The organism is Caballeronia udeis (assembly GCF_001544555.2).
Taxonomy (GTDB): Bacteria; Pseudomonadota; Gammaproteobacteria; order Burkholderiales; family Burkholderiaceae; genus Caballeronia; species Caballeronia udeis.
Genome location: NZ_FCOK02000003.1, coordinates 113361 through 228703, shown reverse-complemented (window position 1 = coordinate 228703; position 115343 = coordinate 113361). Strand labels below are relative to the sequence as shown.

General features: G+C 58.6%; 101 protein-coding genes, 1 tRNA gene and 1 pseudogene (2 of these 103 cut by a window edge). 52 read left to right on the top strand and 51 right to left on the bottom strand.

The annotated features are described in order from the left end of the window. The 4 genes from gatA to AWB69_RS04000 form a co-directional block, all read left to right on the top strand. A protein-coding gene (gatA, locus tag AWB69_RS04015; protein ID WP_062082368.1) for an Asp-tRNA(Asn)/Glu-tRNA(Gln) amidotransferase subunit GatA crosses the window boundary here: on the top strand, positions 1-774 show its end. It extends 801 nt beyond the left edge of the window; 774 of the gene's 1575 nt are visible here — the last part of the coding sequence; its start codon lies beyond the left edge, outside the window; its stop codon occupies positions 772-774. Between the two features lie 2 nt (positions 775-776). Beyond that, positions 777-2255 (top strand): Asp-tRNA(Asn)/Glu-tRNA(Gln) amidotransferase subunit GatB, encoded by a 1479-nt coding sequence (gatB, locus tag AWB69_RS04010; RefSeq protein ID WP_062082365.1) that lies wholly within the window; start codon positions 777-779, stop codon positions 2253-2255. 81 nt (positions 2256-2336) lie between these two features. Beyond that, positions 2337-3173 (top strand): polyphosphate kinase 2 family protein, encoded by an 837-nt coding sequence (locus AWB69_RS04005; protein WP_062082363.1) that lies wholly within the window; start codon positions 2337-2339, stop codon positions 3171-3173. Between the two features lie 24 nt (positions 3174-3197). Next, positions 3198-3971: an exodeoxyribonuclease III gene (locus AWB69_RS04000; protein ID WP_062082361.1), complete on the top strand. Its 774-nt coding sequence runs from the start codon at positions 3198-3200 to the stop codon at positions 3969-3971. Positions 3972-3976: 5 nt separating this feature from the next. On the opposite strand, the gene AWB69_RS03995 is transcribed toward AWB69_RS04000, so the two are convergent. The 6 genes from AWB69_RS03995 to argB form a co-directional block, all read right to left on the bottom strand. After that, entirely contained in the window at positions 3977-4915 is a 939-nt protein-coding gene (locus AWB69_RS03995) for a M48 family metallopeptidase (protein ID WP_082913252.1), read from the bottom strand. Then, positions 4912-6198 carry an AmpG family muropeptide MFS transporter gene (locus tag AWB69_RS03990; RefSeq protein WP_062082359.1) on the bottom strand — a complete coding sequence of 429 codons (1287 nt, stop codon included), beginning with the start codon at positions 6196-6198 and terminating at the stop codon, positions 4912-4914. The genes AWB69_RS03995 and AWB69_RS03990 overlap by 4 nt, the downstream gene beginning before the upstream one ends. A 54-nt stretch (positions 6199-6252) precedes the next feature. Next, entirely contained in the window at positions 6253-6861 is a 609-nt protein-coding gene (gene metW, locus AWB69_RS03985; protein WP_062082357.1) for a methionine biosynthesis protein MetW, read from the bottom strand. Next, positions 6858-8003, bottom strand: coding sequence for a homoserine O-succinyltransferase MetX (gene metX, locus AWB69_RS03980; protein WP_062082355.1), 1146 nt, complete (start codon positions 8001-8003; stop codon positions 6858-6860). Before metX ends, metW begins: the two co-directional genes overlap by 4 nt. A 275-nt stretch (positions 8004-8278) precedes the next feature. Then, a complete protein-coding gene (locus AWB69_RS03975; RefSeq protein WP_062082353.1) occupies positions 8279-8983 on the bottom strand; it encodes a pyrimidine 5'-nucleotidase in 705 nt (234 codons plus the stop codon). A gap of 53 nt (positions 8984-9036) precedes the next feature. Next, positions 9037-9936: an acetylglutamate kinase gene (gene argB / locus AWB69_RS03970; RefSeq protein ID WP_062082351.1), complete on the bottom strand. Its 900-nt coding sequence runs from the start codon at positions 9934-9936 to the stop codon at positions 9037-9039. A gap of 217 nt (positions 9937-10153) precedes the next feature. Here argB and AWB69_RS45510 point away from each other — a divergent pair, with 217 nt between their 5' ends. Then, positions 10154-10387, top strand: coding sequence for a cysteine-rich CWC family protein (locus tag AWB69_RS45510; protein WP_075643858.1), 234 nt, complete (start codon positions 10154-10156; stop codon positions 10385-10387). A gap of 189 nt (positions 10388-10576) precedes the next feature. Here the strand turns inward: AWB69_RS45510 and AWB69_RS03965 are convergent, their stop codons facing one another. Continuing rightward, positions 10577-12286 (bottom strand): tetratricopeptide repeat protein, encoded by a 1710-nt coding sequence (locus AWB69_RS03965; protein WP_156528729.1) that lies wholly within the window; start codon positions 12284-12286, stop codon positions 10577-10579. Between the two features lie 108 nt (positions 12287-12394). Here AWB69_RS03965 and AWB69_RS03960 point away from each other — a divergent pair, with 108 nt between their 5' ends. Continuing rightward, positions 12395-13729: an ATP-binding protein gene (locus AWB69_RS03960; RefSeq protein ID WP_062082349.1), complete on the top strand. Its 1335-nt coding sequence runs from the start codon at positions 12395-12397 to the stop codon at positions 13727-13729. Next, positions 13726-14268 carry a response regulator transcription factor gene (locus AWB69_RS03955; protein WP_047895363.1) on the top strand — a complete coding sequence of 181 codons (543 nt, stop codon included), beginning with the start codon at positions 13726-13728 and terminating at the stop codon, positions 14266-14268. The genes AWB69_RS03960 and AWB69_RS03955 overlap by 4 nt, the downstream gene beginning before the upstream one ends. A 114-nt stretch (positions 14269-14382) precedes the next feature. Here the strand turns inward: AWB69_RS03955 and hslU are convergent, their stop codons facing one another. The 10 genes from hslU to AWB69_RS03910 form a co-directional block, all read right to left on the bottom strand. Further along, entirely contained in the window at positions 14383-15723 is a 1341-nt protein-coding gene (gene hslU, locus AWB69_RS03950; RefSeq protein WP_062082347.1) for an ATP-dependent protease ATPase subunit HslU, read from the bottom strand. Between the two features lie 42 nt (positions 15724-15765). Further along, positions 15766-16302 carry an ATP-dependent protease subunit HslV gene (hslV, locus tag AWB69_RS03945; protein ID WP_062082345.1) on the bottom strand — a complete coding sequence of 179 codons (537 nt, stop codon included), beginning with the start codon at positions 16300-16302 and terminating at the stop codon, positions 15766-15768. Between the two features lie 175 nt (positions 16303-16477). Further along, positions 16478-16642 carry a hypothetical protein gene (locus AWB69_RS47460; RefSeq protein ID WP_156528728.1) on the bottom strand — a complete coding sequence of 55 codons (165 nt, stop codon included), beginning with the start codon at positions 16640-16642 and terminating at the stop codon, positions 16478-16480. A gap of 59 nt (positions 16643-16701) precedes the next feature. After that, positions 16702-17121 (bottom strand): RNA polymerase-binding protein DksA, encoded by a 420-nt coding sequence (gene dksA / locus AWB69_RS03940; RefSeq protein ID WP_062082343.1) that lies wholly within the window; start codon positions 17119-17121, stop codon positions 16702-16704. A gap of 790 nt (positions 17122-17911) precedes the next feature. Then, positions 17912-18991 (bottom strand): CobW family GTP-binding protein, encoded by a 1080-nt coding sequence (locus AWB69_RS03935; protein ID WP_062082340.1) that lies wholly within the window; start codon positions 18989-18991, stop codon positions 17912-17914. A gap of 185 nt (positions 18992-19176) precedes the next feature. Then, entirely contained in the window at positions 19177-20379 is a 1203-nt protein-coding gene (locus AWB69_RS03930) for a class I SAM-dependent rRNA methyltransferase (protein WP_062082338.1), read from the bottom strand. Between the two features lie 176 nt (positions 20380-20555). Next, positions 20556-21476 (bottom strand): tyrosine recombinase XerC, encoded by a 921-nt coding sequence (gene xerC, locus AWB69_RS03925; protein ID WP_062082337.1) that lies wholly within the window; start codon positions 21474-21476, stop codon positions 20556-20558. Between the two features lies 1 nt (position 21477). Continuing rightward, positions 21478-22197 carry a DUF484 family protein gene (locus AWB69_RS03920; protein WP_062082498.1) on the bottom strand — a complete coding sequence of 240 codons (720 nt, stop codon included), beginning with the start codon at positions 22195-22197 and terminating at the stop codon, positions 21478-21480. Positions 22198-22226: 29 nt separating this feature from the next. After that, the gene (gene dapF / locus AWB69_RS03915; protein WP_062082500.1) at positions 22227-23111 is read right to left on the bottom strand and encodes a diaminopimelate epimerase; all 885 of its coding nucleotides are present in this window, start codon (positions 23109-23111) and stop codon (positions 22227-22229) included. A gap of 115 nt (positions 23112-23226) precedes the next feature. Next, on the bottom strand, positions 23227-24111 hold the full coding sequence (locus tag AWB69_RS03910; protein ID WP_062082335.1) for a lipid A biosynthesis lauroyl acyltransferase: 885 nt from the start codon (positions 24109-24111) through the stop codon (positions 23227-23229). Positions 24112-24413: 302 nt separating this feature from the next. Here AWB69_RS03910 and metK point away from each other — a divergent pair, with 302 nt between their 5' ends. Both metK and AWB69_RS03900 read left to right on the top strand, forming a co-directional pair. Next, entirely contained in the window at positions 24414-25601 is a 1188-nt protein-coding gene (metK, locus tag AWB69_RS03905) for a methionine adenosyltransferase (protein ID WP_062082332.1), read from the top strand. Between the two features lie 942 nt (positions 25602-26543). Further along, the gene (locus AWB69_RS03900) at positions 26544-27308 is read left to right on the top strand and encodes a phytanoyl-CoA dioxygenase family protein (RefSeq protein WP_062082329.1); all 765 of its coding nucleotides are present in this window, start codon (positions 26544-26546) and stop codon (positions 27306-27308) included. A 38-nt stretch (positions 27309-27346) separates the two neighbouring features. On the opposite strand, the gene AWB69_RS03895 is transcribed toward AWB69_RS03900, so the two are convergent. Next, on the bottom strand, positions 27347-27550 hold the full coding sequence (locus AWB69_RS03895; protein ID WP_062082327.1) for a DUF3185 family protein: 204 nt from the start codon (positions 27548-27550) through the stop codon (positions 27347-27349). 33 nt (positions 27551-27583) lie between these two features. After that, a complete protein-coding gene (locus AWB69_RS03890) occupies positions 27584-28423 on the bottom strand; it encodes a mechanosensitive ion channel family protein (protein WP_062082325.1) in 840 nt (279 codons plus the stop codon). A 269-nt stretch (positions 28424-28692) separates the two neighbouring features. Here AWB69_RS03890 and mgrA point away from each other — a divergent pair, with 269 nt between their 5' ends. The 12 genes from mgrA to AWB69_RS03830 all read left to right on the top strand — a co-directional run bounded on the left by mgrA (position 28693) and on the right by AWB69_RS03830 (position 42593). Then, entirely contained in the window at positions 28693-29736 is a 1044-nt protein-coding gene (gene mgrA, locus AWB69_RS03885; RefSeq protein ID WP_062082323.1) for an L-glyceraldehyde 3-phosphate reductase, read from the top strand. A 620-nt stretch (positions 29737-30356) separates the two neighbouring features. Beyond that, complete coding sequence (locus tag AWB69_RS03880; RefSeq protein WP_047895377.1) at positions 30357-31127, top strand: ferredoxin--NADP reductase; 771 nt, start codon at positions 30357-30359, stop codon at positions 31125-31127. A gap of 344 nt (positions 31128-31471) precedes the next feature. Further along, entirely contained in the window at positions 31472-32869 is a 1398-nt protein-coding gene (locus AWB69_RS03875) for an amino acid permease (RefSeq protein WP_062082321.1), read from the top strand. 194 nt (positions 32870-33063) lie between these two features. After that, positions 33064-34266, top strand: coding sequence for a PAAR domain-containing protein (locus tag AWB69_RS03870; RefSeq protein WP_156528727.1), 1203 nt, complete (start codon positions 33064-33066; stop codon positions 34264-34266). Then, a complete protein-coding gene (locus tag AWB69_RS03865) occupies positions 34263-34877 on the top strand; it encodes a hypothetical protein (protein ID WP_156528726.1) in 615 nt (204 codons plus the stop codon). The genes AWB69_RS03870 and AWB69_RS03865 overlap by 4 nt, the downstream gene beginning before the upstream one ends. Positions 34878-35054: 177 nt before the next feature. Further along, positions 35055-35531, top strand: a complete 477-nt coding sequence (locus tag AWB69_RS03860) for a (2Fe-2S)-binding protein (protein WP_062082314.1) — start codon at positions 35055-35057, stop codon at positions 35529-35531. A 90-nt stretch (positions 35532-35621) separates the two neighbouring features. Beyond that, entirely contained in the window at positions 35622-38042 is a 2421-nt protein-coding gene (locus tag AWB69_RS03855) for a xanthine dehydrogenase family protein molybdopterin-binding subunit (RefSeq protein ID WP_062082312.1), read from the top strand. Between the two features lie 12 nt (positions 38043-38054). Then, positions 38055-38855 carry an FAD binding domain-containing protein gene (locus AWB69_RS03850; RefSeq protein ID WP_062082310.1) on the top strand — a complete coding sequence of 267 codons (801 nt, stop codon included), beginning with the start codon at positions 38055-38057 and terminating at the stop codon, positions 38853-38855. A 101-nt stretch (positions 38856-38956) separates the two neighbouring features. Next, the gene (locus AWB69_RS03845) at positions 38957-39844 is read left to right on the top strand and encodes an AAA family ATPase (protein ID WP_062082307.1); all 888 of its coding nucleotides are present in this window, start codon (positions 38957-38959) and stop codon (positions 39842-39844) included. A 6-nt stretch (positions 39845-39850) separates the two neighbouring features. Continuing rightward, a complete protein-coding gene (locus tag AWB69_RS03840; RefSeq protein WP_062082304.1) occupies positions 39851-41053 on the top strand; it encodes a vWA domain-containing protein in 1203 nt (400 codons plus the stop codon). Next, a complete protein-coding gene (locus tag AWB69_RS03835; protein ID WP_062082302.1) occupies positions 41044-41601 on the top strand; it encodes a CoxG family protein in 558 nt (185 codons plus the stop codon). Before AWB69_RS03840 ends, AWB69_RS03835 begins: the two co-directional genes overlap by 10 nt. Then, positions 41574-42593, top strand: a complete 1020-nt coding sequence (locus AWB69_RS03830; RefSeq protein WP_062082299.1) for an XdhC family protein — start codon at positions 41574-41576, stop codon at positions 42591-42593. The genes AWB69_RS03835 and AWB69_RS03830 overlap by 28 nt, the downstream gene beginning before the upstream one ends. Before the next feature lie 50 nt (positions 42594-42643). On the opposite strand, the gene AWB69_RS03825 is transcribed toward AWB69_RS03830, so the two are convergent. The 5 genes from AWB69_RS03825 to AWB69_RS03810 form a co-directional block, all read right to left on the bottom strand. Then, positions 42644-43399, bottom strand: coding sequence for a glycosyltransferase family 2 protein (locus AWB69_RS03825; RefSeq protein ID WP_062082296.1), 756 nt, complete (start codon positions 43397-43399; stop codon positions 42644-42646). 142 nt (positions 43400-43541) lie between these two features. Next, a complete protein-coding gene (locus AWB69_RS47455) occupies positions 43542-43760 on the bottom strand; it encodes a hypothetical protein (RefSeq protein WP_156528725.1) in 219 nt (72 codons plus the stop codon). A 99-nt stretch (positions 43761-43859) separates the two neighbouring features. Beyond that, positions 43860-44585: a PepSY-associated TM helix domain-containing protein gene (locus tag AWB69_RS03820; protein WP_062082293.1), complete on the bottom strand. Its 726-nt coding sequence runs from the start codon at positions 44583-44585 to the stop codon at positions 43860-43862. Between the two features lie 213 nt (positions 44586-44798). Beyond that, positions 44799-45863, bottom strand: a complete 1065-nt coding sequence (locus AWB69_RS03815) for a serine/threonine protein kinase (RefSeq protein WP_062082290.1) — start codon at positions 45861-45863, stop codon at positions 44799-44801. Between the two features lie 84 nt (positions 45864-45947). Then, positions 45948-46160 carry a hypothetical protein gene (locus tag AWB69_RS03810; RefSeq protein ID WP_047895387.1) on the bottom strand — a complete coding sequence of 71 codons (213 nt, stop codon included), beginning with the start codon at positions 46158-46160 and terminating at the stop codon, positions 45948-45950. Positions 46161-46463: 303 nt separating this feature from the next. On the opposite strand from AWB69_RS03810, the gene AWB69_RS03805 reads away from it, so the two are divergent. The 4 genes from AWB69_RS03805 (at position 46464) to AWB69_RS03790 (ending at position 50408) form a co-directional block, all read left to right on the top strand. After that, complete coding sequence (locus AWB69_RS03805; RefSeq protein WP_062082495.1) at positions 46464-47747, top strand: MFS transporter; 1284 nt, start codon at positions 46464-46466, stop codon at positions 47745-47747. Positions 47748-47991: 244 nt separating this feature from the next. Continuing rightward, entirely contained in the window at positions 47992-48177 is a 186-nt protein-coding gene (locus AWB69_RS03800; RefSeq protein WP_062082288.1) for a hypothetical protein, read from the top strand. 311 nt (positions 48178-48488) lie between these two features. After that, entirely contained in the window at positions 48489-49271 is a 783-nt protein-coding gene (locus AWB69_RS03795; protein WP_062082286.1) for a DUF1295 domain-containing protein, read from the top strand. 51 nt (positions 49272-49322) lie between these two features. After that, positions 49323-50408, top strand: coding sequence for an SAM-dependent methyltransferase (locus AWB69_RS03790; protein ID WP_156528724.1), 1086 nt, complete (start codon positions 49323-49325; stop codon positions 50406-50408). 35 nt (positions 50409-50443) lie between these two features. Here the strand turns inward: AWB69_RS03790 and AWB69_RS03785 are convergent, their stop codons facing one another. Together AWB69_RS03785 and AWB69_RS03780 are read right to left on the bottom strand one after the other, a co-directional pair. Then, the gene (locus AWB69_RS03785) at positions 50444-51916 is read right to left on the bottom strand and encodes an amidase (protein ID WP_062082281.1); all 1473 of its coding nucleotides are present in this window, start codon (positions 51914-51916) and stop codon (positions 50444-50446) included. Between the two features lie 78 nt (positions 51917-51994). Then, entirely contained in the window at positions 51995-52690 is a 696-nt protein-coding gene (locus AWB69_RS03780; protein ID WP_062082279.1) for a dienelactone hydrolase family protein, read from the bottom strand. A 686-nt stretch (positions 52691-53376) separates the two neighbouring features. On the opposite strand from AWB69_RS03780, the gene AWB69_RS03775 reads away from it, so the two are divergent. Continuing rightward, positions 53377-54522 carry a branched-chain amino acid ABC transporter substrate-binding protein gene (locus AWB69_RS03775; RefSeq protein WP_062082277.1) on the top strand — a complete coding sequence of 382 codons (1146 nt, stop codon included), beginning with the start codon at positions 53377-53379 and terminating at the stop codon, positions 54520-54522. Positions 54523-54677: 155 nt separating this feature from the next. Here AWB69_RS03775 and AWB69_RS03770 read toward each other — a convergent pair whose 3' ends face one another. Then, positions 54678-55901 (bottom strand): MFS transporter, encoded by a 1224-nt coding sequence (locus AWB69_RS03770; RefSeq protein ID WP_062082275.1) that lies wholly within the window; start codon positions 55899-55901, stop codon positions 54678-54680. A 191-nt stretch (positions 55902-56092) separates the two neighbouring features. On the opposite strand from AWB69_RS03770, the gene AWB69_RS03765 reads away from it, so the two are divergent. The 3 genes from AWB69_RS03765 (at position 56093) to AWB69_RS03755 (ending at position 58882) form a co-directional block, all read left to right on the top strand. Continuing rightward, positions 56093-56758 (top strand): HugZ family pyridoxamine 5'-phosphate oxidase, encoded by a 666-nt coding sequence (locus tag AWB69_RS03765; RefSeq protein ID WP_062082273.1) that lies wholly within the window; start codon positions 56093-56095, stop codon positions 56756-56758. 374 nt (positions 56759-57132) lie between these two features. Further along, the gene (locus AWB69_RS03760; RefSeq protein ID WP_062082271.1) at positions 57133-57438 is read left to right on the top strand and encodes an H-NS histone family protein; all 306 of its coding nucleotides are present in this window, start codon (positions 57133-57135) and stop codon (positions 57436-57438) included. Positions 57439-57688: 250 nt separating this feature from the next. Beyond that, positions 57689-58882 (top strand): cation diffusion facilitator family transporter, encoded by a 1194-nt coding sequence (locus tag AWB69_RS03755; RefSeq protein WP_062082269.1) that lies wholly within the window; start codon positions 57689-57691, stop codon positions 58880-58882. 31 nt (positions 58883-58913) lie between these two features. On the opposite strand, the gene AWB69_RS03750 is transcribed toward AWB69_RS03755, so the two are convergent. From AWB69_RS03750 to AWB69_RS03740, 3 genes are all read right to left on the bottom strand, one after another. Next, positions 58914-59372 carry an Lrp/AsnC family transcriptional regulator gene (locus AWB69_RS03750; RefSeq protein ID WP_031357026.1) on the bottom strand — a complete coding sequence of 153 codons (459 nt, stop codon included), beginning with the start codon at positions 59370-59372 and terminating at the stop codon, positions 58914-58916. A 94-nt stretch (positions 59373-59466) separates the two neighbouring features. Next, positions 59467-60117 (bottom strand): 3'-5' exonuclease family protein, encoded by a 651-nt coding sequence (locus tag AWB69_RS03745; protein WP_062082266.1) that lies wholly within the window; start codon positions 60115-60117, stop codon positions 59467-59469. After that, a complete protein-coding gene (locus AWB69_RS03740; RefSeq protein ID WP_062082263.1) occupies positions 60114-60758 on the bottom strand; it encodes an MBL fold metallo-hydrolase in 645 nt (214 codons plus the stop codon). Before AWB69_RS03740 ends, AWB69_RS03745 begins: the two co-directional genes overlap by 4 nt. Positions 60759-61436: 678 nt before the next feature. Here AWB69_RS03740 and AWB69_RS03735 point away from each other — a divergent pair. Continuing rightward, entirely contained in the window at positions 61437-62075 is a 639-nt protein-coding gene (locus AWB69_RS03735; RefSeq protein WP_062082261.1) for a septal ring lytic transglycosylase RlpA family protein, read from the top strand. Between the two features lie 82 nt (positions 62076-62157). On the opposite strand, the gene rsmI is transcribed toward AWB69_RS03735, so the two are convergent. Next, on the bottom strand, positions 62158-63051 hold the full coding sequence (gene rsmI, locus AWB69_RS03730; RefSeq protein WP_062082258.1) for a 16S rRNA (cytidine(1402)-2'-O)-methyltransferase: 894 nt from the start codon (positions 63049-63051) through the stop codon (positions 62158-62160). Between rsmI and AWB69_RS03725 the strand changes: the two genes are divergently transcribed. The 5 genes from AWB69_RS03725 to AWB69_RS03705 all read left to right on the top strand — a co-directional run bounded on the left by AWB69_RS03725 (position 63050) and on the right by AWB69_RS03705 (position 65667). Next, positions 63050-63478, top strand: a complete 429-nt coding sequence (locus AWB69_RS03725; RefSeq protein ID WP_062082256.1) for a YraN family protein — start codon at positions 63050-63052, stop codon at positions 63476-63478. The two genes, rsmI and AWB69_RS03725, sit on opposite strands and share 2 nt — an antisense overlap. Before the next feature lie 277 nt (positions 63479-63755). Continuing rightward, on the top strand, positions 63756-64343 hold the full coding sequence (locus AWB69_RS03720; protein WP_062082254.1) for an SIS domain-containing protein: 588 nt from the start codon (positions 63756-63758) through the stop codon (positions 64341-64343). Positions 64344-64363: 20 nt separating this feature from the next. Continuing rightward, on the top strand, positions 64364-65173 hold the full coding sequence (locus AWB69_RS03715; RefSeq protein WP_062082494.1) for a BON domain-containing protein: 810 nt from the start codon (positions 64364-64366) through the stop codon (positions 65171-65173). A 14-nt stretch (positions 65174-65187) separates the two neighbouring features. Beyond that, the gene (locus AWB69_RS03710) at positions 65188-65523 is read left to right on the top strand and encodes a c-type cytochrome (RefSeq protein WP_407923011.1); all 336 of its coding nucleotides are present in this window, start codon (positions 65188-65190) and stop codon (positions 65521-65523) included. 68 nt (positions 65524-65591) lie between these two features. Continuing rightward, positions 65592-65667 (top strand) — tRNA-Ala (locus AWB69_RS03705). A gap of 178 nt (positions 65668-65845) precedes the next feature. Here AWB69_RS03705 and AWB69_RS03700 read toward each other — a convergent pair. Then, entirely contained in the window at positions 65846-67087 is a 1242-nt protein-coding gene (locus AWB69_RS03700) for a hypothetical protein (protein WP_156528722.1), read from the bottom strand. A gap of 3315 nt (positions 67088-70402) precedes the next feature. Here AWB69_RS03700 and AWB69_RS50695 point away from each other — a divergent pair. Beyond that, a pseudogene (locus AWB69_RS50695) lies at positions 70403-71029 on the top strand (DEAD/DEAH box helicase); the annotation flags it as partial. A 207-nt stretch (positions 71030-71236) separates the two neighbouring features. On the opposite strand, the gene AWB69_RS49160 reads toward AWB69_RS50695, so the two are convergent. Next, positions 71237-71842, bottom strand: a complete 606-nt coding sequence (locus tag AWB69_RS49160; RefSeq protein WP_231936962.1) for a hypothetical protein — start codon at positions 71840-71842, stop codon at positions 71237-71239. Between AWB69_RS49160 and AWB69_RS50545 the strand changes: the two genes are divergently transcribed. Both AWB69_RS50545 and AWB69_RS03680 read left to right on the top strand, forming a co-directional pair. Then, a complete protein-coding gene (locus AWB69_RS50545; protein ID WP_331712653.1) occupies positions 71726-75922 on the top strand; it encodes a helicase C-terminal domain-containing protein in 4197 nt (1398 codons plus the stop codon). The genes AWB69_RS49160 and AWB69_RS50545 overlap by 117 nt on opposite strands. After that, complete coding sequence (locus AWB69_RS03680; protein ID WP_062082243.1) at positions 75919-77673, top strand: hypothetical protein; 1755 nt, start codon at positions 75919-75921, stop codon at positions 77671-77673. The genes AWB69_RS50545 and AWB69_RS03680 overlap by 4 nt, the downstream gene beginning before the upstream one ends. A 134-nt stretch (positions 77674-77807) precedes the next feature. Here the strand turns inward: AWB69_RS03680 and AWB69_RS03675 are convergent, their stop codons facing one another. The 6 genes from AWB69_RS03675 to AWB69_RS03650 all read right to left on the bottom strand — a co-directional run bounded on the left by AWB69_RS03675 (position 77808) and on the right by AWB69_RS03650 (position 84578). After that, the gene (locus AWB69_RS03675) at positions 77808-78836 is read right to left on the bottom strand and encodes an HNH endonuclease (RefSeq protein WP_062082241.1); all 1029 of its coding nucleotides are present in this window, start codon (positions 78834-78836) and stop codon (positions 77808-77810) included. 109 nt (positions 78837-78945) lie between these two features. Then, positions 78946-80040 carry a DNA cytosine methyltransferase gene (locus AWB69_RS03670; RefSeq protein WP_082913250.1) on the bottom strand — a complete coding sequence of 365 codons (1095 nt, stop codon included), beginning with the start codon at positions 80038-80040 and terminating at the stop codon, positions 78946-78948. Further along, complete coding sequence (locus AWB69_RS03665; protein WP_062082238.1) at positions 80040-80279, bottom strand: ribbon-helix-helix domain-containing protein; 240 nt, start codon at positions 80277-80279, stop codon at positions 80040-80042. Before AWB69_RS03665 ends, AWB69_RS03670 begins: the two co-directional genes overlap by 1 nt. 380 nt (positions 80280-80659) lie before the next feature. Further along, positions 80660-81922 carry a PP_RS20740 family protein gene (locus AWB69_RS03660; protein WP_062082237.1) on the bottom strand — a complete coding sequence of 421 codons (1263 nt, stop codon included), beginning with the start codon at positions 81920-81922 and terminating at the stop codon, positions 80660-80662. Further along, entirely contained in the window at positions 81919-83973 is a 2055-nt protein-coding gene (locus AWB69_RS03655; protein ID WP_082913249.1) for an ATP-binding protein, read from the bottom strand. The genes AWB69_RS03660 and AWB69_RS03655 overlap by 4 nt, the downstream gene beginning before the upstream one ends. A gap of 200 nt (positions 83974-84173) precedes the next feature. After that, positions 84174-84578 (bottom strand): very short patch repair endonuclease, encoded by a 405-nt coding sequence (locus tag AWB69_RS03650; RefSeq protein ID WP_062082485.1) that lies wholly within the window; start codon positions 84576-84578, stop codon positions 84174-84176. A gap of 847 nt (positions 84579-85425) precedes the next feature. Between AWB69_RS03650 and AWB69_RS03640 the strand changes: the two genes are divergently transcribed. The 6 genes from AWB69_RS03640 (at position 85426) to AWB69_RS03615 (ending at position 90311) form a co-directional block, all read left to right on the top strand. After that, on the top strand, positions 85426-86400 hold the full coding sequence (locus tag AWB69_RS03640; RefSeq protein ID WP_062082235.1) for a DUF932 domain-containing protein: 975 nt from the start codon (positions 85426-85428) through the stop codon (positions 86398-86400). 115 nt (positions 86401-86515) lie between these two features. After that, positions 86516-87517: a YqaJ viral recombinase family nuclease gene (locus AWB69_RS03635; RefSeq protein ID WP_062082234.1), complete on the top strand. Its 1002-nt coding sequence runs from the start codon at positions 86516-86518 to the stop codon at positions 87515-87517. Between the two features lie 47 nt (positions 87518-87564). Beyond that, positions 87565-88521, top strand: a complete 957-nt coding sequence (locus AWB69_RS03630) for a recombination directionality factor (protein WP_062082232.1) — start codon at positions 87565-87567, stop codon at positions 88519-88521. Next, positions 88518-89495, top strand: coding sequence for a hypothetical protein (locus tag AWB69_RS03625; RefSeq protein WP_062082230.1), 978 nt, complete (start codon positions 88518-88520; stop codon positions 89493-89495). The genes AWB69_RS03630 and AWB69_RS03625 overlap by 4 nt, the downstream gene beginning before the upstream one ends. A gap of 89 nt (positions 89496-89584) precedes the next feature. Continuing rightward, complete coding sequence (locus AWB69_RS03620) at positions 89585-89884, top strand: hypothetical protein (protein WP_062082228.1); 300 nt, start codon at positions 89585-89587, stop codon at positions 89882-89884. Between the two features lie 127 nt (positions 89885-90011). Next, positions 90012-90311, top strand: a complete 300-nt coding sequence (locus AWB69_RS03615) for a hypothetical protein (RefSeq protein WP_062082225.1) — start codon at positions 90012-90014, stop codon at positions 90309-90311. Positions 90312-90589: 278 nt separating this feature from the next. Here the strand turns inward: AWB69_RS03615 and AWB69_RS03610 are convergent, their stop codons facing one another. Beyond that, a complete protein-coding gene (locus AWB69_RS03610) occupies positions 90590-91036 on the bottom strand; it encodes a VOC family protein (protein WP_062082223.1) in 447 nt (148 codons plus the stop codon). A gap of 118 nt (positions 91037-91154) precedes the next feature. Here AWB69_RS03610 and AWB69_RS03605 point away from each other — a divergent pair, with 118 nt between their 5' ends. Next, positions 91155-91748: a TetR/AcrR family transcriptional regulator gene (locus AWB69_RS03605; RefSeq protein ID WP_062082221.1), complete on the top strand. Its 594-nt coding sequence runs from the start codon at positions 91155-91157 to the stop codon at positions 91746-91748. 547 nt (positions 91749-92295) lie between these two features. Here AWB69_RS03605 and AWB69_RS03600 read toward each other — a convergent pair. Beyond that, positions 92296-92643, bottom strand: coding sequence for a helix-turn-helix domain-containing protein (locus tag AWB69_RS03600; protein ID WP_062082218.1), 348 nt, complete (start codon positions 92641-92643; stop codon positions 92296-92298). Positions 92644-92915: 272 nt separating this feature from the next. Between AWB69_RS03600 and AWB69_RS03595 the strand changes: the two genes are divergently transcribed. From AWB69_RS03595 to AWB69_RS03570, 6 genes are all read left to right on the top strand, one after another. After that, on the top strand, positions 92916-94727 hold the full coding sequence (locus AWB69_RS03595) for a hypothetical protein (RefSeq protein WP_063977740.1): 1812 nt from the start codon (positions 92916-92918) through the stop codon (positions 94725-94727). A gap of 311 nt (positions 94728-95038) precedes the next feature. Further along, a complete protein-coding gene (locus tag AWB69_RS03590; protein ID WP_062082213.1) occupies positions 95039-95320 on the top strand; it encodes a hypothetical protein in 282 nt (93 codons plus the stop codon). 426 nt (positions 95321-95746) lie between these two features. Beyond that, complete coding sequence (locus AWB69_RS03585; protein ID WP_062082211.1) at positions 95747-96466, top strand: hypothetical protein; 720 nt, start codon at positions 95747-95749, stop codon at positions 96464-96466. 5 nt (positions 96467-96471) lie between these two features. Further along, a complete protein-coding gene (locus tag AWB69_RS03580) occupies positions 96472-98082 on the top strand; it encodes an ORC-CDC6 family AAA ATPase (protein WP_062082208.1) in 1611 nt (536 codons plus the stop codon). A 718-nt stretch (positions 98083-98800) separates the two neighbouring features. Beyond that, positions 98801-101452 carry a hypothetical protein gene (locus AWB69_RS03575; protein ID WP_062082206.1) on the top strand — a complete coding sequence of 884 codons (2652 nt, stop codon included), beginning with the start codon at positions 98801-98803 and terminating at the stop codon, positions 101450-101452. 2 nt (positions 101453-101454) lie between these two features. Then, positions 101455-103956 carry an amidohydrolase family protein gene (locus AWB69_RS03570; RefSeq protein ID WP_062082203.1) on the top strand — a complete coding sequence of 834 codons (2502 nt, stop codon included), beginning with the start codon at positions 101455-101457 and terminating at the stop codon, positions 103954-103956. A 149-nt stretch (positions 103957-104105) separates the two neighbouring features. Here the strand turns inward: AWB69_RS03570 and AWB69_RS03565 are convergent, their stop codons facing one another. From AWB69_RS03565 to AWB69_RS03535, 6 genes are all read right to left on the bottom strand, one after another. Then, positions 104106-105266, bottom strand: coding sequence for a hypothetical protein (locus tag AWB69_RS03565; RefSeq protein ID WP_062082201.1), 1161 nt, complete (start codon positions 105264-105266; stop codon positions 104106-104108). 685 nt (positions 105267-105951) lie between these two features. Next, positions 105952-106293, bottom strand: coding sequence for a hypothetical protein (locus tag AWB69_RS03555; protein ID WP_231936960.1), 342 nt, complete (start codon positions 106291-106293; stop codon positions 105952-105954). Between the two features lie 60 nt (positions 106294-106353). Continuing rightward, a complete protein-coding gene (locus AWB69_RS03550; protein WP_062082197.1) occupies positions 106354-107721 on the bottom strand; it encodes a hypothetical protein in 1368 nt (455 codons plus the stop codon). A gap of 125 nt (positions 107722-107846) precedes the next feature. After that, complete coding sequence (locus tag AWB69_RS03545) at positions 107847-108098, bottom strand: hypothetical protein (protein WP_062082195.1); 252 nt, start codon at positions 108096-108098, stop codon at positions 107847-107849. Positions 108099-108517: 419 nt separating this feature from the next. Beyond that, positions 108518-109498, bottom strand: coding sequence for a hypothetical protein (locus AWB69_RS03540; protein ID WP_156528721.1), 981 nt, complete (start codon positions 109496-109498; stop codon positions 108518-108520). Positions 109499-109798: 300 nt separating this feature from the next. Next, positions 109799-111190, bottom strand: coding sequence for a tyrosine-type recombinase/integrase (locus AWB69_RS03535; RefSeq protein WP_062082191.1), 1392 nt, complete (start codon positions 111188-111190; stop codon positions 109799-109801). 669 nt (positions 111191-111859) lie between these two features. Between AWB69_RS03535 and AWB69_RS03530 the strand changes: the two genes are divergently transcribed. Next, positions 111860-112600 carry an LbetaH domain-containing protein gene (locus AWB69_RS03530; RefSeq protein WP_062082189.1) on the top strand — a complete coding sequence of 247 codons (741 nt, stop codon included), beginning with the start codon at positions 111860-111862 and terminating at the stop codon, positions 112598-112600. Between the two features lie 15 nt (positions 112601-112615). On the opposite strand, the gene AWB69_RS03525 is transcribed toward AWB69_RS03530, so the two are convergent. The 4 genes in view from AWB69_RS03525 to AWB69_RS03510 are tightly spaced (at most 9 nt apart) and all read right to left on the bottom strand, a layout consistent with a single transcriptional unit that may run on beyond the window. Then, entirely contained in the window at positions 112616-113344 is a 729-nt protein-coding gene (locus tag AWB69_RS03525; protein ID WP_062082187.1) for a WbqC family protein, read from the bottom strand. Positions 113345-113353: 9 nt separating this feature from the next. Continuing rightward, entirely contained in the window at positions 113354-114094 is a 741-nt protein-coding gene (locus tag AWB69_RS03520; protein ID WP_062082184.1) for a class I SAM-dependent methyltransferase, read from the bottom strand. A gap of 1 nt (position 114095) precedes the next feature. Then, positions 114096-114881 (bottom strand): phytanoyl-CoA dioxygenase family protein, encoded by a 786-nt coding sequence (locus tag AWB69_RS03515; protein WP_062082181.1) that lies wholly within the window; start codon positions 114879-114881, stop codon positions 114096-114098. Continuing rightward, on the bottom strand, positions 114868-115343 hold the 3' portion of the coding sequence (locus tag AWB69_RS03510; protein ID WP_062082179.1) for a GNAT family N-acetyltransferase. 91 nt of this gene lie beyond the right edge of the window; 476 of the gene's 567 nt are visible here — the last part of the coding sequence; its start codon lies beyond the right edge, outside the window — the gene reads right to left on this strand; its stop codon occupies positions 114868-114870. The genes AWB69_RS03515 and AWB69_RS03510 overlap by 14 nt, the downstream gene beginning before the upstream one ends.

Genomic DNA, 115343 nt, shown 5'->3' with positions numbered 1-115343 from the left:
TTGCCGAAGGAATTTTTCGGCGAGGGCTTGAGCGCCGAAGTGCGTGGCGCCGTTGATGCCGCGCTGAAGCAATACGAAGCACTGGGTGCCACGCTGGTCGAGGTATCGCTGCCGAAGACCGAGCTGTCCATTCCGGTGTATTACATCATCGCGCCGGCTGAAGCATCGTCGAACCTGTCGCGTTTCGATGGCGTGCGCTACGGGCATCGCGCGGCTGAATACACCGACCTTCTCGATATGTACAAGAAGTCGCGTGCCGAAGGTTTCGGGCCGGAAGTGAAGCGCCGGATATTAGTGGGCGCGTACGTGCTGTCGCACGGTTATTACGACGCGTATTACCTTCAGGCGCAGAAAATCCGCCGCATCATCGCGCAGGATTTCCAGGAAGCATTCAATCACTGTGACGTGATCATGGGACCCGTGGCGCCGTCGGTGGCATGGAATCTCGGCGAAAAAGCCGATGACCCCGTCCAGATGTATCTCGCCGATATCTACACGCTGTCGATCAGCCTCGCCGGCTTGCCGGGCATGAGCGTGCCCTGCGGTTTTGGCGCTGCGGGCAGCGCACATGCCACACGCCCGGTCGGCTTGCAGATCATTGGCAACTATTTCAACGAAGCCCGGTTGCTCCAGGTCGCCGACGCGTTTCAGCGCGCGACAGACTGGCACGTGCAATCACCGGCAGGACAGATTGAACTGCCCCCACGCTCACTAAATTCGCTGCCCCCCGAGGGGGCGCATGCCCCCCTTGAGGCGGCTCGGCGGGAGTCATGACTATGAGTAAGCAATGGGAAGTTGTTATAGGACTGGAGACGCACGCGCAGTTATCGACCGTCTCCAAGATTTTCTCGGGTGCGCCCACGCAGTTCGGCGCTGAGCCGAACACGCAGGCGTGTCCCGTCGATCTGGCGTTGCCGGGTTCGTTGCCTGTGATGAACCGTGGCGCCGTCGAGCGCGCGATTCGCCTTGGCCTCGCCATCGGCGCGACCATTTCACCGCGCAGCATTTTCGCCCGCAAGAATTATTTCTACCCCGATCTGCCGAAGGGTTATCAGATCAGCCAGTTCGAGATTCCGGTCGTGCAGGGCGGCAGCGTCACGATCCAGGTCCCGGCCAACGAAAAAACCGGTACGGCCGCTTACGAAAAGACCGTCAACCTGACGCGCGCGCATCTGGAAGAAGACGCCGGCAAGTCGCTGCACGAAGACTTCGCGGGCATGACGGGTATCGACTTGAACCGGGCCGGCACGCCGCTGCTCGAAATTGTGACGGAACCTGAAATGCGCAGCGCCGCCGAAGCCGTGGCCTATGCGAAGAGCCTGCACACTCTTGTGCAATGGCTCGGTATCTGCGACGGCAACATGCAGGAAGGCTCGTTCCGTTGCGACGCGAACGTCTCCGTGCGCCCGGTCGGTCAGGCCGAATTCGGCACGCGCGCCGAGATCAAGAACCTGAACTCGTTCCGTTTTCTCGAAGAAGCCATTCAGTACGAAGTGCGCCGGCAGATCGAGTTGATCGAAGACGGTGGGACGGTCGTGCAGGAAACGCGTCTTTACGATCCCGACAAGCGCGAAACGCGGTCCATGCGCAGCAAGGAAGATGCGCACGATTACCGCTATTTCCCTGATCCCGACCTGATGCCTTTGGTCATCGATGAAGCGTGGATCGCGCGGGTTCGCAGCGAATTGCCCGAATTGCCGGAAGCCATGCAGACGCGTTTCGTCGAGCAGTACGGTTTGACGCCGTATGACGCGGCTGGGTTGACGTCATCGAAGGATATGTCGGCGTATTTTGAAAGCGTGGTTGGCGTCGTTGGCCCGACGCATGCGAAGCTCGCGGCCAACTGGCTGATGGGCGAAGTGTCGTCGCAACTGAACCGCGACTCGCTGGATATTGCCGGCTCGCCGGTGTCCCCCGCACAGCTTGGACTCGTGATTCAGCGCGTGGCCGACGGCACGATCTCGAACAAGATCGCCAAGGATATCTTCCAGGCGATCTGGGAAGAGAAAGCCACCGACGACACCGCCGCCGACCGGATTATCGAAGCGAAGGGGTTGAAGCAGATCTCGGATACGGGTGAGCTGGAAGCGATCATCGACGAAGTGATGGCCGCGAACCAGAAGTCCGTCGATGAGTACCGGTCGGGCAAGGAGAAGGCGTTTAACGCGCTGATCGGCCAGGCGATGAAAGCGACGAAGGGCAAGGCGAATCCGCAGCAAGTCAACGAGCTTTTGAAGAAGAAACTATCCTCTTGAGCTGACCGCTGGATTATTCGCGGGTTGCTGCCGGCTCCTGTCTGGCAGCAACCCTTTCTTTTATCAACGGGGGACGCACGCGTGGCCAAAAAACCTGAGCTTGACGATTATCGCGTGCCGTATTTTGACGGCAAGAAGATCAAGCCGTTTGACCTGGCTTCCATCGACACCGCGTCGAAGCCGTTTTCGTCCGGCGCGAAAGACGCGGATCGCGAGCGTCTGAGCGAGTTGAGCACAGCACTCGATGCCCTGCAGGAAAAGCTGCACGCACAACGCGCGCACCGTGTCCTGCTCATCCTGCAAGGCATGGATACGAGCGGCAAGGACGGCACGGTTCGCGGTGTCTTTCGCGACGTCGATCCGCTCGGTTTGCGGGTCGTGCCGTTCAAGGCGCCTTCCGAAACCGAAGCTGCACACGATTTTCTCTGGCGCGTTCATTCACAGGTTCCGGCTGCCGGCGAGTTCGCCGTTTTCAATCGCAGCCAGTATGAAGACGTGCTGGTGCCGCGCGTGCTGAAACAGATCGATCAAGAAGGGTGGGAACGCCGCTACCGGCAGATTCGCGACTTCGAAGCGATGCTTGCCGAAAACGGCACCACAATCGTGAAGTGCTTTTTGCATATATCGAAGGACGAGCAGAAGGTGCGGTTGCAGGCGCGTATCGACAATCCCGAGAAGCACTGGAAGTTTGATCCGTCGGATCTCGATGCCCGCAAACTCTGGGACGATTATCGCCTGGCTTATGACGACGCCCTTGGGGCGACTTCGACGGGCATTGCCCCGTGGTACGTGATTCCCGCTGATTCAAAGACGCACCGCAACGTGATGGTAGCGGAGTTGATGGTGCGCACACTGCAGGGTTTGAAGCTCGAATATCCGCCGGCGAAAGAGTCGCTGAAAGGGATCAAGGTCGAGTAGTTCACCAACATACAAGGATGCTTCATGTTTCGTGTCATCACCGCTAATTTGAACGGCATTCGTTCGGCCGCCAAGAAGGGATTCTTCGACTGGTTTGGCGAGCAGGATGCTGACGTGGTCTGCGTCCAGGAGATCAAGTGCTCGCAAGACGATCTCACGCCGGAATTTCTCGCGCCGCACGGCTTTCAGGGTTATTTCCAGCACGCAGTGAAAAAGGGATATTCCGGCGCGGGGCTTTATACGAAGCACGAGCCGGATGAAGTGATCATCGGGTTCGGCAGTGAGGAATTCGATCCGGAAGGGCGTTATGTGGAAGCGCGCTTCGGGGATTTATCGGTGATCTCGGTGTATGTGCCTTCGGGGTCCAGCGGTGAAGAGCGGCAGCAGGCCAAATACCGGTTCATGGACGAGTTCATGCCGCATCTGGAGAAGCTGGCCAAAAAGCGCGAAGTGATCTTGTGCGGCGACGTGAATATCGTGCACAAGGAAATCGACATCAAGAACTGGAAGAGCAATCAGAAGAACTCGGGTTGCCTGCCGGAAGAGCGCGCGTGGCTCACGCAACTCTTCGATGAAAAAGCGTATGTGGATGTCTTCAGAACGCTGGACCAGCGGCCTGAGCAATATACGTGGTGGAGCAATCGCGGCCAGGCTTACGCGAAGAACGTCGGGTGGCGGATTGATTACCAGATCGCGACGAAGGGCGTTGCGGACACGGCGGCGGCGACTTCCGTTTTCCGCGATATCAAGTTCAGCGACCACGCGCCGCTGATCATTGACTACGACTGGAAGATTTAGATTTTCTAAAGCCGCGGCTTTTTAAACCGGCCCATTCCCTCGTAGTTGGGCAACTGGTCCACCGTTTTCCCGATCGCTTTTGCGTAGAGCGGCATCATGTCGGGCAACCGCTTCATCAGATCGTGTACGCGGGCAGCGCCATACGGGTGCATCCAGATAAACCCGTTCGGCGTGCGCCGCGTACGCGCATCAATCTTCTTCCACAACGTGATGGCGGCGCGCGGATCGTAACCCGCGCGCGATGCAATCTCGCTACCGATCACGTCGGCTTCGGTTTCATCGGCGGGTGTGTATCGCATGGCTAGCAATTGCTCGCCAATCCCCAGCGGGGTGGAGCTGATATCGGCGAAACCGAATAGCGGCGGAATTGTTCCCGTACTCAATTGCGCCGCCTGCTGACGACCCAGCCGGTCACGCGCATGTTCGCGCAACGCATGCGCTATTTCATGGCCGATCATCATGCCGAGTTCGTTGTCGTTGAGACGCAACCGGTCTATCAGTCCGCTGTAAATCACAATCTTGCCGCCCGGCAGGCAATACATGCGGATCTCGTCCGAGCGCACCACGTTGACTTCCCACTTCCAGTTCTTCGAGCGGTCATTCCACTTCAGCGCAAACGGAATCTCGCGATTGGCAATTTCGCGTGCACGCTTCACGAGCGGATTGTCGTCGCCAAGAAGATGCTTCGTGCGCCGGGCCTCGCGCAGGATTTGAGCGTACTCGTCGGCAGACTGCTGTTCCAATGTTGCCGATGGAATCAGGTTGCGGAACAACGCCGCATTGCCGAACCTGATCTGGTCGCTGGCCGTGGAATAGGGCGGTTGCGCGTTGGCCGCTGCAGCCTGCGCATCGGAAGTCCCGGACGCCGCGGACGCTGCGAAGCTCAGGCCGGCATGTAGCGACACGGCGCAAGCTGCGACGCGAATCAAGGCGTGCACCTTCATTGGACAGGTCTCCAGGGCGCGATTTTCGGCAACAGTAACATGCCGGGAATAGACAGCGCAGCGCAGATCATGAAGTACTCGAACCAGCCGGTTTGCGCGACCACAAAGCCGCTCGATGCCGACGCCAGCGTGCGCGGCACCGAAGCAAGGCTCGTAAAGAGCGCGAACTGCGTGGCGGTATAACGCGGATCGGTCGTGCTCGCGATATAGGCCACGAACGCGGCCATGGTGAGGCCGGTGGCAAAGGTTTCAAACCCGTAGAGCGCGGCCAGCGCCACGGCCGATGGCCCGATTTTCGCAAGCCACGCAAAGCCGAGCGTGGAAACGATCTGCAGCGCGCCGAAGATCCAGAGCCCGCGTGCAATGCCGATCTTCACCAGCCACACGCCACCCACAATCCCGCCGGCCAGGCTCGCCCAGAACGCGACGGTCTTCGCAATCACGCCGATCTGCGTCTTGTTGAAGCCGATATCGAGGAAAAACGACGTGGAGAGCGTGGTCGCCATCGTGTCGCCGAGCTTGTACAGGAAGATGAAACCGAGGATCAGCAGCGCCGTGCGCCAGCCGTCACGGGCGATGAACTCGCGAAACGGCTGGATGATCGCATCGCGTAGATTCTTGGGCGGCGTGCCGTGTATTTCGGGTTCCTTGACCACGAGCGTCAGCACCATGCCCGGCAGCATGAACGCCGCCGTGACGAGGAAGACGGTGGACCACGGCAGGTGATCGGCGAGAATCAACCCGAGCGAGCCGGGGATAAGCGCCGCGATCTTGTACGCGTTGACGAAGACGGCGTTGCCGAGCCCCTGCTCGGTGTCCGCCAGGAGTTCGCGGCGGTACGCATCGATCGCAATATCCTGGCTCGCGCCGAAAAACGCCACGAGCGCGGTCAGCGCGGCGACGGTCCAGATCTGGTCTTTCGGCGAGATAAACCCAAGCGCGCCAATCGCGATTGCCACCAGCAACTGCGTGACGATCATCCAGCCGCGCCGTCGCCCCGGCCGCCAGCCGGGCAGGCGCGGCACGTAGCGGTCCATCAGCGGCGCCCAGATGAATTTCCAGGTGTAGGGAAACTGGATCAGCGCGAACAGGCCGATCTCCTTCAGGTTCACGCCTTCAGTGCGTAACCACGCCTGGACCAGATAGACGAGCGTGAAGAGCGGCAGCCCCGACGTGAAGCCGATAAACACGCAAATCAACATGCGTTTGTTGAGAAACGCGCGCCAGCCGGGGTGGTCTTCGTGAGCGGTAAGAGCGGGCGCCTCGTGTGGCGAGTTGGACATAGGGTCGATTCGAAGCAGTAAGCGGTGCGCGAGCGACGAACCGGCAAGCTCAGTTCAGCTTCGCTTCACGCGATAGACCGCAAGGCTACCACGCCAGTTCGCCCCCCACCGGATGGACTGTCCGCCATGCAGCACCGCACGATCGAGGATCTCGATACCCACTTCCGGCGCCAGCGCCTCGAAATCCCGAATAGTGAGAACTCGCACGTTCGGCGTGTTATGCCATTGATACGGCAGGGTTTTCGACACAGGCATGCGTCCTTGCAACACCGTCAACCGATGCCGCCAGTAACCGAAGTTCGGAAACGACACAATGCATTCGCGTCCCACGCGCACGGTTTCGCGCAGGATCGCGGCGGTTTGATGGATCGTTTGCAATGTCTGCGACAGGATCGCGAAGTCGAAACTGTCGTCTTCGAACAGGCGCAAACCGTCTTCCAGGTTCTGCTGGATGACGTTCACGCCTTTCTGAGCGCAGGCGAGCACGCCGGCATCGTTGATTTCAATGCCATAACCTGTCACATCGAGTTCTTCGCTGAGCAGCGAGAGCAGCGAACCATCGCCGCAGCCCAGATCCAGTACCGATGAGCTTGGTTCAACCCAGCGCGCGATTGCCCGAAAGTCCGAGCGCAGGGAGAGAGAGTCCAGCGTGATTTGGTTCATGCGCCCACCTCGGCGGCAATGCGTTCGTAATAGGCGCGCATCAGGTTGTGATAGCGCGCGTCGTCGAGCAGGAAGGCGTCGTGGCCGTGCGGCGCATCGATTTCGGCGTAACTCACCGTGCGTTTGTGATCGAGCAGCGCTTTCACCAGTTCGCGCGAGCGCGCGGGTGCAAAGCGCCAATCCGTGGAGAAACTGGCGATCAGGTATTTCGCCGTGGTGTGAGCGAGCGACGCGGTCAGGTCGCCGTCGAAGGCTTTGGCGGGATCGAAATAATCCAGCGCCCGGGTGATGAGCAGATACGTATTGGCGTCGAAGTATTCGGCGAATTTATCGCCCTGGTATCTCAAGTACGACTCCACTTCGAACTCGACGTCGAAGTTGAAGTTGTACGCATCCAGAGCGCCTTCCGCCCGACGCAACGCGCGGCCGAACTTGGCGGCCATGTCGTCGTCCGACAGATACGTGATGTGGCCGATCATGCGAGCCACCCGCAATCCGCGACGTGGCTTGATGCCATGCGCGTAATAGTCACCGCCGTGGAAATCGGGATCGGAGAGGATGGCGGAGCGCGCGACTTCGTTGAATGCAATGTTCTGTGCGGAGAGTTTCGGCGTCGATGCCACCACAATGCAGTGCGCCACGCGTTCCGGATACATCATGCTCCACGCCAACGCCTGCATGCCGCCCAGGCTGCCGCCCATGACCGCGGCAAAGCGTTCAATACCGTATAGATCCGCTACGCGAGCTTGCGCGTGGACCCAGTCTTCAACCGTGACGACGGGAAAACTCGCGCCGTAGGGTTTGCCGGTGGCGGCGTTCACGCTCATGGGGCCGGTCGAACCGAAACACGAGCCGAGGTTATTGACGCCGATGACAAAAAACCGGTTGGTATCGAGCGGCTTGCCCGGACCCACCATGTTGTCCCACCAGCCGACGTTCTTGGGATCGTCGGCATAGACACCCGCCACGTGATGCGAGGCGTTCAGCGCATGGCAGACGAGCACCGCGTTCGAGCGGGCGGCGTTGAGCGTGCCGTAGGTTTCGACGACGAGATCATAGTCACCGAGCAAGCTGCCATTTTGCATGCGCAGCGGTTCAGTGAAATGCAGTGTTTGGGGAGTGACGATGCCGATTGATTCCATTCATTCCGCCTAGAGAAAACAGGGCGGCTAAACGGCGTCGGCGATGCGCTGGAATACCTGAGCGGCGCGGCTGACAACCTCTTTAGCCGCATTTATAGTGAACCGGTCAGGGTTCGCGCGCCCGCAATCGAGTCAGCAAATCGGCGCGTTGAAACAAATCAAGATAGCAGTGAAGTATATCGGAAAAACTGAAAAGGGAGCGGAGGGCGCTCACGGGTACGCCTGAAGCAGCCGGCAAAAGCGATGAAGTTTGAAGTCCGTACTACTTCCGTGCGTTAGCTGAGACCGCGCAAGCCTTTCAAGGACCGGATCTTGAGATCGACGTAATGTGGGCGTCCGCTGGCGGGGGACCGAAGCGACTTCGCTCCGCTGGCATTGAGAACCGACGGAAGATATCCCGTGATCCAGACCGTGCGAATTCCCAGGCGCTTGTAGCGTTTCAGATGCCCGCGCGTGTCTTCAACAAGAACGGCGTCAGAGAGCGGCACGTGAGCGCGCCGCATCGCGCGCCGAAGCATGGCCGCATCAGGTTTTGCGCGCCAATAGCCGCTTCGGTCCTGCATATCCTCAATGGCGATCACGCGTTCAAACAGCTTGGCAATACCCAGTTCGTCGAGCACGGCGTGCGCATAAACCGAAGGCCCGTTGGTCAACACGATCTTCCGTCCCGGGAGCCCGCGGATCATTCGCGCGAGGCCGCGTTCGGCCCGGACCATGGATCCGAGATCGGCAAAGGTATGCACGACGTGCAGGAAGTCGGCGGCATCGACGCGATGATGGCGCACCAGGCCAAGCAAGGTGGCGCCGTATCGCTGGGTATAACCGGTCCGCAAGCGGTTGGCTTCGTCCACGTCCACGCCCAGCCGGTCGATGATGTACTGCGTCATCCCGCGATTGATAGCGGGGAAAATCTCATGCGACGCGTGGTGCAGCGTGTTGTCGAGATCGAACAGCCAGACGGGGTGGCCGTGCGTGCTCATCCGGCGCTTCGAGGAACGCAACAACCTGGCTCGAGTGCCGGCGAGATCCACGTTCAATGTGAACGGATCATTGTCCCGAACGGCTGTTCGGTCAGGATCTCGAGCAGCACCGAATGCTCGATTCGCCCGTCGATGATATGCACCGAGCGCACACCGCTCTTCGCCGCGTCGAGCGCAGATGAGATCTTTGGCAGCATGCCGCCGGAGATGGTGCCGTCTTCGAACAGTGCGTCGATCTCGCGTGCCGAGAGATCGGTGAGGAGATTGCCTTCCTTGTCCATCACGCCGGGGATATTCGTCATCATCACGAGCTTCTCGGCGTTCAGCACCACGGCCAGCTTGCCCGCGACCAGATCGGCATTGATGTTGTAAGACAAACCGTCTTCACCGAAGCCGATCGGCGAGATGACCGGAATGAACGCGTCGTCTTGCAGCGCCTTCACGACAGCCGGATTGATGGCTTCGACTTCGCCCACCTGACCGATATCGATGAATTCGCCCGGATTGTCGCGATCCGGCATCAGCAGCTTGCGCGCGTGGATCAGCCCACCGTCCTTGCCGGTGAGCCCGACCGCGTGGCCGCCGAAATGATTGATCAGCGTGACGATGTCCTGCTGCACTTCGCCGCCGAGCACCCATTCGACCACTTCCATGGTCTCTTCGTCGGTGACGCGCATGCCCTGGATGAACGTGCCCTGCTTGCCGATCTTCTTGAGCGCCTGGTCGATCTGCGGACCACCGCCGTGCACGATCACCGGATTGATCCCGACCAGTTTCAGCAGGATCACGTCGCGCGCGAAGCCCTGTTTCAGGCGCTCCTCGGTCATGGCATTGCCGCCGTATTTGATCACGATCGTCTTGCCGTGATACTGGCGAATATAGGGCAACGCCTCGGCCAGGATTTCGGCTTTCAGGGTCGGCGCGATCTGCGTAAGGTCGGGAAGCTCGGACATGGCGGCGATAAGGCGAGGAGCAGTTTAAACAGGCGGAATTGTACAGGACTGACGCGCTGCATCATGCGTTTCCGATAGCATTCCGGTGACGGGTGAAAGTTAGCCTTTGGTCGCACCAGTATGGGATTGGCGCGTGAAATAATAATGCGATCGAGCGTGCGTGGGCAGGTCGAAACGTGGCGCTTCGGCAACGGCCGCACTGCGCGCAAAACTGCCCATGACGGCGTGTTTCGTTTTCAAAGGCCTGGCCTCCATGATGAGTTCGACCGACTCCGATCCTCAACGCTGCGCTCTGTGCGGAGCGTTTTTCCGCTGCGCCCGGCAAACCGGCGATCCGCAGTGCTGGTGCGCGTCGCTGCCCGCTTTGCCGGTCGAGCGCCTGAAGCCGGACATGACGTGTCTCTGTCCGGATTGTTTGCGTGAAGAAACGCAACGTAGCATAAACAGGTGAACGTCGCGTTTTTTGTGGGCGTTGTACGGCAAACGGGTCCGGATGCGGAGCGGGGTGGAGTCCGCGAATGCGTGATTTTCGCGTAGGTGGGGCGGTTGATGTGAAGAAACCGGGTACAAAAAAAGCAGCGGTTCGTTGCCGAATCGCTGCTTTGTTTTTGTGTAATGACTTAAAACTCTTCGAAATGACTTACGCGGCTGCTTTCTTCGCCGCCCGCTTGCGCGGCGCCGCACCCGTGTGCGTGGCTGCGAGCGCCGCCAGATCACGCGCGAACTCAGCCATCACCGGCTCCCACTTCGAGAATTCCTTCTGCCTGTAGAGCGTTGCCGTTGGATACCACGGGCTGTCCGTGCGCTCCAGTTGCCAGACCCAGTGCGGATTGGTGTCGAGGAGAATCCAGGTCGGCTTGCCGAGCGCCGCCGCCAGATGCGCCACGCTCGTGCACACGGTAATCACGAGATCGAGTGAATCGATGAACGCAGCCGTGTCGTCGAAAGTTTCAAACTTGCCCGTGCGGTCCGAGATCTCGAAGCCACCATCCCGCGCCGTCGATACCGCGCCCGATGCATCCTTCTGCAGCGAGAAGAACGCGACATTTTCGATTCCCGCGAACGCCTTCGCATACCGTTCGATGCCCACGCTGCGGAACATGTTGCGCTGATGGCCTTCGCTGCCGCTCCACACCAGACCGACACGCAGGCGTTTGTCGGCGGCGAATTCGGCGCGCCAGTCGGCGGCAAGGTCGGCATCAGCCGAAAGATACGCGCGCTTCGCCGGAATGGTGTCCGCGTCGATGCCGAAATGCAGCGGCAGGCTTAACAGAGGGAAATGGAAGTCGAACGCGGGCATCTGCGCGTCGTGCGGCAGGCATTCAACGCCCTTCGGCGCCATGCGCGCCATCAGCGGATGTAGTGCCTTGAACGCAGCCCACACGAGCGTGCCGCCCTGCGCATGAACCTTTTTCGCGAGCATAGGGACGAAACGCGAGAACTGCAGCACATCGCCGAAACCTTGTTCACCCCACAACAACAAGGTCTTGCCGCGCAATGCTTCGCCGTTCCATCGCGGCACCGGGAAGTTGGGATGCGCGTTGTGCAGTTCGTTTGAACCGTCCCAGCGTGCTTCGAAATTGGCCCAGCCGCGGGCGTAATTGCCCTGCACCAGATCGAGAATCGAGAGGTTGAACGGAAGGCGCGGTATTCCTGGATTGATTTCGGCGGCCTTCATGGCGGCTTCCGTAGCCTCCTGCCAGCGCTGGGCTTCTTTCAAGGCGAGACTGTAGTTCGACAACGCGAGCGAATTCGACGGATTGATGGCGACCGAGCGCTGACCGGCCGCGAGCGCGCGCTCGAGCTCCCAGCGGCGCGGATACATGCGTGTCAGATTCGTCCATGCTTCGATATCGTCCGCATTGGCCGCGACAGCCTCTTCCAGCATGCTCAGGGCTTTGGCGTCACCGCTCGTCAATTCGTAGGCGACCGCCAGATTGTTGCGCAGGGTCGGGACGGCTGGATCGATTGCATGGGCACGTTTGTAGAAAGGGATTGCTTCCGCGTGACGGCCCGCGAGCTGGAGCGCGTAACCGAGATGCCAGAGGGCGAGCGCGTGCTGAGGATGACGGTCGACGAGTTGAGCCGCGAGCTGGATACCCTCGGTTATGCGGTTCTGCTTCAGCAAGCAATCAATCAGGTCGAGCCCCGTTTCCGGCCGATCGGCTTGCAACATCATGGCCGCCTGCAGCCAGACGGCGCGCTCGACCTGATTGCCTTGCGCGTTCGCGCGGCCGGCATTGTCAATGAACGCATTCAGCGCGCGCGGGATAATGGCGTCTTGAAGGGCGTCCGCTTGCGGTGCCTCGCTGCGAAGCTGATTGCGGCGGGGGAATGGGCTGTTAGTCATTTTGAGTAAGCGGCCTGGCCGCCCTGTACGAGACAACATTCGATGGTGCGGCAATCCGCTTTGCCGAACCATTAGACTATTCTGAAATGTGAGGCGAAATTTACCGCGATGCATCGAATAACGAACACGGGCCGCGTCAATCTCGGACACCTGTTTTGGCTTCGCAGCCTGGCAATCATCGGTCAATTGGTGACAATTGCCGTCGTACAGGCGTTTTACGGCGCGCATCTCCCGTTAGCTGCCATGCTGACGATTATCGCGCTCGAGATATTGTTCAACGCCCTGACATGGATACGCGTCGCGCGCGCGCAGCCCGAAACGAACCTTGAATTGTTCGGACAACTCTGGGTGGATCTCGGCGCGCTGTCGGCGTTGCTGTTCCTGAGCGGCGGCGCCACGAATCCGTTTGTCACGCTCTATCTGCCTTCGCTCGCTATTGCGGCCGCCGTGCTGCCGTGGCGCCTGATGGGCTGGCTCGCGTTGTTTGCCGTCGCCTGTTATTCGCTCCTGACGTTCAGCTACGTGCCGCTGAACATGGAAGACCCGCTGAATTTATTCGAATACTTCCGCATCGGGCTGTGGGTGAACTTCATGGTCAGCGTGGGGTTGATCGGCTGGTTCGTGGCGCGGATGTCACGCGCGCTGCGAGCGCGGGATTTTGCGCTGGCCGACGCCCAGGAGCGGCTTCTGCGCGACGAGCGTGCCGTTGCGCTGGGCGTTCAGGCGGCCACGGTCGCGCATGAAATCGGCACGCCGTTGTCCACCATCGCCATGTTGAGCGAAGAATTACGTGATTCCGCTCGCCACGACCCGCATCTCGCCCCGTATTCCGCCGATATCGAACTCCTCGAGCAGCAAATGACGTTATGCACGTCCGCGCTCGCGCGCCTGCGCAGCCGTGCGACCGGGCCTGCGCCGCGGCAACCGCTGGATGACTGGCTGCATGGGTTTGTCGAGCAATGGCGGTTGCGCCATCCGCACGTGCGTTTCGAGTTGATCGAAGCGGAAGAGCAAAAACGCGCCGGACTGTTTCTGAGCGATCCCGTCGCGGTGGGGCAAATCCTGACCATTCTGCTGGATAATGCGGCGCGGGCCAGCCGCGATTCGGTGACGCTCACAACGTCGGCGAGCCGGCATCTTGGCGAGCCTGTGATTCAATTCGATGTCCGCGATCAGGGCGCCGGCATTCCGGCGGCATTGCGGGGATCGCTCGGTGCAATGCCCGTCGACAGCACGCAAGGCGGCCACGGCGTCGGCTTGTATCTGGCATTCTCGGCAGCAACGCGGCTTGGCGGGTCGATCGAGCTTACGCCGGCCAGCCCGCACGGCACGCACGCCATCTTGCGTCTCGCCGATACAAGCGCCCCCGAATCGCGGGAAAAAGCAGCAAGGACGGGCCGCGGCGGCGTCGCCGGTTCCGTCACCACGGAGAAAAGAGCATGAGCGATACAAATTTTTTGGTCATCGACGACGATGAGGTTTTCTCGGGCATCCTCGCGCGCGGTCTGACGCGCCGCGGCTATACGCCGCATCAGGCGCACGACGCCGCCACGGCGCTGAGATTGGCGAACACGCAGAAGTTCGGGCAGATCACGGTCGATCTGCATCTCGGCAATGATTCCGGGCTGACGCTGGTTGCGCCGTTGCGCGACCTTCAGCCCGACGCACGGATTCTTGTGCTGACGGGTTACGCGAGCATCGCGACGGCGGTCCAGGCGGTGAAAGACGGCGCGGATAACTATCTGGCCAAGCCGGCGAACGTCGAGACAATCCTGTCCGCGCTGCAGGAGGAAGCCAGCGAGCAGACCGCCGAGGAGGCTATCGAGCACCCGGCGCTGCTGTCGGTCGCACGACTGGAGTGGGAGCATATCCAGCGTGTGCTGGCCGAGAACAGCGGCAATATTTCAGCCACGGCGCGGGCGTTGAACATGCATCGGCGGACACTGCAGCGCAAGCTGGCGAAGAAACCCGTGCGGCAATAAACGTTCTGTAGAACGTATAAGGGCGGCTCACCATTCCAGCACCTTCCTGGAATGGTGAGCCGCCCTTTTTTCTAACTGGACCTTTGCCGGGGCCGCCTGCCGGGTTGCGTTGGATTACAGCACGTAGCGCGACAAATCTTCATCTTCGGCTACGTCGTTCAACGCTTTGTCGACATATGCGGCATCGATTTTCACGGGGTGTCCCGCGTGATTGCCCGCGGCGAACGACACTTCCTCGAGCAGTTTTTCGATCACGGTATAAAGCCGCCGCGCACCAATATTCTCCGTCTTCTCGTTCACCGAAAACGCGATTTCGGCCATCCTGCGAATACCTTCCGTGCTGAACTCCAACTGAACGTCTTCGGTTGCCAGAAGCGCCGTGTACTGCTTCACGAGGCTGGCATCGGTGGTATTCAGGATGGACTCGAAGTCTTCCACGGACAGGGAATCCAGCTCGACGCGAATCGGAAAACGCCCTTGCAGTTCGGGGATCAGGTCGCTCGGCTTGGCCAGATGGAACGCACCGCTGGCGATAAACAGGATGTGATCGGTCTTGATCATCCCGTATTTCGTGTTGATGGTTGTGCCTTCCACCAGCGGCAGCAGGTCGCGCTGCACACCGGCCCGCGACACTTCCGCGCCCCCCGTCTCGCTGCGCGACGCGATCTTGTCGATCTCGTCCAGGAACACGATGCCGTTCTGCTCGACGTTCTGAATGGCCTTCGTCTTGACCTCTTCATCATTGAGCAGCTTGCCGGCTTCTTCGTCGGTGAGCATCTTCAGCGCGTCCTTGACCTTCACCTTGCGCTGCGTCTTCTTGCCGCCGCCGATATTCGCGAACATGGAACGGATCTGGTCGGTCATTTCCTCCATACCCGGCGGCCCCATGATGTCCATGGTCGCTTGTGGCGCCTCAATGTCGATCTCCACTTCCTTGTCGTCGAGCAGGCCCTCGCGCAGACGCTTGCGGAACGTCTGGCGCGTGCTGTTCGTGCTGTCGTCGGGCAACTCCGCGGTGCTGAAACCCGCCGTCGGCCGTGCGCTCGGCAGCAGGATGTCAAGGATCCGGTCCTCGGCGCGGTCAATGGCGCGTGAACGCACTTTGCGCATCTCGCTTTCGCGCGTCTGCTTGACCGAAATTTCGATGAGGTCACGCACGATGCTGTCCACATCGCGACCCACGTAGCCGACCTCGGTGAACTTCGTTGCTTCGATCTTGATGAACGGCGCGTCGGCGAGTTTCGCCAGACGCCGTGCGATTTCCGTCTTGCCGACGCCGGTCGGTCCGATCATCAGGATGTTTTTCGGCGTGATTTCCTGGCGCAGCGGTTCGGCGACTTGCTGACGCCGCCACCGGTTGCGCAACGCGACGGCGACCGCTTTTTTCGCGCGGCCCTGGCCGATGATATGTTTATCGAGTTCCGAGACGATCTCGGCGGGAGTCATGGTGGTCATCGTTGGTCCTTGTCCTGTGCTCGCGAATTCGCGAAAGCGGAGTTACTCGATCGTCTCGATGACGCGATTGTGGTTCGTATAAATGCACATATCGCCGGCGATTGTCAGTGCCTTTTCGACGATATCGCGCGGCGAGAGTTCGGTGTTTTCCGTGAGCGCCTGCGCCGCGGCCTGCGCATATGCACCGCCCGAACCGATCGCGCAAATGCCGTTTTCCGGATCGAGCACGTCGCCGTTACCCGTGATGACGAGCGTGGTTTGCGCGTCTGCGGCAATCAGCATGGCTTCCAGCCGGCGCAGCATGCGGTCCGTGCGCCAGTCTTTTGCCAGCTCGACGGCGGCGCGCGTCAGGTTGCCCTGGTGTTTTTCCAGCTTGGCTTCGAAGCGGTCGAGGAGTGAAAACGCGTCGGCCGTGCCGCCCGCGAAACCGACCAGGACCTTGCCGCCATAGATCCGGCGCACTTTCTTCGCGCCGCCTTTCATCACGATATTGCCAAGCGTGACCTGGCCGTCGCCGCCGAGGGCGACCTTGCCGCCGCGTCGCACAGAGACGATGGTCGTGCCGTGAAATTGTTCCATGTGCAATCCTTTGAAAGCGGAGTGGGCGCGGCAGCCGGTTGACCTGTCTGCCGCCGGGGAATCCTTGAGGGAGGGGAAGAGCCCGGCTGCGCTGCAACGTTGCGCTCTAACCGACTCTCGCCATGCCCGCGCCACTGGCGCGCGTCCAGTTCATTTTAGGGCGCTGCGGAATTTATCAAGGCGCTTCTTGTGGCATCTTGTGCGCGACGGCACCTGAGGCTTGCCCGCCTTGCGGAATAAGCGTCGCCGGCGGCAAAACGGTGCGCAAAAACAAAAAGGCACACGATTTTCGTGTGCCTTTTTGTGCTTTCAAGCGTTTTTCAATCTCTTCGATACCCAAATCCGGGTCGGCAGGTTTCCCGCTGCGGCCGTGACCGCAGCGCTTGCTGCTTCGGCAGATCAGTCGCCGAACAGCTTCTGGCGCAGTTCGCGTCGTTCCTGCGCTTCGAGCGAGAGCGTCGCGGTCGGGCGCGCGATCAGGCGGGGAATGCCGATCGGCTCACCCGTTTCCTCGCACCAGCCGTAGTCGCCAGACTCGATACGCGCCAACGACTGCTGCACTTTCTTCAGCAGCTTGCGTTCGCGGTCGCGCGTGCGCAGTTCGAGCGCGTGCTCTTCCTCGATCGTCGCGCGATCAGCCGGGTCCGGAACGATGACGGTTTCCCGCAGGTTTTCCGTCGTCTGGCCCGCATTCTTGAGAATGTCGGCCTGCAACTGTTCCAGTCGGACCCTGAAGAACGCGAGTTGATCCTCGTTCATGTAATCCTTGTCGCCCATCTTCAGGATTTCGTCTTCGGTCAACAATCGTTTCGTCGTCATCTGGCTTGCTTCTTCAATGTGGGGCGATGTTGTTCGCCATCTTCGCGGTCGCTCGCCGCGCTCGCCGCCGCTGTTGTCCGGATTACCCGCACTTCAGCGATACTCGCCAACAATTACTACTGCATGCACTTACTACGCCAAACGGGCTGCGACTCCCGTGGCGCTTGACGGCGCCACGCGGGGCCGATGCATCTGGACCACTGCATCCAGACCGCGCATCCAAACCGATTCGTCTGGATTGATTTTCAAGCGAATCGACCGGTGCCCGATGTTCGGAACAACACCATACCTTTCACTTTCACTCTCTCGCCTGGGGCTTGCGAAACCACAATGGGCGTTGCGCGCGGCGCTGGCGGGAGCGCTTTTCAAACCCGCTTTGCAGTCACTTCGGTGGCACTCGCGCCGGGCTTTGTAGTCAAGGCTGGACGGAGTACCGGCTTCTCCAGTGGGGCTGTATTGTAACTGAATCGCAAACGTGTACGACACCTGAGCAAAACACTGGCCCGATTCGTTCGTTATCTCAAAAATATAACGCGCTGACGTTTAAAAAGCGATGCTTCTTGGTGGGCGTGAACACATATTGCAACGACGCTCATGGCGACACGCCCCCGCTGCCAAAGGCGCAGCGATTTTAGCCTCGCCAACGTGTCGCAACGGTTGCGCTTCAGGAGAGAAATAGCGAGAACTATGCCAAAAACGGAGGTTTTCGGATGGTGTGGGCGGCGCGAAGCCTTAAAGGGCTCCGCGCTTCGCTGGTTTCAGCTTCTTCAGCGTCTTTGATCAACCGGGATCAGACCAGGCAGGCCGTCAGCCCGTCGATGATCAGGTCCTGCGGCAGCTCAATGCCAATGAACACCATCTTGCTGTTCTTCTTTTCGATGGGCTGCCATTTCGCGGCAAGATCGCTGCCCATCATCTGATGCACGCCCTGGAACACGACCTTGCGATCGACGCCCTTCATATACAGCACGCCCTTGTAGCGCAGCAGGCGTTCGCCGTAGATCTGCAGGATGCCGCCGAGGAAATCCTCGAGCCGGTTCGGATCGAACGCGCGGTCGCTGCGGAATACAAACGACTTGATCTTGTCGTCGTGGTGCGCATGGTGGTGGTTCGCGTGGCCATGCTCATGGTCGTGGCTGTGATCGTGGCCGCAGGTGGCGTGGTCGTGATCGTCGTCGTGCGCATGGTCATGTCCGGCGTGATCGTGAGCGTGATCGTCTTCCGCCAGGAAATCCGGGTCGATTTCAAGCTTCGAATTCAAATTGAAGCCGCGCAGGTCGAAGATTTCCTTGATGTCCGCATCGCCGAAATTCACCACTTTGATCGCGGCGCGCGGGTTCATGTGAACCAGGCGGTGCTTCAGTGCGTCGAGCGCGGCGGCGTCGACCAGATCCGACTTCGTGATGAACAGCCGGTCCGCAAACCCCACCTGGCGCTGCACGACTTCGTGCTCGTCGAGCTGATGGTTGGCGTGCTTGGCGTCGACCAGCGTAATGATGGCGTCAAGCAGGAATTCGTCCGCGATGGTGTTGTCCATGAAGAACGTCTGAGCGACCGGGCCCGGATTCGCGAGGCCGGTTGTCTCGATCACCACGCGATCGAAGTTCAGCGTGCCGGCCTTCTTGCGCTCGGCGAGATCTTCCAGCGCGCGCGCCAGGTCACCGCGGATCGTGCAGCAGATGCAACCGTTGCTCATCTGGATGATCTGCTCGTTCGTTTCCTGGACGAGGATCTCGTTGTCAATATTCTCTTCGCCGAACTCGTTCTCGATCACGGCGATCTTCATGCCGTGCTGGTCGTTCAGGATGCGCTTGAGCAACGTGGTTTTGCCGCTGCCCAGAAAGCCGGTCAGGATGGTAACGGGAATCATGGTGGTCGCCCTGTTCTTTAAAGTCGAAGGATCGTGCGGCATGTTTTCGGGCTACGGGCGTGGCCCGCGGCGGCTGCGCTAATGCTCGAAAACATGCGGTCGGTCGATTATTGAAACATATTTGTCAAGCGGACGCTCTGTGCTCACCGGAACGCGCGCTGTCCGAAGCGCTCAACTATGGGCGATCAGGCGATTTGCAACAATAGGCCTTTCAGGTATTCCCCTTCGGGAAACGCGGTTAAAAGCGGGTGATCGACGCCCGCGCCAAGGCGCTTCAGGATACGCGCATCGACTTTCGCGTCGGCCGCGGCCCCCGCCACGATCTTCTGGAACAGATCGGCGTCAATGGCGCCCGAGCAGGAATAGGTGAACAGCAGGCCGCCCGGGCGCAGCAACTTGAAGCCGGTCAGGTTGATGTCCTTGTAGGCGCGCGCGGCGCGGTCCACGTGTTCGCGCGACGGCGCGAACTTGGGCGGATCAAGCACGATCAGGTCGAAGCGTTCGCCTTCTTCATGCAAGCGGCGCAGGGTCTTGAACGCGTCGGCGTCGAGCCATTCGGCGCGTTGCGGGTCGAAACCGTTCGCCGTGACGTTTTGCCGGGCGAGCGCCAGCGCGTCGCCGGAGGAGTCGATCGACACTACGCGTTTCGCGCCGCCTTTCAACGCAGCCAGCGAAAAACCGCCCGTGTAGCAGAAGCAGTTGAGGACGTCGCGGTCACCGGCGTATTCGCGGACAAGCGCGCGGTTGTCACGTTGATCGACGTAGAAGCCGGTTTTATGGCCCCGTTCGACGTCGATGTGATACCGCACGCCTCCCTCATTCGCGATCAGGGTGGCAGGCGGCGGATCACCCGCCAGCACGCCGGTGATCTGCTCGAGTCCTTCCTTCTGGCGAATGGACACGTCGGAGCGTTCATAGACATTCGGACAGCCGGTTGCGCCGATCAGCGCCTTCACGATCGGCTCTTTCCAGTGTTCCACGCCGGTCGCCATGAATTGGCAGACCAACTGGCCACGCCGGCTTTCATCGTCCGCAATGTAGTAATCGACAATCAGGCCTGGCAGTCCGTCAGCCTCACCGAAAATCAGCCGCGTGGCGCCGGTGTCGCGCACCATGGTTTGCCGGTGCGCGATCGCCCGCTGCACGCGCCGCTTGAAAAACGCGTGATCGATTGGCTCGGTCTCGTCGAAGCTCCAGACGCGCGCGCGAATCTGCGAGACCGGGCTGTACGACGCGCGCGCCAGGAAACGCCCGTCGTGAGCGCGGATCAGCACGGTTGCGCCGGGCGCGGGTTTGCCTTCCATGTGTTCAATTGCGTTTGCATAGATCCACGGATGGCGGCGCGCGAGCGACTTGTCTTTCGCCGGTTTCAGCGTAATGGTGTTCATGCGGGGCTTCGGTGAAAGCGCTAACTCGCCTGAGGGAAGTGAACGCTGTGGAGGTATCGGACCGCGGTTTTATGAGCAGCGAGCGAATCTGGCTGTTACGCCGGATTCGCACCGCGTCGGCCATTTTTCAGGGTGCAGCGGCATACCCGCAACGTCTTGCTTGCGGCCGTGCTTGCTTAATCGCGTTTTTTTGCGCGCGGATGCGTCTGGTCATAGACGCGTGCCAGATGCTGGAAATCGAGCGACGTATAAACCTGCGTGGCTGTGATACTGGCGTGGCCGAGCAGCTCCTGCACGGCCCGAAGGTCGCCGCTGGATTGAAGCACGTGCGTGGCGAACGAATGCCGCAACACGTGCGGATGCACGTTCGACGGCACGCCGGCCAGCAGCGCCATGCGTTTCACGCGGTCACGCACCACGTTCGGCGACATCCGGTTACCGCGCACGGACAAGAACAGCGCGTGTGGATCGTCCTTTACAAACTGCCCGCGTACTTCAATCCAGGCGCGCAACGCTGTAATTGCCTTGCTGCCCACCGGCACTGACCGCCGCCGGTTTCCCTTGCCGAGCACATTGACTTCGGTGCTGGCGAGGTCGAGCCAGCCGGCCGACGAATACCCTTCGGATTGCACGAAATGCACATCCAGCCCGACGAGTTCGGCGAGCCGCAGGCCGGACGAATAGAACAGTTCGAGTATGGCGTGGTCCCGTAGAGCCTCGGGCGTGTCGGCTTGCGGCGCTTCCATCAGCGCATTGGCGTCGTCGACGGAAAGCGCCTTGGGCAGGGACTTCGCGCGTTTCGGCGCGCGCACGGTCGCCACCGGATTGGCCTGCATTTCAACCTGTTCCGCCAGCCATCGATAAAACGCCCGCCACGCCGATAACCGATGCGCAATGGAGCGTGCCGATAACCCGCCGCCGTGAGCGCGTGCTACGGCGCCGCGCATGTCGGCGGCGGTCAGCGACTCCAGCGCCCGGCCGTTGGCCAGCTTCTTCAGCTCGTCAAGTTCGTGTGTGTATCCGCGCAATGTATGTTCCGACAACCGCCGCTCGTGCTCGAGCATCGACAGATAGGCGTTGACCGGATCGTCGGTCATGTCAGTGGGGCAGCAAGCGGCTGAGCGCGGCGCTGGCAAGCGTGCCGATCTGCGTGAGGAAGTCGGTGGCCATGCCCTCGTGGAACCTGCGCGGATCGGGCGAACCCATGACCAGCAAGCCAAACGCGGGCGCTTCCGGACCGGCCACCGGATCGCGCAAGGCAATCAGCGCGATGGATTCGGTTGTGTTCGCTGTGTCTACGACACCATCTGTTGTAGCCGAGGCCACGGAGACCGAACTCGCCGATGTCAGCCATTGGGCTGCCTCGAAGCCGGTATTCGACCCGCAATACGGCGTGCTCAGGCTGCTTGTGAAGGAGCGGACTTCCTCACTCGTGGTCCGCGCGAATTCGGCTTGCGCGTAGGGTTCAGCGACATCCCACACCCGTAGCGCGGCTTGCGGCACCTCGAAGATTTCGCACAAGCCGGCCGGGATGGTCTTCGGTAGCGCATGCGGATCGCGTTCGGACATCACGCGAATGGTCCATCGATGAAACTTCGCAGCGATGCTGTCGTTCTCATGCCCGTACCGCAGCAGTTCGGCCAAGCGGCGTTCGATCTGTTTGTTCTTGTCGCGCAGCATTTGCATCTGGCGCTCTTGCAGCGACACCGCGGACTTGCCATGCGGATTGGACAGCCGGATTGCACCCAGCAACTCGGCATGCTCGGCAAAGAAATCAGGATTGGCGATCAGGTAGTCGGCGACTTCACGTTCGTTCATGGTATCGGGCAGCATCGGGTTCCTGACGGTCAGTCGGCGTTAGCGAGTTTGGGATCAAGCTCGATCTCGCCTTCGAATACAGTGGTGGCGGGGCCAGCCATGAAGAGCGGCGCCGCGTCGTTGTGCGCACCCTCCCAGGCGATGGTCAGCACACCGCCATGAGTCTCGACCTGCACCGGCGAGTCGAGCAGACCGCGACGGACACCCGCCGCAACCGCTGCGCATGCACCTGTGCCGCACGCCAGCGTTTCGCCCGCGCCGCGTTCGAAAACGCGCAGCTTCACCGTGCCGCGATTCACGATCTGCATGAATCCCGCGTTCACCCGCTTCGGAAACCGAGGGTGATGCTCGATCACCGGTCCTTCGATCAGCACCGGCGCGTTTTCCACGTCGGCCACGATTTGCACGGCGTGCGGATTCCCCATGGATACCACCGAGACCCAGCGTATTTCACCTTGCACGTCGAGCGGCCACAGCGTGTCGGCGCTCTCCGTGCGGCCTTGCAAACCTTCCGCGTTGAAGGGTACCAATGCGGGTTCGAACTCCGGGCGGCCCATGTCCACCACGACGTCGCCGTTCTCCTGCATGGTCAGCACGATCACGCCGTGGTGAACCTGAACCCGGACGCTCGATTTGCTGGTGAGGCCCCGGTCGCGCACGAACTTCACAAAGCAGCGCGCGCCGTTGCCGCAATGCTCGACCTCGCCGCCGTCGCAATTGAAGATGCGGTATTTGAAATCAACGCCTTCAATGTCCGGTTTTTCGACCAGCAGCAACTGATCCGCGCCGACGCCAAAATGCCGGTCCGCGAGCGCGCGCACCTGCGCGCCGCTCAAAGAGAGCGGTTTGGAGTAGCCGTCGAGCACGACAAAGTCGTTGCCCGCGCCGTGCATTTTGGTGAATTCGAGTTTCATGGCGCTATTGTAAGTGACATGCTGCAAGGGCATGCACTAGACCTGATGGGGGATGAGTCCGGGCTTGTGCGGCGATTCGGCCGTCGTTTCCCGGACACCCGGATGCCTCAATAACTCAATAAAAGCCCGGTTCGCCCGGCGGCCGCGTCTTGAAGCGCTTGTGCACCCAGTAGTACTGCTCCGGCATGAGCCGGACCTGTTCTTCGAGGAACGCGTTCATGCGGCGGGCGTCGGCGGCATCGTCTCCGGTCGGGTAGTTGTCCCAGGGCTTGAATACCCGCAGCTTGTAGCCTTTGTAGTTCGGCAGCACTTCGCCCACGAACGGCATGATTTGCGCGTGGCCGGTCTTGGCCAGGCGGCCCACCGCCGTCAGCGTGCACGCATGCACGCCGAAAAACGGCACGAAGGTGGAGTTGCGCATGCCGTAGTCCATGTCGGCGCCGAGCATGACGGGCTTGCGATCGCGCAGCCAGCGCAGCACGATCCGCGCACTGTCCGCGCGGCTTGCCATTTCGGCATCGAAACGGCCACGCTGTTTCTTCGCTATATCGTCGAGCGCTTTGTTCGACATCGGCTGATACAGAGATCCGCAGGGCCTGTGCAGCGAGTAGTTGATCCACACCGAAGCTGCCTCGATCGCGACGAAGTGAAAACCGAGCAGCAACGTGGGCGGCATGTCCGGATCGAGGAGGTCGACTTCGCTGTCCACCTGGATCAGCTTGGCGAGCTTCTCCTCGGAGCCGAACCATTGGACGCTGCGCTCCACGTAACTGCGGATCGCGTGCCGGAAATGCTTCTGTGCGACTTCTTCCCGGCGCTCGGGCGTCCACTCGGGGAAACACAGGCCGAGATTGATATGCACGATTCGCTTCCTGTGGCTCGGGACTTGATAGAGCAGCCAGCCGAGACCGTCACCGAAACGTGCGGTGATGCCATAGGGAATGCGGGCGAGCAGCTTCAGGAAGCCCACCGCCAGCGCGACGCCAATGCGACCTAACATGTGACGCTCCCATGGGTCCGGAAGAAGAGGGTTTTTCGGTTTTGCCGGGGAGCGTTCCGGACGTGACGGCGGTGAGGGCTAGGGTATTTCTGGGATGGCAGCAAACGTTCGGCTCTGTGACAAATTTGAGAAGCCGCTATAATAAAACCTTCGCCGAGTTAATGGACAACTTGCGGGGCGAAGCTGGATGGCGCTTAACGGCGCTTTCCGGACCATGTTTTCCGCTAAAGCGTCGCCGCTTCAGACTCCAAACGAAGTCGGCTACGTGAGCAACTTACCCGTACTCAAATGGAGTCTGAAGCGTGTCAAACGATTACTTCTTTACCTCTGAATCCGTCTCCGAAGGCCACCCGGACAAGGTCGCCGACCAAATCTCCGACGCCATCCTTGACGCCATCCTGGCGCAGGACAAGTATTCGCGCGTCGCGGCCGAAACCCTTTGCAATACGGGTCTCGTGGTCCTCGCGGGCGAAATCACCACGCAGGCGAACGTCGACTACATCCAGGTCGCGCGTGACACCATCAAGCGCATTGGTTACGACAACACGGAATACGGCATCGACTATCGCGGTTGCGCGGTGCTCGTCGCGTATGACAAACAGTCGCGCGACATCGCTCAAGGCGTGGACGCAGCTCATGACGACAACCTCGATCAGGGCGCAGGCGACCAGGGGCTGATGTTCGGCTACGCATGCGACGAAACGCCCGAGCTGATGCCGCTGCCGATTCACCTGGCACACCGGCTGGTCGAGCGTCAGGCGAACCTGCGTCGCGACGGCCGCCTGAACTGGCTGCGTCCGGACGCGAAGTCCCAAGTGACCGTGCGTTATGTCGACGGCAAGGCGCATAGCATCGACACCGTCGTGCTCTCCACGCAACACGCCCCGGACATCGAACTGAAGGCGCTGCGTGAAGCCGTGATCGAAGAGATCATCAAGCCGGTCCTGCCGGCCGACCTGATCAAGGGCGACATCAAGTTCCTGGTGAATCCCACCGGACGTTTCGTGATCGGCGGTCCGCAAGGCGATTGCGGATTGACGGGCCGCAAGATCATTGTCGATACCTACGGCGGCGCGGCGCCTCATGGCGGCGGCGCGTTCTCGGGCAAGGACCCGTCGAAGGTGGACCGCTCGGCAGCCTACGCCGGCCGTTATGTCGCGAAGAACATTGTCGCGGCGGGGCTCGCTACGCGTTGCCTGATCCAGGTGTCGTACGCAATCGGCGTGGCGCGTCCGACTTCGGTCATGGTCAACACGTTCGGCACGGGCCGCGTGCCGGATGCAAGGATCCAGGAACTCGTGCTCGAGCATTTTGACCTGCGTCCGAAGGGCATCATCCAGATGCTCGACCTGCTGCGTCCGATCTATGAGAAGTCGGCAGCGTACGGCCACTTCGGCCGTGAAGAGCCGGAATTCTCGTGGGAAGCCACGGACAAGGCGCTGCTGCTGGCCGAAGCTGCCGGAACGGAACCGGTTGTTGAAATCGCCTGAGTGTCTGGTTTGAATGATTAAAAAGCCCGCTGAGCGTTACGCTCAGCGGGCTTTTTTTGACTGTTATCCAGGCGGTTGGACGCCGCCATGTCCGCCGGGCGCAATGCTCCGCTTCATCCGGCGCTCACAGCGGCAAAACCGCGCACGCATAAGTAAAACCAGGTCCAGACCGGGGTTTTGCGCTCGCCAGGAATAATCAGCGGACAGCAAACGCAAACCATCCGTCGCTGGTCGAAAGCCTGCGCGGACGACGGCTTGTCGTATTAATTACACCGGGTGCCAATTTCAATTTGGCTACGGGCGCGCGTAATTGCGCCGGTTTTCGTAATAACGCTTTAAATGCCGCCTGTCGCGATGCCGCCCTTAATCGCAGATTCGAAAAAAATCCGTGAAACCAGGAGCGAATACCATCGACGGGATGGGTTTTCCTGAATTGCCCCGCAAGCAATTGCGTGCGTGTGGAATGATGGCGCAACGCGCGAACAACGCCGCGCCCCGCAGGACGTGCCGCGCGGACGGCGGCACGGGTAAGACGATTCGTGAAACGGATATTCATGGATTTCACAGGCTCGGGGTTGCAATGGCTGCAACCCGACATTAGTCGGATCAAAAAAAGCGTTCAATAGTTTGATCAATTGAGCACAATAAAAGTTGCGAGCTTGAAGCGCGCACTTATTTAATAGATTTTCATCGAAAGGGATTTTCGATGGGCTCTCTCAATGCACGTCGGCAGGTTATAGAACAAATGTTACTGCCGGAAGTCGGCATTTTCCCGCACGGGTGTTCGAGCAAGTGCCCGGCGTCCCGAAACCCGGAGGACGGAGCGCCGCGCGGCCCGGGCGATTTACAATTGATGTATTCGCCCTAATTAGGCGGCTTTCTTACCAATTGTTTACGTAGTGAAGAAGCCCAGCCGGCCAGATGCTTTCCCTGTGAGTCGATATGCCGAATCAATCGAAGTTGGAACAAGTCCGCGCGTTGCGAGAGAACGGCTACGTGGTGGTGCCGGGCCTCGTCACGCCGGAGCGCTGCGAAGCGATGCGCAAGGTGGCGCAGCAGCAGTTGGTAGAAGCCGCGGCGCCGGTGGAGTTCGAGGCCGACCTGCAATATCCCGGCGCACCGAATTCGAAAGACGCGCCCGGCGGCCATACGGTGCGACGGTTGCTCGACGCGTACAGTCGCGATCCACGGTTCGCCGCCTGGGCCGCGTCGCCCGATGTGCGCGGCTGGATGGAGGTGTATTTCGGTGAGGCGCCAACCCTTTCGCGCGCCCATCACAACTGCGTGATGACGAAACATCCCGCTTACGGCAGCCTGACAGGCTGGCATCGCGATGTGCGTTACTGGAACTTCGAGCGGGACGACCTGGTGTCGGCGTGGGTGGCGCTGGGTGACGAGACCGTCGAAAACGGCGCGTTGTGGTTTGTGCCGATGTCGCACAAGTTGCCGTTCACGTCTGAACGTTTCGATAAAGCCAAGTTCTTCCGCTCCGACCTGCCTGAGAACGAAGTGCTGATTCGCAGCGCGGTGTCGCCGAAACTGAATGCAGGAGACGTGGTGTTTTTCCACTGCAACACGCTGCATTCCGCCGGCAAGAATCTCACCGACCAGGTGAAATTCTCGCTGGTCTACACCTATCGTGGCGTCAGCAACCTGCCGTTGCCGGGAACGCGGTCCGCGTCAAAGGAAGATGTGCCGTTGATCTGACGCCCGCGCTTTCAGGCGCCTGAGGGCACCTGAAAGCGTCAGCGCTTGGCCGGAATTGCCAGTCCGATCAACCCGGCCAGCATGGCGACCATGCCGCCGGCGATCAGCCAGATCGTCTTGTTAGTCGGCGAGCCGGTGAAGAAACGCGAGACGTCGTTACTCAGCGAATGGAACGACTGGCCGCCGAAATATAGCAGCACGACGCCGCCTACGATCAGTGCAATGGAAATCGCCTTGGTCATGAAAATCTCTTCTGTGTGCGGACCGCAAGCTTATTAGGCCTGGCCGGGCGCGTCCAGCGCCGCCGCAGTCCCAGGTGCAGATGATTTCGGGGCTGGCTTGATCCCCGGCTTGATCTGGCGCAGCAAGTCCGCCTGGACGTTCGCGTAATCGGTCCGGCTCGTCCAGACGCCGACGTTCAGTTTCACGCCGGTATCGGTGTACTCGGAGACGGCGATCCACGGTTTGGTCTTGTCGTCGTGGACGATGCGCGGATCCGTTTCCACAATCCGATGCAGCGACGCCAACGATTCCTCAATGTCCTGATCCTCCGGAATGATCACGTTCAGCACCACGCGGCGCCGGTCGTTCACGGTGAAATTGGTGACCGGGTTCGCCCAGATCGAGCTGTTCGGCACGAACATGATGACACCGTCGCTTTTAGTCAGACGAGTGGTGAACAGGCCGATTTCGTTGACGGTTCCGGCCGTTGTGCCAATCCCTTCAATGTAGTCGCCGACCTTGAAAGGCCGCAGCAGCAACAGCATCAAACCTGCGGCAATGTTCTGCAAGGTGCCTTGCAACGCGAGTCCGATAGCCAGTCCGGCCGCACCGAGCACGGTCAGGATGCTGGCTGCCGCAACGCCGAATTTGCCCAGCGCCGCAACAATGGCGACCACCCGGATCGCCCATTGCACCAGACTTGCCATCACGGGCGTGAACGTGGCGTCCGCGTTCGTGCGGCCGAGCGCGCGTTTTACCGCGTTCGCCACGCGGTTCGATACCCACCAGCCGACCAGCAAAATCAGGCCGGCCATCAGTACGTTGAATCCGTACGTCACGCCTGCTGTCAGTAAAAAATCGTAGACAGGGCGTAGTTTGTCCAGCGGGTCCATGAAACCTCTCCTCGTTCGAATGAACAGGGTTGGTCCGGGTCCACCCGCGAATCGTTCCCCTTGCTGGCCATTCGGTCGTGTCCCGAATATCGGGATAGCCTTGATTTGTTCGGGTCAAGTTCAACGCGAGGCGGCGCGATTCGCTAACATGACGAACTCGGCGCACGTCAGACGACATGTTCCGCGCGATTGTTGCCTGCCTGCGCCTGGTTAGCGCTCGCACCCGCTCGCACACCCTAATGTCCCTTCACCAATTCGAGGATTCCGTCATGGCTTACGAAGCAGCGTCCGAACGCTATTCGCAGATGGCTTACCGCACCTGTGGCAAGAGCGGCCTGAAGTTGCCGGCGTTGTCGCTGGGTCTTTGGCACAACTTCGGCGACACCACGCCGATCTCCACGCAGCGCGACATCCTGCGCACCGCGTTCGATCTCGGCATTACTCACTTCGATCTGGCGAACAACTACGGCCCCCCGTACGGCAGCGCGGAAACGAATTTTGGACGGTTGTTCAAGGACGATTTCCGGCCGTATCGCGACGAGTTGCTGATTTCGTCGAAGGCGGGTTGGGACATGTGGCCGGGCCCTTACGGGCAGGGCGGCGGATCGCGGAAGTACGTGCTGGCGTCGCTGGATCAGAGCCTGCAGCGCATGGGCCTGGATTACGTCGACATTTTCTATTCGCATCGTTTCGATGCCGACACACCGCTCGAAGAAACCGCCGGTGCGCTCGCGACCGCCGTGCACTCCGGCAAGGCGCTGTACGTGGGCATTTCGTCGTATTCATCGGCTAAAACGCGCGAAATGGCGAAGTTGCTGGCCGAGCATAAAGTGCCGCTGCTGATTCATCAGCCGTCGTACAACATGCTGAACCGGTGGATCGAGGAAGACCTGCTCGACACGCTCGACGAGGTGGGGGCGGGCAGTATCGCGTTCACGCCGCTGGCGCAGGGGCTGCTGACGGGCAAATACCTGAACGGCATTCCCGCCGATGCGCGCGTCAACAAGCCGGGCGGCGGATCGCTCAAGCAGGAGCATTTGAGCGATAAGAATATCGACCATGTGCGCAAGCTCAACGACCTCGCCCAGCGGCGCGGACAGAGCCTCGCGCAAATGGCGCTGGCGTGGGCGTTGCGCGGTGGCCGCGTGACGTCGGTGCTGATCGGTGCGAGCCGTCCGGAACAAGTGACAGAGAACGTCGGCGCGTTGAAGAACCTGGAGTTTTCGAAGGAAGAACTCGCCGAGATCGATCAGCACGCGACGGAAGGCGGGATCAACCTGTGGGAAAAGCCGTCGACGGATCAGCGGGTTTGAATTCCTGAGTTCCTGAGTTCCTGAGTTCTTGATTTCGCAACGATGAGCACATGGAGCGCGGTTATCGCCGCGCTCCCTGACCTGCTGCGTTGCCGGCAAGAAACCCCGCTGGCAATGCCGGCACCAGCACGGTTATCTTCCCGCGTCGCCGAAACCAGCCTGAAGGCAGCAGGGCCTTTGCGTTGCTGCCCGCATGACGTTGTTATCATGCGGACTCCGGAACGTCTTGTTGGTTCGCGATCGAGCCTGTTGTCTGATTTCACGCGCCCTACGCGCCGTTGCCCGGACGAGCCAGTCTGCGGATCGGGCCTATCGGCCGGATATTCCCCTGCAGCGTGTTAAAAACGCGCCTTAAACCCGGAAATCGCGTGTGCGGTAAAATAGCGGATTACGCGTGAGGATGCGGGGAATGCGGAACATTCGCTCCGAGCGCGCGGGTCTTAGCCGCAATCAGCAGCAATCGGCCCGGTTCTCGCGTGTCGCCGGAAATTCCGCTTTAGCATGACGCATTGCTTTCGTTGCGCCTTCGAGGTGTTGTCGCCGGAATCGAGCCCGCGTTTTTACAGCGGCCGCCGGAACGCACTACTGCGCCGCCCTGATTCCGCACTATCCATGAAGCCATGAGCAACCTTAATCCTCAAACCGTTCTAAGCGTCCATCACTGGACCGACACGCTGTTCAGCTTTACTTGCACACGCGATTCCGCGTTCCGTTTCGAAAACGGTCAGTTCACCATGGTCGGCCTGGAAGTCGATGGCAAGCCGCTGCTCCGCGCCTATAGCCTGGCGAGCGCAAATTACGAAGAGCACCTCGAATTTCTCAGCATCAAGGTGCAGGACGGTCCCCTGACATCGCGTCTTCAGCATTTGAAGGTCGGCGATCCGGTGTTGATCGGCAAGAAACCCGTGGGCACGCTGGTCGCCGACAACCTGCTGCCCGGCAAAACGCTGTGGCTGCTGTCGACTGGTACGGGTCTGGCTCCCTTCATGTCGATCATCAAGGACCCGGACGTGTACGACCGTTTCGACAAGATCGTGCTCACGCATACCTGCCGTTTCGTCGATGAACTCGCGTACAAGGACTTCATCACCGAGCACCTTCCGGCGCACGAGCATCTGGGCGAACTGATCCAGGAAAAGCTGGTGTATTACCCGACGGTTACCCGCGAAGAGTTTGCCAATCGCGGCCGGATCACGGACCTGATCGAAACGAAGAAGCTCTTCGCCGATCTGGACGTGGCCCCGTTCTCGGTGGAAAACGACCGAGTGATGCTTTGCGGCAGCCCGCACATGCTGCGCGACACGCGTCAGATCCTCGATGAAATGGGCTTCCAGGAAGGCAGCAATAATCATCCGGGACATTACGTGGTTGAGAAGGCTTTCGTCGGCTGAACTTGGCGTGCCGCCTTGCTGGAAAATGAAAACCGAAGCCCTCGCGCTTCGGTTTTTTTATTGAGCAGTCGGTCAACCCATCGCGATATGCAATTCCGTGTTGCGACAAAACGCTCCAAAAAGCGGCTTCGCCCGCTGACTCCGTTTACAGAAGCTGAACTTATCCAAGATTTGCTCAGATACGCAATTTTTGAACGTTTTCATAAAAATTGCGTTGAAGAAGCGAAGTCAAAATTAGAGTATCTGCAACGTTTTGCGACGCCTCTCCTCTTCTCTCCGATAAAATCCCGGGTTTTCCAATCGATTTGGCGCACTGTGCCCGAGGTTTGAGGAGTCACCCGTTCATGTCCCTGTTCCGCAAGAAAAGCATCGAGCACATGCTCGCCGGCGCGCAACGCGCCGGACTCAAAAAAACGCTGGGGGCGCTCGATCTGACGTTTCTGGGTGTCGGCGCGATTATCGGCACGGGGATTTTCGTGCTCACCGGGACCGGCGCGGTTCAAGCCGGTCCGGCGCTGATGGTGTCGTTTATTCTCGCGGCCATTGCGTGCGGGCTCGCGGCGCTTGCGTATGCGGAGTTTGCATCGACAATTCCCGTAGCCGGGTCCATCTACACGTATTCGTACGCCACGCTCGGCGAACTGGCCGCGTGGGTTATCGGCTGGGATCTGATGCTGGAATACGGGCTGGCGACCTCCGCCGTGTCGGTCGGCTGGTCGGGTTATCTCCAGTCGCTGCTGTCAGGCTTTGGCATTGGGCTGCCCACGATACTAACGGCCGCTCCCGGCGCCGTGCCCGGACATTTCACGTTGTTCAACCTGCCCGCATTTCTCGTGATGATGGTGATTACGTCGCTGTTGTCGATCGGGATCAAGGAATCAGCGCGCGTGAACAACGTGATGGTCGCGATCAAGGTCGCGGTCGTGCTGATGGTGATTGGCGTTGGCGTGTTCCACGTCACGCCCGCGAACTGGCATCCGTTCATGCCGAATGGCTGGAATGGCGTATTCGGCGCGGCAGCCGTGATGTTCTTTGCGTTTATCGGTTTCGACTCGGTGTCGTCGGCGGCCGAAGAAGTGAAGAATCCTAAACGCGATCTGCCAATCGGGATTATTTCGTCACTCGCTGTATGTGCCGTGCTTTATGTGGCGGTGGCGGCGGTGGTGACGGGTATTGTCCCGGCGGCGCAGTTCGCCAATATCTCGCATCCGGTGTCGTACGCGTTGCAGGTCGTAGGGCAAAACTGGGTCGCGGGTTTCATCGATCTGGGCGCGGTGCTCGGCATGCTGACCGTGATCCTGGTAATGAGCTATGGCCAGACTCGCATTATCTACGCGATGTCCCGCGATGGCCTGCTGCCCGCACGTCTGTCGAAGGTCCATCCGAAGTACGGCACGCCGTTCTTTACGACTTGGCTCGTGGGCCTGTTCTTCGGGCTGATCGGCGCGCTCGTGCCGCTGAACGTGCTGGCTGAACTGATCAATATTGGCACGCTGGCGGCGTTTTCGATGGTGTCTATTGCCGTGCTGATTCTGCGCCGCACGCACCCCGATATGCCGCGGGCGTTCCGTTGCCCGGGCGTGCCGGTCGTGCCGGTGCTCGCCGTCCTGGCTTGCCTGTTCCTGATGCTGAATCTGCAAGCCGTGACGTGGATTGCGTTCGTGGTATGGCTGGCAATCGGGCTGGCGATCTATTTCGGCTACTCGCGCTGGCACTCGAAACTGGGCCGCGAGGTGGAGTGATACGTCGGGGTTGAACTGAGCCGTTTAGCCTGTCGCGCATATAGAAGGGCATGCATTGGAGCACACGTACACATCGTGCGCTGCAACCTGATGCAGTCTTAAGCCGTCGAAGGCCGTTCCAACGTGAGTTGAAACGGCCTTCGCATTTCTCTTCGCTATCCTTCGCCTTTTTCGTTTCACGACAACTTTAGGACTTGTCTGATTCACCTGTGGAAGCAGTGGTCGTTAAAAACCATGGGTTGAATCCAATAAAAGGCAAAGAACCTGTGAGACGAAATTATCTTAAGTTTGGTGATAAAGCGGATAACGGCGCAACAATCATAGAAGGTATAGATAAGGTCAATTACGGCGGTGTGTACCTGACTTATCTCTACGCGAAAGTCCGCTGTCCCGTTTGCAATACCATCGGCACTATTGTTCCATCGGGGCCACGTCGTCCCGGGAAGTGGATGGGCAGGGAGCCCGCCTTACACCACGATCTCTGCGCCTGTGAATGCGATCCCAAACCGCATTTGATCTCTTCGCAGAGCGGCATGTTTATGTCGTTCGAAGCTCAAGAGTTAGCCGCAATGGGCTTTTCGCCGACGGGCACGCCGCTGCCAAAATCGTTGCTGCCTGCGGGACTGCCGGAACAGGATCTAGCTGAATCTACCGACAACAATCCGGCAAGCGGCCCTAGCGGCCAACCGGCAACCGATTGTTCGTATCTCGATGGTTCAAAGAGCCGAATCGATGCGCCGCCAGCTTTTTACGTCTCAAAAAATGCTGTGACGTTGTCATCGGGAAGGCCAGTTCAAGCTGACTTCCCGGCGGGCGGTAAAGCTGCCGCAACGCAATACGATGCGAAGATCGACGGTAAGCAGATTCCGATCTTCGTGCCGACTCGCCCCCCCGCGGACGGCTTACCGATGATCGGCGAACGCCAACTCGCGAAGGCGCTGGAAAAGTTGCCGCAGCAGAACTTGGAAAATATCGGTCAAGTCACGACCAATTCGAGTCCAAATCCTGAAGACGCGATCTGGCAGCGCGATTATGGGCAAGCAGACTTCTCATCGGCGGCGACCGCCAGCCTCAAACAAGGCGTTGCGTTCTATCCGTGGGCCGCGTGGAAGGGACAAGGCGAAATTCCGCAGCGATACATCGACAGCACGATGTTCCACGAGACAGGACATCAGGTGAGCGAGGCACTTTGGAAGGATCCCGCAATGAAGCAACGTTTTGAGGACGCGATTGCAAGCGATGGAAAGGCACCGTCGCAATACGCGAGACGGAACGCGAACGAAGACTTTGCTGAATCGGGAAACATGTATTGGTCGAGCAAAGGAACGCCTTGTGAGGCAGAGGGGCGGAAGCGGTATCCGGCCAGATTTGCCTACTTCGATTCAGTTAGCAAATGACGAAACTGGTCGCGTTAACGATTGCCCTGGCGACATCGATCGTGCTCGGCGCCGGATGCTCGACACAAACAGAAGGAAAGGTAATGCCAAAAGATTTTTCGCTGGAAGGGTTTCAGCCGGCAACTTTGCCGCACCCCGGCGCCATTACATTTATCGAGTCGTGGAACGACATTCCCAAGCGAAAAAGTGCTGATGAATATCCCGACTCGTTCAAATTTCTTTGCCTGGACGAGAACGAGAAGGAGGTTTCTCGTGACAAAGCGAAGTGGTGCATCCCTATAGTGGAATTCGATATTTTTTCTGTGGATGACAACGGAAAGTCAGTTCCTTTTAAAGAGGCATCCTCCATTTCGATAACGGCGTATGGACCCGGTCATCGATTTGTCCGCTCTCTGTCGACTGCGCCGCGCCCCCCATCGCCCGCTCCGAAGTCCGGCTCAGGAAATGCTGTGCCACCTGGGGATATTGGCGACGCTTCTCGAACTGCCTCTGTGTCGGATACCGCTCCGCAGAAATCGGGCCCACTGACTTCCCCGTCCTTTGGCACCAAGCTGGACAAAACGCGGATGCCATTCCGGGAAAGGCTCAAAAGGACGATTTTCGACATTTAACCCGTCCCCACCCCACCTTTAGCCCAATAGCGACCGTCTTCATTTTGTGCTTTACTCATTGCTACAACAAATAAACACGAACCCAGCCAGACACTCACACTCGTGAAGTCCGCAAGGCCAGTGAAACAAAAGCGGTGAGTGAGCTTCGGCTGTTTATCCTCCGAAGGAGACAGAAGTATGGCACTCAGCATCAGTCTGACGGTCAACGGCAAAGCCGTCACCGCCACCGTCGAACCCCATATCCTGCTAGTCCAGTTTCTCCGTGAGGAGTTGGGTCTCACGGGCACGCATGTCGGCTGCGACACCGCCCAGTGCGGCGCGTGCACGGTCCACCTGGATGGCCGCGCGATCAAGTCGTGCAACATCCTTGCCGTGCAGGCCGACGGATCGTCGGTGACGACAATCGAGGGAATCGCGAAGGATGGCGAACTCCACCCCATGCAAGCGGCGTTCAAGGAGTGCCACGGGCTGCAGTGCGGTTTCTGTACACCCGGCATGGTGATGAGCGCGACCTCCCTCGCCGCGCAAAAGCCCGATCTCACCGAAGCCGATGTCCGCGAACAACTTGACGGCAACCTCTGCCGATGTACGGGGTATCACAACATCGTGAAAGCGATAGTGCAGGGCGCGCAAGCCATGAAGGCGTCGCCCTGAGCCGCCGCCCGCGCTTCAACTGAAGCTGTAACGAAGCCGCACTCACCTTTCCGATAAAGATGAAGATTCGCGCCTGAACAGGAGTCCGCGATGAACGCCCCCGAGACACCCGATACCCATCACATGATTGGCGCCGCCATTAGACGCAAGGAAGACTATCGCTTCCTGACGGGCAACGGCCAGTACACCGACGACGTCGTCCTCCCGCGCCAAACCTATGGCGTCTTCCTGCGCTCGCCGTACGCGCACGCGACGATCCGCAGCATCGACATCACGGCCGCGAAAGAAGCGCCCGGCGTCGTCGCGATCTTCACCGGCGCGGACATGGCCGGCGAGAGCGTCGGCGGACTGCCGTGCGGCTGGCTGATCCACAACATCGACGGCAAGCCGATGAACGAACCGCCGCACCCCGTGATGGCGCATACGAAAGTGCGCCACGTGGGCGACCAGGTGGCGTTGATCATCGCGGAATCGGTGAAGGAAGCGAAGGACGCGATCGAGTTGATCGAGGTGGACTACGACGTGCTGCCGGCTGTCGTCGATACCGCCACCGCCGCGGACCCCGGCCAGCCGCAAGTCCACGATGAAGCGCCGAACAACCTCTGCTACACCTGGGGCCACGGCGATAAAGCCGCCACCGACGCCGCCTTCGCCAAAGCCGCGCATGTGACCACGCTGGACATTGTGAACCAGCGCCTGGTGCCGAACGCGATCGAGCCGCGCGCCGTGAACGCGAGTTATTCGAAGTCCGACGACAGTTACACGGTGTACGTCGCGAACCAGAATCCGCACGTCGAGCGTTTGTTGATGGCGGCGTTCGTGTTGTCCTTGCCCGAGTCGAAGCTAAGGATCATTGCGCCGGACGTGGGCGGCGGGTTCGGCTCGAAGATTTATCTGTATGCGGAAGATGTGGCGTTGACGTGGGCGTCGAAGAAAGTCCGGCGGCCGATCAAGTGGACATGCGAGCGCTCGGAAGCTTTTCTCTCCGATGCCCACGGCCGCGATCACGTGACGAAAGCCGAACTCGCGTTGGACGCCGACGGCAAGTTCCTCGGCCTGCGCGTGCACACGACGGCCAACATGGGCGCGTATTTGTCGACGTTCGCGTCCGCGATTCCGACCATCCTCTACGCCACGCTGCTCGCCGGCCAATACGCCACGCCCGCGATCTATGCCGAGGTGAAAGCGGTCTTCACGAACACGGTTCCCGTCGATGCCTATCGCGGCGCCGGACGTCCCGAGGCGACGTATGTGCTGGAACGTATTGTGGAGACGGCGGCGCGCGAGATGAACATAGATCCGGCGGAATTGCGGCGGCGCAACTTCATCCGTTCGTGGCCGTACGCCACGCCGGTTGGCCTGACCTACGATTCCGGTGATTATTCGGCGTTGCTCGACCGTGCGATGGAAATCGCCGATGTGAAAGGGTTCGCTGCGCGACGCGAGGAATCGAAGAAAAACGGCAAGCTGCGCGGACTGGGATATTCCTGCTACATCGAGGCGTGCGGGCTGGCGCCATCGAACCTGGCGGGCGCGTTGGGCGCGCGGGCGGGCTTGTTCGAAGCTGGCGAAATCCGTGTGCATCCCACGGGTTCCGTCACCGTGTTCACCGGCTCGCATAGCCACGGGCAAGGGCACGAAACCACGTTCGCGCAAGTGGTGGCGGACCGGCTGGGGGTATCGATGGACAACATCGAGATCGTCCACGGCGACACCGGCCGGATTCCTTTCGGCATGGGCACGTACGGCTCGCGGTCCATCGCGGTGGGCGGCTCGGCGATCATGAAAGCGCTCGACAAGATCGAGGACAAGGCCAAGAAGATCGCGGCGCATTTGCTGGAGGCATCGGCGGAAGATATTGAGTTCAAGGACGGCATTTTCCGCGTGGCGGGCACCGACCGGACGAAGGCGTTCGCGGAGGTATCGCTGGCGGCTTACGTGCCGCACAACTTCCCGCTCGACAAGCTCGAACCAGGCCTTAACGAAAATGCGTTCTACGATCCGAGCAACTTCACGTATCCGTCGGGCGCGTATTTGTGCGAAGTGGAAGTCGATCAGGACACCGGCGAAACGCGCATCCAGAAGTTCACCGCTGTGGATGATTTCGGCAACATCATCAATCCGATGATCGTCGAAGGCCAGGTGCATGGCGGGATCGGGCAGGGCATTGGCCAGGCCATGCTGGAGCGCGCCGTGTATGACAACGAGAGCGGCCAGTTGATGTCCGGTTCGTTCATGGACTATGCGATGCCGCACGCGTCCGACCTGCCGAACTTCGATGTGGAAACCGCGAAAGGGACGCCATGCGTGCATAACCCGCTGGGGGTAAAAGGCTGCGGCGAAGCGGGCGCGATCGGCTCGCCGCCGGCGGTGATCAACGCGATCATCGATGCGCTTTCGCCGCTCGGTGTGACCGACCTGCAGATGCCTGCCACGCCGCATCGCGTATGGGCTGCGATGCATGCCGCCGCCGATGCTTCTGCCGCTCGTGGCACTTCGACTCCCGCTTGAGAGGACTTCGACATGTACTCATTCGATTATCAACGGCCTGACAAGTCCGACGCAGCGGTGGCGTTTCTCAAGCAGCACGACGACGCCAAATATCTCTCGGGCGGGCAGAGTTTGCTGCCGACCATGCGCTTGCGGCTTGCGCAGCCATCGGCGCTGGTGGATGTGACGCGGATCGGTTCGATGAAGGACATCACCGTGACGGGCGACAAAGTGACCATTGGCGGAGCGGTTTGTCATGCACAGGTTGCGGCGAATCCCGAGGTGCAACGTGCGTTGCCGGGGCTGGCTGATCTTGCCGGCCATATTGGCGACCGGCAGGTTCGGGAGCGCGGGACGATTGGCGGATCGCTCGCCAACGATGATCCGGCGGCGTGTTATCCGGCGGCTGTGCTGGCGTTGAACGCGACCATTGTGACGGACAGGCGGCGCATTGCCGCCGATGACTTTTTCCTTGGCATGTATGAGACGGCCTTGGAGCCGGACGAGCTGATTACATCGGTTGAGTTTCCGATTGCCGAGCGCGCCGGGTACGAGAAGTTTCGGAATCCTGCGTCGCACTTTGCGTTGGTCGGGGTGTTTGTTGCGAAGCACGCCGGCGGTGTGAGGGTGGCGATCACGGGCGCGGCAGCGTGCGTGTTTCGGGCTTCCGAACTTGAGGATGCTTTATCAAAGGATTTCTCGGTTGCGTCGGCGCGCGGCACATCGATTTCCGCCAATACGCTCAACGACGATATGCACGCGAGTGCCGAGTATCGGGCGCATTTGATCCCGATTCTTGCCGGGAGGGCGGTCGATCGGGCCAATGCGTTTTAGCGTTTCGTTCGCCCCCGGTTTTTTGCTCGCGCCGATGAACGCGCTGGGGTTCTCCCGGCGCGAGCGAAATAAACACTGACCTATCCAGACCCAGGAACCTCATGGACCCGGCATCCATCGACGAAACCCTCGTCGCGCTGAGCGGGCAGCAATACTTCGCCAGCCGTGAACTCGCAACGGGGCTTTTCCTTGCGTTGAAAATGCAGCGCCCGCTTTTCCTCGAGGGCGAACCGGGCGTCGGCAAGACCGAGCTGGCAAAAGCGGCCGCCGGTGTCCTCGGCACGCAAATGCTGCGGCTGCAATGCTATGAAGGGCTCGACACCGCCAGCGCACTCTACGAATGGGACTACCCGCGCCAGATCATGGCGCTGCGGCTTGCTGAGGCGGCCGGCGAACAACCATCGAACGATTCGCTCTATAAAAGCGAATTCCTCCTCAAGCGCCCGCTGCTGCAGGCACTTATGCCGGACCCGTTGAATCCGGCCGCTCAACGCGTACTGCTAATCGATGAAATCGATCGCGCCGATGAACCGTTCGAAGCTTTCCTGCTTGAGTTGCTGTCGGATTTCCAGGTATCGATTCCCGAGTATGGAACCGTGCGCGCTGAACGGCCGCCGCTGGTCGTGATGACGTCGAACCGCACGCGCGAGGTTCACGACGCGCTCAAGCGGCGCTGTTTATATCAATGGATCGGCTATCCGGCCCGCGATGTGGAACTGCAAATAGTCGCTGCACGCGCGCCCGAAGCCAGCGCGGACGTGCAGGCGCGAGCCGTGGCGTTTGTGCATCGGCTGAGGACGCTCGACCTGTTCAAGGCGCCGGGCGTGGCGGAAACCATCGACTGGTGCCGTGCGCTGGCGGCGCTTTCCGTCAGCGAACTCGATCCTCAGTCGGTGCAGGACACGCTTGGCGTGCTGCTGAAGTACCAGGACGATCTCGCACGCGTGGACGCCGCCGAAATCGCGCAGTGCCTCGCCGCACCGGCCTGAACGAACATGGAAACGCCAACGCTTGCCCATAACGTTGTGCATTTCGTGCGATTGCTGCGCGGCGCGGGCCTCGCGATGTCGCCGGCGCACAGCGTCGACGCGCTCGAAGCGTTGCGCTGGATCGACATTACCCGTCGCGACGATGTCCGAGCGGCGCTCGCCGCGCTGCTTGTTCATGCGCCCGATGAGCGCGAACTCTTCCACCAGGCCTTCGATCTTTTCTGGCGCGATCCGGATTGGGAAGGGAAATTGCGCGCGATGTTGCTGCCGAAAGTGACGAATGGCGTGCCGCCGCCCAAACGCAACAACCGTCTCGCCGATGCCCTCGCCGCACGGGCAGCTGCATTGAAGCCGGCGAACCAGCAGCGGGACAACGTTGAACATCTCCACGCGCGCATCACGTTCAGCGCGCAGGAGCGCCTGAGCCATCGCGATTTCGACACGCTTACATCCGACGAATGGCGCGCGCTTCGACATCAAATTCGTTCGCATAGAATGCCGCTTGCCACGGAGCCGACACGGCGTTTAAAAACTGCGTCGCACGGCACGCATGCCGATTTGCGCGCCAGCGCCCGCAGCGCCGTGCGCTCGGGCGGCGACTGGACCACGTGGAAATACAAGAAAGTGGTTGAACGCCGCCCACCGCTTGTCCTGCTGCTCGACATTTCCGGGTCGATGAGCGCGTATTCCCGAGCTGTGCTTTACTTCTGCCATGCATTGCTGCAATCGCGTGAACGCCTGCAGGTTTTCCTGTTCGGCACGCGCCTGACCAACGCCACGCGGGCGTTACGCGAACGCGATCCCGACGTCGCGATTGCCGCGATCTCCGATCAGGTGGTCGACTGGTCGGGCGGCACGCGGATCGGTGCGGCGCTGGCTGAATTCAACCGGCGTTGGGCGCGGCGTGTGCTCAACGGCCGCGCGACGGTTTTGTTTGTCACGGACGGACTCGATCACGAAGCAATCGACGTCCTGGATACCGAAATGCTGCGCCTGAGGCGCTTTGCGCATCGGCTGGTGTGGCTCAATCCGTTGCTTCGGTACGCCGATTTCACGCCACGCGCCCGGGGCGTGCGGGCGATCCTGCCGCATGTCGACGCAATGCTTGCGGCTCACAACCTCGACAGCCTGAACGCTGTCGGCCGGGAGCTGGCGGCGGTGACGCGTCGTGCGGACCGGAAATCAGCCGGAGACACGTCATGGAATTGACCGAAACGCATAATCTGCCGGTGCCGCAGAATGTCGCGTGGGAAGCGCTGAACGATACTGAAATACTGCGCGCGTGCATTCCAGGTTGCGAAAGCATAGAAGCCGATGGCGAAAACGCGTATGTGGTGGCCATGACGGCGTCGGTGGGGCCGGTGAAAGCGAAATTCAAAGGGCGCATGAATTTGGTGGACATCGACGCGCCGCACACGTACACCATCGTGTTCGAAGGACAGGGCGGGACGGCCGGTTTCGGCAAGGGCCAGGCGAAGGTGAACCTGGAACCGGGCGAGAATACGGACTCAACCACATTGTCTTACACGGCGAATGCGCAAGTGGGCGGCAAGCTCGCGCAGATCGGCTCGCGGCTGGTGGATGGCGCGGCCAGGAAGATTGCCGGGGAATTTTTCAAGCGCTTCAGTGCGCAGTTGACGCAGAATGACGAGCCCGCCGGTGAGCCAGAGGGCGATTCCGATGCGGCGGCCGCCGACGGCGCAGGTGAAGGGAAGAAGAGGAAAAGATCATGGACAGCGTGGATCTCGAAGTCCTGAGAAACAGTGCTCGATGGCTCGAACGCGGGCATCGCGTGTTGCTGGTGACTGTCGTCAAGACGTGGGGCTCGTCGCCGCGGCCGGAAGGCGCGATGCTCGCCGTGCGCGATGACGGCGCGGTGATGGGATCAGTGTCGGGCGGGTGCATTGAAGACGACTTGATCGAGCGCGTCAGGCAACGCGGTATTGAGCAGACGAAGCCCGAGAGCGTGAAATACGGCATTTCGGCGGAGGAAGCGCACCGGTTCGGACTGCCTTGCGGCGGGACTATTCAACTGGTGCTTGAACCGCTGTCGATGGCGAGCGGTATTGCTGAATTGTGCGATGCCGTTCTTGCCGGACGGCTGGTGACACGCACGCTCGATATGAACAACGGGGCGGTCAAGTTGGAGCCGGCGCAGGCAACGGATGGCGTGACCTTCGATGAAACGACCTTGTCGACCATTCACGGGCCGCGGTATCGAATGCTCGTGATCGGCGCGGGACAGTTGTCGCGGTATTTATGCAGTATTGCGGTCGGGCTGGATTATCACGTGACGGTTTGCGACCCGCGCGAGGAGTACACGGACGAGTGGGATGTCCCGGGCACGAAGATCGTGCGCACCATGCCCGACGATACCGTGATGGAAATGAACCTCGATGAGCGCTGTGCGGTGATTGCGCTGACACACGATCCGAAGCTGGACGATCTGGCGTTGATGGAGGCGTTGAAGACGCCTGCGTTTTATGTCGGCGCGTTGGGATCGCGGAAGAATAACGCGGCGCGCCGCGAGCGGCTGAAGGAGTTCGATCTCTCCGATGCCGAGTTGTCGCGCCTGCATGGGCCGGTGGGAATTTATATTGGCAGCAGGACGCCGCCCGAGATTGCGGTGTCCATTCTCGCTGAAGTGACGGCGGCTAAAAACGGTGTTTCGTTGCCGACTATTCTGCAGGTCGAAGGAGCGAAGGCGGCGCGTGAGCTTGAAGGGACGGGCGAGGTTTGCGGGATCTAGATTGATGCAGCATTGCCGCGCTTGAGGCATCAGCGCGGCGTTCGTGGACGTCAGGCCACTTTGCCGTTGAGTCGCATGGACTGAAGGTATTGACCTGATACCTCTGACGCGCCGTAATGGACCACCGTCTGGTCAATCAACGCCCAAATCGATAATCCCGCCTGGCGCGCGCGGATGCAGAACGACACGTCTTCACCCAGATAAACGCCGTCTTCTTCAATCGTTTCGAAGAACCCGTAGAACTTGCCGCTGGGTAACAGCGACTCATATTGTTTCGGCGGCGAGTAGCATTCTGAAAAGGGTTTCGTTACCTCAAACGCTTCTCGCTGCGCCAGGAAAACGCCGGTACCAATATGCCGCGCTTCAGCCAATCCATTCACGAAATCAAGATCTCCGTCCGCATTCGTAATGGGCGCAAACGTGTAGTCGGCATGCTTTTCCAGCCATTGACGCATGGAGAGGCCGGAATCGGCGGGCGCTATAGAACGATCCAGATCGAAACGTCTGAACGGATAGGCAACGCCCGAGAGGGTTTTGTTCGCAGCCAAAAGCCTGAGGACGGCTTGGGCAGGAAACTTCATGTCGGTATCGAGGAAAAGCAGATGAGTGACTTCAGGCCGGCTCAGGAAATAATTCGCGAAGAAGTTGCGCGCGCGAATGATTTGGGACGACGCGACGTGCAACGTCTCGTACGTCGCGCCGGAATTGGTCAATGCGTGAGTCAAGTCCAGTAGAGAGAAGGCGAAATTGATGTGCACTTCTTCGCTGTAAGTGGGCAGGCAAATGAGGACGTGGGGGTGGGGCATGGGAGGTGTCCGTATGGGAGTGGTTGAGTTTGCGCTTGGTCAACGGAGAGGGGTATGGCTGCGATTGTAAAAAAGTTAGTAATGCAAAGAGTTATCCAAAATGTTGCAACTACTCAGGAAATACTCCGGCATCACTAATCAACTAAATGATGACAATGCGATCGCTGATTTCACGGACTACCGCGAAAATTGTCCACGGGTTGAATGCGGCCCTTAGTGTGGTCACGATCTTAATCGCGGCAGCGGCTTGCAAGCCCGGATCGAAGGTAATAATTTGATGCATCGAAGTTCTTTCTGATTGGGCTTCGTGCACAGGATGTTTTTGTTCATGCAGTGCGGATATCGGCTGCAGCGCCGTCAACCATCATGGGCGCGTAATCTGCATCCGTTCAAAAACAAAAAACCCCGCATCACCGCGGGGTCCGTCTTCAAACACAAGTGCTCGCAACGAAGCGCCGCGTTACATCAACCCCATCCAAACCATCGCGACAATCGACGCCATCACGATCACCGCGCCCACGGTCTTGCGTTTATTCAGCTCGGTCCACAGCAACACGCCTGTCAGCGACAGCAGGATAATGCTGCCCGCCAGCGTATCGATGAGCAGCACCCAGCCCACGCTCAATCCCACGCCTTTGTGCAAATTGGCCATGGTCGCGAGAAAACTGTTGTCGGTGCGTTTCACGGATACGAACCCGTTCCCCACCCAGTATTCCGCCGCGACCGACCCGCCTGGTGACGCCACCGCCACGGTCCACAACTCCGGCTGCATCGTCTTCTGATCACCCCAGCCCACCGGGTGCGCCGCTTCACGTTTCGGCCGGCCGATATTGCCGTCCAGCTTGAGTTCCTGCTTGAGCCACTTGCCGAGTTCCATTGGCGACTTGAGACCGTGTGCGGGCACGGCCATTTGCATCTGCGACACCTGCGGTTCTCCGGTCGAAACCTTCAACGGTCCTGCCCGATGGTTCAGCAAGAAACCGGTCGTGCCGAACAAGAGCCCGAGCACGGCGCCCCACAAGCCGACCCAGCCATGCACCTTGCGCAGCCATTTCACGAAAGTCGCGCGGCGCGAGCGCTGTTTGCGGGCATTGAGTTCGGCCTTGTCGATGGGGCGGCCGCTGCGCGGCGCATAAGGCATGGTGGTCACGTTGGACGCGGGTTCAAAGGTTTCAGGCGCGTTCACGCGTCTCTCCAGGGCATGGCAGATAAGGGGATGCTGCGGATGGATTTCTCACCGATACGGTCAAACAGGTGGCCAACAAGCGCACCGGCAGAGTCAGGCTTTCAAATGATAATGGTTATCATTACATGATCATTGAAAATCTTCAATAGCCGCGTTACGCGGCCGGCGCAGGGGGCGCCGACCAATGCAACAAGACACCAGGCAAACTACCGGTCAAACCGGCCAGAGCGGCCCTTCTTCCATTGCGCCGACCTGCTCGCGCAACTCCAGAATCCGGTCTTCCCAATATCGTTGCGTGTTGAACCACGGAAACGCGGCGGGAAACGCGGGATCGTTCCAGCGACGCGCCAGCCAGGCCGCGTAGTGAATCAACCGCAGCGTGCGCAGCGCTTCGACCAGATGCAGCTCACGCGGCTCGAAATCGCAGAAATCTTCGTACCCGGCCAGCAGATCACCCAATGCGCGCGAAGCCTCCGGACGGTCGCCCGGCAGCAGCAGCCATAGATCCTGAATAGCGGGCGCCATGCGGCTGTCATCGAAATCGACAAAATGCGGACCCGCATCCGTCCACAAAACGTTGCTTGGATGACAATCTCCGTGCAGCCGGATGCTTTTGATGTCGCCGGCGCGTTCGTAGCATCGTTCGACGCCTTCCAGCGCCATTTTCACCACGGTTTCATACGCTTCCCGCACGTCCTTCGGCACAAACCCGTGCGTGAGTAAAAACTCGCGCGGTTCGTAACCGAAGGTCTGGATATCAAGCGCCGGCCGTTCCACGTACGGCTTTATCTGCCCGACCGCGTGGATCCGGCCGATAAACCGCCCAAGCCATTCCAGCGTCTCCGGCCGGTCGATATCCGGCGCGCGCCCGCCACGTCGTTCGAAGATGGAGAACCGGAAACCCTCGAACGTATGCAGCGTCGCGCCATTCAGCACGCGTGCCGGCACCGCCGGAATCTCGCGTTCATAAAGCGTCGAAACAAAAGCGTGCTCTTCGAGAATGGCGTCGTCGGACCAGCGCAGCGGCCGGTAGAACTTTGCGACCATCGGCGGCCCGTCCTCCATGCCAACCTGATACACGCGGTTTTCATAGCTGTTGAGCGCGAGCATGCCGCCGTCGGTGCGTTCGCCAAGCGGCATGAGGACGCTGTCGAGCGCATCGAGCACACGCTCGGGCGTGAGATCCGCGAAAGGCGGGGGCGGGAGATCAGCGTCGTCGCCGGGAAGAGAAAGGCTGTCTGCGGACGCGCGGGATGCATCGGAATGGTTCGAGTTCATCCCTGCATTGTGACGCGCATCGCGGGTGGAAGCATCAGCGATGCGCGGATACAGCGAAACAGCGTTCTGAAACGCGCTAATTCCTTAATGCATGAGCGCGTTAGTGGGGCGAACGAGTTCGCCGGTATCGATCAGGTCTTCGAGGAAGAACGGTTCCGTATTTAGTAGTTCCGACGTGCCGGGTTCGTCCGCATACCAGGCGACCATGGCCATGTCGCCGAGAATCCGCATGACGATCCCGCGTGCGCCTTGAGGCACCGCAATATGGACGGAGCGAACGATTGAACCGATTTGCATGATTACTCCCCGAGGTTGCCGGCAGAACAAAAGACGTGCCGGTCGGTTCTGGATGAAACACAGGAATGTGACCTCCTGTGCGCGAGACTTCAGTGCGCCCGTGAATCCCTCGAATGCCTGCGCATTGCAGCGTGTTCCGATGATTTCGGCTGAAACGATGTTCTACTTTAGCGCATCAATTCTCGTGGGGTGAAAAGTTGCAATGGTATTGAAACAACGCAATCGCATCCCGATCGCTTTCGCAAGTCGATTGAAAGCGCCAGGCGCGGTATCCGGCAAAACCCTGACGATCACGGTATCGTTATGGCCTTCGCCCCCGGAGATATCTTTGTGACTTCATCGCCGGCGCCCCCCCGGTCAGCTTCGTCCTCCTCGCTTCCCCCCGATCCCCTGCCGTACCTCGACCGCGGATCGCGTGCTTACTGGCATGCTGCAATCGCCTTGCTGTTTGCAGGCTACGCCACGTTTTCGCTGCTCTACTGTGTGCAGCCGCTCCTTCCGGAATTCACCAAGACGTTCGGCGTCAGCCCGGCGCAAAGCGCGCTGTCGGTATCGGTGACGACGGCAACGCTCGCCGTGGCGATTTTTATCGCCGGCTTTGTTTCAGAGGGCTGGAGCCGGCACCGGTTGATGACCCTGTCGCTCACGGCTTCGTCGCTGCTGACGATTATCGTGGCGTTTCTGCCGAGTTGGCCCACGCTGCTGTTCGTGCGTGCGCTCGAGGGGCTGGCGCTTGGCGGCGTGCCGGCAGTCGCCATGGCCTATCTCGCCGAGGAAGTGCATCCCGATGGCCTCGGCCTCGCCATGGGACTCTACGTCGGAGGCACTGCCATAGGGGGAATGGCGGGGCGCGTGATCAGCGGGATTCTCGCGGACTTCTTCTCGTGGCACGTGGCTATCGGTGGAATCGGGGTGCTTGGGCTGCTCGCCACGCTGGCGTTTCGGACGCTCCTGCCACCGTCGCGACGTTTTGTGCCGCGCGCGGGGATGGGATTTCGCCATCATCGGACGGCGCTGTCCGGGCATCTGAAAAACCGCAGTCTTCCGTTCGTGTTCCTGATGGGTTTTGTGCTCATGGGCAGCTTCGTGACGCTCTATAACTACGTCGGGTATAGGTTGATCGCGGCGCCGTTCAATCTGAGCCAGACGGAAATTGGTGCGATTTTCGTGGTGTATCTGACAGGCGTGGTGGCGTCGCCGTGGTCCGGGAAAATGGCCGATGTGTTTGGCCGTGGCCGCGTCCTGATCGCCGCGCTCTTGCTGATGATCCTTGGCGTGGCGTTGACGTTGTCGAGTTCGTTGCCCGTGGTGATTGCGGGCATCGCGTGCATGACGTTCGGATTTTTTGCCGGCCATTCGGTCGCAAGCGGCTGGATCGGATTGCTGGCGAAAGGCCCTAAAGGTCAGGCAGCTGCGCTGTACCTGCTCGCGTATTACATCGGGTCGAGTGTGCTCGGCTCCTGGGGCGGACACTTCTGGACCATCGCCGGTTGGCCGGGGGTAAGCGGCTTTGTATTTGCGCTGTTGCTGATCGGTTTGGGCGGCGCGGATTACCTGCGTCGGCGAGAACAGCACGTGAATGCCTGATCGTTTAGATACACGCGTGGACGTAACGAAAGTTCTTCGTAAACACTAATAAGTGAGGGTTTTTCCGTATCCGCTTACAACATGTGACCGGAAAGCTCCGTCCTATAAGGCATTTCGTTAATCGTTCGCTAACGTTTGCGCAAAGCACCATGAATAAAGCTTAAACAACGTCCTATACTCGAATCGACAGTGCGACGTCTCACGCAATCAGGTGGACGCTGAGCACGGACGATGGGAGACGAGTATGAACACCTACTTCACGATCGGCGACTTCATCCTGATCATCCCGATGGCGCTTGCAGGCATTCTCTTCCTCGGCGCGGTACCTTGCGCCACGCAGTTCCGGAAAAATACCCTGCGCGTATTTGGCGCGCTGCTCGGCGTGCTGGTTGCACTGCTGCTGGTGGAAGGATTGCCGGCGCTGGTTTAGCAGTCCGATGGGCTGATCGGCGCGGCGAGCCGAGAAGGCTTCGGCTTCCACGCCTGCTGGACAGGAACAGGCGCTTAAAAGCGCGCCGTTCCTGTGTTTCCGCTCATCTTCGGGAATATCCTATGTTCACGTTCGTTCTGAACGTCGACGTCTGATTCGCTTCCGCTCCCGCGTTTGCCACCTTGTGCCGGCGCATCCGCCGGACGCCAACGTGCGTAATTAGTCCAGGCCGCAGTCCAGGTCGTAGTTGCAATCGTTCTCCGGCCGATGCCACCCGTATTCAACGCAAAAAAATCGACATCGAGGACTTCATGTCGCCGCTCGCCGTTGCCGTTATTGCTTTTATCGCGCTCATTGTTGTTTTCACGGCGGTTTGGGCGTGGCAGGTTAAATCGAAGAATGCCGGGATGATCGATCCCGTCTGGGCGATATCGCTCGGCTTGACCGCAATGCTGGTTGCGGCACTCGCGCAAGGCGATCCGCACACGCGGGTTGTCGTGGGAACTGGCGGGTTCGTCTGGGGCGTGCGGCTCGGTCTGCACCTATGGAAGCGGAATGCCGGTCACGCCGAAGATCCGCGTTATCACAAGTTTCGCGCGCAGTGGGGCGCCAATGCCAACAAGAAAATGTTCTGGTTTTTCCAGTTGCAAGCCGTGATTTCGATGCTGCTGTCGCTCGCGTTTTTCGTCCCGGCCTATCGTGCTACGCCGCCGGGTGCTGCCTGGGTCGCGCTGGCGGCGGTGATCTGGGTGATTGCGATTGCAGGAGAAGCGCTCGCGGATCATCAATTGCGCGTGTTCAAGGCGGACCCGTCGAATCACAGCAACGTTTGCCGCGCGGGCCTGTGGCGCTATTCACGGCATCCGAATTACTTCTTCGAATGCGTGCATTGGGTCGCGTACATTCCGCTGGCTATTGGCGTTGGCGCATGGATTTTCGCCATGCTGTTACCACCTGTCCTGATGGCGTGGCTGCTGATGAAAGTCTCGGGCGTACCCATGGTCGAAGCGGAATCGGCTAAAAAACGCGCCGGGTATGCGGACTATATGCGTACGACCAGTGCATTGATTCCATGGCCGCCGCGTCATCCTTAAATAATAATAGCGAGGAGTTTCCATATGAGCGACCTGCCATCCCGAGCGGTTATGTCAGAACCACAAGAAAAAGAAGTGCCGGCGGAGAGCTGGCTGATCGACTGGTGCGAGCGCGGCCGGCTTCCGGACTCGCTCGTGCGCCTGGGGATGCGCCGGCTGATGAAACAGCGTCTGCGCGATGAAGGTATCGACGACGGCGAAGCGCGCTCGAAGCGCTTCAACCGTCTGGTCGATGAACTGCGTGCGAGCCCGATCGCGATCGAAACGCAAGCCGCGAGCGCGCAGCATTACGAGGTGCCGGCGGCGTTTTTCCACGGGCATCTGGGCGAGCATCTGAAGTACTCGTGCTGCCTGTATCGAACGGGAAAGGAGACGCTCGATCAGGCCGAGCGCGCGATGCTCGAGGAATATGCCGCTCGCGCGCAACTCACCGACGGCCAGCGCATCCTCGATCTCGGTTGCGGCTGGGGATCGCTCTCGTTGTGGCTGGCGGAAGCCTATCCGCGCTCGCAGATCGTGGCGTTATCGAATTCGCGGGGCCAGCGCGAGTTCATCGAGGCTGAAGCGGCCGGGCGAGGCATCGCCAACCTGAGCGTGGTGACGGGGAATATCGTCGATCACCAGTTCGATCCGGCATGGCTTGCCGAGGGCTTCGACCGCGTCTTGTCGATCGAGATGTTCGAGCATATGAAGAACTATCGGTTATTGCTGAACAAGATTTCGGGCTGGATGCGCGAAGACGGCAAGCTTTTTGTGCACGTGTTCGCGCATCGCACGCTGGCTTATCACTTCGAAGTGAAGGACGGCAGCGACTGGATGTCGAAGTACTTTTTCACGGGCGGGACGATGCCGTCGGAGGCGCTGTTACTCCATTTTCAGGACGATCTCAGGATTGACCGTCAATGGTGGGTGAGCGGCGCGCACTACGAAAAGACGGCGAATCACTGGCTTGAGAATCTGGATGCGGCGCGCAGCGAGTTGATGCCGCTGATGGTCCAGACGTACGGCGCCGCCAATGCCGGCATCTGGTTTCAGCGCTGGCGCATGTTTTATATGGCCGTGGCCGAGTTGTTCGGCTATGGCGGGGGCAACGAATGGGGCGTCGCGCATTACCGCTTTTCCAAGCGCCCAGGCTAGGTTTTCGTTCGCCTGGGCGCTACGCGTCACCACCGTCACCTCGCCGTCATCAACGCCGGACGGCGGGCAAACCACGGCCTCGCGGCCTCCAGCTGCGCCGCCAGCCGGAACAAGGTGGCATCGTCGTTTAACCGCCCGGCAAACTGCACGCCGATCGGCATACCCCGGGCGTTCCAGTAAAGCGGCACGGACATGGCCGGCTGGCCGGTAAAGTTGAAAAGCTCCGTGCAACCCGCCCAGTCGAACGCCTTCTTGGCAGAAACCGACAGCATTCGCCGCAACAGCGGTTCAATGGGAATTGCCGACAGAACGTGCATCTGGAAACGCTCGAATTGCGTTGGCTGCTTGGCGCCGATCTTGAACGGCGCGGCAGCAAGCGTTGGTGTCAACAACACGTCATACCGAGTCATCAACGCAGCCATCTGCGCGGTGACCTGACGCTGGGTCTCCAGCGCTGCCGGGAGATCGCGCTCGCCAATCGTTCGGCCGATATGCGCCATCGCCCACGATGCAATCTCGAAATCAGCGCGCTTTGGTTTCTGACCGCTGATGCGATCGGCGTGCAGCACAATGTCTTCGGCCAGCACCGACCACATGACGAGGAACGCGTGAGCAATGGCGTTGAAGTCGAGGCCAAACGACGCGGGTTCCACACGATGACCCAGCGATTCGGCGAGCTTGGCGGCGTCGTACAGCGCGGCTTTTACATCCGCCGATAACGCCCCCGCGAGCTGCGGCTCCTCCATATAACCGATGCGCAACGGCGCGCACGGCTCGGCAACGGCACGGAAGAAAATGCCCGGCTTGCCCGACGAGGTGAGGTCGAGCAGCAGGGCGCTGTCGCGGACGCTGCGCGACACGGCGTGATCTACCGCCAGATCGCCGGCAGTGGGCAGCGGTTGTGGCTGTACATCGTTGGATGGCTTGTAGCCGAAGAGCCCGCAGCACGACGCCGGGATGCGGATCGATCCGCCGCCGTCCGCCGCGTGCGCCAGCGGGACGACGCCGCCCGCCACGGCCGCGGCCGCTCCTCCGCTGGAACCGCCCGTGGTGTAGTCGAGTGCCCACGGATTGCGCGTTGGCCCGAACAATTCCGGTTCGGTGTACGGCATCTGGCCGATTTCAGGCGTGTTGGTCTTGCCGAAAATGTTGAGTCCGGCTTGCTTCGAGCGCGCGACGATCAGCGAATCTTCAGTGGGCGTGAAATGCTGGAAATGGCGGCATCCCATGGACATGCGCAAACCCGCGACCGGCGCGCCCAGGTCCTTGATGAGATAGGGAACACCCGCGAGCGGACCAACGCCGAGGGTGCCGGAGCCATCGCGGCCGCCCCGGCTCGCACGGTCGCGCGCCGCCTGATAGTCCTTCAGGACAATCGCATTGAGCGCCGGATCAACCGCTTCGGCGCGCGCGATCGCCGTGTCGATCAATTCCCGCGCGCTGACCTGGCCACTGCGCACGAGCTCGGCCAGGCCGATCGCATCGTAGTCGAGATACTCGGACTGCACGGTTCCCCCTTTTCTGAAGCGGTTGTGTCCGGTCTTCTCAGGCGGCCAACCGCGCAGTCCGCGGCGTTGTGCGCCGGGTTACGGGTGCTCGCCGAGGAACGTGAGCGTGCGTCCGTGCGCCAGTGCCGATGCCGCCTGATTGTACGACGCGCGGTCCGTGCAATTGAAGCCGTGATCGGCGCCCGGATACACGTGGACCTGAGCGTCCTTACCCGCGAAGCGCTGCTTGACGGAGTCGACCGCGGCGGACGGAATGTGGGCGTCGAGTGCGCCGTAGTGGAACTGCATCGGCACCTTGATCTTGTCGGCCAGGTCGAGTTCGTTCTGGATACCGCCGCCGTAGTAGGCCACGGCGATATCGAACGCACCTTGCGCCGCCGACAAATAGGCCAGCCGGCCGCCGAGGCAATACCCGACAGCCGCGACCTTGCCCGTGACTTCCGGGAGCGAACGCAGCGCAGCGGCGGTGGCGGAGACATCGGCGACGGCGTGCGCCACGTCGAGCTTGCCGTAGATTTCCATTGCTTTCTCGCGGTCCGCGCCGTCATAGCCAAGCTCGACGCGCGGCTGGACGCGCCAGAAAATGTCCGGTGCGAGCGCGACGTAACCATCGGCCGCGTACTGGTCGGCCACGGCGCGGATATGCGAGTTCACGCCGAATATTTCCTGGATGATGACGACGCCCGGGCCTTTGCCGGCTTTGGGCAACGCGAGATAGCCCTGGAAGGTGTCGCCGTTGGCGGGAATGTCGATCCAGCGGGATGTCACGGTCATGATGAAACTCCTGGCTGATGCCTGAATGTTGGGGGCGAAATGATGGGGGACGATAGGGGGCGAATTGCAGCCGGACAGTTTGCCACCATTCGAACGGCCTTGCTGGCAAGGGCACCGGCTGTAAAGCGGCTGTAGGCCGTGCACGCGGCGGCGCGTTTTTACGGGCGTTTCCGCAACTTTCACCCGCCGTGTTGCCGCATGCCGCGAGGCCTTGAAGCGACGACTAGTTAATAGTGCTAACCCCAGTGCTTATCTGAGTCCTTATCCGATTTCTTAACCCGCGCAATTGACTTGAAACAAGCGGGCCGGATAATAACGGCATGGCCGGGTAAAACTAAAGAGTTGCCTCTAGAATACCGCGCACGGTCACTTGGGGAAGTCTGCCAATCTGCTGAAGAACCGCATGAACAGGACCTTTGCGCACCGCACCAGCACACTTTCAATGGCTTCTCAACACATCTCTTATTAGTAGTCGCACCAGTATCTTAAAAAACTTCCCCAAATTAATTTGACAACCCTACACTTGCGCGCAGTACGGATGCTGGTCGTCAAAAACGGCTTGCGGAAGTACGAGCCAAGTGCATGACGATGCATCCGGCGTGGTCGTCCACGGGGCTGAGCGAAACGTGACGAAGACGGAGCACAGGGCGACACCGTTGTTTTTGGGACCGAAACTGGAGACTTACATGAACACCAAGCTTCACAAACTGTTGCCTATCAGCGCTGCAGCGCTATTGTTCGCCTCGATGGCAACAACCGCTACGGCCGACGAGGTCGTCAAGATCGGTCACGTTGCACCGTTGACCGGTGGTATTGCCCACTTGGGCAAGGACAACGAAAACGGCGCGCGCCTCGCAGTTGAAGAAATCAATGCCAAGGGTCTGACGATCGGCGGCCAGAAGGTCACGCTTCAACTCGACGCGCAAGATGACGCAGCTGACCCGCGTACGGCTACTCAAGTGGCGCAGAAACTGGTCGACGATAAAGTCGTCGCCGTGGTTGGCCACTTGAATTCGGGGACCTCGATCCCGGCTTCGAAGATCTACAGCGATGCGGGCATCGTGCAGATTTCGCCGTCGGCAACGAACCCGGTGTACACGCAACAAGGCTTCAAGACGACGTACCGCGTTGTCGCGACCGATGCACAACAAGGTCCGGCACTGGCTAACTATGCCTCCAAGGAGCTGAAGCTGAAGAGCGTCGCGATTGTCGACGACTCGACCGCTTACGGCCAGGGTCTCGCGAACGAGTTCGAAAAGACTGCCAAGTCGCTCGGCATGAACGTGATGTCGCATGATGCGACCAACGACAAGGCTGTCGACTTCCGCGCAATCTTGACGAAGATCAAGGGCGAAAATCCTGACGCTGTGATGTTCGGCGGCATGGACGCAACCGGCGGCCCGTTCGCCAAGCAAGCCAAGCAACTCGGTCTGCGTGCCAAGGTACTGGCGGGCGACGGTGTTTGTACCGACCAGCTGTCGACTCTTGCTGGCGATGCAACCGACAATATCGTCTGCTCGGAAGCCGGCATGGCGCTGGAAAAGATGGAAGGCGGCGCGGCGTTCGCGGCCAAGTTCCAGAAGCGTTTCGGCCAGCCGATCCAGATCTACGCTCCGTTCACGTATGACGCGGTGTACATCATTGTCGATGCGATGAAGCGCGCCAATTCCACCGATCCGGCGAAGATTCTGGCAGCTATGCCGAATACGGATTACAAGGGTGTGATCGGCGAAACGACCTTCGACTCGAAGGGCGACCTGAAGCACGGCGTGATCTCGCTGTACAACTACAAGGCAGGCAAGAAGACGCTGCTGGACGTGGTCAAGATGTAATTATCGCCGGCGGTCCTGGTCGAGCTTCGATGTCATCGATGTCTCGATGAAGACCGCCCCCGATGATCTTCATTCTTAAAAAACGCGCTGATTTCGGTCAGCGCGTTTTTTTCATCTGGCGGTTTGGCGAGCGATGATTGGCGCTCGTGGTCCGTTCACAGCTTCAACTTCTTCATGATTCTCGGCCCTGCGAGCGCAATCAGCGCTGCACAGGCGGCGACCACCGACAACCCTATCGGCAAGGTGCTCAATTGCGCCACGCCGCCTATCAGTACCGGCCCGAACAGCAGGCCGAAGTAAGCCAGCCCTGCGACCTGCGCCAGCCCTTCAGCCGGGCTCACGCCCTTCACACGCGCCGCAGCGGCGAATAGCACCGGCATCATGTTCGCGAGTCCGAGCCCCATCAGCGTGAACCCCGCGAGCGTGACGACCGCGTTGGGCAGCAACAGCGCCGCCACCATGCCGATAAATGCCAGCGCCGCGCTCGCGAAGATGAGCTGGGGCGCGCCGAAGCGGGCGCGCACCGCATCACCGCCAAAACGTCCGGCCGCCATGCCGCCGGTGAACGCCGCGTAGGCCGCGCTGGATAGCGCGGGCGTGGCAAGCACAACGTCGCGCATGTAGACGGTTGCCCAGTCGTACATGGCCCCTTCGGCGATCAACGCGACCAACGCCATGCCGCCGAGCGCCCACAACGCCCCGGAGCGCCAACGGTTCGATGAAGACCTGCCATGCACATTGTCTGCGTGAGGGACGTGCGGCAGCACGGCGGGTACGGACACCAGCAGCACGATCAGGCTCACCACCGACGCCAGCGCAAGATGCGCCTCCGGCGGCATGCCGTGCGCGAGCAGCGCGCCGCCGGCTGCTGCACCGGACATGCCGCCGACGCTGAACATGCCGTGCAGCGACGACATGATCGGCCGCTCGAGCGCTTCTTCAACGGCGCTGGCTTCCGCGTTCATCGCGACATCGAGTGTGGCCATGCTGAAACCGAACAGCGCCAGCACGACCAGCAGCATCCAGTAGAAGGGCGCAACCAGGATCAGCGCGCCGCAGATCGTCATGCCGATACCACCGGCAAGGCACGCGCGGCGAGTGCCGACACGCGCGATCCACGGACCGTTGGTGAGCATGGCGACGATCGAGCCGGCGGCAACCGCCAGGAGCGCAATGGAGAGCGATCCGGGGCTCAGGTGAAATTTGTCGCGCACCGTGGGCACGTGCACACCCCAGGAGGCATACAGCATCCCTGCGATGAAAAACACGGCCATCGTCGCGTAGCGCGCTCGCTCGCGTTTTGCCGCGGGAAGCCGCCGATGCACGGCGTTCGGGGTGTCGTGCCCAACGGCGCGGGCACCTGAAACGGATTCGGACACGGGAATCGCTCTCTTCGCTTCTGTTTTGACGGCCGGTTCTTCCGGCGGCCGAGGAAGCTTTCAATTCTATCGGGTTGCGGACGGACCTGGTTTTAGTGCTTTAAGATCGTAAAGGGCGCCCACTTTTCATACTGGCCCGTTCGTATGACCGCTGGTGAGTTCCAGTGATGAGTTCTCTCGTGAGGTCCGCTTTGAATATCCCGTCGCATGCTCCGTTGCATCTATTGCATCAAGTGCCGCACGGCACGCTTGCCACACACTCGCGTGAGCCGCGCGGTTTTCCTTACCCCACGGCATTACCGTTCGCGCCGACCGCCCGCCATGTGCCAATGGTGCTCATTAGCCATCTGGCGGAGCACACGCGCAATCTGCAACTCGACCCGCGCGCGGGTTTTCTGATTACCCATTCGGGCGGCGACGCTATTCTCGAAGGCCAGCGTCTTACGATGCTCGGCTCGTTTTCTCCGGCGCCGCCTGAATCCGTCGATGAACTGGCGCGCCGTTATCTCCGATATCACCCGGATGCGGCCCGTTATCTCGAATTGGGCGACTTCACGTTTTGGATCATGTCGCTCGAACGCATGCGTTATATAGGCGGCTTTGGCGCAATGGGCTGGCTGGATGCGACGGCGCTCGATCCACTCGAACCGTTATCCGAGCAGAATGAGCTTCGGCTCCTGGAATTATTTGCCGATTCTCCCGCGCGACCGGCGGGACTCGAACTAATGGGTATCGACAAATATGGTTGCGACCTGCGGACTCCCGGAACGCGCAATCGTTTCACCTTCGATAAACCGAAACAAACTCGCGCGGAGCTGAATGCCGCGTTGATCGATTGTATTGAACGGCATAGGTGATTGTCTGAACTTGCAATCGCTCAATGGTGTCTTTATGTCAATAAATTACAAGATGGCGTTACGGCAATGAAGCATTTTGGGCAAACTCGCACGGGATGGAAGGTTTAACCGATATGTTTCGGGTTATTTTCATTTCATGAAAGACCTTGCTGGTTAATTTAACGGTGTAAGTAAGATGAATGCGGAGTTTCGGCAACGATTCATCGAATCACACCAATTGTTACGGACGCCCGTTCGACTCAATCGATTTAAATCGATAGTGTAGAAGCGTGCGCAAAATCCTGGTTGTGTTAATCTGCGATCTATTGAGAGGCTTTATGTTATAACCGGAACGGGCGACGACTCGTACACTGCAAACCACAAAGGAAATCATCATGCCGTCTTACAAGGAACTTCTCGCGCAGCGCGAAAATCTCGAACGACAGATTGAAGAAGCGAAGTCGCGGGAATACGCCGAAGTTCTCAATGAAATCAAGCAGAAGATGGCCGACTACGGCATCACGCTTGCTGAATTGGCAGGTGGCCGCGGCGGTAAAAATCTGAAAAATGCCACGCGTCCGCGTGCGGGCGTTGCACCGAAGTATCGTGACCCGGACAGCGGCAGCACGTGGTCGGGCCGCGGCAAGCCGCCGAAATGGATTGCGGGTCAAGAGCGCGACAGCTTCCTGATCCAGAAGTGAGATCGGATTGTTTGAAAAAGCCGCACCATTAAACGGTGCGGCTTTTTTTGTGCCTCCGCGTCTGCGCGCCGATAGCCGGCACGATTGAAACCAGCCTGCCGCACGGCATTGTGATGATATTCAAGACACAACTGAGAACGCGTCGTGTTTAAGTTAAATGAATGATTTTTATAGGATTTTTTAGTTTTTAAGTGAATGCGGTACACGGCGGCTTGGTAAAATTCGTCACATGATGACTTCGAGTGATGACATGTCGCTATCAACAGCGCGCACCGCAGAAAAGCAGGATGTAGCCCGCAAAACAACTTTCGCGAGCATCGCGGTGAACTCTGTGCTGATGGCAGCGCAGATTGTCGTCGGCGTGTTCGCGCATTCCCAGGCCTTGATTGCCGATGGCGTTCATTCACTGTCCGATCTGGTCTCGGACTTCATCGTTCTCCTGGCCAATCGGCATAGCGACGCCGCCCCTGACAGCGATCACAACTACGGCCACAGTCGTTATGAAACGGTCGCTTCATTATTTCTCGGCGCGCTTTTAATAGCTGTCGGCGTGGGGATGTTATGGCGAGCGGGTGAACGTATTACCAATATTCAAGACATCCCGGAGGTTCACGCCAGTGCGCTGATAGTTGCGGTGATCGTTTTGATTTCCAAGGAGTTATTGTTTCGCTATATGCTCCGCGCTGCCGAACGCGTGAGATCGGCACTCCTGATCGCAAATGCGTGGCACGCACGTTCTGACGCGGCGTCGTCGCTGGTCGTTGCTATCGGTATTATTGGGAGTATGGCCGGTTGGCGTTTGCTGGACCCTATCGCGGCCGCCATTGTCGGATTTATGTTGGCAAGGATGGGTTGGACTTTCGGATGGGATGCGCTGCAGGATTTGTCCGATCGCGCGCTGGATCTTGCCGAAACGGATAAGTTACGCATGCTGTTGACCAGCACGCCGGGTGTTCGCGACGTGCATGAATTGCGTACCCGGAAAATGGGAGATCTCGCCATTGTCGACGCGCATATTCTCGTCGATCCCCTCATTTCAGTTTCAGAGGGTCATTACATTGCGGAATCGGCGCGAGCGCGCTTGTTGACGAATACTCATGTCGTCGACGCGTTGATTCACGTCGATCCGGAAAATGATGAAATCAACCCGCCGCCGGGCAGAATGCCGACGCGCTCGGATGTCAGCGATGCCGTAAGCGCCGTATTCGGAGCTCATGGTCTCACGTACAACGCGCTGAACCTGCATTATCTGAGCAGTGGCTTCGATATCGACGTGACGCTTCCCGCAGACTTAAGCGACGATCAACTGGCCAGTCTGGAACCCGGCGATTTTGACGCGCTCAAGCGAAAACTCGGGGCGCGCGAGATTCGGTTTGCACGAACTGTAAGAAATGGGCCGCACATGGTCATTGCTGAATCGACTGCCGTTTCACGCCCTGATTAAAACGTCAATATTCATGTATTTGAAAGCTATCTTAAAGCGGCAATTGCGTATCGAATTTGATTTCGCGCAGGACCACGCTGGTCCGGACTTGTGCGACTGCCGGAATCTTGAAGATGCGGTCGTGTAGAAAGGCGTCGTAGGACTTGATATCCGGGGCGACAATTTTCAGGATGTAATCCGCCTCGCCCGTGGTGCTATAGCATTCCGTTACTTCCGGGCACGTGGTGATCTCGCGTTCGAATTGCTCGACGCCGCCTTCTGTGTGACGGGTGAGATGAATATGAGCGAGCGCGCAGACATGCAACCCGAGTTTTTCCCGATCGAGCAACGCGGTGTAGCGCTGGATCACCCCGGACTGCTCCATGTCCTTGATACGCCGCCAGCACGGAGTGCTCGACAGCCCGACCTGGTCGGATATCTCCTGAACCGAACGGCGGGCGTCCAGTTGCAGAAGCCGCAGGATTTTTTGTGAAAACGTGTCGAGAGTCAACTGCGCCTCCTTTCGGTCGCTACCAACTCCAATAGTAGAGGCGGCGGAAAAGAAGCGCAATGTCAAACGCCTGCGGTGAGCAATATTGCCTAACTCAGCGCCCAGACTGCGCGTTTTGTCCTTCGATGTCTTTGTCGTCCGACGTTTCGCCAGTTGCTTTCAGCGACGCCAGAAGCGCCCGTTGAGTCCGCAATTCGGCCAGCATGTTGCAGAAAAGAGCACCTTGTTCAACGGCGTCATCGAGCGCGACGTGCGTATGCGGGAGTTCGTCGAACCAGTGTTTCGGCAAACGCGGTTTGATCGCCTTCCGGTAGGGCAGGTCGGTCAGCGCGAACGCCAGCGTCTTGATGTCGAGCGCCGACCATGAGAACGGACAGCGTTCAGCGAAACGCATCATGTACCAGAACATGTAGGTGAAGTCGAAACCGGCCGGATAGGCGACGAACACCGGCTTGCCGGGCAATGCCTCGACCCATTCCACGTACGCCCGCAAGGCGGTGAGCGGTTGCTGCAAGTCGGTCCGGCATGCGGCCCACGCCTCGGGCTGGGTTTTCCACCACGCGGCTTGAATAGGGTGAGGCGCCGCGCCTTCCAGTGTCTCGAGATTGGCTGAGAACGTGCCGATCAGTTCCTTGTGTTCCGTGTAGGCCGCCGACGCAAAACTCAGCATGGAATGCGGGCCGGGGATGGGGCCATCAGCTTCGACATCTGTGCTGACGTAGATTTCAGGAATGGCGATGCTCATGCGTTCATCCTGTCGGCGACAAACGGATTGGTGCGGCGTTCATGTCCGAACGTGGAGGTTGGGCCGTGGCCCGGCACGAACGTGACGTCATCGCCCAGTGGCCAAAGCTTGTCCTGCACTGAGCGCACGAGGTCCGAATGATCGCCGCGCGGAAAATCAGTACGGCCAATCGAGCCCGCGAACAGCACGTCGCCGACCAAGGCCAGGCGGTTCGCCCGGCTGAAGAAGATCACATGGCCCGGGGTATGTCCGGGGCAGTGATAGACCTCCATGGTTTCGTCGCCGAACTGAACCGAGTCACCTTCTTGCAGCCACCGGTCGGGCGTGAAGGCCTGTGCGTCGCCGAAGCCGAAGCGCTTGCTTTGTGCCGGCAACTGGTCGATCCAGAATGCGTCTTCGGTGTGCGGTCCGTGGATTTCCACGCCGTAGTGATCGGCGAGCGCCTTTGCTCCGCCGCAGTGATCCAGATGTCCGTGCGTGAGCAGCACCTTGTCGACGGTCACATTGAGTTGTTCGACTGCGCTGATGATCCGCTCGACTTCACCGCCCGGATCGACGACGACCGCGCGGCCCGTTGTCTCGCACACGACGATTGAACAGTTTTGCTGGAACGGTGTCACGGGAATAAGGGTGACCTTCATGGCTGGGGGACCGAGGCGTGTAAAAACGTCCATTGTAACGGGCGAAAACCAGCGCTGCGGCAGCGCGCCAAGCGTTGGCCGAACGGTCAAAATGTGCCTAAAAAACAGGCAGAAACCGCAATTTTTACGCCAATGGAGAAAATGAGTAACATTTTGTTCGTCTCCAGGTGGTCCGCCTATGCATTTGGGTATAATCGGGCTACTTGTGCATGGTTTGAACATGCCATCAATGGGCAATAAGAAACACGAGTAGCGCGTTTTTACAATTGTCATCAAGTACGCAATTCGGAGCAGAGATGCTTCGAAATCGCAATCAAGCATCGGTTTCGGCCGATGTACACGTCTTGTCCAGCCAGGTGCGATGCACCTGCAACGGCCTTAGCTGCCGTTACGCTGGATGGGGCCTACGCCGCCGTTCCTGCGCAGTTGAGCGCGCAAGAACGTGTGATCCACGTTCGATGGCGGCATGTGGGGTCTGGTCAGGCTGCCGGGGACAGGTTGCGCCAGACGTGAAAACTAACCGGGCATTTGCGGCGAGGTACGCCGCACCCGAGCACTGGCTCGCCGTTCGAACTTTCGAGCGGAGTGTATCTTTGCGCGGAAAAAGCCTTGAGCTGCCTACGCACGTCCGCGTTTTGTCGGACGGTTGAGGCGGCTCGAACCGTTGATTACACGTCTATGAATGTACGACTAACCCGACATCTCGGGAGTCTTTTGGTCTTTGCAATCCTTACGGGTTGCGCCATGCCGCCAAGCGGCGGCGATCAGGCCAGTGCGCTGAGAACCGGCGCGCAGTCGGGCACCGCAAGCAACGCTGCGAATTCGGGCCGAGGTTCGGCAGGTCTGGCTGCACCGCTTGCCTACGACTCCCGGCTGAATGCATTGCCTCCGTCGGCCAGCAATTCGTCCGATAAATCTTCGCTCGCCAACGCGGAGCCCATCACCGCCGGGCCTGACGTCAGCGACTTCGAGCAGCAGGGCCGCGCTTCCTGGTATGGACGCGGTTTCCACGGTCGCAAGACGGCCAGCGGCGAACGTTACGACATGCACGCGCTCACCGCGGCGCATCGCACGTTGCCGCTTGCTTCGTGGGTACGTGTGACCAATGAGGCGAATCACAAAACGGTGGTCGTCAAGATCAACGACCGCGGCCCGTACGCGCGTGGCCGCGTGATCGACCTTTCCTATGCGGCAGCTGCTGTGCTGGGCATGCGTGGCGCGGGTGTCGGAAAGGTGAAGATCGAGGGCTTGACGCCAGAAGAAGGGCGGGCGGCGGCACGAGATCAATCGCTGGCGTCAATCAACCCAGTCGACTGAGCATCGTCTGTTGATTGTTGAGTCTTAGTAAAAGCGGGCCGTTTCGACGGCCCGCTTTTTTATTGCGCCGCGTTTGCGCGTCTTATTCGTGCTCTTGTTCGCCACGCGCCTTATCCATCGCCAGCGCCCTTGTGTAAAGCGCGTTGCGCGATGCACCCGTCAATGTTGCCGCCAGTCTCGCAGCGCTGCTCACCGACAACTCCTCCAGCAAGGTCGCGAGCAACGCATCATGAGCGTCGTCCGCCGCCTCCTTTTGCGGCGCGCCTTCAACCACTAAAACGAATTCGCCGCGTTGCCGGTTTGCATCGCCGGATAGCCACGTTGGCCCTTCGGCCAGGGTGCAGCGATGGATGCTCTCATGTAACTTGGTCAGCTCACGGGCAATCAGCAATTGCCGCTCGCCACCGAATGCGCGCTCAAGCGCCTGCACCGTTTCCACAATCCGATGCGGTGCTTCGTAGAACACGAGCGCCGGCGCGTGCGTGAGCAGCGACTGCAATTGCGTGTCACGCTGTTTCGGTTTGGTGGCAAGAAAGCCGATGAACGAAAACGTGTGAACCCATGCGCCGGCTACGCTGAGCGCGGTGGTGAACGCGCTCGCGCCCGGTAACGGAATGACGGGAAAGCCCGCTTCGCGCACGGCATCGACCAGCTTTGCGCCGGGGTCCGAGATGCCTGGCGTGCCCGCGTCGGAGACACATGCAATGCGTTCTCCATTGCGCAGATGCGCAATCACGTTCTCAGCGGCGCTGCGCTCGTTGTGTTCGTGCACGGCTATGGTCGGCTTCGAAATGCCATAGCGCGACAGCAGTTGCGACGTGTTGCGCGTGTCTTCGGCCGCCACCCGGTCGACGAGTCCGAGCACGTGCAGCGCGCGCACCGTGATGTCCGCGACATTGCCAATGGGTGTCGCGACTATATAGAGGGCGCCAGCCGGAAACTGCTGGCCAAGGGCCAATTCGGAGAGAGGAGTCATGAGGGCGGGTGGCAGGCGGAGAACGCCATTGTGCCATGCGAAGAGGGACAACTTTTTGGGGAACGGAGTGTCGAAAACGATCGGAAGCGCGTTCGAGCAACGCGCGCTTGAATACCTGCAGCGGCAACGCCTGCGTTTTGTCGCGCGCAATTTCTCCTGTCGCGGTGGCGAAATCGATCTCGTGATGCGTGAGATCGGCAGTCAGCGTGCGCTTGTATTCGTGGAGGTACGCGCGCGCCGCAGCCGCCAGTTCGCGGCGGCGGCAGCGAGTGTCGGCGCGCATAAGCAGCGGCGGCTGGTGCTCGCGGCGCAGCACTATCTGATGACGTGGCGCGGGGCGTTGCCCGTGTGCCGCTTCGACGTGATCGCGTTCGACGCAGGCCGTATCGTGTGGTTACGCGATGCTTTTCGCTCCGATACGTCGTGAAAATGGCTGCATCTTAAGTGACGCGGTCAGTGAGTGCGGTAAACTGCGCGGAGCCTGCGCGCCGGGTTGATCGCGGCCATATGTTCAACCGCTGTGCGAGAGCTCGCTGCGGTGAGGCGCGTACCTTGAGGCGCAGAAGCTCAAGTATTCAAGTGGTGCAGCATCGGTTTGGCAGCAAGCGGTCGAAGCCAGTCATTGAAGCAAGCCATTGAAGCAGATCATCGAAGCAGTCCGTCAATGAACCACCGCGCATGGCGCGGCCGATAACCGAGAGTCGATGTCCGTCGAACGTATCCAGCAACATTTCCGCGAAAACGCGGCAGTCCATCGCGAAGCACTCGACACGCTTGCTTTCCCTGTCGCCGCAGCCATTGACGTGCTGTTCGGCGCGCTCGCCAACGGCTCGCGAATCCTCACGTGCGGAAACGGCGGATCCGCGGCCAACTCTCAGCGGCTTGCGTCTGCGCTGGTCGGGCATTTCGAGCGCGAGCGGCCTGGCTTGCCGGCCACAGCTCTGGACGCGAATGTCCTGACGCTCACGGGGATCGGCAATAACTCGGCGTTCGAAGAGATCTATGCGAAGCAGATCCGTGCGCTCGGGCAAGCCGGCGACGTGCTGGTCGTCCTCTCCACCTCGGGCAACTCGGTCAACTTGCTGGCGGCAATCCAGGCCGCGCACGAGCGCGAGATGTTCGTGATCGCGTTGACGGGCGCGGGGGGCGGCGTGATCAGCGAAGTGCTTGCCGATACCGACATCCATATCTGCGTGCCGTCCGAACGGCCGGCGCGAATCCAGGAAGTCCATCTGCTAACCATTCACTGCCTGTGCGATGGCATCGATGCGATGCTGCTGGGAGACGAATGATTCTTAAGGGGAACGAGTTGATGAAAAAGACCCGCGTCAGGTCGACGCTAGCCAGAGCCACGTTGCTGGTGAGCCTGTTGTCAGGCGTCGCGCTGACCCTGCAAGGTTGCCCGCTTGTGGTGATCGGTGCAATGGGCGGCGCAGTGGGCGGCGGCACGCTTGTCGCCACCGACCGGCGGACGCTCGGCGCGCAAACCGAGGATCGCGAGATCCAGGTGAAAGCCAAGTCGCGCATTGGTGAAAGCCTGCCCGACCAGGCCCACGTCAGCGTGACCGTGTTCAACCGGCGCGTTCTGCTGACCGGCGAAGTACCGGCTGATCAATGGAAACAGAAGGCCGAAGAGGTGGTGCGCGGCATCAACAATGTGAACAGCATTGTGAATGAGCTCGCTATCCAGGGCGCGAGTTCGTTGTCATCGCGGACTAACGATGCTTATCTCGAGAGCCGCGTGAAGGGTGCGCTGGTCGGTGAGAAGGATCTGCGGGCGAACTACTACAAGGTGGTATGCGAGCGCGGCACGGTGTATCTGATGGGCCTGGTCACGCGTGAAGAAGGCAATGCCGGCGCGAATGTGGCGGCACAGGTGCCGGGTGTTGCGCAGGTGGTCAAGGTGTTCCAGTACATCAAGCCGGAGGAAGCCCAGGCGTTGTCGGCCGCGGCAGCATCGGGCGCGAGTGCGGCTGCTGCACCCGCACCTGCGAACAGCGATGCGACGGTCGGCGCGGTGCCTGATTCATCCGTGAGTTCGACGCCGCTGGATGTGCAGGCGCCCGCGCCGGTCAAGAACTCCGACGTACATCCGGGCAGTCCTGCGCCCGCCGGGAAATGAAGCGGTGGTCTTCCATGGCCGTGTTCGCGATGGCGATCACGGCCAGCTGGGGCGTGCTGGCAGCTGACGCGCCCGTTGTTTCTTCTCCCGCCGATGCCGTCAATATTGCGCGCAAGAATGCCTGCATGGGATGTCACGCGGTGGATCGCAAGCTGGTCGGGCCGTCGTTCCAGCAGATAGCCGGGAAGTACAAGGGCGACGCGCAGGCGCAAGCGCGGCTCGAAACCAAGGTGAGGGATGGGGGCAGCGGAGTATGGGGTGTATTGCCCATGCCGTCGCATCGATCCATGAGCGGGGCCGATATCAAGACGGTTGTTGGCTGGATTCTCGCGGGCTCGCCGTCGAAATAAGATGCGCTGCAGGCAGCGTTTGGGCCTTGTCAGACGGTCTTAAGGCTGTGCTAGAATCAGAAAACGTTGGGGGGGTAGCTCAGCTGGGAGAGCGTCGCGTTCGCAATGCGAAGGTCGGGAGTTCGATCCTCCTCCTCTCCACCAGGAATATCAAAGGGTTACAGGTGATTTGCCTGTAACCCTTTTTCATTTTTCGATGTCATGTAACCACCCTGTAACCGATTTTTGTCAACGTAGCGCAACTTCAAACCACTTGGATAGAGGGGCACCGCCGCGTGAATTTCGGGTTGATCCCATGCGTTACGAGTGCCGCACAGGTCGATCAATCGGATGTTCCAACGCGGCAGTCACTTCGATCGAGGTCGTCGGCAACCGCTTCCGCCCACGTGCGCCACTGGGAGTAGCTGTCCATCGTTCGGCCACCTTTGCCCAGCCGGATGTCCAGCACGGCAAGATACCCTCGGATCAGTTCGGCGCGGTGCCAATTCTCGACTTCTGAAATGAATGCCTGACGCCGCAGCTTCTCGTTCTCGGCTCTCTTTTGAGCCTCCTGTTGCCGTCGCTCATCTTCGAGTCGTCTAATTTCGGCCTCTTTCCTGTCTTGCTCCCATCTCGCACGTTCGGCGAGTCTCGCCAGTGACCCTTTGTACCGATGATCGATGGCCTCGAAAATTCGATCGATTTGGTTCTCCAGTAATTCGTCCGGACGGTCAGCGAGTTCCGTGTGTCCCGTTCCCTGTTGCTCCACAAACAGCGCAAGCTTTCCCGTGGGGCTCAGCGTCCGAACAGGTTGCCGAGAATTGTCCCAGCTATTCACGCGGTATCGAGTTCCTGCAACCAATTTCTCAGAGACCCGAAGCTCGACATAAGCCTCTTCGCGAGACAACCTGAGGCGCTCTTCACCCTGCAGCATGCCTACCGAGTAGCCTCTTTGTTCAGCCTGATGGCAGATCGTATTGAGTAAGATAAGTCCTCGTGTATAGCTGCCCAAGGACAGGCGGGCAACAAGCCTGCGATGCGTTATCGTAAGAAGCAGTTGTCCGGCGTCGCAAAAATATTCCCAGCTCCCATAGGCGACGTCCGGGCGAGACGGGTATCGCTTTCCCGGATGAGCTTGTTCCCATTCATGTTGCGTCTTCAGTTGAGTCGCTTTAGCAGCGTCTTTCTCCATCTGTTGGCACAGGCCCTTGAGAATTGCGTGCCAACGTTCAGACTTTCGTTGAACCGCCATGAAGGTAGGATCTGCGGCACGTTCCTCCAATGCGCGTCGGGGTTTCATGTCGCGTCCTTTTTTACGGAACGGTTGAGTGCCAATTGCAGGCGCTGCGGTTATCGTCAGGCGCTCGGACAGTGGCGGCAGCGCAGGGCGCTGAACGAGGTGTCCCAACTCCACCCGCGTCCAATGCCCCGGCCCAGGAACCGGTATTTGAAGGGCGTTGCATATACGTCGAATCGCAGTTCCAGAGAGACCATGCTTTTTCCCGATATGTACCATCGGGGTGGTCCACACTTCTTCGTAAAGCTGCGCTCGATCAAATGAATCCAGATCACGACTGTCCGGCATTTCACTTTCCCCGTGGGTGTTACACCTATCGCCCGTCAGTGTTCACGCAAAGGTGCCGCACACGACGGGGGTGGCCTCGGCGGGAAGTATCCGCGAGGCGCTAAAGTGTTCGAAGCTTTGAAATTAATGCGGTGGCTACTTCTCGACACATTACTGAAGTCATGGCATTCTGCAAGCTGCCGTTTTGATCAAAATTACAGATATTAATATCGAATAGGACAGGCAAGCGCACTCTGGTGCGTCCGGGGGATTGAAGTGCAAATCTATGCTTTTGAGCGCCGAATGATGGCGCTTCGCACGCAGCGCTCATCGTTCAGGTTTCTTTCTCGCCAAGTTTCGAGTGGACAGGCGGCATGGCCGGACGTCGTTTGATGCCAAGCGTACTCACCCGCATCATTCACCGGCTGCTTAGCTGGATCGCGCGGCGCTTCTCCGCAAGGCCTACGAATGAAGTCGCGCCAGAATGCCAGTCGACTGCCGTCGCTCAAACACCGCTCTCTTCGGCTTCGGCGCCAGTTGCGACAGAAACACACAGCAACATAGAGTTAGCCGGAACTCAGTCGCTCGGTGCGATCCAATTGGATTCGCGTCACAAGCCCGTGACTGTCGCGAGCGTTGCCGTGGAATCAACCGCCCTAGTTAAAGACGAACAAAGTGGTTCTTATTTGGTCATTGAAACCCCGTCCCACCTCGGGCTAGTGTCCCCTAACTCGACTTCCATCGCTGAAGAAGTGCAATTGCTTGGCCAGCAGATAGTCGCTGAGATTTCGCTCGACGCTCCGGCTCATCTTGCCCCTTACACCGAAACGCCGCCGCCCGAGGCCGCCAGGAGCGACCCTCCGATCACTCCCGTTGAAGGTTATGGGCTTCCGGCAGAGTCGCTCGAATCACCAGCGCGGGAACAGGGTAGCGCGGCCTTGTATGCTACTTCGGATCAAGGGGATTTGGAGGACACACCAACGTCGGATGAGCCGGAGGACAGCCTGCTGCCTTTTGTGACGAGACCCGCAACAACTCCGGCCGCTACTGATTCTCGAGTTGGCGACAGTACGGTTGGGGAAAGTGCAAAGGGCAATGGATCCCAGGATATTGGCGCGGACCTCCGTATTTCCGCAACCACCATGGACGTGAGCGAACCGAGGCAACTGCCAGCGTATCGTCCGCGCCTTAGGACCCGGCCGAGAACCACTACTACCCGCTCCAAATCCATGCCGAGGAAGAATCGAGGTACTGGAGGGCTCGATGCGGACTTGATTCTCACCTTCCAACCTGGAGGATGGGGCATAGCCGCCTCTATTCTCCTGCGGCGCCCAGAAGGCATGCCCGAGCAGGTTGCAATCCGTGTTGGCTCGGAAACTATCAGCCTTGTCGCGATTGACGACGAATTCTTTGAACCGCTACCTCTCTCCAATATAAGCGCAGCTTTACAGGATGGAATTGTCGTAAAAACCGCAGACGCGGTAGATCGCCGGTGGATCAGGACGCCACGAACTCTACATGTATTCTCAGAACGCCCCGGTATCCCAGGTTTCGTGAGCGTACCGAGAGCAGTGATCGGGCAAGAGAATGTCATCCTGTGTATTAACGGAATCAGTGCTTCCGCGCTGGACCTGTGCAAAGGTACAGGCGCGAATGACCTTGTCGAGGTAACCGGACCTGGCGTTGCTGACGGCTGGCGGTGCTTCCGCGGTTACCGGCCCAAGCGGCAAGCAAAACTGGAATGTACAGAAGAGATCTTGCTGGCACTTAACCCGCTTCCTCATGCGGTAATCGAGCTTGCGGGTGGAATTTCGGTTAGCCGAAGCGTCTGGATTTCGGATCGACCTCCGACAATCCGAATCGTAGGGATTGATGCAGCGCAGGGGGAAGTTACGATCGACGGCCAGCCTGCAACCATTGACGACGGTGTCTGGACTACCCGCGGATGGGATCGATGCGGCCAGCATACGGTCCACTACGCCGGACTGTCACGGTCATACGAGATCGTTGAGACTGCGGAAACGTGGCCTACCTGGCATGCGCATTCAAGGGACCAGTTTTACGCCTGCGGGGCTACGGTCTCGGGCCGCCCCGATGTCGGCGCCTTGGTTCTTCTTTCACCTTCAGGTTGCTGGCTCCTTGGCGCAGAACCCGGACAAGTCTCGTGGGCCACTCCTTCGGCCTATGGATCCGCTATAGCCTCACCGGCATTCCGGCCGGTCTGGGCAATATTCCCTCGGCATGCGGGAACGCGGTGCCCTCCGCGGCTGTTTACGAAGGGTGCGTCACCACGGAAGCCCACCTTTAACTCCACGCCCGCTGCGCAACGGCAGTGGTGCCAGCTTTTGCTCGACGCCCGTGCACACCTTGACAATTCCCAGGACGATGCCCTGTGGCAACTATATCGGCAAGCGGCGCGCATGCAGAAGAGAGGAGGCCACCGATGAACGAACTTCTACTTTGGATGTCTGCCAGGCGTGCCGGCTCCGCCCAAGCATTCAGTTCGAAAGTGACAGAGCTAGGCACCGCACGTTCAGGAGGCTCTCTTCGACGAAGGGTGGAGTGGAATCTTGCAAAACTTGGACATGCCGAGTTCGCTCCTGCCATTGGACCAGAGGCTTGGCGCGTGGCTCCGCCTGTTCTCGCCGCCGGGGATTATTTCGCCGCTAGTTTCCGCGCCGTCCTCTGCGGTGCACGCACCCCACGCCTGATGGCCCGGCTCAGCAGTGCGGCAGGACCTGAGCGGGTACTTACCAGATCCCAAGAAGGGGGACCCGACATCGTCGAGGTGTCAGCAGCGACGGCTATCGAGCTGGAAGCTATTGCTACTGCGGCAGGCGTAGCAGTGCAGTGGAATGCTCCCCTTGCGCTGCTGTCCTGCGCTATTGCCCCCAGGAGCGCCAAACTTTTGCCGAGCACAATTCCGGTTGGAGGCTGGGCCGTCTTGCGGTTCTCGAAGTCACGACAGGAATGGATCCCTAGCACTCCGCAGACAGCGTCGGAAGCTCGATCTGGCCTCTTTCGATTCAGCTCGGATTACGAGACCGCCTATGTGGTTATTAAAGACGGTCAGCCATTGGCCTGCGATCCGGCCGTCGGGAAATACCGGATCCTCAGGCCGAGGAACCGCGTAATTCACTATTCGGCGGAGAACAAGATCTTTTCGATAAAAGCTACATGTCGCCCGCCAATGCTGATTGAGCGTGCGCTCGTTGTTTGTTCGGGAGAACTTCCAGAATCAAGAAGCGGTTGTATTGACTACCACCGCGTAGAGCATTCAGTAGCGCGGGCCGTAGCAGTGACGCTGGGTCAACGCATCACCTAACAGGTTGGCAAATGACAAACCCGATCGCAATTTTCGACAAGCTCAGGGAAACCTACCTGCGGTATCTTGATAGTCCATTTGACCTCCGCTACCAGCCTCTCGTTGACGAACGGCGGGCGATACTCGATCGGGACGGCCGACTTTATCGCGAGCCGCTCATTGAGCCGATTCCGCCCTATGTGAGCAGCGGACGGCTTTTCCCTGCTGCTGCTGCCGAGATCTTGAACGGAGCCTGGGCACCTTCCACAATTGCCGATCTCGCCACCTTTGTCGGGCACGGACTCTTTCCCGTACATCGCGAGCTACACCAACACCAGTTCGACGCGTTACGAGCATCAGCTCGAGACGGAAACGATGTAGTGGTTACGAGCGGCACCGGCTCAGGGAAAACCGAATGCTTCCTGCTTCCCCTCGCGGCAGCCCTCGTGGAAGAGTCTACGCGGTGGGGGACCTGCCCCCCACCGCAGCCGACTCGTGATTGGTGGAATCATTCAGCCTCGTCGGGGGTAAGCCGCAATCATCCCCGCGTGCCGCAACGCGGGCACGAAAATGCGGTGGGCCGGCCAGCCGCCATGCGGGCATTGGTTATGTATCCACTCAACGCGCTGGCGGAAGACCAGCTCGTACGCCTACGCGATGGCTTCGATAGCCCCGGCGCGCGCACCTGGCTGGACAGCAACCGCGGAGGCCACAGGTTCTATTTCGGTCGGTACACGGGCCGAACACCTGTGGCGGGTGACCGAAGCGCTGCGAAAGAACGCGAACTGAGGCAAGAGCTTCTATCCATGCAGACCGATGCTCAGGCTGTGGCCGCGACGCCTGACGCGGCCCGCTTCTTTCAGGAGCTAAATGGCGCTGAAATGTGGTCGCGGTGGGACATGCAGGACCAGCCGCCCGATATCCTCATCACAAACTACAGCATGCTTAATATCATGCTGATGAGGACAGTCGAGGCGCCGATATTCGATGCTACCCGACGTTGGCTCGCCGCGGACAGCCGGAACGTCTTTCATCTCGTCGTCGATGAACTGCACACGTACCGCGGCACGCCTGGGACGGAAGTCGCATACCTGCTTCGGGTGCTTCTGGACCGCCTTGGCCTCCATCCCGATCACGACCAATTGCGGATCATCGCATCCTCGGCTTCGCTCTCTGACGACGCTACCGGACTTGACTATCTGGAGGGCTTCTTCGGCCGAAGCCGTTCGCGATTCCGTATCATTGGAGGGCTTCAGCGGCCTATCAATATATCCCGCGCAGCTTTGGTTGCCGCGCACGCTCCAGCATTCGCTTCGATCGGCGCAGCTCTCAGCAATCGCGGTCTTTGCACTGAGATGGTTGAAGCTTTCGAAAGCGCTGTCGGTGCGCCGATGCCGGCAGCAGAAACGGTCAACGAGGCACGGTTGGCCGCAGCATTGACGCAGGTGGGTGCTGTCGATGCGGTGCGGCACGCCTGCTCAAGCAGCACGCCGCAGCGGATTCTTCCCCGTCAACCTGCGCAAATCGGAGAGACCCTCTTCCCCGACCTGTCCCACGATGATGCGACTGCAGCGGCAGTGGGCCTTATCGCTGCGATGGGCGCCGCGCGATCGCCATCGGGAGATCCGATGCTTCCGGTCCGCGCCCACATTATGTTCCGCAACGTCCAGGGCCTATGGGCATGCTCGAATCCCTCGTGCGCAACAGCGACCAACAGGACAAGCGCATGTCCCGTCGGGACGCTCCACCATTTGCCATTGCCTGCGTGCGGATGTGGCTCGCGCGTGCTAGAGCTTCTTTACTGCGAACCTTGCGGCGAAACATTTCTGGGTGGATATCGCGGAGACACGGGGAATCCGAATCAATGGAGCCTCAGTCCGGACTTCCCCGATCTGGAACAGGTGCCAGATCGGGCAGCAGCCGAGAGAGACTATAGCAATTACGCAGTCTTCTGGCCGGCAGCTGGTCGCACTCCAGCCTCGCCAACATGGACCGAGGGCAGCATCCCGCGCGAATGGCGCGCTGCTCAGCTCAACCGTGCATCAGGCGTGGTCACAACCGGAATAGCCGGAGATGGATACATCTACTATGTTCCGTCAATGCATGCCCGGCCGAGGCCGGGCACTCGACGACGGCCATCGCCCGGGGCTTTTCCGTCTCGTTGCCCCCGCTGCGACGCCGATTGGAGCGGACGGAGCGTCGGATCGCCAGTTCGTGGCCAACGAACCGGCTTTCAGAAAGTCGCTCAAGTTCTCGCCGATACCCTGTTGCGCGAAATCTCGCCAGCCGGACACGAGGCAAACCGCAAGCTAGTCGTATTTTCAGACAGTCGGCAGGACGCGGCTAAACTCTCCGCCGGGATGCGCCAAGCCCACCATCTCGACGCGGTTCGCCAAGCGGTGGTCGAGGCACTCGCAATTGCGGGGAGAGGCGCATACGCATTTCTCCGACACGCACAGGGGCAAACGCTCACGCCAGAAGATCAGGAGACGGCTAACACTTTTGCTCAATCGTTCCCTCACGATGCGCTAGTTCTAAGCCAAAGCTTAGGCGCTGCGGCAAACGCGCAGTGTCCCTCACGACCGGGCATGACTAACGCCCAAGCGGCTGCCGCTATCATCGCGGCTGCCGCTGGTCCGCATTTGCTCAGCGACGTATTCCGTGACGCCGAACGCACCCTGCTTATTGCCGGCGTCAACCCTGGCGGCTATGGCAAAGACGCCCTCTGGACTGAGCCTGATAGCCTTCAAGGTAGTTGGCGCGACCTATACGACTGGTCAGGTGCAGTACCGATCGAACATCACACAGGCCTGACGCCGCGGCAGCAAACGCATTTGAGCCGCCTGCGCCAGCTAGCCCTTGCTGCAGTTGTCAACGTGCTGTTTGCATCAGGGCGACGCGGACTGGAGTCCCTACAGATCGCGCACGCAGCGGTAGGCGGTAGCGCTCCCGGAGCGTCCGATCCAGTTCTATGCGAAGCAGCGGATAGCGCGCTGCGACTCCTAGGGGAGCGAAGGCGGGTTCGAGATTGGCCATATACGGCCACTGGAAGCCCCACCATGCCTGGGTTTCTGCATCGGTACCTAGAAGCTGTTGCACAGCGGCATGGCCGTAACCCTGCTGCTTTTGAGGCAGACGTTCGGGCGAGAATCGAGAGCGGTGGCTTGGTGAACAGCTTCCTGGTTCACCCGATGCAACTCCGGGTCAAGCGCGCTGGAGCCGTCTCCTACGAGTGCACGCAGTGCCGCCGTGTTCACCTTCACCCAAGCGGGGGAGTTTGCACAGATTGCCTTGGTACACTGGGTGCAGCTCAGCCAGTTGGCACAGGCGCGACGGCAGACGACTACTATTCGTTCCTCGCCCAAGGTGCTGGTCCTCTGTTTCGTTTGAATTGTGAGGAGTTGACGGGACAGACAAGCAAGACCGAGGGTCGTCGGCGTCAACGTCTATTCCAAAGCATTTGCCTTCCGCCGCCTGTGGAACAGCCGGTGACCGATACCATCGATCTACTAAGCGTTACGACGACCATGGAGGCCGGCGTTGACATTGGCTCTCTGCTAGCGGTCATGATGGCGAATATGCCGCCGCTACGATTTAACTACCAACAACGAGTCGGCCGGGCAGGTCGGCGGGGAGCGGCCGTCTCAGTCGCACTAACTCTCTGCCGGGGTCGAAGCCACGACGATTACTATTTCCAGCGGCCGGACGGAATTACTGCCGATCCGCCGCCCGCTCCCTACGTGGATATGGGCGCGTTGCCAATACTCCAGCGCGTACTGGCAAAGGAAGTATTGCGGGAGGCATTTGATTCGCTTGGCCTCTTTGGCGCGGCTTCGCCAGACAGCGTCCACGGTGAATTCGGCGAGACTGTTTCATGGAATCAAGCTGCGCCACAACCGCCGACAGGATTCCCCGTGGGAATGACGGTGCGAGATCTCGTGGCCGACTGGATCGCAGCCAATCAGCTTCGCGTCGCGGAGATCTGCGATCTGCTCTTGCAATCGACAGAACCTGCTCTTCAGGCGCAGCGTGCAGCTATCCTAGTTTACGCAGCCAGCCGCCTGATCTCAAGCATAGATGCGGCCGTGATTTCCCCCCACCTTACACAGGAACAACTGAGCGAGCGCCTAGCCAATGCCGGGGTGTTGCCGATGTTCGGCTTTCCCACGCGGGTCCGTTATCTTTATCACAAGCGCCCTTCGACGGGACGATGGCCGCCCGAAGACGTGATAGACCGTGCCCTTGACCTAGCGATCAGCCAGTTCGCCCCCGGCTCTGAAACCGTAAAGGAAGGGCTAATTCAAACGGCCGTCGGAGTTGTCAACTATCAGCGTCAAGGGAACATGGCCGTCGAGACCCCCAATCCCCTCGGTCCTCCTATTGCTGTTGGTGCCTGCCGCCGATGCCAATCGATCGACGCAAACACTCCGCCCGCGGTTTCATGCCAGGTGTGCGGCGAAGTGGCCCCTGACTATCGGGTGATTGACCTCTCGCAACCCGCAGGCTTCCGTACCTTCTACGGAAGCGAGCGTGACTATGACGGCACATTCGATTGGACTCCGCGTGCGACTCGGCCCAAGCTCAGCACGGGGCCGGTTCAGACGGTGCAGCACGCCAATTTCAGCATTTTCAGTGGGCCAGAGAGAGTTTTCGTCATCAACGACAACAATGGCAACCTCTTCGAGTTCGCGAAGTTTTATCAAGGCGAAACGTGGATGACGAGTAGCGCGCTAGATAAAGTACCCGGCATCTCTCGCATCCCATCCCCGATTGCAGGTCCCGACGTTCGCGCGCTGGCCGCGATCAGTCCAACCGACGTACTGATCGCCGGTGTTCATGCATGGCCAGCAGGAATCCTTGCGGATCCTCTGCGGGTAGAAGGCCGTGCCGCGCTTTACTCCTTCGGCTTTATGCTGCGTCGAGCCGCTGCCGTTCGGCTGGACGTAAGCGACTCCGAACTGAAGGTTGGCTTGAGAACGACAGTCGATTCGGCGGGCACTGTCCTTGGCCAGATCTTTATGTCTGACACGCTCGAGAATGGCGCAGGCTACAGCACTCATCTAGGAACGCCGACAGAATTCCATTCGTTGTTGTTGGACCTGTGCAGCAACAACTTTCTCGGCCGCCTCGATTTGCGTCATCAGCCTGACGACCATGGCTTGGCTTGCCAGACATCCTGCCATGAATGCATGCGCGACTATAGCAACCTTGCATATCACAGCATCCTCGATTGGCGGCTCGCAATTGACCTCGCGCGCCTGGCGCTCAACCCTGCCGCTGCTATCGACTTTACGCCATCGTACTGGGCGGGCCTCCCGAGCCTAGCTATCCAGCGGCTTCATTCAGCAGTTCCCGGAAGCACCGTGGCTCAATTCGCTGCTTTACCCGCGGTGCTGATCGGTACTCGCGCAGTAATCGCTGCGCATCCGCTGTGGGATGTCCGTCCAGGGAGTTTGCATCCGGCACTTGCTGCTGCTCAAATTTCGGCATCGACCGCTGGGTTTACCAGCGAATTCAGGTCAACTTTTATGCTCATCAGGCGGCCACTGTGACGAATGATCGGGCCGTGCACACGCAGGCTTGCTCGCTGCTTGAAAGTGCCGTTAATGCGCAGCGTCAACAGCTTAAGGTGTACGAGCGGCCCTCGGAACCTCTGGCATTTGAGACGGTCCGTGCGATCGACTATGTCTTTTGCCGCGAACTGTTCCCAGAGTCGGAAGAGTGCGACGACTCTGATTCTCGCGAAACCACAATCATGTCATGGGGTGTAAATGGTGCTCTGTCCCGCATCTTGCCGGATCACTTGCACGGCGAACCATTCAAGCTATTTCCCTCGACTGCAGAAACGCAGGCAAAGGCAGATAGTTTTCTATTCAACTGCGGAGTCCTTGCACTCGCCGAACGTCAGGCCGAACTACTGAAGGACGGGCTGCTGTCCGCCTCTGTCGATCCTAGGCGAGTCAACCAAACGGGCATTTTGGCCCTCTCGACTTCCGACACGTCGCTTTACAGTGAAGAAGTGGGGCATGCGGGTGCACACTGGTCAAGTGCGCAAGCCACCATCGCCGATCGAACCGAGGAAGCAGCGTTGGAAGAGAGGCATCGTTCCCTCCTCCCTGTGCTGGAAAGACAGCTATCCGTTTCCCATGGTTGGTCAATGAGCTACGGAACGTCGCCTGAGATCGATCGCTATTTCCATGATTGGGCTGAGCTCTACCTGAGGCGGATGCCATACAGAGATATGGTCAGCGATGGCGACACAATCGGCGGGCGAAACTTCTCGGACTACGTGCAGATATTGAAAGCGCTATCTGCGATGGGACAAATGCGGCTCTGCTATACGGGACTTCTCAAGCACCGCCATCCGAAGCTTGATTTTCGAAACATGCTGACTGGGTTCTCGTTTTTCGATGATCTGCTAGTCTCCATAGCGACGTTTCTGGATGCAGACACGCTGGAAGTGCAGAGGCTGCTGAGTCACCTCATGCTGGAGCCCGCAAACAAGGCGCTTCATCTGGAGCGAAGCGATACAGCTTGGGCGCCGGTCATGCGAACAAGTGTTGGCGCATGCCTGCTTCCCGCCTATGGCCTCGACATCAACCCGTTCCTTTTTCTCCTAAACGACCTTCGTAAAAAATATGAGAAGGATTGGTTCCGGATCGCAAATGAACGGGAAGCCCGATGGATTGCGGAACTGGAATTGTTATTTCCGACGCCGCGCTGGCAGTCGACTCGTCGCGGCGTTAAGCTTAGGCGCGGCACCCAAGTTGTGACAGATGTCGATTTCGCCACATACGACAGCGCGACGGGCGAAATAGCTCTGTGTCAGATGAAGTGGCAGCAGCCCGTTGCAGCAGACCAAAAGATTCGGCGCAGCACAGGCCGCAACCTTCTCGACGAAAGCAATCGCTGGATTTCCGAAGTACGCAAATGGATTGAGGAATTTGGTGAGGGTGAGTTGGGGCGAAGGCTAGGATTCCAAATCTCGCATACGCTAAAGCTGCGCCTCTTTGTACTTGCTCGCTACGGCGCACACTTCAGCGGATACGGTGGAAGAGATGAGAGCGCAGTTTGGACCGACTGGGGCCATTTTCAGAAAGTACGCCTGCAAAACATCCACGCTTCAGTCGTGGAACTAGCAGAGCAGCTATCAGCCGAAATTGAAAGCGTCAGGTCCGAGATCCAACCAGAGCGCCTGGTTCTTCCTCTTCCCGGGCTAGCCGTTGTCGTCAATCCGACAGCGGTTCCCCGTCATGTGCGTCCCGTGTCCGAAGTGGACTCCAGAGACGGCGTGCACGAATAGTCCGTTGCCAATATTCGAACTTGCGAGTTGCTTAGTAGTATCGATGCACGCTGCTTTGTTCTGCGAAATGATTTGAGGAAGTCATGCCGCAGTATCCATCATACGCCCCGCCGTCGCACTTCTTGTCGATGCAACTACTTGTCCGTCATTGTTTTATAAAAAGCTGCCCACCTTCTGGCGATGGGTGCAGGAGATGGTTGCGTGTGTTTATCAAGAAATATTGATTTACCCTCAAGCGCGATATAGCCCGCAGCAAGAACCTTTGGATGAAACCTTAATACGAGCGTGTTCGGTTCGATCGCCATCAAGTTAAGATCGAACAATGTGTGAAGGTCGGCCCTCAACAGCAATCCATTTTCGGGGTGATTGTCATTGGCGTCGCGGTAAGGATCAATATGTGCGGCTTCAACGATATCTATCAGGTCACACCCCGTGGCCACGCACCGGCCGCCGTAACGCTTGAGCAAACTGTCCCGGAAGCTCTTCTGTCCGCGCCTGAGCTTAATCGATCTTAGCGCGCTTTCACGCGTATCGCACAATGATGGAACGAACGGGCTACCTGTATTTTCCAAACTTATTTTCGGCCCTCCGGTCGCATCCATTGGGCTTAGAGTGACTCCATCCAGGAATCGCATTATTAGCGCCCGTGTCTCTGGAAAGTTTACCGTCAATCCTTGCTCAAGTTTCGCGAGATCCAGCTCTTCCATCGATAGTTGGTCGCTGGGTCGCAAGGCAGCGGCTTTAATATCTGCGACCGGGATCGCCTCAGGAGTGGGAACAAAGCTTTCGCCATAGTGGGCTTCGAAGCCAATGAGGGAAATGGTTTCCGACATCGGCATCTTGAATTCATGCCCTGAACTGCACCTCCACGGGGGCGTCTTTGTTTTCCGCAATTTGATTGCGACTTGACCGCATTCCGGGCAACGCTGCCTAATCTTCTGGATTGTCGAAGAAGTGATGTTCTCTATTTGAGCCAGACCAACCAGATGGTCGGCATCTCGGATTAGGACCAAATCGCCGATTGCAAGCTGCTTATGATTTGGGACTGCCGCATCGTACCGATAGGTACTCGTCAGCTCATCGTCATATCCGGTGTTGCCGCCGTATTGTCGCTTTTCCGCCTTCAACGCAATTAAAGACCATGCCCGGGATGAACCAATCATTTTTGTTATCCGTAAGGGAAGGTGTTTGACGCTAGTGGCGCCACCAAGGTCAGTGTTTCCGCTGTCAATGCTTTTGCGCGCGTGTCGCACCTACGACGCGCGCTCTACCTTACTTCTTTTTCCCTGCTGCAATGGCATGCTTTACGGCGGCAGCTATGCTCCGTCCCAGTGGCGGTGGGACCGCGTTCGAGACCTGTTCAACCTGCTCGGACAGATTCCCCTCCAGCACGAAGCTGTGTGGAAAACCTTGAAGCAGCATTGCCTCGTAAATGCTTAGCCTACGTCTGCCGCTTGGATGGACATGGATTTCCCGATGTCCAAACGCAACCGTCGGACTGGGCTCTTCCCAAGAAAGGCGTTTAAAGCTTCGTCCGTCGGCATACTGTCCGTCTGGATTGCTAAACCGGGGAGACTTTGGTTGCATCGTCCAGTGGTTCGCATGCACAGGAATGTCTGCAGCGGTCAATTTCCGATCAAAGAACTTAGGTGCAGGCAGCTCGCCGATCGCTTCGAGCACGGTTTTTAATCCTGTTCGCTTCTTGGGGCGCACCTCACCATATCCCTGATTTTTGCGCATGGCAGACAGCACGATGCGTCGCCGGTTCTGTGGAACGCCGAAATCTAGAGCGCAAAGCTCTTTCTCCGTTACGGTGAAACCGAGGCTGTCCAAGCCGTCTACCAACGCTTTGTACGTGGCCGCGTGCTTCTTGTCCCGAATGCCGAGGACGTTCTCGAATACTACGAACTCGACCGTATAGGTTTGCTGCAGCTTTTCGACAATATCGAGGTACAACTTGGGAAGTCTATTTCGCGGATCGTCCGCTTGAGAGGTCGTGTTGGCGCGGGAAAAACCTTGGCACGGGGGGCCGCCAATGACTCCTATCCGACTTTTGGCAGGGACCTTTCCGGTGACAAGCTCATAGACGCCTGCCGGCTGCAGTTGAATGAGGTCGGCGGCCACACTGTGTGTGTCGGGGAAATTCTTTTTGTGCGTTCGCACAGCTGCTTCGGAGATATCGACTGCGAGAGGGACCTGAAAACCCTCTTGATGGAAGCCCCAATCCAGCCCGCCGGCACCGCAGAACAGGCTAACGACCTTTGGGAGATCATGTTGGACAACGGGTTTTTGTGACTTGAGAGGCACTTTGGCTGCAGGCCGGCTGTTTTGAGTATTCTTATGTCTAACGGTGAGAGCTGTTGCCATTAGTGGCGCCTCTTTTTGTTCTGGGTCGCACTGTTCATATCTTGATCCGTACTAATAGGTCCCGGCAAAAGCGGGTATCGCTCGCGAAGGTAAAGTCGGACCGCCTCCCGGACGACCCATGCTGCCGATACATGGCTTTCTTCGGCAATCTTTAACAGTTCGTCGTGCTGCTCGGCAGGCAAAGAAAACGTCGTGCGGACGGATTTTCCCACATTGGCTCCAAGCTGCTTGAAATGCATCACTTTACATCAAAGTGATGCAGCGTGTCGCGATCTGATCGCCCTGTCGCGTCCAACGTAAGCAATATGTCGGTGCAGTCGTGATAACGTGGGCTTTTCGTGCTGTAGAGGCAGTCTGCCCCTTGCGTTTGATCTGACTGGTGGCCAAGGTTTGCGGCGGTGCGCCTTCACGGATTGCCAACGTCCGGCGAGGCCCCTTTAACGGGCTCGGCGCACTCCCAGATTCGGCCATACGCGGACCTGGGCACGGGAAATAGGCTGCTTACTGAGGCGGTGGCTCCCGGCTGCTAGCTTTCTTCGAGGTCGGTGGACTACTGACTTGGGGCGGCACTACGCCTCGTCGATCGCTACAAGCAGACATCCCTGTATGGCCGCTGGATTTATGCGACCACAAGGGGCCGCTGATCATGGCTGGCCAACCACCGACTCCATTCATCGATATCGTAGTTGGCAGACTGAAGAAGTGCCTTTGTGCCATCCACGGCGACAGAGCGGACACCTGGTTCCGTGTCGAGAACGTGGTCCAGATCTTGAAGCTTCATGGCCTGAGCGGCTACATATACCGCCCGGGCGGCCTCCAGAGTCGGGACAATTGCTGCCCCTCCTACATTCGGCGCAAATACCCTCGGAGTATCCGGCGTAACGCGAAATGCAAGGGCAAGCATGTCGGGATGCTCGCCATGCACACGGTAAGCGTAGACACTGGCAAGCTCGACGTTTGCGGGCAAATTCGGCTGCGCATGGAAGAACTGAAGCAGATATTTGCCCAAACCAATGCTGTAGAGCTTCAAAAAGCGGGTATCAAGCGTGCCCCAGACAGACGCCAGTTCGGTCGCGAGCCTTCCTTCATCTGCCTCGAGGCATTTGGCAAGAGAGGCGCCGAAGTTGCTCTGTGGCACGCGCAGGTTCTGCGTTATGGCATCCTGAAATACGATTCCGGGCTGCCCTAACAGGCTGGGCTCAGCCCGAGTCGTAATGAAGAGAAGCCAAGGGAAGCGTGCGCCCATCTGATGCTTGAGCAGCGCCTCCAATGCGTTGAATGTATTGTGTGTTCGGCCCTTCGGGCAGTAGGCAAGATGATCGCATGCATCGATGTTGATAACATCGAAGGTGGCGCGTTGACTTAGCTGCATCGCAGCATGCGAGTCCGTAATTGCAATGTCCTCGAGGCGGTCCACATGTATCACCGCATGAGGCGTAATGCGCCCTGCTTGAAGCAACGCCGACTCGGCCGTTACCCAAGAACCGCCATTAGCCGTTGCAGCCGCGTTCCCGACGCCTGCAACTTGTTCGGAGCCTGCGCCGCCCGAGTTGAATCCAAAATACTCGATCTGGACACCTAAGGGTTCGCAAACTTCGGAAAGTACCCTGACATCCAAGAGATCAGCGCCAGGTAGTGTGAAATACCGCAGGACGCTGGTAGCCCCTTGAGGCCGCGACTCAATCAGCTTCTTCGTGAGTGCAGCCCATTGGCGCGAACGCACGATTTGCTTAACAGGATGATGCCAAGGCTGGAATTCGCGCCGCCGGTCAGCCAAGTGGGCCAAATCAGCTGTTCCATTGTCCGGCTTGCCATAGATGGCAAGAATATCTTCCTCTTGGACATCCTCGTCGACGTCGGGAGTAGCTCGGGAATCGGTCATTTACCAGGAGAAGCAAAGAATATTTTTAGAATGGCGTCTATGAGCGCTTGCTGCTCGTCATACGAGCGGTCGTCTAGAACATCGTAAGCGGCCAACACGCGCATGAGCGCTTGCGCCTTTACATCTCTCTCGGTTCGCTCTGACGAAGGAAGCGCCACCGACAAACTCGGAAGATCCGTACGCGCAAGCGCCATATAGCCGTCGGCCCGCGCTGCTTCGGCTTCTTTGCGCGTCGTCGCAATTGCGATCTCTGGAGCCGGGTCACTGACATGCCGGGAACTCCATACAGCCTCAGAGTGCTGCGTTACGGAATCACGGACCGCAACGGCGGTTTGCTCCAGCTTCTCCGTGCGAGCACGTTTGCTTAGATCCTTATGTTTGTTCGTGAGCTGCCGAATCGCTCTATGCAGCCATATAGCAACGAACTGCACATGCGGATGGGAAAAATTGAAAGACTCTCTGTCGATGTTGAGGGCGGCGTCAAGTCCGCGCGTAATGAAAAGCTCAGATGTGATCTGGCGCAGCCTGGTTTGCTCGGAAACCTGGTATTTCATGAAGGTCGGATCGAAAAGTGCGCCGGCAGTACCGCGAATGCGGGTTAGCACCCCATTATTTTCCTTCGGCACAACCATTCCGTTCCAGAAAACATACCCCTCGAGGCCGAATCCTCCTCCCCGCAGACTAGGATCAACTTTCTGCAAGTTTGGCGAGAAACGGCCAACGAAAAGCATGGGCTTGCCAAAACCGCGCGTCGCGGTCTTGACGAATTTAAACCTGATTGGCCGCTTCAATTCAACGCCGTCGATATTGACGCGGAAATCGCCAGCTTTGGCGATTTTCCCATCTTCGAGCTCGGGATGTCCCGCTACCTGCTCACGAACGGCGTCTCGAACAGTCTGGCTATCCGATAGTGTCAATTCCGTCGCTTGCCCACGAGGCTCGTTTGATATCCAGTACAGCCCAATACCGGAATCGGCTGTGAGGTCGAACGGATGCTTGTCGACATAGCCCACCGGCACGGAGAGCGCTAAAGTCCAAAGCGTCTCCAGATAAGTGTCCAATGTCTTTGCGAGGTCGGGCCTCTCTGTACTCCTTGATTCATGCTCAACCGCGTCTATGAGTAGTCCCATCCTCACATCGGCAGGCGCATCGGGAGACCACGGAAGCTTGGGCGGCCGCGAGAGAACCGCAGGCTGGTCTTTGTCTTGCGACAAGCGCTCGATCCAGCCCGTATGGTATTTAGGCTCTTCAACCCGAATGTTTGCCGCGGTCTCAAAATCTCCCGCTTTCTCAGCGGCAGCCTTCTCGTCCAGCGCACGCCAGCGGTCCGCACTGCGGAGCATATCGCGTACACGTGGCTTAACTTCATCAAGGATGATGTCAGTACCATGGGCGTCCCTATCAGACGAATACTCTCTCGAAATTAGCACGTCGCCGCTGACATAGTTATCGTCGTCGTCCCGAGCTGCGTCGTCTTCTCCATCTTCAGAGTAGGCACGTATGCGAACTTCGGCTATGAGCCGGTAATCGCGCCCCCGGACCTTGGTAACGATTCGGAAACGGCGCGCAAGCTGGCTGACCGAAAAAAGGCCAATTCCAATCTTGCCGATCAGCAGGCGCCCTCCGGGGGTCCGGTCAGGGTCGTCTTCCGAGGAGACCCCGAGTTTCTGGCCTTCCTCCCTGCGCTTCGCGCTTCCGCCGATCGAGTGAACCAGCCGCGACAAGGTTTCGTACGACATGCCGGCGCCGTCGTCTCTGACGTATATTCTTGAGAACCGCGGTGCATCCGTAAGGACGGTTACCTGGTTTGCGTCGGCATCCCATGCGTTGGAAATCAGTTCTCGGAGCGCCGAGGATGGTTGACGGTAGATGCCATCGGTCACGCGGGCAATGACCCGGTCGCTCGTCTTCAGCCTGGTGCGGACAACTTGCCCCTCGTTGGTCTTTTCACCAAGCCATGCTGCCAACTCTTCTCGCTCGTCGATCAACGGCACGTCGCCGCTCTCTCCGACCGTTTTCCGCAAAAGAGTTTGGCTTTCGTTGCTAGCCATGACGTTCCTCATTAAGGCAGCCCGCCCACGAGCTCTTGGTGGTCAGGAGCGACGGCCTGTTGAATTCCAGGCAAGGTGGTCGTTTAGAGCGCATGGAAGTCTCTGTCCGAAATCGAAGGATGTTGAGTGAATGCAATACACAATGGTAACTGATGGGGGTATGCATGGTCCGTTACCGAGGACAAAAGATAAACCGTCTATTAGCTTTGCATAAATGTCATGAGCTTCTCCATCAAACCGTCGACCACACGGACCTCACATTCCCAGATCTCCAAGACACGCCAACCTTCCCGCCTCAGAATATCCAGGTTGCGCGCATCGCGAACTTGATTCGATTTGATCTTTGCAGTCCAGTACTCTTGATTGGACTTTGGTTTTGATGCCAACCGACAAGTGTGTCCGTGCCAGAAGCAGCCATGTACCAAGATGATCTTGCGATACTTGGGCAGAACGATATCGGGACACCCGGGCAAATCTTTTCGATGCAAGCGGAAACGGTAGCCGAGCCGATGCAGAATTGAGCGCACGGCTATTTCGGGCCGAGTGTTCTTACTCCGAATACGACCCATCAGAGCCGACCGATCCGCTTCGCTGATTGTGTCCATAGGCGTTGAGTTGCACCAGATCGACATGGCTGAACTATCAGCCGCACGGCCTGCGTCTGCATTTTACTCTCTGCAAGTGTGAAGCGATCGACCTAGCTGAGACGCTATGCGACGCCGGGGCGTTTCGCTAACGATCGAGGCTAGCCGATCGGTCACCGGGACACGTCTCTTTTCCGATTTCACCGAGAGTCGCGACTGCCACGACGGCGTCTGATGCGCGGGTCGTGTCACCTAAGCGCGAAGGATCGAGTCCAGAAAATCTGAGACCTATATCACTGAAGGGAGACAAGGGAGTAGTCCCCACTCAATCGATAGCTATCCATTTACGGTCTTAATTTTTAGGAAACCACATGCTCTCGGATACCTCACTTGCCGATCGCACCCCGCATGGATGTCCACGGTGTCGATCGCACCGCATTGAGACTCGCAACAACGCCCGCAAAACGGGTGGCGCAATTGGTGCGGTCGCCGGTGTGGCGGGCGCTGCAACTGCCGCCCTGTCTGGCGCAGAAATCGGCGCGACCGCCGGCCTGATCGGCGGCCCCGTCGGTTCCGTCTTCGGGCTGATCGCAGGGGCCGTAATTGGCGGACTCTTCGGCGGGGCCGCAGGCTGTGCGGCGGGTAGTGCCGTCGGCGAAGTCATAGACGACAACGTGCTAGATAACTACCGTTGCCTTACATGCGGCCACACATTCAGCAAACACCCAACTAAAGTCTGAACTCGAACTCTGCGTCGTTCGGCCTTGCACCTAGCGGTCCCGTCCGTCCTCATCTGATTTCAACGCTTGTGCATATGCCCGGCCTCGGCCGGGCTTTATGCGCTCGTCTTTTTACAAAGGAGTTATTCATGCATCTCGTACAAACCATGTCCTACGTCAACGATACCCCATGGCATGGCCTAGGCAATCACCTTGCCCACAACCAGCCGCTCGAAGTCTGGGCTCAGCAGGCCGGCATGAACTGGAAGATTGAAGAATCCGAAGTGCGTTTCGTCGCAGGTAGCACAGGTCTCGGTTCCATCCATGCGTTCCCCGAACAGAAGGTGCTGTATCGCTCGGACACGAAAGCGCCGCTCTCCGTCGTGTCGAACCGCTATCAGGTCGTACAGCCCGCCGAGATTCTGGAGTTCTATCGCGACCTGACCGAGGTCGGCGGCTTCGAGCTCGAAACGGCGGGTGTCCTGAGGGACGGTAAGAAGCTCTGGGCGCTCGCCCGCACTGGCCAGAGCGCGACGCTCAAGGGACGTGACAAGGTCAGCGGCTATCTGCTGCTCGCCACCGCATGCGACGGCACGCTCGCGACCACGGCGCAGTTCACCTCCGTTCGTGTCGTGTGCAACAACACGCTCGCCATTGCGCTGGGCGATAGTACGGGCGCGGTCAAGGTGCCGCACCGCAGCCAGTTCGATGCACAGGCGGTAAAACGTCAGCTTGGCATCGCCATCTCATCATGGGACGGCTTCATGGTGCGCATGAAGGCGCTGTCGGAACGCAAGGTGACGGCCGAATCCGCCGAAGCGTACTTCCGGCGCGTGCTGACCTATCAAACGGGGAGCGCGTCGAACGCATTGGACAAACCAGCGGCGACCACCAACGATAGCGCGATCCGTGCCGTGCACGACCTGTTCGCCGGTCGAGGCAAGGGCGCGACCCTCGCCTCTGCATCTGGAACCGCATGGGGGCTGCTCAATAGCGTAACCGAGTTTGTCGACCACCAGCGTCGTGCGCGCAGCGAAGACCACCGGCGCGACGCCGCGTGGTTTGGCCACGGAGCAACGCTCAAACAGAAGGCCTGGGACGAAGCACTGAAGCTCGTCGTCTGAATCATTGCCATTGGTTTCATCGTTACTCACCATCCATCATCTATTTCCGTCATAAGGCGCCCGGTTGAGCTTCGGCTCACCGGGCGCTTTTTATTTATCCGTCTGGGAGAAGGCCATGTCGCAACTCATCCAGGAAGAGAAACCCTTCAGGAAAGGTTCTGCATTACGTCTGGTCGAAACACGCAGCCTGAGCCGCAACGACTGGCTGGAGGTCCGCAGGACCGGCATCGGTGGCTCCGACGCCGCAGCAGCAGTGGGCCTCAATCCGTACAAGAGTGCGCTCGAACTATGGCTGGAAAAGACTGGGCGCGACGCGGATCTCGCCCAACCCGATCCGCACGACACCACTGAGCCTGTCTACTGGGGAACGCTACTCGAACCCATCGTCGCTGCAGCCTATACGCAGCAGACCGGCAATCGTGTGCGTAAGGTCAACGCGGTCCTTCAGCATCCAACCATCCCCTTCATGCTGGCCAATCTCGACAGGGAGATTGTGGGCGTATCGGGGCTGCACATTCTGGAATGCAAGACGGCGGGCGAGTTCGGTGCGCGGCTGTGGCGCGACGGTGTGCCGGAGTACGTGCAGTTGCAGGTCCAGCACCAGCTGGCCGTTACCGGCAAGCGCGCCGCCGACGTGGCGGTGCTGCTGTGCGGCCAGCAACTGGCCGTGCACCGCATAGAACGTGAGGATGAACTGATCGCCCGACTCATTCCGCTCGAAGCGCAGTTCTGGCAGTACGTCACGAGCGACACGCCGCCACCCGCCGACGGCTCTGAGTCGGCCGATCGCGCCCTGCGCTGCCTGTATCCGGGCAACGGCGGTGTCACGGTGGATTTCACGGACGACCGGCGGATGTGTTCGACGTTCGCTGATCTCGTCGCAGTACGCGCGGAGATTGAAGCGCGCGAGCAGCAGGAAGCCAGACTCAAACAAACCATCCAGCAGGCCATGGGCGATGCGTCCCGAGCGCTGTTCGAAACCGGCGAGGTCTCGTTCAAACGCAGTAAGGACTCGGATGGCACTGATCTTAAGCGGCTACTCGCCGATCACCCCGCCTTGCAACAACAGTACGCCATCACGAAACCGGGTTCGCGCCGCTTCCTGGTTTCCATCTGAATCATCGCCCCCCGCTCTGAACCAGTCTTTACTTTAGGAGAATCACCATGCTCAAAGGTCTGGCGATCACGCCACCTGTTGTCGGCCGCATCACGATCGGTCGAGTTGTCGAGAAGAACGGCAAGCGGCTGCCGGAGAAGGACGACCAGTTCACCATCACCAGCCAGATGCAACACGCGAGCGGTTGGCTTTTGCATCCACTCAATGAAACACTTCGCAAAGTTACCACGGGCAAGCTGCGCTCGATCCCGGTACGGATGCTGTTCAACGATCCAGACCTTAACCTGCGCGCCGAATACAGCTTGTTCGACCGCAAAACGGGCCGGCCCCTGTGCGTCGGCAATGGCGAGACGTGTAAGCGTGTGACGGACGGCGGCATCACTACGATGGACTGTCCGACACCGGACGGCTGCGCGTTCGGTGAAGCCGGTGGCTGCAAGCCGTACGGGCGTCTAAACGTAACGATCGGCGAGGAAGACGAACTCGGTTCGTTCATCTTCCGCACCACCTCGTACAACTCGATCCGCACGCTCTCGGCACGGCTGCAGTATTTCAGCGCAGCGTCGGGCGGCCTGCTCGCCTGTCTGCCGCTGGAACTGAAGCTGCGCGGCAAATCCACTACGCAGAGCTATCGCTCGGCGATCTACTACGTGGATCTGGGCGTACGCGCGGGCAGTTCCCTGCAGGAAGCCATCGGACAGGCGCGTGAGCTCAATGCCAGCCGCCGGGCGGCCGGATTTGCGCAGGCTGCGCTCGACGCTGCGGCCCGCGCGGGCTTCGCCAACGGCGCATTCGAGGACAGCGTCGAGGAAAGTGCGGCGGTGGCAGAAGAGTTCTATCCAGAGGCTGAGCCGGGAGACGAGGCCAGCGCAGGCAGGAACGCCGCGAAGGGCACGGAGAACGTCGCACACAAAGCGTCGGACCCGCCCGGGAATCAGGGTGCCCCGACGCTACGTGACAAGCTCGACCGGCGAGCGGTCCTGCTGGGAGGAACCGCAGTATGACCAGCGCGCCTGGCAGTCCGGTCGGCCACCCGAGTCGCGATCCGCCGCGATTGACGTTCGCGCTGGCAGCCGCAGCAACCGCCACGGCGATCTGCCTGTCCGTGCTGGCCGGGTGGCAGCGCGGCGGCGAATTGCCGGAGCGGTTAGTGTGGGTGGCGATCGGTGTGGTGCTGGTCGTCTGCGCACACCTGCTTCCCGCACTGTGTCGCTCCTCGCCCTGGCCGGTACGCGGTGTCGGCAGTCTGCTCTGGATTGCGTGCATGGCGACCGCCTGTTTCGGTCACGCAACCTTCTTCGTGCTCGCGCAGCAGCACGCGGGCGAACGTCGCGCTACGTCTCTCGTCCCTGTGGTGACTGCTACCGTCCCGGCCGGTCGCAGTCTGACGGCGGTCATGTTCGACCGGGCCAGCGTCACCCGACAACTGGCGATTGCCAAGACGCAGCGCTGTTCACGGGAGTGTCCGGCGCTGAACGTTCGGCGGCTCGCGCTGGCCGCGAAACTCGATGCGCTGAACGCAGAAGCCGACGATGTCCGGAGACAACTGGCGGTGGATGACCGGGGGGCGCAGCGGCGTGACGCACTGATGGTCGATCCGGTCACGGGACGACTGGCGGCATTACTCGGCACGACCGTGAGTCGCGTTGATCTGCTTTCGGGACTCACGTTTGCTGCTGTGCTCGAAGGCGTCGCCTGCCTGCTCTGGAGCGTCGAACTCGAGCCACGGCAAACGACGGTCACCACGCCCTCCGTTATCGCCCCGGTCGCGTCGGGTCACGAACCCATCACGCGCAGTCACGGGACCGTCAACGCGCCGGTCTCGCCAGCAGACACCGAAGTCATGAGACTGGCGCGCGACGTTGCTGCGGGAAGCGTTCGCGCAACCGTATCCGACATCCGGCGCCACCTCGGCTGCTCGCAGGCGAAAGCCACCGCGTTACGTCGGCAGCTCTCGGAACACACCGCAACGTCCTGACCTGGGCAACCGTCCAGATTCCCTCTACCCCCTTGCATCCGATTTTCTTCGGAGGCGAGCGTTCGTCCATTGCCAGGAGAGACACCGTCATGAATCAGCTCTGTGCAAGACCCACGAGACCTCGGCTAACACCCGGGCGTCTCTTCGCCACCCCCGGCGCGCTTGAGGTGTTGCGTGCCGCCAGCGTGTCGGTCGGCGACCTGCTGACCCGACACATGCGTGGTGACTGGGGCGACCTTACCGCAGAAGACCGCAGGCAGAACGATCTCGCGCTTGAGACCGGCTTACGCGTGTTGTCGTCCTACTTGCTCCCCGGAAACGGGAGGGTCTGGATCATCACCGAATGGGATCGCTCGGTGACGACCGTGCTGCTGCCCGACGACTACTGAGAACCGGGATCCGGTTTTCAGCCATGCACGCGATTTTCGTCTGCCATCGATCCGACTTACCCACCATCCTTCTACTGCCTGCCGTCGGACATGTCCCGACGGCAGCAGAAATAATGCTGGAGTCACCATGCAATCTCCTGACATCTTCAAAGACAGGGTCCGCTTCGACGCGGGCCGCGCCACCGTCACCCCGGCAGCCACGGCTGCACTTGAGCTGGCGAAATTGCCCGACATCCTGCTGCTCGCGCGCCACATTCACGGTGACTGGGGCGACCTGAACGAACGCGACTGCCTGCAGAACGAGCTTGCGGTGCTACTCGATCTGCGCATCCAGTCACGCTACCTGCTGCCGACCGGCTCGGTCATCCTGGTTTTGACCGAAGCCGATCGTTCAGCAACGACAATACTGCTGCAGGACGATTGCTGAAAACCCGTATTCGAAGCCTGGGCGATCGATACAACAAATGCTGTCAGCCTGGCTTGTTCGAAAGAGAGCTGCATTCTGAATTGATTGTGGCTCTCAGCATTTCAAATGTAGTGAACCTATCCCACGTGATGCCTCCAGTGTCGACGACTGTCCCAGCTCGACCCCTTACGGCCCTTCAGATCCTCAGGAAGCTTCATATGGCGGGACGCCGAGAGCGGGCTAGGAGAAGAGAAATAAAGCGAAATGGGCGGATGCCGCGCGACTAACCAGCTGTAATATCAAACGGGCTGATCGCTGCAGTGGCTGGTATAGAAACTGATGCCATTGCCATCGGGATCCTGCATCGAGAAATAGTGGTGGCCGTATAACTCGCCATCCGCGATAGCTGACGGTGAATATCCTTTACCGATCAGACCGACCCTGTAGGATTCCAGATCCGCTTTTGTACGCCCCGCGATCATCAGGTCTATTTTTTCGCTGCTGAAATCAGGCCTCTGGCCATTCTGACTATTCCGCAAAGCGGCAGCTTGTGCATCGCCCTTTTCCAACAGCAGCAAATGTGTGCCACCACGCATTTCAACGATCGCCGTTCCGGGAAAGGTGCCGAGTGCGCGCAGACCTAAACCAATATAAAAGCTATAGCTCGCCGCAACATCTCGCACTTTCATAACAAAGTGACCAAGGGTCAGGGCAGGCAATAGATCTTCCTTTTCATGTTCGTTCATAACGTACCCCAAGGAGTTAGCTGAGAAACAATCTTGCGCCGCGAGCATCGCTGCGCTAATCTGACTGGTCAGTCGGAAATAGTATCCGACTGACCAGTCGAAAAAGCAAGAGGTTGTTTTGACGCGAAAAAAGGAAATCGACAAAGACAGGGTCTTGGATGCTGCCGAGGCCGTCATTCTCGAATCAGGTGGCCGAAATTTCACGCTCGATGCCGTGGCCGAGCGCGCGGGGATCAGCAAGGGCGGTCTCGTCTATACCTTTGCGACTAAGGATGGATTGATACACGCTGCGCTAGAACGAGAAGTTGCCCGGTTTCAGGAGGCAGTGCGTCGGCGACTTGGCAGCGGGCCAACTGGGCCGGTCGAATTGGTCCTCGCGCATATCGAGGAAGCACTGGACGAGGACGACGCCTCGACGCAAATGGCGGCTTTTCTCGTAACCGCCCTGGTGCACGCCCCTGACATGCTGGGGCCGGTGCGAAATCTTTACCGTGCACTGCTCGATCCACTTCGATCAGAACATGGTGAGGTTGCCGAAGTACGTCAGGCACTGCTGGCCGTTGAAGGTATCTTTCTGCTCCGAGGACTCGGGTTTGCAGAGGTTTCCGCAGACGAGCTCAAATCTGTCCTGCTCCACGCGCGCAATGTCGTCCTTGCCGCGTTGAATAGACCAGCATACCGCCCGCTCCGAGAATCAGAGGGTCAACGATGAGCACGGCGATCGCCCAATTTCGGCATGCCGCGTTTAACGCATCCAGGGTCGCCCGCTCACGACCGACGGAGGGAAACGGAAGCCGCTTAACATCGAATAGAAGCGGATCCTAGCGACGTTTCGGGGTCGAGTTCTATCTACCGATCTTGAGGCACACCAATTCCGGCGGCCAGCTCTGATAGGACGGGCGCGTCTTAATTTCGAGCGCCAGGAGTCCGTCTCAAACCGGGGCACGGGCGCCGTATTGCGAGCGAAATGAAGGTCGATTGTGGACAATGTAGGTCGCGTAATCGAGCGTCCCTTCATGGCCGAGGGTGTGTCAAAACTCAGGCTCACGCCTCTCGTTCGAAAAGTCGGCTTTCGAGAAGGGCCTACAACGGCTTGGTGGCGTGTCGAGAAGGGTAAAGTGACCCCTCAATACCTTCAACTTTTGTGTTTTGACACCCCCTCGGCTGCAGTACGACGAACCAGACTCCCTAACCACACCTTCCAGATCGGGGCAAGCGCACGGCCCTCCGATGACGCGACTGTTAGCGCGATGACGACGTCAGCGACGAGCTAATCTGGCCGTCAGCCTTTCCACAATCTCAACAATCATCTCGCGGTCCTTGCATCCCACTCCTGAGAGTAACCGTGCCACGTGCCTTGCCTGATCACTCGGGCGGCTGCTGACCTCGGTCAGCAGATCAGCAATGTCGCAATCAAAGGTGTCGGCCAGTTCCATGAGCCGCGCCACATTGGGCATGACCAGCCCCCGCTCGATCCTCGAGACCGCCTCGTTTCCTATTCCCAGCTGTTCTGCGACCTGCTCCTGGGTGAGACCCGCCGCGACGCGATTTCTCGCGATCGCCCGTCCCACTACCCCAGCCAGTCGGTCCATATCGGTATCCGGCATTCGCCCTCCCTTTCCACCCAAATGGTTGGCGATCACCCCACTGACATGAAGGGTTTTTAAGGTTGATATTCAACCTTTTAAGATGTTTGCCGTTATCTCTTCTGTACGCCTGGTTCCAGTCTGTTCCGACAGATCCGGGAGCGGGACGGCCCGGAACGTATGGCTGACGCGTCCCTGATTTAGTGAAACAGCCACGTAAGCCAGTCCCGCCCATCCGAAGCGGGACAGTTCCGGTCGACTGATCACTGACAAACCATAAAGAGGTTTAGAAATTGAAGACTTTGACAAATGCAGGATTGGTGAAGCTGACGCTTTGCGTTTCGCTTGCAGCAGCGCTTGCCGCGTGCGGAGGGGGGGGCGGTGGGAACACTGCTGTTCCGTCTTCGACTGGCGGAGGCAGCACGCCGGCGCAAGGTACCCAGCTCACGGGCAAGGCCATTGACGGCTATCTGTCTGGAGCGACCGTCTGTTTCGACAATGGGGCCGGGGCCTGCGACCCGACGCTAGCGACGACCACGACCGACGCGGCCGGCAGCTATTCGTTGCCATATAGCGGCAACATCATCGGAAAGAAACTGCTTGTGGTCGTGACACCGTCAACGAAGGACCTGTCACGGTCGAACTACACGTTCCCTGCCTCGTTCGCGCTCACTGGCGTCGTGACGGATCCGACCACGCAAACCAACATTACCCCGATCAGCACGATGATCGAGTCGATGATGGAATCAGGTATGTCGCAGCAGGCAGCGACGCAGGCGGTCGCAAAACTGCTCGGCGAACCGGCCAACCTGTCAGTCGACTACATCGCCTCGGGTGATCCGACGGCGACGAACTTCGCCATGCAGATCGTCAATGCCATCGGGACGTTCGCCAGCAGCGGTCAGGCGTCCGCTGCCACAGTGCGTGCGCTGATGCAGGCGATGGTAGTGAACAGCACCCTGACGCCGACACAGGCCCAGGTCGCTGCACAGGCGCAGACGCCAGTCTACGTGCCCGCTAACGCCTCGCAGGTTCTGACCAGTCCAACGTACTCGCTCGATGGCTACCTGTACGACTGGGTAAACGGTCCGAAGAACGGCACGAACCAGCAGGCGCCGGTGGAATCCGTGCGTCAGATCACGAACAGCGTGCTCTCCAGCGTCCAGCAGGAGTTCGTCAACGGCGCCTGGTCCACACCGGCCCTCAACAAATACAACCAGATGATCGGTGCGTACGAGTTAAAGGGCGACGCATCCGGCTTCACGCCCTATGTGTCGCTGGAGCAGTACAACGCGCTGCCGGTGTCCGGCCTCGGGCCCACACTTACGGGCACGGATCCCAATACCAGTATCCCGTTCACCTACGAGTATCGCGCGGTCGACCTGAGCAATCAGTCGATATCGACGGCAGTTTCGCCGAACGGCGAATCGCTCTTCCCGCTGTGGACGTCGCCGACAATAACATCCACAAATTTCGCCGCAGGCACGAAAGCCTATGCAGGGTTGCTTTCGTATTCGACGGAGCGTGTGGTGATTCCAGTGTGGCAACCGATTTGCGCTACACCGACGGTGGCGAGCGGGGTGACGTGTGGCGGTGCGCCGGCTGTAATGGACGGTAGTCAGGTCGTCGAAGTCTCCAGCCCAACGGCGACAAAGTACACCTCGGTGCAGCAGGCGGTCGGTTTGACGCTACTCGCGCCGGGCGGCGGTTCGTACTTCCAGTTGCTCGTTAATGGCACGGTACAACAGGTTCAGCCGAACGCGCCGGGAACGCCCGATACTGTGGTCAATGCCGATATCGGTTCGTGGACCACGTACAGCCGTAACAGCAACGTGATCGTCGTGACCTTCAACGCCACCGAATTGGCTGCTCTGCAATCGGCGGCTGCGTCGCAGCAACAGGCGCAGGTCGATCCGCAGACCGTACCGGTGCTCAATGGCGCGTCAACCGTCGTGGCGCTGGTGAACAACAACCTGATGGTGGGTTGGCTGTTCCCGACGACCTACACGGACAGGTCGGTACAGTTCAGCTCTGCGCTGCCGCAATCGTTGCTCGACGCTGTAAACGCAGCCGCCGCTGCATTCTGGAGTTCGACCGGTTCCTAAACCGCAAGCAGGACGGCGGTCGGTCCATGGCCTTCTGAAAAACCGTGCCCCCTATCCATCGCGAAACTTCACGAGCTGACGCCTGCGCAATCAGGCGTTCGGCTTGTGGGGACGACGCGTGATGTTTACCTACGCCCGCCCGCTCCAGAGCGACGGACGACCACATCGCCCAGCACTAGTTTCGCTCACCCTATGCGACTGGTACGCGCCACTTCAACTCAACCAAGCTTATGAAAACCTTCAGACACACGCTAGTGCTCGGTGTCAGCTGTATTTCAGTACTGGGACTCGCCGCATGCGGAAACAGGGTATTGGACTACCGAAACGCCGAGATATCGAACGGGCAGATTTTTGCGGGAGGCGATAACAAGCCTTTCAGCGGCCACCTGACCAATCTGCCTGAACAGCAGATCAGAAATTCGCGAAATGGACTCGCCCAGGTCATGCAGGTCGTGGGGCTGGGCAACCAGAATTTCCACGGCAATTCATCGGCGGTACTCTGCGATGTCGACGTGAAGAACGGCTACCCACACCTTCAGAACAGCAGGCAGCATCAGAAGCCGCGGTCCAGATGGACTACGCAGATTGCATGAAGAAGTGGCAACGGGCGGGAATGGCATTGCAGGTCCATACCGTGAGCCCGGACGAGGAAGTCAGGCAATGGCAGACCTCCTGTCGGCGAGGCATATTGCCGGGCTAACTTCCGCCCTGTTGCCTAGCCAGGCATTCAGCGGCGTCGAAAGGCACAATGTAGCTCTCTCAGTTGGATTAGCCAGAATCTCTAGCCGACCGTATGGGTCGGTTTTTTTTGTCCCGGATCATACGGAAAGGCGGAAAGGCGGAAAGGCGGAAAGCGATCCTTGCGATCGGCAAAGTCCGGCCATTCGACATCTGTCTCTGGATCGTTGACAATTCGAGGCGATGGCAGACATGCCCCAAATTGCGCAGGCCCACGATCCGGTCATAGATCATCAATCGTTGCTCTGGCGCTATATCAGGTTTACGACAAGGGAAGGCTAATGGACGTAGTCGAGCATTATCGCGCTCTTATAAGGAACACCGATACAGTCGTGGGGATGATGGCCGGCGCGAATGGGGCGAGTGAGGCGTTGACAGCGTCCCATAATTATCTTCTCGATTACGACGCGCTAAAAATGGCGATCGCGGAGCGGCCAGAGGCGTCTGTGCTCGATTCTGCAGTAAAGGAGTATCAATTCGCCCTTTTTGCATTGGTTTCAGGTCAGTATAGGCACGCTTTTGGTGGGCTCCGGCTATTTTTCGAACTCATGCTTGCCACCGTACAATTTTCCGCACACGAAATCGATTATAGAATGTGGGCCAAAGATTCGAAGGATATCAATTGGAGTGCGTTGAAAGATGCTCAAAGCGGCGTATTTTCAGTAAACTTTATTCGAGCCTTCAATCCGGGATTTTCGGACTGCGCCAAGCAATATTTGGCGATCGCTGAGGTTGTATATCGTGAGTGTTCAGAATTTGTTCATGGAAATGCTGGTACTCATGCGATCCTTCCCTCTGACATCGAGTTTCAAGAAGAGGCATTTTTTTCTTGGCATGAGAAGGCTGCCACAATGCGGTTGGCGATTATTTTCGTCTTCTCGGCCCGGTACCTAAATTATGTTACAAAGGAAGCAGCGGAACGAATGGAGCCGATAATCACGGACGTTCTCGGAAACTTGCCGCCGGTTCAGGCAATATTCTCACAACCATCGGAAGCCTGATAACCATGGCAGACTTTTTCTTTCGGACCGAGGATATTCGACCGGACGAAGTGCTTGACTATTTCGTCGAAACATCCAAAGACCGGCAGATCGTTGATGCGCTGAAAAATAGAAATCCTGTCGTGCTGGTAGGAAGTCGAGGTGTGGGCAAGTCATTCCTGCTTCGAGTGGCACAAAAGGAGCTCATGGACGCATTCGAGACGGACCGTGTCTTCCCAATCTACATTAGCTTCGTGAGGAGTTCCTTGCTTCAGACGTCCGATCCGGACCAGTTCAAGCATTGGATGCTAGCAAGAATCTGCTCGTCGGTGATGAGGAGCCTGACGAAAGCCGGCCTACTCGGCGGCATTCCAAAGAGCATTGAGCTGCTCGCTGGGGGAACTGTCACCGCGACTATTGGGCGAACCAAGGTCGAGGAAATCGCTGAGGCCTATGAAGCATCGTGGAAAACGCCGCAGGTCGCTGTGAGCGCTGACGGTCTTCCCACCATCGACGACTTCAAGGAGGCTCTAGAAGATTTAGGCGATGACCTCAATATCTCCCGCTTTGCCCTCCTTTTCGATGAGGCGGCGCATATTTTCTTGCCAGAACAACAGCGTCAGTTCTTCACGATGTTTAGAGACCTGCGCTCACACTGCATTACTTGCAATGCAGCGGTCTACCCGGGTGTAACAACGTTCGGGGAGACTTTTCAGCCAGTTCACGATGCAACGATGCTCACCATCGACCGAGATATTCTCTCGCCTGACTATGTTGAGAATATGCGGGAAATCGTTCAAAAACAGGCGGATAGCAATCTTCTCGCTCAAATTGCTCAATATGGAAAGAATTTTGCAATCTTGGCTTACGCGGCGACTGGTAACCCACGCCTCTTGTTGAAGACGATTGCGCGGTGCCCGAAGATCAACTCTCAACAGGTGAATGAGGCAATTAGGGAGTTTTATCGAACCGAGATTTGGGCAGAGCACTCTACGCTGTCGGAAAAATATGTAGGGCACAAGGCTTTGATTGACTGGGGTAGAGAATTTATCGAATCCCAGGTACTTTCAGATATCAAATCTAAAAATGATCAATATCTGTCTTCCGATAAGGCCACGTCCGCGTTTTTTTGGATGCATAGAGACGCACCGGAAATCATAAAAGAGGCTTTACGAGTCCTCGCATACACCGGAATTGTGATTGAGCATGCGGTGGGCATCAAAGCAAGTCGCGCCGAGATTGGAAAGCGCTACGTGATTAATCTTGGCTGTCTTTTTGCGCTTGAGGTATCGCCGACGAATTCGGCATTCGACATTGCCAAGGAATTGACTCCAAAGCGGATGACCGAATATGGTTCGAATCACCCATCATACAAAAGGCTTACAGACCAGGCAGCACTAGTCACGAACGAAGGTATGGCATTGGCGCTCAACATCCAACTGGAGCGGCCGGCTGCCGTACTGGATTTGACTGCGTGGCAATTAGAAAAACTGGCTGAGCTTGGACTGAAGACTGTTCGCGATGTCTTAAATGCGACAGAGGAGAAGCTCAAGGAGGCGAATTATGTTGGGGACGTCAGAGCGCGTCGAATGCGCAACGCGGCGGTCGCCGCAGTGCTCGAGTACCTATCGGGCTAATGCCTCATACAGCTAAAGGCGGGCCGTGCGAAGGCGGCAGAGTTTATCGGCATGCGCACAGCCGTTAGACGTAAGTTTTCTTGGCGGACGCATGGCCTTCGGATTGAGTGTCCGCTGGCGGTTTCTCTGGGTGACCGGTTCGGGTCGCATATGCTGATTGATCGCATCGGGCAGCGACCGTCGGCCACGAGCGGCCCCTCGATTCCGTCTTCCGGACGACATTCGACCGTCAGCCTCGCGCCCAAAAGCAGCCTTAGGCTCGGTGATATTCCGCCCGGGCGATGTCAGCTGAAGGTATGGAGATGTCTCGACGTGTGCCGCCGATCTGGCGTGTCGCGCATTCCAGCTCGTTATGTCTTCGATTGCATCGCCATGCCGTCGTGGCGTCAACGCAACGGGCCGCAATCAATTTGTAAAACGAACGTCTGAATCGATGGCTCGCCTGGCGTTCGGCCAAGGCTCAGTGAGGCTTTCTGTGTTGGTGCTATTCAGGTGAGCGACTATTGAATTACCTCTGAGACGGGCCGCATCGGCGACGCGACTCAAGCTTTCGTCCCGGATGCCGTTAAGCCCAGATGGAGAGTACTGAGAATTCGCCTCGACAACTTGGAGAGGTTGAACTTGGCGTTGTTGTCGAGGAGATAGTCAAAAGACAGGCAAGCGCCGCGTACTCTGATAGCTACGCCTCTTCGCTCAAAGCTTCCGGGCCGGATTTTTGATGCGAGGACCCGAGGACTCGATACAACACAGCATCTACAACAAACAAATTATGCAAGCGAGCACCAGCCCTATCATCGTCGATCTCGATCAAAGCGACAATAGCCGTGAAATCGCAGCTAGCGGCCTGATTCAGCAAGAAAATCTGCGCAAAATAACTGCTGAGATCCGCCGAGATCTATCACAAGCCAAGATTTCAAGAGAAAACCGATATCCGTCTGGAGCCGGCTTTGTGTATTTCATTGATGGTACCCGGGGTGCTGGGAAATCCACTTTTCTCCACTCGCTGTTTCGCTCATTTGAAGACCTTGGCTCTATTGCCGGTCACTCGATTGGAGCTTGGACTTACATTGATCCCAGTAGAATCGAGGCAAGTGAGATCATCCTGCTGCCGTTGTTGAAGGAACTGAAACGCCAGGTATGGCCCGCACTGTCGCTGCGTAAGCAGAACGGAGCGCATCTTGAAGCAGAGTTTCGACGGCAGTTTCAGGACCTCGCCGGAGGATTAAGCCTTCTTGCGCAAGGCAAAAACCATCTCAAGGACCTCGACCCTGAACTGTTCCTGGACTGGGGCCTCGAACGCGCCGGCCATGGCTTGGGGTTTCGCGAGAAGTTGCACGATCTGATCGAAACGGCCTGCCAGATACTCAAGGTTGACGCCCTCGCTCTTGCGTTCGACGATGCAGATACAAAGTTTGATAGCGCAATCGATGTGCTTGAGGTTATTAGGAAGTATCTAGACACCCCGAGGTTGATCGTGCTGGTTACTGGCGATTTCGAACTCTATTCACAGCTTACTCGTGACGTCTTTCACGACCGACTTGGTTCGCGTGCCACAATCGACAAAAGGCGAGATGCGCAACGTCTCAAGATGATCGATCACCTAGAGGATCAGTACCTTTTGAAGTTGTTTCCAATCCGACGCCGAATCCAACTGCGGCCGATGTGGAATCTACTCGCGCATAACGAGTTTGTACTTGTTAGTGAAAGATGGCCGGGGTCGCAACGTCAATTAAAAAGTGTCGTCAACGAGCTCATGCAACGAGGGCTACGGATTCGCGGAGTACACGACCTGAACCTGTTCTATGAATTTCTACTAAAGCAACCACTCAGGTCGGTACTGCAGGTCCTTTCCCGTTGTGCAGCCTTCTTATCCACGGCAGACGCAGAAGGAGACGTGGAATTAACGTGGGACTCCGATTTGTCGACAGCAGTTTCTGACAGTTTGAGAGCGATCGCGTTAGGTAATCTATATAAGTTTAACGTGGACGTAGACGCTATTAGCGCGGGCGAAATGCCGGCGCTTGTCGAGGCTGTTTTCGATCTCACGGTTCAGGACGAAGACTACGATACGGCCTATCTTCGTCCGCAGCCAACCGACGCCGCCCTGAAGAGCTGTTTCGCGACTTTGGCGGCAGAAGTTGCATTATTCTGCGTCGACCAACCGAGTGCGCTGCTGCAGTACATGCTGGGAGGACCGGGAAGCATAGCAACTTACGGCCAATTCTTGCAAAGATTGGCTGCTGGTTCATCTGCAATCGAATCAAATCAGGAGTTGTTCCGCGCGAAGTTTAAGAAGTATCTCGGGATTGGGCGAAAGGAGGATGCTTTGCATTGGGCATGGCACGCCACGGCCATTCTGGCAGGCCCGCAACATGCCGCGACACGACGGCCACTCATCGACTTCGGCGTGATCGGGCTAAACAAGAATGCTCGGAATTCGAATGAAGTCACTGCGACAGCAGCAATCCAGCGATGTTTGATTGACGTAGGTGATCTGCCTGTCCTCGCGTTAAGCTTGGTAGACGTTTCCGGTTCCGGGGGCCGGCTGTACGCATCGATATATAACATTCTCGGTCTCCTGGATCGGGTTTTGAGGATCGAAATTGATAATCCGGAGTTCATGCATGAAAGGGTCGCTCACGAGCTAGCGCGCGTCTTTAAAACGCCGACAATTTCCAGGCCAGGCTGGGAAGGTTCTGCGGGTACGGACGACGGCTATGCGGCGATAGATTTGGGGCCCACTAAAGAACTTTCGCTAGCCCACAGGGAGCGGGAAGGGATTAGTCGGCTGGCATCTCGCGTGGCTGAATGGCTCATTGCTACGGAGCGACTCCGTGCCCAGATCAAACCTTCCGCTATCCTGATAGGAAAAATTTGGACGCGATTGTTTTTCAGTCTCGAGCGAGTATCTGCAAATCGTCGTGGAAAGGTTGGCGTACCAGAGTTGATGGAATTATTCGCACTCTGCGTGATTAATGCGTTTCTTGTCGAGGAGATGGACCATAGACTGCCTGAGGACGCCTCGGATTTATCACAAGGATGGACACGGATCGATCGCTCTAATCCACTGACGTCCAGAAAGATTGTGACGCAAAAGTTTGAAGCGGAGCACGTGAACGCACACGTCCTTCCCTTAACGTTTCTCGTCGCGAGTAGCCCGTTGATACAAGGCTTGTTATCGTCAGAAACTCAGCATAACGAAATGCTTGACAAGCTCACCATGGAAACGGACCTGCCCATCGGCAGCTTCGCATGCCACAGGGGCTCTTGGCATATCTTGCGCAGATCGCGCATTGCTGGTCCAAAGAACCTCAATGTGGCTGAGGTCGATGCTAGGGCAGAAGGTGGTGACGCTACGGATGACATTTGATAATGAAAGAGCAGGCGTGTTCAAACCACAGCATCATTGCAACTGCAGTCTTGTCTAGTTACCGCGTCCTCAACGTGTTGAAGGCTACGGCGTTCAACGTATCGTTGTCCGAGGGCGACTTGCGGGAAGCGGTATATCTCACGTACCAACCGTGGGCGGCACGTCAGCCCGATCACATTTTTGAGTACAGTTGGCAATGGCTTCTCCGGAAAACTGATGACGAATCACGATTTGCGCCCGATTGGGCGGCGATTTCGTTGCGGCAACTAGCGAATGAATTCGTTGAGTTTCGTCATGGCGCGGCGCGAATCAAACTGAACAAATTTGGCGCGTGGCAACAGAGCGTATTGAGTCGCGTTGGAGGCTTGGCGATTCAAGCGTTTGCAACTGTCAGTGCACGCGATTGGATGTCTGAGTCACGTCGTACAGAAGAGATGCGACGTGTCGACGGAAAATCGCTCTGCGAATTGATCGCACCCTACGACGCGAGTGTGGAGGACTACATTGGGCGCGAAGGATTGCACGAGACCCACCTCCATTTGAATGGCAGCACGCACGCGGAAATTTGTTGGTTGCGCGCTTTGCTTGAGCCCGACGCCGAAGTACGAGAGTTTGACAAGAAGTGGAATTCAACGACGAATCCGCATGCGTCGAAGTTGAGAGAACTGGTTCGTTCGGTCAATCCTGATTTGACACCAGCTGAAATTTCGAGACAGCTTAGAGTGGCGGCACAGCTACGGAAGTGGTTGCAGGCCGCAGCGTCAGGTTTGGTGGACGACGACCTGGTGATTCCTCACGGCTACGAGGAACTTGCTTACGGAAGTGCACCGTTACCGCCATTGACTTCTGATGCTGACAAGCTTTCCGATCTCTCTGGTCGCGGGGACGAACTCACGTGGATGACGAAGGTGATTGAACACCTTCGAAGACACTCGAACGTGATCTACGAGCGGATGTTTCATCTGTATCTGATCCTCCAGAACCAATACTATCGCTTACTCGTCCAGAGCGAAGAGCAATTCGGCTTTGACCAGTTCCAGAAGCTGACCTATACCGATCTACGTGAACCGGCAGAGCGAGATTACTATCAGCGTTTCGTAACGATGCACGGCGATACGCCGAACACGAGCCGGATAGTCTATCTGGAAGGTCGTTTTGCTCCCAAGGACACGATAGATAAGAACTCAAGTCTGCTTCACGCGGTGCTCGTCGGCTATCTGAGGTACCTGAGGGGTTCACATCGTCAGCTAGGCCCGGTAGCGCTGAGCGCGGTTCTTAGTGAGCTCGATGAATATTCTCAATCAGAGCAGGAATCAGTGAGACGCGTACATCGTCTCGCATTAGTCGCGCATTTCATCAAGCTCCCTTGGAGTCACGAGCCCAAAGACAAGGCTGGTCCTTACCGTTTCTGCAGTCTGAGGGTTGATCTTGAAGAGCGCACAAACATCCTGCTTTCAACTTTGACGCGGTGGCCTGGATTGCGAAATTGGGTGCGCGGGATTGATGCTGCCGCTAACGAACTCCATGCCCCGCCGGAAGTGTTTGCGAGCATCTTCAGAGTTTGTCGGTATGCGGGCCTGACCAGGCGAAGCTATCACGTTGGGGAGGACTTCACCCACTTGGTTAGCGGTCTGCGGCATATGTCCGATGCAATCGATTTGCTGGAACTCGAAACTGGAGATCGGATAGGCCATGGTACCGCGATGGGAATTTCACCGAAACTATGGGTCGAACGCATGCCCGGTCAACTGGTTGTAAAAAAGGGGGACTGGATGCTCGATTTGCTTGCGGCTTGGCAAATGTTACGTCAGATCCCCGAGGAGACAGCCGAAGCTTATCGAGTAGAAGGGATGTTGTCTGATTTGGCGAGCGAAATCTTCGAGCGGGAAGTGAATTGTTCGACACTCGGGCGCGTGATGAAGCTCAGGGGATTGAACGTGCGTTATTTGATGAAATCAAACAACCCGTCTTGGAACTGGAAGGAAGAGTCCGACAGTGCCCTCTGGTCGACCGAAGTGAAAAGAGTCGCCGAAGCACGCAAAGCCAATCCGGGTGACGTCGCATTGCTGGTCCGATGGCTCGGAGACGCAAATCTGTGGAGTCGCAGCGAGCAACTCATGGAAGTCGAGACGGCATTCTTTGACACTAGCACCTTCGTGAGACTTCAGCAGGTTTTGATGCGACTGGTTCGAGATAAGGGAATTGTCATTGAGACGTTGCCGTCGAGTAACGTCCGCATCAGTCAATATCACAGTTTCGCTGAGCATCACGCGTTACGTTGGATGCGCGTACCAGGCTATGTTGAAGAAAATGATCCGGAAATCATGGTCTCACTCGGCTCAGACGATCCAGGAATTTTTGCCGGCGATCTGAATGGTGAGTTTTACCAACTCTACGCTGCAGTACGGAGCGTCGGTCTTGGTGACAAGACTGCTCTCGATTATCTGGCGCCGCTCAATGAGCGTGGTCGCCAGTATCGATTCCACGCAGCTGGGCCAACTTGAAGACGGATGCCTGCCTAGACAAGATCGTACAATGCGCGCGCGCCTCAAACTTCGATCTGAACAGCCTCTAACGCAAGGCACCGGGGCAACCCTATGGACGGCATGGGCGCGCTCCTCGCGCCCGTCAGATATAAGACCGCCTCTCCAGCCTACGGCATGATTCCCATCGTCAACGTGCGAGCTTTGGCACTTGGCTTTACGCGCAGCATCTGCCCTTTATCTTCCGTGAAATATCTGAGCACGTTCTGCTCAAACCGCACGTACTGCTCCACATCGCCGCGATTGAGCGGATCTAGCCCCCACCTTCCCTGTGCTCGCAGTCTGTCGACGTCCGACCGATCACGGCAGTCAAACGACTGTCCGAGCCCACCAGTGACCTTCCACCACCGATGTCGCGCACGATTTACCAAGTGATCCAGGTCAGCAACCCCGATGTATCGAGCATCAAATAGAAATAGGACATGGAAGTGGTTCGCATGATGACGACCACCCATCTCCAGCTTGCAGATAGAGCCGGCCATGTGGTCGAAAAGATCATGGTCGGCACCTTGCCGATTAGCAAAGAAGCACGCACGATGCCTCATGGCCAGCGCTGGATCGATGCGCGCACGCGCCTCGATCCTGGCATCTGACGCATCTGCGAGCGATGGCGTCATCAACCATCCATTCGAACCATTCCAAGCCCAGTTCATGCGCGGCATTGCATCAGTATCGACAGCGACCGACTCGTCGTAGTAAAGCTCGAAGCGAACTGGCAGTAGCTCATTTGCGGACTGCAATTTCCAGACGTACTCACTGATTGATTCGGCCTGGTCTTCTAGATTTGCATTCCACTCCCAGAGACTTTTTTTGACGTTGCGCAAGACAGCTTCCCGGCGCAAATCCTCTACAAACCCGTTGAACATCGCGGCATGCGCAGCTTCGACAGCAGGACTCGAGCTATCGTATTCCGTGCAGCGAACCTGACCAAAGGAAGAGCGGAGAAAGCAGTCAAAGAACAGCTGGAAATCCGGGCTATACCAGTAGCCTGGCCAGTACAGGTCTATCCACCGGTGACAATGCGTAAGAAGACCAGCGAGGCTTCTGCGCCCCGCATTACCTATTGGATTCCTGACAGCACGAATTCCATCTCGGTCATACCTGATTTTGTAAGGCATCTGATCGGTATTCAACACACTGTCCATGAACGCAATCAGATCATGGTAAAGCTGCCTGTATGCACCTACCGGCCAATACCCCGAATATCCTTGATACGTTTGACTACCGCAAGGCACCGAATACTCACTGTCAGATCGAAAGCTAAAACTCATGATGAACTCTCCTTTGAATGATGTCCTCAAGGACAATTCATACGTGACGTCGATAAGTTTACGTGCTCAGTCTTTCGATGACGAAAGAGATTGGATGCTTCAGACAAGCAAGGTGGGCTATTCAAACATCAATTCGCTCCTGACTTTCAGTCTCACCATAAGGCAGAAAATATCAAGTCTTCTGCTGCCATTCTTCCAGATGACTGATAGCAGTAGATCTGCGTGAATATTGAAAGACGTTAATAAGAGAAATATTGAAGTGCTATCCTAGTATAGGAGTGCGTAGGCAGCACATATCCAAATCAGCAATAAGGCTTCGGAATGTTTTCGTGACCAGCCAGGAGATTCCTTGGCCGATTACAGAAACAGAATTTCAGAGTTATCCCGAATCAAATGGATAGCAAGAATCGCAAGCCCCATCCAGCCAGTGTTCGATAGCTAACTTGATGCGTCTAGATGCTCTCAGGCGTTGGTGCCACGTTGCGCCTACGGCGCAAGACTGAACAGGAAGATTGGATGTTGCTCAGTGGACGGTATCCGCACCGACTTGAACGGCGGGCACGAGTGATTGTCGTGCCCGCCTAATTCATCACGTCACTATACAGACATGACCAGTCACGCCCTGCTGTGGTCGGCGGATGACACAGCGTGGATCCTCGAAAACCAGAGCAGTGCGTCGTCGCCATCAGTTGCCGCTGTCATTGCGCCCATCGCCACCCGACGCAAGTTCGGGCACCATCTTCTCGCGCAGCGAGTTGTAGCCGCCAATCGACAGATGCAGGCCCTGATCTTTCAGCACCAGAATGATCCGGCTTTTCGGAACGCCGCGTTTCTCGGCGGCGAGAATTGCAGGCAAGGCTTTCCTGAACAGGTCAGTTTTGCGCTGCTTCTCGTTCGGCTCCAGTGCCTCGATCGCCGCGATCAGGGCACCTTCGTCTACCGGCCGCCGCCCGCCGGCTACGTTCAGATCATCATCCTTCACAGTCATTTCGCAATCTCCTAAATTTTCATCGAACATGGTGATCATGTGCGGGAGAGGTCGCCCACCGCGTGTCCGGCAATTCCCGCTATACGTTAGAGCGAAGCGTTAAATTCGCGGCGCAGGCCGCGACGTTTCGACGGCGCCGCCAGAAGGGGTGGCCAGATGGGGTATTACCGCAGAGCCGCGCCAGCCTTGGCTGGGAACTATCTCCGACATGCGCCCCGGACGCGCCGCAGCATGTCCTGATGGCGATGTGGCGCCCCGATTCAGGGCGCCTGTGCATACGCCTGCTGCTTGCGGACCTTCGTGACCTTGTATCGCCTCGTCCCGGGGTGGCGGCATGCGCCCCATGGTGAGCAGCTTGCAAGTTCCGGTGCGCTTCACGCGCACGTATTGGTCGACGCGGGCTGGAAACCCGAGACATCGGACCAGCTCGGCACGCCTGTTGAGCTCGTGCCTTCCGATGCGGCCGACCACGTAGCCAAGCGGATGCCCACGGTTGCAGTTGTGAAAGTCGCCCCTTCCGTGCGTGACGTTGTCGACCCAATAATTCCCGATCTGGCCGCCAAGTGCTTCGTGGTCTTGCACCTCGTCGGCGCTACCATCAAACAGAAATGCGCAGCGCAGGAAGTAACCGCGAATACGCGACCACGCGACAATGCAGACGTAACCGACCATTCGCCCGAAGAGACGACGCTTGCGCGGCAGCTTCGCGAACAGCTCGTTGCGGTCCTGAATCGCCACGTCGAGCCCCACACGTTGTTCCACAACCTGTTCGGTCACCGTCCCACCGTGCAGGTATTGATCGTGATCCTCATAGAGCATCCGGTCCACCTGCATGCAAGTGACATGACCCTGTTGGTTGTTGAAACGTGCCTGCTCGTACGTGAGCTCTTGCTGAACGACCATGAGGCTTTTGTGCCATGCGAACAGGCGGTCAATATAGAGCGCGAGCGTCTTCTCGTTTTCTCTCGCATTGCGCTGCCAGTCAGCGACCTGCCGCCTGATGTCACAGGCTGCCGCATCAGATCGCGTCCGTTCAAGGTAGCGGATAAACAGCTGCCAGACGCAGTCGCCAGTGAGCAGCCGGAAACTCGGATTGAGTTCGGCGTAGTGACGGATCGGGTGGCGCGGATATCCGTCAAGAAGCAGCTCGACGTGCGGCGCATATTCAAGATCGCGCGAAACCTGCTGCGTGTGGGAATCCAGCAGTTGGAAATTCAAACCTATGTCGAGGCGCTCGATATAACGCCACCCGCGCGCCTCCAACGTGCGAAACTCGGGCTCCTTGCCATACACCACGCCATTGGCAAAACTGACTAGCATGTGCAAGCCTTCGTTATGCTGCGGCATGATCCAGAGCGTGTCTTCACTTGACGTGGCACGGTTCAGGGTGTGGTCGAATCGCCTGACGTCGTCGTAGGCGAGGTCGGGCAGACGCTGTTCGCGGTGTGGTTCGATTTTGTTTGACATTGAATTACCTCTTTTCGACTCTGCGGAGACACGCCGTGTCTTCACAGGTGAACGGGAGCGTCAGGCACACCGCGTTGTACCTCGCACGAAGGTCACGAAAGCAGATGCGCGCTAACAGATAACGATCAGAAGCTTGGCGACGGCGGCAGGCTGGCGTGGCGCGGGAACAGGTGGACATAGCTAACCTTGCCAGCCTTCTCGATGCGAACCTGCTGCGACGTGCACAGCAGGTTCAACGCTGTCTGGAACCGTTTTCGGCTGATGCCGATACCTTTTGGCCAGTTCTTGAGATCCGGCAGTTGCAGAATTGCTTCGCCGGTTTGCTGGTAGTAGGCCCACAAGTGCAGGTGGACCCGGTAAGCGTCAACCGGTGCCATCTCAATCGGCGGTGGATAGGGCGCGTGGGAGCGGGGGCCGGGGTTGGGAGGCGCTGGGATCACTTTGCGCCTCCATTGAGAAGCTGCTCGACGGAGTCGGCAGGCCAAAGCCAGCGACGGGACGGCAGCTTGCCAACTGGTTTGACCGAGTGGAAGGCCCCCGTTTGACTCAGGCGCTTGCGAATTGACTGAGGCTTAACCGAGATCGCTGTTGCCAGTTCTTCGGTCGTGAGATGGCGGTCTGGTAGGGCCACCGGGAGAAAATGAGATGACATATCGGCTCCACAAAAGTACGGAACTTGCACGGTCCGCATGCGTGGGGCTGCCTGCTTGATCAACAAGGATCCATGCCAGACAACCTGAGCCGAAAGATATTGATGTACCGTCGCGATCGAAATAGCAGCGACGCTTAACGGCGCTTAGCGTTGGTTATCGGCGTCACTTGAGAGTTGGATCGCCTCTTGACGCCTTTTAAGCCTTTGAGCGAGCGCATTCCGTGTAAACGGCGGCGCCTTTGGTTTCGTGGTAACGGATGCGTCCGGTTTTTGGGCGGCGGACGTGTCTTTCGCGTAGAGCAGGGAGCCTGTGCTGTCGACAACACCTATAAATGGTTTGACTTCAGCCAACGCCAGATCTTTGAGATGCGGCCACACGGTCGGCATGTGATAGCTGTTATCGGAAAGTTCGATCGCCATATCGATGGCTTTGTCTAGTGCATCGCGTCTTTGTTTATTTCCGTTGATAAGGTGGCGTACCGTCGTTACCTGTTGGCCTTGCGTGTCGCTGCTTGGTTCGTCTTGCGCTGCGTTGCTTTCCGCCTCGGGCATAGACACGGAGTTACTCGCCGAATCGCTGATCGTATTTGCATCCATTGGACTGCCCGATGGCGGGTGCGGGATATCCGGTTCGTCTTCCAAGGAATAGGAAATCCCACAGCGATCCAGGAACTGGGTTAGTTCTCTCCAAACAAACCCGATCTCGATGTCTAGGTTCATATTGCCCAGATGAAAGTGCATGGGCAACTCGTCGTTCGCGGAGCCGTCCCCTGGCCATGTCCCCACGTTATGGCTGGCAAGATACCGCTTCCACCACCTTGGGAACTCGCCTTGTTGATACTGAAGGTAGACAAGCCCTTCAGATTCAGCAGCGGCGCTAGGCATCGGTAATCCCATTCCTCCGCGGGTATCTACCCAGCGCGGCCGATCGGTATGTTGCTGAAGCCGCCATTGCTGAAGTAGCGTGGCTGCGGCAAGGGAAAAGCGATAGATGTTATCCCGGGTGGCTATTAGCCAAGGGGCTTCGTCCGGCCACGTGTTGTCAGTAATTTTTTCTGGAATGGTAACGTTGGCCGCAATGGCCGCGAGTGCGTCCCGCAGCGAGATGAATTTCTGAGTAGTCATGTAACGCTGGTCCCTTGGCATCGTTCAACTGCGAGAACGATACACGATTGCCTCAGCATCAACGTGCTCGCACGCCGTAGTGCACGGCATCTGAACTCTACCCAGCCGTTTGCAGCATAAAACGTCACGAATGCCCGTGTTCGCTGCTGCCGGAGGCAGAGGGATCGTGCGCGCTGGGCGTGCGAGAGACGAATACCGTTGATCTCGTCAGCTTCGGCGACGAAGAAGAATTATGTAGTCGACAAAGATGCGAGAACGAATGCGCTCTACTGCCTCAGCGCTCGAGAGTCGCTTCGCCATTCATCGAATGCAGGGCGGCAACTCAACGGACTGGTCGGGCGTGAATACGATGCCGGCCTGCTCGAGCACCCAGGCTTCAATCTTGTCGTGCCACATGCGCAGCAGGTCGAGGGGACGTCGGCGATAGTGTTTTTCGGCGATTGCCGACGGCTTATGCCCTTGGATTTGTGCGACAACGCCGACCGGGACCTCCACCCACTCCGACAGCGTGCCGAATGACCGGCGCAGGCCATGCAGCGAAATGTGCGGCAAACCCGTTGGTTCCAGCGCTCGATTGTGCGCGTGACGCGGTTCCGCTATCTTTCCGTCCGATGCTGTTTTGCTGGCGAACACCCACTCCGATGGTTCCCACTGTTCGCCTCTTTCAGCGAGGCGAGTGGTTTGACGTTTATTCGGAGGCGTCTCGTTTAGGCGCTGAAGATGTCGCAATAGACCGGCAAGATAAGGAGTGAGCGGAATAGTCCGGCCGCCAGTGCCTTCAACTTTGTCGTTCATGGTCAAGCTGCGCCAGCGGAAGTCCACGTCTTCCCAACGCAGCGCGGCCAGCTCTTCCCGGCGAGCGCCTGTAATTAGGAGTCCTTGAAGATATGCGCTGATTACCGGGTTAGCGATGCCACGTACTGCGCTAAACCAAACAGACAGCTGTTCGCGCTGAAGGCAGTCATCCTTCGCGGCGCTACGAGGGAGAATTCCCTTGACCTTTGGCGAAGCATAGGCTTCGTGCGGGATGATGCCTGCATACGTCTCGTGAGTGTCGCACCACCGAATGAACGCCTTGAAAAGACCGAATGCATGACCGGCATTCGTTGGCCCCCGAGGTATTTCGGCCTCGAGCCACTGGGACATGGAAGTTGCCGTTATCTCGGTCAACCTGTGCGACATAAGCGGAGCCAATGGCCCACGGACTTTTTCTTTGCCGCCGCGTTTTGCAATACCTCCACCGGGCGACGAGAGGTTGACATGGTCGAGGATGTATCTCTCCGACCTAGGCTTCTTTGTCTTCGGTGAAATCTTCGTTCGCAGATGCTCCAGATACTGCTCCCACGCTTCGCCGACCGTCGCATCCTGGCGACGTTTTGCTGCCCGCCGAGCCTCGTGTGCTGCCTTCTGCTCAGCCTCTTGTTCCCGTGGATCGATGCCGCCGTCGATGAGCGTCTGGAGGCTACGTGCCCGCTCCTGCGCCACATCGATCGTCCAACTTCTTGGATCGCCGATAGTGATCCGTACTGTCGAACCATGTATCTTCCCTTGGAAAATGTAAGCTTTTGCACCTCCAACTGTGGCACGCAGTCCCAGCCCCGGAGTCTTGCTGTCCCAGAGAAATGATTGTGACTTGCCTTCGGCGCAGCGATGGGCGTCTACCCTGGCCGCAGTGAAATTTACCTTCGCCACCGAGCCTCCGTAAATGTGTGCCGGCAATCCCGTGTAACCGCTGTGTAACCAGATTATGCGGTAGTGAAGGTATATAGATCAATGTCAATCGGCGATTGGTTTTGGAATATCTGTTAAAATACAGTGACTTACATTTTTCTATGTATATCAATCTATCTAAAGGAATCTGGACTTGTTCGTATTCGCAATGCGAAGGTCGGGAGTTCGATCCTCCTCCTCCCAAGTGATTCTCCGAAAACCCGCACAGCTTCTGGCTCTGCGGGTTTTCTTTCGCCTGCAATACCTCCTCTTACGTCCTTACAATTCCTCACGGCGCGTCCCATATTTGTCCCAGCAGTGGAAGCGTTTGGCTTCGTCCGGGTTGTTTTAGTTGCGCGTGCGCTCAAGTGGGTCACTCATGCCACGGTGCTCAAAGCGGGGAGGTTGTGGTTCTCTCGAGCAAATGGCCTACGTATGAACTGAATAGAAGGCAGAAAGCTGTTTTGTTCACGGTACCTGCTCTGACCGACCGGGCTTAAGCTCTAGCTGTCTTGCACGTACCAGAGGAGCAATGAGGCCCCATGCGGGCCTCCGCTCCATGGACCACTCCGCTTCCAGCCGCGCCCCGGATCTGGCGAAAGCGACATCCGGCAGGCCAATTGCCGCCAAGCACTAAACCATCCAATACCAATGAACCTTGTTACATCTGATGACTGCACCGGCATCATGCCGAACCATCCGTGGTCAAAACATTTCATCATGATTGGTTACAAGGACGGTGCTTTCTCATGCATTCCCAACCGTTTCTTCAGGGACTGGCTGGACGAAGAGGCGCAATTCGGCGACTTTCACATCGGCCGCTGTTCGGGGCTGGGTGTCGGTTCCATCGTCAAGTACGACGGAGCAGCTCAAAAACTCGTCATTGGAAAGAACGTCGCAGGAGGATTGCGACTTCGGTTCCTCCTGAATGGGCAGCATGAGACGCGGACCATGTCGACAACCATGTTCAGTGGCTACGGCACCGGCATCATCAGTCCGCCCATGCCGCAATATGCCGACACAGTGATCCACAACGACGTCTGGATCGGGGACGAGGCGTTGTTTCTTGGCGGCAGCGTAGTCGCGAGCGGGTGCGTCATCGGCGCACGGGCGGTCGTGCCGCCAAACTTTCGTAGCGAGCCTTACGGTGTGTACGCCGGCTCACCGGCTCGTCTGCTGCGTTTTCGGTTCCCCGAGAAAGTGCGTGAAAAGTTGCTTGAGCTAGCCTGGTGGGATATGCCGCTGGACTGGATCAAGGCGAACAACGATGCATTCCTCGTGGATCTTACCGTCGACGACGGCCGCGCTCTCGAAACCCTGTCTGAAGCACAGCGAGCCAAGGACGCCGCGCTCGAGAAGAAGCTCGTGGCCCCTGTCACTGCGCAGCGGTAGCCGCGCCTGAACGATTCAAGCGGTAACGGACGTTATCTCGACTGGTCCGGCTATCAGGTCGTACTCGTCGAGCATGGCCCGGACTGTGTCCATCTCATTGAACATGAGGACATCGACGATACTCAGCCAAGGGACGAACGTGTTGCCGAATTGCGGATAGGTGACGGACCGCGATCGGAGAAAACGCAAATCGATCCCTCGCGCTTCGAAGGCCTCGGCACCATACAAACTTGTTCCCCCGATGGCATTGATGTAGGTCGTGGCACCGAGCGCCTCGCATAGCGCCAGGACCTTGTCCTGCCCCCGAAGCGAGTGATCGATCGGCACGGAAGACGACACTACAATCCGGGTTCCGATACCGAGTTCGGCGACAGTCCGTTCAAGCGCGTGCAGGATGAAGCGGAAAAGATTGGACTCGCCATGCATGATGCACTGCTCGAAAAGTGCAAACGCGCGCTCAAACCGTGGCGCCTTCGCGTAAGCGGCACGCAATTGATTGAGCAGTTTCTTTTTATCAAATGCCGGCGCGATTGTCCGATCGACTACATCCAGCGAATCCGAGTCGTTTTGCAGGGAAATACTGAAAAACGCGTCCGTTCCATTTTGAAGAAAGCGATTGCGATTGAACCAGCCCTTCTTCGTGTATTTGATGTTGTCGTACACCACGAAGACATCTGCCGCCTTCAACAGCTGAAAGTAGCCGATGTACGGAAAGAAGTACGGCTGCATGATGGCTACTTTCATTGTATTGATTCAGATATCGGCGCCACGTTCGGAGATCACGTAGATGCTCGAGCAGAGGTCGGGATAGACTCGTCCCAGCTCAAAGCAGCCGTCGAGGTACTCTTTCGAGATGATGCCGGCCTTGAGCGCGGCGTCGAGTTGGAAGTTCGCCAGGCCTTTGAACACGATGCCGCCTTGCGTAACCGGCCGCAGCTTCGCCGCCCGCAGGTCGGCCTTAAGCGTATCCAGCGAGTACGTCACACGGTGGCCGTGTTCGGCCTCGGCGTGAGTCACGGCGGCGGCATGATCGATCAACCCCATGTTGACGGCGATCTGCCGCGACGCGGCTCGTGCATTTGGCGCGGCGACAAACAAACGACCACGCTCCGAGAGCCATCCCCTAATACGGTTAAGCACTTCGACGGGATGGTCAAGGTGTTCAAGTGTATGAATCAGGAAGATGTTGTCGTAACGCCGTTCGGGCTCGAAAGTTTCGAAGGTGGAATGATGGAACCTGACCTCGTTATCCACATTGGCCGAGGCGATCGCTATGCAATCCGATGATGCCTCGACCACTTCGACAGTCGCGAACTGCTTTTGCAGCAGCTTCGTGAAGTGCCCCTCAAAGCAGCCGAGCTCGAGCACGTCGTTGCCCACAAAAAACGGTGCGAACGTCTTCAGCATATAGGCATGCATCAGGTAGTCGAATTCGTACGCGTACCGGTGTTCGGGATGATCGCGAGCTTCCGCGTTATAGTCTCTGCTCGTCATGTCAGTCCTGCCCGCGTTGATAACTGCGCTGCTCGACCGGTACATAAAACTCCTCAAGAGATTCAGGCACCCGCGCATTGAAGCCGATTACCTGCCGCAACCATGCGTCCCGGCGCGCAAGATCGCTATACCCGACCAGCCGCGCGTAGTCGAGTTGCGGTTTGAAAAACGGGCTGGTGAACGTCAGTGTCAGCGCTCTTCTCGGCTGGCTTGTCGTGTTGCGGCCGGCAGCATGCCACATGCGCGAATCGAATAGCAGCACGGAGCCGCGTTCACCGGTCGCACGCGATGCCTGCGTGTAGAAACGTTCGTCGTCGGGAGCTTCTGGCTGGTTCTGCGAATGCGACAGGATGTGCGTCGCACCGTTTTCCAGCGTGAAATCGTCGAGCATCACGAGCGCGTTCAGCATGAACCGCCGCGAATCGGAGCCGAAGCGGATATCGCGATGCACCTTCTGCACATACGCGTGCGAGCCGCGTTCATTGATCACGCCGCCGTACGAATTCAGGATGAAGTTGCCGCCAAAAAATGCCTTGAAAAGCGGCTCCATTACGTTGAATTCAGCGAGCAACTCGACGTAGCATGCGCTATCCATCAGCAAATGGTGCAAGGTACCGGCACTGTTTTCCAGCACGCCGTTGCGACGCCGAATGTCGTCGCGCAAGCTGAGCGACGGCGCAAGTGCCTCGACGAGCGTGTCGATCAGATCGGTACGAATCACGCGCGGAAGCACGGTCCAGCCGGTGGTTGTAAGCGCGGTTTCGTGGTGTGGATCAATCGGATTCATGAACGGGGTCGAGCGCGGTGGGCGATGGAATTGGCCGGTCGGTAGCGAGCGAGGCCATCGGAATAACGTCGAGATAGCGGCCGCCTTTATAGGCCGCCTGTCGGAACAGGCCCTCGGCACGAAAGCCCACTTTCTCGTAGAGCGCTTTCGCGCGCGCATTGGACGCCAGTACCGTCAGGGAAATGCGGTGTAGATTCAGGTCGTCGAATGCATGCTGGAGCGTCAAGTACGTCGCTGCTTCACCGATTCCGCGGCCTCGCGCCGATTCCACGCCGATCTGGATCGAGAATTCGGCAGAGCGGCTGACCCAGTCGATACCCAGCAGATAGGCGACACCCACCGCTTCGCCCGTGGACTTGAGACAGATCGCGAGGCGAACATTGTGCGCACGCGAAGCCAGATAGGCATCGAACCATTTTTCATCGATCTCGTTGCCCACGTAACGAAAGCTGCCGCCCAGCA

Coding starts and splice junctions, on each gene's coding strand:
- gatB (WP_062082365.1), top strand. CDS start 777: ATGAGTAAGCAATGGGAAGTTGTTATAGGACTGGAGACGCACGCGCAG.
- AWB69_RS04000 (WP_062082361.1), top strand. CDS start 3,198: ATGTTTCGTGTCATCACCGCTAATTTGAACGGCATTCGTTCGGCCGCC.
- AWB69_RS03995 (WP_082913252.1), bottom strand. CDS start 4,915: ATGAAGGTGCACGCCTTGATTCGCGTCGCAGCTTGCGCCGTGTCGCTA.
- AWB69_RS03990 (WP_062082359.1), bottom strand. CDS start 6,198: ATGTCCAACTCGCCACACGAGGCGCCCGCTCTTACCGCTCACGAAGAC.
- metW (WP_062082357.1), bottom strand. CDS start 6,861: ATGAACCAAATCACGCTGGACTCTCTCTCCCTGCGCTCGGACTTTCGG.
- metX (WP_062082355.1), bottom strand. CDS start 8,003: ATGGAATCAATCGGCATCGTCACTCCCCAAACACTGCATTTCACTGAA.
- AWB69_RS03975 (WP_062082353.1), bottom strand. CDS start 8,983: ATGAGCACGCACGGCCACCCCGTCTGGCTGTTCGATCTCGACAACACG.
- argB (WP_062082351.1), bottom strand. CDS start 9,936: ATGTCCGAGCTTCCCGACCTTACGCAGATCGCGCCGACCCTGAAAGCC.
- AWB69_RS45510 (WP_075643858.1), top strand. CDS start 10,154: ATGACGGCGTGTTTCGTTTTCAAAGGCCTGGCCTCCATGATGAGTTCG.
- AWB69_RS03965 (WP_156528729.1), bottom strand. CDS start 12,286: ATGACTAACAGCCCATTCCCCCGCCGCAATCAGCTTCGCAGCGAGGCA.
- AWB69_RS03960 (WP_062082349.1), top strand. CDS start 12,395: ATGCATCGAATAACGAACACGGGCCGCGTCAATCTCGGACACCTGTTT.
- AWB69_RS03955 (WP_047895363.1), top strand. CDS start 13,726: ATGAGCGATACAAATTTTTTGGTCATCGACGACGATGAGGTTTTCTCG.
- hslU (WP_062082347.1), bottom strand. CDS start 15,723: ATGACCACCATGACTCCCGCCGAGATCGTCTCGGAACTCGATAAACAT.
- hslV (WP_062082345.1), bottom strand. CDS start 16,302: ATGGAACAATTTCACGGCACGACCATCGTCTCTGTGCGACGCGGCGGC.
- dksA (WP_062082343.1), bottom strand. CDS start 17,121: ATGACGACGAAACGATTGTTGACCGAAGACGAAATCCTGAAGATGGGC.
- AWB69_RS03935 (WP_062082340.1), bottom strand. CDS start 18,991: ATGATTCCCGTTACCATCCTGACCGGCTTTCTGGGCAGCGGCAAAACC.
- AWB69_RS03930 (WP_062082338.1), bottom strand. CDS start 20,379: ATGAACACCATTACGCTGAAACCGGCGAAAGACAAGTCGCTCGCGCGC.
- xerC (WP_062082337.1), bottom strand. CDS start 21,476: ATGACCGACGATCCGGTCAACGCCTATCTGTCGATGCTCGAGCACGAG.
- AWB69_RS03920 (WP_062082498.1), bottom strand. CDS start 22,197: ATGAACGAACGTGAAGTCGCCGACTACCTGATCGCCAATCCTGATTTC.
- dapF (WP_062082500.1), bottom strand. CDS start 23,111: ATGAAACTCGAATTCACCAAAATGCACGGCGCGGGCAACGACTTTGTC.
- AWB69_RS03910 (WP_062082335.1), bottom strand. CDS start 24,111: ATGTTAGGTCGCATTGGCGTCGCGCTGGCGGTGGGCTTCCTGAAGCTG.
- AWB69_RS03900 (WP_062082329.1), top strand. CDS start 26,544: ATGCCGAATCAATCGAAGTTGGAACAAGTCCGCGCGTTGCGAGAGAAC.
- AWB69_RS03895 (WP_062082327.1), bottom strand. CDS start 27,550: ATGACCAAGGCGATTTCCATTGCACTGATCGTAGGCGGCGTCGTGCTG.
- AWB69_RS03890 (WP_062082325.1), bottom strand. CDS start 28,423: ATGGACCCGCTGGACAAACTACGCCCTGTCTACGATTTTTTACTGACA.
- mgrA (WP_062082323.1), top strand. CDS start 28,693: ATGGCTTACGAAGCAGCGTCCGAACGCTATTCGCAGATGGCTTACCGC.
- AWB69_RS03880 (WP_047895377.1), top strand. CDS start 30,357: ATGAGCAACCTTAATCCTCAAACCGTTCTAAGCGTCCATCACTGGACC.
- AWB69_RS03875 (WP_062082321.1), top strand. CDS start 31,472: ATGTCCCTGTTCCGCAAGAAAAGCATCGAGCACATGCTCGCCGGCGCG.
- AWB69_RS03865 (WP_156528726.1), top strand. CDS start 34,263: ATGACGAAACTGGTCGCGTTAACGATTGCCCTGGCGACATCGATCGTG.
- AWB69_RS03860 (WP_062082314.1), top strand. CDS start 35,055: ATGGCACTCAGCATCAGTCTGACGGTCAACGGCAAAGCCGTCACCGCC.
- AWB69_RS03855 (WP_062082312.1), top strand. CDS start 35,622: ATGAACGCCCCCGAGACACCCGATACCCATCACATGATTGGCGCCGCC.
- AWB69_RS03850 (WP_062082310.1), top strand. CDS start 38,055: ATGTACTCATTCGATTATCAACGGCCTGACAAGTCCGACGCAGCGGTG.
- AWB69_RS03845 (WP_062082307.1), top strand. CDS start 38,957: ATGGACCCGGCATCCATCGACGAAACCCTCGTCGCGCTGAGCGGGCAG.
- AWB69_RS03840 (WP_062082304.1), top strand. CDS start 39,851: ATGGAAACGCCAACGCTTGCCCATAACGTTGTGCATTTCGTGCGATTG.
- AWB69_RS03835 (WP_062082302.1), top strand. CDS start 41,044: ATGGAATTGACCGAAACGCATAATCTGCCGGTGCCGCAGAATGTCGCG.
- AWB69_RS03830 (WP_062082299.1), top strand. CDS start 41,574: ATGGACAGCGTGGATCTCGAAGTCCTGAGAAACAGTGCTCGATGGCTC.
- AWB69_RS03825 (WP_062082296.1), bottom strand. CDS start 43,399: ATGCCCCACCCCCACGTCCTCATTTGCCTGCCCACTTACAGCGAAGAA.
- AWB69_RS03815 (WP_062082290.1), bottom strand. CDS start 45,863: ATGAACTCGAACCATTCCGATGCATCCCGCGCGTCCGCAGACAGCCTT.
- AWB69_RS03810 (WP_047895387.1), bottom strand. CDS start 46,160: ATGCAAATCGGTTCAATCGTTCGCTCCGTCCATATTGCGGTGCCTCAA.
- AWB69_RS03805 (WP_062082495.1), top strand. CDS start 46,464: ATGGCCTTCGCCCCCGGAGATATCTTTGTGACTTCATCGCCGGCGCCC.
- AWB69_RS03800 (WP_062082288.1), top strand. CDS start 47,992: ATGAACACCTACTTCACGATCGGCGACTTCATCCTGATCATCCCGATG.
- AWB69_RS03795 (WP_062082286.1), top strand. CDS start 48,489: ATGTCGCCGCTCGCCGTTGCCGTTATTGCTTTTATCGCGCTCATTGTT.
- AWB69_RS03790 (WP_156528724.1), top strand. CDS start 49,323: ATGTCAGAACCACAAGAAAAAGAAGTGCCGGCGGAGAGCTGGCTGATC.
- AWB69_RS03780 (WP_062082279.1), bottom strand. CDS start 52,690: ATGACCGTGACATCCCGCTGGATCGACATTCCCGCCAACGGCGACACC.
- AWB69_RS03775 (WP_062082277.1), top strand. CDS start 53,377: ATGAACACCAAGCTTCACAAACTGTTGCCTATCAGCGCTGCAGCGCTA.
- AWB69_RS03760 (WP_062082271.1), top strand. CDS start 57,133: ATGCCGTCTTACAAGGAACTTCTCGCGCAGCGCGAAAATCTCGAACGA.
- AWB69_RS03755 (WP_062082269.1), top strand. CDS start 57,689: ATGTCGCTATCAACAGCGCGCACCGCAGAAAAGCAGGATGTAGCCCGC.
- AWB69_RS03745 (WP_062082266.1), bottom strand. CDS start 60,117: ATGAGCATCGCCATTCCTGAAATCTACGTCAGCACAGATGTCGAAGCT.
- AWB69_RS03740 (WP_062082263.1), bottom strand. CDS start 60,758: ATGAAGGTCACCCTTATTCCCGTGACACCGTTCCAGCAAAACTGTTCA.
- AWB69_RS03735 (WP_062082261.1), top strand. CDS start 61,437: ATGAATGTACGACTAACCCGACATCTCGGGAGTCTTTTGGTCTTTGCA.
- AWB69_RS03725 (WP_062082256.1), top strand. CDS start 63,050: ATGAGGGCGGGTGGCAGGCGGAGAACGCCATTGTGCCATGCGAAGAGG.
- rsmI (WP_062082258.1), bottom strand. CDS start 63,051: ATGACTCCTCTCTCCGAATTGGCCCTTGGCCAGCAGTTTCCGGCTGGC.
- AWB69_RS03720 (WP_062082254.1), top strand. CDS start 63,756: ATGTCCGTCGAACGTATCCAGCAACATTTCCGCGAAAACGCGGCAGTC.
- AWB69_RS03715 (WP_062082494.1), top strand. CDS start 64,364: ATGAAAAAGACCCGCGTCAGGTCGACGCTAGCCAGAGCCACGTTGCTG.
- AWB69_RS03710 (WP_407923011.1), top strand. CDS start 65,188: ATGGCCGTGTTCGCGATGGCGATCACGGCCAGCTGGGGCGTGCTGGCA.
- AWB69_RS03700 (WP_156528722.1), bottom strand. CDS start 67,087: ATGCCGGACAGTCGTGATCTGGATTCATTTGATCGAGCGCAGCTTTAC.
- AWB69_RS50545 (WP_331712653.1), top strand. CDS start 71,726: ATGGTTGAAGCTTTCGAAAGCGCTGTCGGTGCGCCGATGCCGGCAGCA.
- AWB69_RS03675 (WP_062082241.1), bottom strand. CDS start 78,836: ATGATTGGTTCATCCCGGGCATGGTCTTTAATTGCGTTGAAGGCGGAA.
- AWB69_RS03670 (WP_082913250.1), bottom strand. CDS start 80,040: ATGGCAACAGCTCTCACCGTTAGACATAAGAATACTCAAAACAGCCGG.
- AWB69_RS03665 (WP_062082238.1), bottom strand. CDS start 80,279: ATGCATTTCAAGCAGCTTGGAGCCAATGTGGGAAAATCCGTCCGCACG.
- AWB69_RS03660 (WP_062082237.1), bottom strand. CDS start 81,922: ATGACCGATTCCCGAGCTACTCCCGACGTCGACGAGGATGTCCAAGAG.
- AWB69_RS03655 (WP_082913249.1), bottom strand. CDS start 83,973: ATGGCTAGCAACGAAAGCCAAACTCTTTTGCGGAAAACGGTCGGAGAG.
- AWB69_RS03650 (WP_062082485.1), bottom strand. CDS start 84,578: ATGGACACAATCAGCGAAGCGGATCGGTCGGCTCTGATGGGTCGTATT.
- AWB69_RS03640 (WP_062082235.1), top strand. CDS start 85,426: ATGCATCTCGTACAAACCATGTCCTACGTCAACGATACCCCATGGCAT.
- AWB69_RS03635 (WP_062082234.1), top strand. CDS start 86,516: ATGTCGCAACTCATCCAGGAAGAGAAACCCTTCAGGAAAGGTTCTGCA.
- AWB69_RS03630 (WP_062082232.1), top strand. CDS start 87,565: ATGCTCAAAGGTCTGGCGATCACGCCACCTGTTGTCGGCCGCATCACG.
- AWB69_RS03625 (WP_062082230.1), top strand. CDS start 88,518: ATGACCAGCGCGCCTGGCAGTCCGGTCGGCCACCCGAGTCGCGATCCG.
- AWB69_RS03620 (WP_062082228.1), top strand. CDS start 89,585: ATGAATCAGCTCTGTGCAAGACCCACGAGACCTCGGCTAACACCCGGG.
- AWB69_RS03615 (WP_062082225.1), top strand. CDS start 90,012: ATGCAATCTCCTGACATCTTCAAAGACAGGGTCCGCTTCGACGCGGGC.
- AWB69_RS03610 (WP_062082223.1), bottom strand. CDS start 91,036: ATGAACGAACATGAAAAGGAAGATCTATTGCCTGCCCTGACCCTTGGT.
- AWB69_RS03600 (WP_062082218.1), bottom strand. CDS start 92,643: ATGCCGGATACCGATATGGACCGACTGGCTGGGGTAGTGGGACGGGCG.
- AWB69_RS03585 (WP_062082211.1), top strand. CDS start 95,747: ATGGACGTAGTCGAGCATTATCGCGCTCTTATAAGGAACACCGATACA.
- AWB69_RS03580 (WP_062082208.1), top strand. CDS start 96,472: ATGGCAGACTTTTTCTTTCGGACCGAGGATATTCGACCGGACGAAGTG.
- AWB69_RS03575 (WP_062082206.1), top strand. CDS start 98,801: ATGCGAGGACCCGAGGACTCGATACAACACAGCATCTACAACAAACAA.
- AWB69_RS03570 (WP_062082203.1), top strand. CDS start 101,455: ATGAAAGAGCAGGCGTGTTCAAACCACAGCATCATTGCAACTGCAGTC.
- AWB69_RS03565 (WP_062082201.1), bottom strand. CDS start 105,266: ATGAGTTTTAGCTTTCGATCTGACAGTGAGTATTCGGTGCCTTGCGGT.
- AWB69_RS03555 (WP_231936960.1), bottom strand. CDS start 106,293: ATGATCACCATGTTCGATGAAAATTTAGGAGATTGCGAAATGACTGTG.
- AWB69_RS03550 (WP_062082197.1), bottom strand. CDS start 107,721: ATGTCAAACAAAATCGAACCACACCGCGAACAGCGTCTGCCCGACCTC.
- AWB69_RS03545 (WP_062082195.1), bottom strand. CDS start 108,098: ATGGCACCGGTTGACGCTTACCGGGTCCACCTGCACTTGTGGGCCTAC.
- AWB69_RS03540 (WP_156528721.1), bottom strand. CDS start 109,498: ATGACTACTCAGAAATTCATCTCGCTGCGGGACGCACTCGCGGCCATT.
- AWB69_RS03530 (WP_062082189.1), top strand. CDS start 111,860: ATGAACCTTGTTACATCTGATGACTGCACCGGCATCATGCCGAACCAT.
- AWB69_RS03525 (WP_062082187.1), bottom strand. CDS start 113,344: ATGAAAGTAGCCATCATGCAGCCGTACTTCTTTCCGTACATCGGCTAC.
- AWB69_RS03520 (WP_062082184.1), bottom strand. CDS start 114,094: ATGACGAGCAGAGACTATAACGCGGAAGCTCGCGATCATCCCGAACAC.
- AWB69_RS03515 (WP_062082181.1), bottom strand. CDS start 114,881: ATGAATCCGATTGATCCACACCACGAAACCGCGCTTACAACCACCGGC.